The sequence below is a fragment of the Nonomuraea monospora genome (assembly GCF_039531895.1).
Lineage (GTDB): Bacteria > Actinomycetota > Actinomycetes > Streptosporangiales > Streptosporangiaceae > Nonomuraea > Nonomuraea monospora.
Genome location: NZ_BAAAQX010000017.1, coordinates 111366 through 226708 on the forward strand (window position 1 = coordinate 111366; position 115343 = coordinate 226708).

The following is a 115343-nucleotide window of genomic DNA, read 5'->3' on the forward strand; positions in this document are numbered from 1 at the left end:
ATGGCGGGCTGCGACTGGTGCAGCAGGCCCAGCTTCTCGTCCAGGGTGAGCCGGCCGAGCAGGTCCTCGACCCGCTGCTCCAGCGGCAGGGCCGGGTTCTGGAAGGGGTAGGTCTCGGCGGCCTGAGCGGGCGCGGAGAGCAGGGACGCAGCGAGGGTCAAAGTCGCTAATAATGGGATTTTTCGCATTGAGACTCCATCACTTGATGGCGCCGACCGTCACACCTCGGGTCAGCGTGCGCTGGAAGATCAGGAAGAAGGCGATCGCCGGCACGACGCCGAGCAGGGCCGAGGCGCTGGACATGGTGGCGTCCATGTACTTCTCGCCCTGCAGCACGCCGAGCGCGACGGGCACCGTCTGCGTGTCGTTCGAGATCAGGAAGATCAGCGGAAGGAAGAACTCGTTCCAGGTCCAGATGAAGAAGAAGATCAGCAGCACGTTGATCGTGGGCCGGCTGATCGGCACCACGATCCGCCACAACGAGCGCAGCCGCCCCGCCCCGTCGATCTCCGCCGCCTCCAGGATCTCCTTCGGGAACTGGCCCAGCACCGCGCTCAGCAGGTACGTGCCGAACGCCGCCTGGATCGCGGTCATCACGATGATCACCGAGAGCTGCGTGTCGTACAGCCCCGCGGCCTTGGCCAGGTAGTACAGCGGATAGGCCAGCGACTCCTGCGGCAGCGTGTTGGCCACCAGGAACAGCACCAGGATCCACAGCCGCCCCTTCACCCTGCCGATGCCCAGCGCGTACGCGTTGAGCACCGACAGCACGACCGCCAGCACCGCCACGGACGCGCTGATGACGAAGCTGTTCCAGAGCTTCGTGCCGAACTCCACCCGGTTCCAGAAGTCCACGATCCCTTGCAGGTAGAGCCCGTCGGGCAGGCTCAGCGGCCCCTGCGAGCTGTACTCGGCGGGCGACTTGACCGCGTTCATCGCCACGATCACGAACGGGAAGATCATCACGACGGCCAGCACGGCCAGCGCGAACAGCACGGCCCACCGCCCCGGGCCCCTCATGACTCACGCTCCTGGACGCGCAGGAACAGGAACGTCACCACGATGATGATCAGCGCCAGCACGGTGGCGATCGCGGAGCCGTACCCGACGTTGCTCTTCTGGAAGAAGTTCAGGTACGAGAAGTACGACGGCACCATCGTCGCGTTCCCGGGCCCTCCGCGGGTCAGCACGAAGATCGGCCCGAACACCTTCAGCGCGGCGATCGTGCACGTCAGCAGCACCACGAAGATCTCCGGCCGGATCTGCGGGATCGTGATGTGCCAGAACCTGCGCCACCACGAGGCCCCGTCGATCTCGGCGGCCTCGTAGTAGGCGGGGTCCACCCGCTGCAGCCCGGCCATGAAGATGACGACCGGGTAGCCGAGCTGGAACCAGACCATGACCCCCATGACCGTGGCCAGCGCCAGGTCGGGGTCGCCGAGCCAGTCGAGGTCCAGCCCGAGTATCTGGTTGACGGCGCCGTACGACGGGTGCAGCATCCAGCCCCACACCACGCCGGCCACGGCCACCGGCAGCACCTGCGGCAGGTAGTACATCGCGCGCAGCGACGAGGCCGTGCGGGGCCCGAAGCGCTTGCCGATGTAGTCGAACAGCGCCGCCGCCAGCACGAGGCCGATCATGGTGGGCACGACGGCCATCGCCACGATCAGCCCCACGTTGTGCTGGAACGACTCCCAGAACCGCTCGTCCTCCAGCAGCCTGGAGTAGTTGTCGAACCCGATCCACCTCGGCGTGCCCACCCCCGACCAGCGGGTGAAGCTGGCGCCCACGTTCATCAGGAACGGCACGACGATGACGGCCAGGAACAGCAGCAGGCTGGGGACCAGGTAGAGCCAGTATCCCCTCGTGCGAACCCTCATCTAGTTGCCAATGTCGGCGAGGTTGTCCTCGTACGGCTTGGCGAGGTCGTCCAGCACCTGGGCGGAGGTCTTGCTGCCGTTGATCAGCTCCTGCACCCCGGCGACCAGCACGTCGTAGTAGCCGGGCGCGGGCCAGTCGGGGTAGAAGGCCAGGCCGTCGGCGGTGGTCAGCTTGTTGAAGGTCTCGATGAGCTCCTTGCTCTTCGCGTCGGTGATCGCGGTGGCGTCGCCGGCCACGGGGATGCCGCCGGAGTTGCCGAGCAGGTTCTGGATGTCCTTGCTCATCGTGATGTCGATGAAGTCGTAGGCCAGGTCCTTGTTCTCCGACTTCTCGGGCACGACCCAGATGTTGCCGCTGGAGCCGGGCGACATCGTGGCGCCGGGGAACAGGAAGTGGCCCCACTCGAAGTCCTTGATCTCGGAGGCGAAGCGGCCGTACCACCAGCTTCCGCTGATCACGATGGGGAACTTGCCGTTCATGAACGCCACGCCCATGTCCTCGGCCTTGAGCCCGGAGGAGTTCTTGGCGATGTAGCCCTTCTTCACCCAGTCGGCGAAGGTGTCGGCGCCGTAGGTGAACTCGGGGCCGTGGAAGTCGACCTTGCCCTTGTAGGACTGGAACGCCTCCAGCCACGGCTTCTGCGCCTTGGTCAGCGCGAGCTGGTAAAAGATCTGCTGCGCCGGGTACTCGGCGCCGGCGTTGGCGATGGGCGTCACGCCGGCCTTGACGAACGTGTCCAGCGCGGCCGTGAACTCCTCGAACGTGGCCGGCACCTCGACCTTGTGCTTCTCGAAGAGGTCCTTGTTGTAGTAGACCATCACGAACTCGCCGTAGTTGGGCACGCCGTACCACTTGCCGGAGCCCATCACGCCCCGGTCGTCGTACTTGGCGGTGGTCTGCAGGCCGCCGGGCAGCAGCTTGTCCCAGCCCCGCTTGGCGGCCTCCTCGCTCAGGTCGGCGAGCAGGCCCTGCTTGGACAGCAGCCCGGCCGTGGCGTTGCCCTTGTTGTACTCCATGATGTCGGGCGCCTCGTCGGAGTTCAGCACCATGCTGGCCGTCTTCTGGATCTGTTCGAAGCCCTTCTCCTCGAACTTGACGGTCACGTTCGGGTGCGACGCCTCGAACTTCTTGATCGCCTCGGCCCACGCCTTGCCCATGGCGCTGTCGGCCGTCTCGTAGTGCCACAGCTTCAGCACGCGCGGCTCGGAGCCGGCCGGGCTGGGAGTGCCCGAGTCTCCTCCCGAGCCGCAGGCCGACAGGGCGAGCGCGGCGGCGGCCAGCACCGCCGCGCCTCTCAATCTGACCATGATCCCTCCAGGGGGGTGTTACGAGATGACGGCCCGCGCGGGAGCTCCGGCCACCGGGGCGATCTCCACCCCGGTGACGCGCTTCGGGCCGGTGACGGCGACACGCAGCTCCTCGCCGTCCCTGGTGGCGGCGGCGACCGTCACGCCGTCCGCGTCGTGGATTTCGACAGTTCCGTCGCCGCCCCCGAAGGCGACGAGGGTGATCTCGGCCGGCACGTCCACCGTGTCCCGCTGCTCCTGGACGGGGATGAGCGCGCCGTGCCGGACGAAGAGGGGGATCTGGTCGAGCGGCTTGCTGACCGTGACGTAACGGGCGCCCTCCAGCACCTCGTTCGTCCAGTAGTCCACCCACAGGCCGCGCGGCAGGTACACCTGACGGGTGCCTTCCGGCGCGGTCATGGGGGCGACGAGCAGGTCGCGGCCGAGCAGGTACTGCAGGTCGGCCTGCCAGGCCACCGGGTCGCCGGGGAAGTCCACGCACAGCGCCCGCATCATCGGCGCGCCCGTGCGCGCCGCCTCCACGGCCGCCGAGTAGAGGTAGGGCATCAGCCGGTAGCGCAGCCTGAGCGCGGCCACGGCCTCCGCCTCGACCTCGGGGAACTCCCACGGCTCCCTGGTCGTGGTGCCGTGCAGCCGCAGCAGCGGGGACAGCGCGCCGAACTGGCTCCAGCGCACGTACAGGTCGTCCGTCGGGCGCCCGGTGAAGCCGCCCGCGTCGTGGCTCCAGAACGGCACGCCGGACAGGCCGTGCGCGAGCCCGCCCCTGATCGTGCTGCCCATGGCGGCGTAGCTGGTGTAGGTGTCGCCGCCCCACTGGGCGCTGTGGCGCTGCCCGCCCAGGTACGACGAGCGCGCCCAGACCAGGTCGTGCCCGTTGACCTCGCGGGTGACCCCGGCGACCAGATCGTTGAACAGCAGCGTGTAGACGTTGTGCAGGTCGGCGCCGGTCATGCCGTTGTGCGCCACGGCGTCGCCGGGCACGCCCTCGGCGAAGTCGGTCTTGAAGGCGGCCACGCCCTGGCGCAGCAGCGGGCGCAGCAGGCCCTGGAACCACTCGGCGGCGGCCGGGTTGGTGAAGTCGACGATGCCGCAGGCCGGGAACGAGCCGTGCCAGCAGTCGGCGACGTACACCTGACCCGCCTGGTTCAGCAGGAAGTATCCAGCCTCGGCGGCCTCGCGGAACGCCGGGCTGAGGTGGGAGATGTAGGGGTTCATCCACAGGCAGACCTTGAACCCCATCGCGTCCAGCTCGGCGAGCATGGCGTCCGGGTCGGGGAAGTTCACCGCGTCCCACTTCAGCTCCGACCAGTGCCCGTCGGCCTGCCAGTAGGTGTCCAGGTGCAGCACGTCGCACGGGATGCCGCGCTCCCTGATCGTGCGCGCCCTGGCCAGCACCCGCTCCTGGCTGTCCACGCAGAAGCCGGAGGAGATCCACGTCCCGAACGCCCACTTCGGCGGCAGCGACGGCCGGCAGGTCAGCAGGTCGTAACGGTCCAGGACGTCGGACGGCGCCGGCCCGGCGATCACGTAGTAGTCGAGCACGTCGTCGGGCACCACGATCTGCACCGCGCTGTGCGTCGACTGGCACACGTCGAACTCCGTGGGCGCGCCGCTGTCGACGAGCACGCCGTAGCCCCTGCTCGACAGGTAGAGCGGCACGTTCTTGTAGGCCCGCTGCGACTCGGCCCCGAAGGCGTCGAAGTTCCACATGACGGGGCGCTGGCCGCGCTTGTCCAGCCGGGTGAACGACTCGCCGAACCCGGAGAACGCCTCGTCGGGGGCGGCGACGAAGCTCTCGTGATAGGCGACGGCCGTACCGGCGGAGCTGGAGCGGCCGAACGGCAGCGTGCGCAGCCTGCCGCTGATGTCGATGTGCCCCCGGTCCTGCTCGACCAGCGTCCGCCCCGCCGCGTCGGTGAAGCGCAGGTGCCAGGGGTGCAGGCTGATCTCGGCCCGCAGCGGGCCGGCGTCGATCACGATCGGCCCGCCGGTGGCCGCCTCGACACGTGCCCCTGAGTACGTGCCGGGCGACACCAGCGCGATGGCCCGCTCGGAACGCGGCCTGGCGGTCGCGTCCTCCGACAGCCGGACCCTGATGACCCCCTCGCCCGCCACGCCCACCTGCACGACCAGCGTCTCCTCCGCCGAGGTGACCGCCTTCAGCATCACCTCGGCGCCGTCGGCCGCGACCAGCTCGGCGGAGGTGAGCGCGGACAGGCCGCCCTCGCCCCGCTCACGGACCGGCAACTCGGGCGGGTCGGCGACGAAGTACTCGTGCGCGACCAGCGGCGGGCGATAGGGCATGGAAGCTCCTTCAGAACGGCTGCGCCAACTCGTGACTTAGTTTGGTGTCCATACCAACAAAGGTCAACCGTTGACGTGGCCGGGCCCGGAGCTCCCTGGCCGCGGTTCTACAGGCCGATGCGCGCGGACAGCGTGAAGTCCGTGCGCGAGCCGCTGAAGAGCGTCGTGTCGGTGACGGCGGCCTGGCGGAACACGGCGGCCCCGCTCGTGGGCAGCGTGACGTTCGTCAGAGCACTGGCGGGCACGACGGTGTCGCCCACCGTCCTGTTGCCGGGTGAGTCGAACAGCAGCGTGAAGAAGCCGTCGTCGCGGTAGCGCACCCTCGCGTTGCCGACGGCGTCCATCGACACCTCCCAGCTCACGATGCCCTTCATGCCGCCCTTGGGCGCCGCCGGGTTGCTCAGCCCCTCGACCACGAAGGTCTTGGACTGGCCAGGGTTCAGTAAGACGCTGCGCTGGAACGGGGTGCACGCGTTGAAGTTCCTGATCGTGTCCTTGGTGCAGACCGTCATGAGCGTGCTGATGTTCTGGGCCCCCATGGCGCTGGTGGCGGAGGCGCCGCCGGCGGGACCGCCGGCGAGGATGGCGCCCGCCGCGGCCACGGTGGCGGTCGCTGCGAGCACTCGGTTTCTGAAAGCCACGGGACTACTCCTTCTGTGTTGAATGTCCCTGGTGCGCTTTCACGGTAGAAACCGAGCGGTTTCGCCGGTGCGTTCAAATACGCACTGGCGGCATGAGGCATCTCACATGTACTAGATGGACACTCCCGGCTGCATCAGCCGCCTGGCGGCCTCGGTGATCGAGCCCGACAGCGACGGGTAGACCGCGAACGTGTGCGCGAGCTGGTCGACGGTCAGCCGCTGCTGCACCGCCACCGACACGGCCAGGATCAGCTCGGACGCCCGCGGCGCCACGACGACGCCGCCCAGCACGATGCCGGTGTGCGGGCGGCAGAACAGCTTCACGAACCCGTCGTTGAAGCCCTGCATCTTGGCCCGCGCGTTGGTGGCCAGCGGCAGCTTGACCACGTTCGCCTCGATCTCGCCCGCCTCGATGGCCCGCTGGGCGACGCCGACCGCCGCGATCTCGGGGTCGGTGAAGATGTTGGAGGACACCGTGGCCAGCCGCAGCGGCTGCACGGCCTCGCCCATCGCGTGCCACACCGCGATCCGGCCCTGCATGGCGGCGACGGAGGCCAGCATCAGCACGCCCGTGCAGTCGCCTGCCGCGTACACGCCGGGCGCGGAGGTGCGCGAGACCTTGTCGACCTTGACGAAGCCGCCCCTGTCGAGCTGCACCCCGGCCTCCTCCAGGCCGATGCCGGAGGTGTTGGGGATCATGCCGACGGTCATCAGCGCGTGCGAGCCCTCAGCGGTGCGCCCGTCCTCCAGCGTCACCACCACCCCGTCGGCGGTGCGCTTGACGGACGAGGCCCGCGAGCGCCCCATGACGTTCATCCCGCGCCGCCGGTAGACCTCCTCCAGCACCTCGGCGCCGTCGGCGTCCTCGTTGGGCATCATCCGGTCGCGGCTGGACACCAGCGTGACCTCGGCCCCGAGCGAGCGGTAGGCGCCCGCGAACTCCGCGCCCGTAACCCCTGACCCGACCACGATCAGGTGCTCGGGCAGCTCCTCCAGGTCGTAGAGCTGCCGCCAGGTGAGGATGCGCTCGCCGTCGGGCTCGGCGCCCGGCAGCACGCGGGGCGTCGCCCCGGTCGCCACCAGCACCACGTCGGCCCTGATCGTGCGGTCGCCGGCCCTGACCACCTGCGGGTCGACCAGCCGGCCGCGCGCCTTGATGATCTCCACGCCCTCGGCCTCGACCCGCGTCGCGATGTCGGCCGACTGCGCCTGCGCCAGCTCCTTGACCCGCTTGTTGACCAGCGGCAGATCGACCCCGACCACGCCGGCGTCGCCGTCGGACCCGCCGGAGAACGACACGCCCAGGGACGCGGCGTCGAGCAGCGCCTGCTTGCGCACCGAGGTCGCGATCAGAGTCTTGGACGGCACGCAGTCGGTCAGCACGCACGCCCCGCCGGGGCCGTCCTGCTCGACCATCGTGACTTGCGCGCCTAGCTGAGCGGCCACCAGCGCCGACTCGTAGCCGCCTGGTCCGCCACCGATGATCACGATCCTCGTCACGTGTCCCATTCTCCCGCACCGGCCAGGCGAAGCGACAACGGGGCCGTGATCACCGCCGCGGGCGATCGTTCAGCGCCGGCGGACACGACTCTCGCGCCGCCCGATTCGGTGGACCGGCGCGGCGCCCAGGCGTGGCAGGATGGCGCGGGTAGCTGGATGACGAGTGGCACCCGGCGGGAGGGGTGGATCGTGGCATGGCCTTCGGACCGTTCGGGCAAGCCGAGTGATCTCAAACTGTACGGCGCGTACGGCACCAACATGGATCCCGAGCAGATGGCGATGCGTGCCCCCCACTCGCCCATCTGGGGTGTGGGCTGGCTGCCCGGCTGGCGCCTGACGTTCGGCGGCATGGACCTCGCCTGGGAGGGCGCGATCGCCACGATCGTCGAGGCCCCGGACGAGCACGTGTTCGTGGTGCTCTACGACGTGCCCGACTGGGAGGAGACCTCGCTCGACCAGTGGGAGGGCGCGGTGCGCGGCGCGTACCACAAGGTGCGGCTGCGGGTGCAGACGCTCGACGGCGAGGTCGTGGCCTGGTTCTACGTGCTCGACGGCTACGAGGGCGGCCTGCCCTCGGCCCGCTATCTGGGCAGCCTGGCCGAGGCGGCCGAGCGGGCGGGCGCCCCCGACGAGTACGTCAAGGAGTTGCGGGAGCGCCCCTGCACCTCGTTCGGCGGCTGAGGGGTCAGCGCAGCGGCTGGTCCTTGGTCTCCTTCAGCACGAAGAGGTAGACCAGCGTCGAGACGAGCGCCAGCGCCGACATGTACCAGGGGAAGAGCCCGGGGTTCTTCGCCTCCTGCAGCGCGGTGCCGATCAGCGGGGCGGTGCCGCCGAAGAGGGCCACTGTCAGCGAGTACGGGAACCCGGCCCCCGCCGCCCGCACCCGGGTCGGGAACAGCTCGGAGTTCACCGCGGCCGAGATCGAGGTGAAGCAGCCGAGGAAGACCATGCCGACGAGCTGCACGATCAGCAGGCTCGCGTAGGAGTCGGTGAGCAGGCCGAGCAGCGGCACGGGCAGGATGAGGAAGCCGAGCCCGAACGTGATCAGCATCGGCTTGCGCCCGACCCGGTCCGACAGCATGCCGAGCAGCGGCTGCAGGATCATGAAGAAGACCAGCGAGATCGTGCCGATCTGCAGCGAGTCCGCCTTGTCGAAGCCGACGGTGATCTGCGCGTAGGTGGGCAGGAAGCTGGTCCACGTGTAGTAGGCGACGGTGCCGGCGATCGTGATGCCCACGATCGTGGCCGCCGACCTCGGGTAGTGCTTGAGGAAGTCGAACAGCTTGGGCCGCTCGGCCTCGCCCCGCCGGATCTCCTCCGCCACGGCGGAGGTCTCGTCGGCGCCCTTGCGGATCCACAGGCCGACGAGGCTCAGCACGGCGCCCACGAAGAACGGGATGCGCCAGCCGTAGGAGTCCATGTCGGCCTCGACCAGGCTGGTGGCCAGGAGCGCGGCCAGGCCGGAGGCGATGAGCTGGCCGATGGTGGTGCTGACGTACTGGAAGCTCGAGAACAGGCCGCGGCGGCCGGGCGGGGCCGACTCCACCAGGAACGTGGTGGCGGCGGCGAACTCGCCGCCCACCGACAGGCCCTGGATGAGCCTGGCCAGGGTGAGGATGATCGGCGCGAGCAGGCCGACGGCCGCGTACGTCGGGGTCAGGCCGACGAGCAGCGACCCCGCGCCCATCAGGACGATGGTGAACGTCATGGCGTTCTTGCGGCCGTACCTGTCGGCGAAGGCGCCGACGAGCAGGCCGCCGAGCGGGCGCATGAAGAAGCCGACGGCGAAGACGGCGAACGAGCTCAGCAGCGGCACGAGGCTGTTGGCCGAGCCCTTCGGGAAGACCTGCTCGGAGAAGTAGACCGCCAGGAACGTGTACGCATACCAGTCGTACCACTCCACGACGTTGCCGATGCTGGCCGCCATGAGCTGGCGGACGCGGCTCTTGGGGATGCCGAGTGGTGATGGCGCGAGGGGGGAGGTCGCCACGTGGGCTCCTTTGCTGACAAGTGCGTGATGGCTTACTGTGCATTCGGGCGACCGAAACAGTCAAATATTCGCTGAAATATTTAACTTCCCGACAATGAGACGGGTGCAGGTGGACGTTCTCGACCAGCGGCTCGTGGCCGCGCTGCAAGTCAGCCCCCGCGCGTCGTGGGGTGAGATCGGCCGGGCCGTGGGCGAGCACGAGCGCACCGTCGCCCGCCGGCTGCAGCGGCTGATCACCGACGGGGTGGTCCGCGTCACGGCCATCTACGACGACCTGCGCACCGGGCACGGGCGGCCGGTGCACCTGCACGTCCAGGTGCGGCCCGGCACGACGGCGCAGGTGGCCAAGGCGCTGGCCGACCGGGCCGACACGCGCTCGGTCTACTCGCTGACCGGGGCCGCCGACCTCGGCTGCGAGCTGGTCTCACCGTCCAGGGAGGACCTGCACCGCATCCTGTCCTCGCAGGTCTCCGACATCGACGGCGTGCTGCAGACGCAGACCCAGGTCGTGCTGCACACGTTCAGGACCGTCGCCGAGTGGCACGCCCCCTACCTGACCGAGCGGGAGGTGGCCGAGCTGCGGCCCGGCCCGCCGGCCGACCGGCTGCCCGACGAGGAGGGGCTCTCACCCCTGGAGCAGGAGATCGCCGAGCTGCTCACCGCCGACGGCCGGATCGCGTTCACCACCGTCGCCGAGCGGCTCGACATCTCCGTGCCGACCGCCCGCAGGCGGGTCACCTCGCTGATCGAGCGGCGGCTGCTGCTGCCCAGGGCCGAGGTGGAGCCCGCGCTGCTCGGCCTGGAGGTGGAGGCCATGCTCTGGCTGAAGGTCCGCCCGCACGGCCTCGACCTGGTCGGCCAGCAACTGGCAGCGCACCCCAGCGTCCGTTACTGCGCCGCCACAACGGGCACGCACTCCCTCATCGTGCAGGTCGTGGCGGCGCACGAGGCGGCGCTCTACCGTTTCATGACCGGCGTCGTCGGCCGGTACGACGAGATCACCGACGTCGACCTCACGCTGATCACCCGCGCGTACAAGCGCGGTCACCTCCACAAGTCCGGACTGCTCACACTGGAGAGAACACCATGACCCCTGATTCGAGCGCTGCCGCGAGTGCTGCCGAGAAGGAAGTCGCCGACCTGTGCGTGGAGCTGATCCGCGTCGACAGCAGCAACTACGGCGACGGCAGCGGCCCCGGCGAGCGCGCCGCGGCCGAGGTCGTCATGTCGAGGCTGGCCGAGGTCGGGATCGAGGCCACCTACGTGGAGAGCGAGCCGGGCCGCGGCAACGTGATCACCCGGATCGAGGGCACCGACCCGTCGCTGCCCGCCCTGCTCGTCCACGGCCACCTGGACGTCGTGCCGGCCAACGCCGACGACTGGACGGTCGACCCGTTCGCGGGCGAGGTGCGCGACGGCTACATCTGGGGCCGCGGCGCCGTGGACATGAAGGACATGGACGCGATGATGCTGGCCGTCCTGCGCCAGATCAAGCAGGAGGGCCGCAGGCCGCGCCGCGACCTCGTCTTCGCCTGGGTGGCCGACGAGGAGGCTGGCGGCGTGTACGGCGCCAAGTACCTCACCGCGCACCACCCCGAGCTGTTCGAGGGCGTCACCGAGGCGATCAGCGAGGTCGGCGGCTACTCCCTGGAGGTCGACCCGTCGCTGCGGCTCTACCTCATCGAGACGGCCCAGAAGGGGCTGGCCTGGATGAAGCTGATCGCCGACGGCACGGCCGGCCACGGCTCGATGCTGAACGACGACAACGCCGTCACCGAGGTCGCCAAGGCCGTCGCCAGGATCGGCGGCCACGACTGGCCGCTCACCTACACCCCGACGGTGCGCCGTTTCCTCACCGAGGTCGCCGACGCGTTCGGCCTCCCGTTCGACGAGAACGACCCGCAGCCGATCCTGGACAAGATCGGGCCGCTGGTGCGCTTCGTCGGCGCGACCCTGCGCAACACCACCAACCCGACCCAGCTCGGCGCCGGATACAAGTCGAACGTCATCCCCGGCCAGGCCACGGCCGTCGTGGACGGGCGGTTCCTGCCCGGGTTCGAGGAGGACTTCTTCAAGACCGTCGACGGGCTGCTCGGGCCGAAGGTGCGGCGCGAGTTCGTGCACCACGACATCGCGCTGGAGACCTCGTTCGACGGTGCGCTGGTGGAGTCGATGATCGCGGCGCTGAAGGAGGAGGACCCTGCCGCGCGGGCGATCCCGTACTGCATGTCGGGCGGCACCGACAACAAGACGTTCTTCGCCGACCTGGGGGTGCGCGGGTTCGGGTTCGTGCCGCTGCGGCTGCCCGCCGACATGGACTTCGCCGCGATGTTCCACGGTGTGGACGAGCGGGTGCCGGTGGACGCGCTGCAGTTCGGGGTGCGGGTCCTGGACAGGCTGCTCCTAAACTACTGAAGGTGACCAAAGACGCGTACAGCCTGGCCGAAGAGGCCGCCGCGGCGCTCCGCAGCGCCGCGGGCCTCGACACCTTCGATGTGGCCCTCGTCATGGGGTCGGGGTGGGTGCCCGCCGCCGACGCGATCGGTGAGACGGTGCGGGAGATCCCGTTCACCGGCCTGCCCGGCTTCCGGGCGCCCGCCGTCGCGGGCCACGGCGGCAAGATCCGCGTCGTGCGCACCTCCTCCGGCCGGCACGCGCTGATCTTCCTCGGGCGCACCCACCTGTACGAGGGGCTCGGGGTGGACGCGGTCGTGCACGGCGTACGCACGGCGGCGGCGGCCGGCGTACGCACACTCGTGCTCACCAACGCGGCCGGCGGGCTGCGCCCCGAGACGCAGAACGTCGGCGACCCCGTCCTGATCAGCGACCACATCAACCTGACCGGCGACAACCCGATCACCGGCACCACGTTCATCGACCTCACCGAGGTCTACTCGCGCCGCCTGCGCGCGCTGGTCCGCGAGATCGAGCCGTCCCTGGCCGAGGGCGTCTACGTGGCCTTCCGCGGCCCCACCTACGAGACGCCCGCCGAGATCCGCATGCTGCGCACGCTGGGCGGCGACATGGTCGGCATGTCCACCGTGCTGGAAGGCATCGCGGCCCGCGAGGCCGGTCTGGAGGTGCTGGGCATCTCGCTGGTGACCAACCCGGGAGCGGGCCTGTCGGGCGAGCCGCTCAACCACGAGGAGGTCCTGGAGGTGGGCCGCGCCACGGCCGCCCGCATGGGCGTGCTGCTGGCCAAGGTGGTGGACCGGCTGTGAGACCGGACCTGGAGGGCCTCCTGGGGGCGGCGCGCGTATGGCTGGCGCAGGACCCCGACCCCGACACCCGCGCCGAGCTGTCCGCGCTGATCGAGAACGAGGACCTGCCCGCCCTCGAAGACCGCTTCGCGGCCAAGCTGGAGTTCGGCACGGCGGGCCTGCGCGGCGAACTCGGCGCGGGCCCCAACCGGATGAACCGCGTCACCGTCATGCGCGCCGCCGCCGGCCTGGCCGCGGTGCTCGGCCCTGGCAAGCACGTGGTCATCGGCTACGACGCCCGGCACAAGTCCGACGTGTTCGCCCGTGACACGGCGGCCGTGCTGACCGGGGCGGGCCTGCACGCCTCGCTTTTGCCCGGCCCGCTGCCCACGCCCGTGCTGGCCTTCGCCGTCCGCCACCTCGACGCCGACGCCGGCGTGACGGTCACCGCCAGCCACAACCCGCCGCGCGACAACGGCTACAAGGTCTACTGGGGCGACGGCTCGCAGATCACACCGCCGATCGACGGCGAGATCTCGGCCGCCATCGACGCCGTGGGCCGCGTGGACGAGCTGCCGCTGAACGGCCCCGGCACGCTGACCGAGCTGGGCGAGGGCATCGTCGACGACTACCTCGCCGCTGTGACCGCGCTGCCGCTCGGCGACGCCCGCGACCTGCGCGTGGCCTACACCCCGCTGCACGGGGTCGGCTCGGCGACCCTCACCGACGCCTTCCTCCAGGCCGGCTTCGAGTGCCCGATGGCGGTCGAGGAGCAGCGCAACCCCGACCCCGACTTCCCCACGGTGGCCTTCCCCAACCCGGAGGAGCCGGGCGCGATGGACCTGGCCGCCGCCCTGGCCGCCAAGCTCGGCTCCGACCTGGTGCTGGCCAACGACCCCGACGCCGACAGGTGCGCGGTGGGCGTGCCGCTGCCCGGCGGCGGCGTGCGCATGCTCACCGGCGACGAGGTGGGCGGGCTGCTGGCCGAGCACGTCATCACGCACACCACCGGCGACCGCATGGTGGCCACCACCATCGTCTCCTCCTCCCTGCTCGGCAAGCTCGCCCGGCGGCACGGCGTCCGCTACGGCGAGACGCTCACCGGCTTCAAGTGGATCATCAAGGCGGGCCCTGGGCTGGTCTTCGGCTACGAGGAGGCGCTCGGCTACAGCATCGGGTCGGACGCGGGCCTGCCGGTCCGCGACAAGGACGGCATCGGCGCGGCCCTCACGGTGGCAGCGATCGCGGCGGCGGCCAAGCGCGACGGCCGCACGCTGCTGGACCTGCTCGACGACCAGGCCCGCCGCTACGGCCTGCACGCCACGTCCCAGCTCTCCTTCCGCGTCGCCGACCTCTCGCTGATCGCCGCCGCCATGACCCGCCTGCGCACCGATGACACACCGGAGCTGGGCGGCCTGGCGGTGGAGCGGGTGGACGACCTCGCGCGCGGCGACGGCGGCCTGCCGCCCACCGACGGCCTGCGCTACCGCCTGTCGGACGACGCCCGCGTCGTCGTCCGGCCCTCCGGCACCGAGCCCAAGCTCAAGTGCTACCTGGAGGTCGTCGTCCCGGTCACCGGCACCCCGCAGGAGGCCAGGACACGCGCGGAGCAGCGGCTCGACGCGCTGAAGGCCGACCTGACCGCCCGGCTGGGCCTGTGACCTTCGACGCCTTCCTGGCCCAGGCCTTACAGGACCCGAAGGTGCTCGGGGTGGTGCTGAGCGGCTCCCAGGCCCGCGAGGGCGCCGCCACCGCCCACTCCGACCACGACGTCTACCTGATCGTCACCGACGCCTCTGCGGCCACGCCGAGCCGGGGCGCGGTGCTGGACGTGGCGGTGATGACGCTCGACGAGTTCCGCGCGCACGCGCTGCCCGGCTCGGGCACCGAATGGAACCGGTACTCCTTCGCGTACGCCAAGGTGCTGAAGGACGCGGGCGGCATCGGCGAGCTGGTCGCCGCGAAGGGCGCGCTGTCGCCCGAGGAGGCGCGCGTGCTGGCGCCGGAGGCGCTGGGCGGTTTCCTTAACGGCATGTACCGGTGTCTGAAGAACGACCGCGCCGGCGACGCGCTCGGCGCGCGGCTCGACGGCGCCGAGTCCCTGCCCTACTACCTGGAGTACGTGTTCGCGCTGCACGGGCGGGTGCGGCCGTACAACAAGTACCTGGCGTGGGAGCTGCGGCGGCATCCGCTTCGCCTGCCCATGTGGGCGGCCGATGAGCTGCTGCCCCGGCTGGAGGCGGTGCTGTCGCCGGAGGTCGCGCGGGCGGTGCGGAGGCTGCTGAACGAGCTGGAGCCGCACGCGCGGGCGGCCGGGCACGGGGACGTTTTCGACGGGTGGGGGGAGGATCTGGCGTTGATGCGGGGCTCTTTGTCTCATTGATGAGACCATCAGCAGAGACAGGTTCACCAAGTCACCCTCCTGATACCACCTCTCAGGGATAGTCTCATCTGTGAGACCAAGGAGGGCGATGGAACCGTTCATCGGCAGACAACGAGAGCTCACCGTGCTCGATCGCGCACTCGAGAAAACGGCTCGTCGTCAGTACGACCGGCCAGGACGCGCGCTTCTCGTGAGAGGACGCCGTCGCGTCGGGAAGTCCCGCCTGGCCGAGGAGTTCATCCGGCGGTCACAGGTGCCGCACCTGTACTACACGGCGACCGGACAGACTCTCAGCGCTGAGCTGCGCACCTTCACCGAAGACGTTCGCTCGTCGAACCTGCCGGCCGCGAACGTCTTCGACGACCAGCGCCCCGTCTCATGGCACGACGCGCTCGCCCTCCTGGCACGCTGCCTGCCCGAGGACTCTCCCAGCATCGTGGTCATCGACGAGCTGCCGTACCTGATCAAAGCTGATCCCACGCTGGAGGGCGTGCTGCAGAAGCTCTTCGACAAGGAGTTCTCCCGACGACCGGTCCTGCTGCTTCTCATCGGCTCGGATTTGTCCATGATGGAGGCGATCAACACCTATGGGCGTCCTTTCTACCAGCGGGCCGCCGACTTCGTGATCGGCCCGCTGACTCCGTACGACGTCGGGCAAGCACTCGATCTGTCTCCCGCCGACGCGTTCGACGCTCATCTGATCTCCGGCGGACTGCCGATGATCTGTGAGGAGTGGCCCAGGGGCGCTTCGCCCTGGACCTATCTGGATCGGGCGCTCCAGGATCCGCTCTCAGCACTGATCGTCAGCGGAGAACGTGCTCTGGCTGCCGAGTTCCCGCCGGAAGCGCATGCCCATCAGGTCCTCAAGGCCATCGGATCGGGCCAGCGGACGCATTCCAACATCGCGGCCGCGACACAGGAGATCCCCCGCGCGACCATGAACCGCGCACTCCAGTTCCTCCTCGAGAAACGCATGATCGCCGTGGAACGGCCGCTGTCGACGCGTCCCTCCCGGGACACGCGCTACCGCGTGATCGACTCACATCTGCGGTTCTGGATCTCGTTCATCGGGACTCGCATGACGGACATCGAACGTGACCGGGGAGACCTGATCCTGGAGCGTATCCGCCGCTCATGGACGACCTGGCGAGGAACGGCCATCGAGCCCGTGATTGCGGAGAGCATGCGTCGCATGGACGGCCTGCCCGAGGACACCGGCGCGATCGGCGGCTACTGGACCCGCACCAACAACCCCGAGATCGACCTGATCGGCGCCGACCGGGAGCCCGTCGCCAAGAAGATCACCTTCGTCGGATCCGTGAAGTGGCTGGAGAACCGTCCCTTCGACCACCACGACCTGAGCGAGCTCATCGTCCACCGCTCCCGGATGCCGGGCGCGGACACCTCCACCCCCCTCTACGCCGTCGCCCGCAGCGGCTGCGAGGTGGACGGCGTCACGCACATCACCCCGGAACACCTGCTGGACGCCTGGCGCTGAGCAGGACGCCCAGCGCCGGCGCCCGGTCAGGCCAGGCGGAACTGCAGGCCGGTGTCCCACTCGTGCAGGTCGGGCTGCACGCGGGGATCCGTCTGGAACAGCTCCAGGCGGCACCCCCAGTGCTCGGCCCCGTCCTTCTCCGTCATGTCCCAGGCCAGCCCCTGCTCCTCGCCCCATTTCAGCAGCGCCTCGACGACGCCGAAGAGCTGGTCGGGATGGCCGTGGTGGGTGACGGTGGCGTACCGTCCGGCGGGCAGGACGGCGGCGAAGAGGTCGCCCTCGCCCTCCAGCGGCGCCGCGACCGGCACACCGGCCTGCACCACCAGCCGGTCGGCCGCCAGGTCGACGCTCTCGTAACGCAGGAACGGCGCCCCCGCCGAGTGCGCGCCGCGTTCGGCCAGCCAGCCGATGATCTCTCCGATGCGGTCCGCGACCAGCCCGAAGGTGGTCATGGTGATGGTGCCGCGCACCCCGATGTACGGGCGGTCGGGAAACTCGATGATCTGTGGCATGTTTCCTCCTTCACCCCTTCAGTACGGTGCGGGGCCCTGAAACTCATCGGCACTATGGCAATTTTTCAGGCCTTGGGGTAACGTCCGGGAGAAAGCGGGCGACCGAACGTTCGGTAGGTACATGATCATCAGCAATCTCACCGACCGCGACCACGACGCCGGCGAGCGGATCAGGACGGCGGCCGTGCTGCTGTTCGCGCGGCAGGGCTACGCGGCCACCGGCATCAGAGACCTCGGCAGAGCGGTCAACATGACCAACGCCGGCATCTACCACCACGTCACCAGCAAGCAGGCCCTGCTGGCCGACCTCATGCGGGCCGGCCAGCGCGGCCTCATCGACTCCACCGAGCGCCTGCTCGCCCCCCACAGCCGTCCCGCCGACCGCCTGGCCCTGCTCATCGGCTCGCTCACCGCCGTCCACGCCCGCAACCCCATGACCACCCGCGTCATGGACGGCGAGCTGCGCTCGCTCACGCCCGGCTCGGCCGCTCACGACGAGATCATCGGCCTGCGCGACGCGTACGAGGCCCACTGGAAGGACGCGCTGGCCGACGGGGTGGCCGAAGGCGTGTTCCGCGTCGCCGACGAGCAGCTCACCCGGCTCGCCCTGATGTCCATGTGCACCGGCACCAGCGAGTGGTACCGCCCCGACGGGCGCTCCACGCTGGAGCAGGTGTGCGCCGAGTTCGTCGCGATCGGCCTGGCCGCCGTCCGCGCATCCGCCGTTCAGCCCGTCGCGACCGCCGACTTCTCCCTGCTGCCCGAGTACCCGTGGGAGCCGCTGGATGACCGAGACGATCCCCGACCTGATGAGGCACGCCGCTAACACGTACGGCGCGCGCGAGTTCCTCCGCTTCCCCACCGCCACCGCCACCGACGCCGACGTCTCCCCGACCACACTCACCTTCGAAGAAGCCGACGAGCGCTCAGACCGGATGGCGGGCGCCCTGCTCGACAAGGGCGTCCGCCCCGGCGACCGGGTGGCGATCATGATGGACAACGTGCCCGGCTGGCCGCTGAGCTGGCTGGCCGTGCTCAAGGCGGGCGCGATCACCGTGCCGGTGAACGTCCGCTACCGGGCCGCCGACCTGGAGCACGTCCTGCGCGACTCGGGCGCGGTGGCCACGATCACCACCGGCGAGCACGCCCCGCACATCCCCGGCGCCGTGCACCTTCTCGACGCCTTGCAGGACGGCACGCCCCGCCCCCTCCCCCGCCTCGCCCCCGACGATGTCGCGAATTTTCAGTACACGTCGGGGACGACGGGCTTTCCCAAGGCCTGCATGCTCACCCACGACTACTGGCTCAGGACCGCCCGCATCGCCGCCGACCAGGTCGGGCTCCGCGACGACGACGTCTTCATGATCGCGCAGGCGTACTCGTACATGGATCCCCAGTGGGTCACCCTCCTGTGCCTGATGGGCGGCGTCCCCCTGGTGGTGCTGCCCCGCTTCTCCGCCTCCGGCTTCTGGGCCTCGGCCAGGCGGGAGGGGGCGACGCTCACGTACGTGCTGGGCACCATGCCCCTCCTCCTGCACAAGCAGCCGCCGGGCCCGCACGACCGCGACAACCGCATGCGCGCGGTGCTCTGCTCGGGCATCCAGCCCGACCTGCACGCCACGTTCGAGGAGCGCTGGGGCGCGCCGTGGCGCGAGCTGTACGGCTCCACGGAGAGCGGCCCCGACCTGGTGTCGCCCCTCGACGCGACCGACACGGTCGGCACCGGCTCGCTGGGGGTCGCGCCGCCGGGCAAGGAGGTCGTGCTCGACGACGAGACCGGCGAGATCCTGGTCAGGGGCGTCCCGATGATGAAGGGCTACTGGAACCACCCGGAGGCCACCGCCGAGGCGTTCAGAGGCGGCTGGTACCACACGGGCGACCGTGGCGAACGCGACGAGCAGGGCCACCTGCGTCACGTCGGGCGGATCAAGGACATGGTCCGCAGGGGCGGCGAGAACATCTCCTGCGCCGAGGTGGAGCGCGTGCTCGCCGAGCATCCGGCGGTGCTGTCGGCGGCCCTGGTCCCCGTGCCCGACGAGCTGTGGGGCGAGGTGCCGAAGGCGTTCATCCAGCTCCGTCCCGGCCACCCGGCCACCGAGGACACCGCCATGAGCGTGGCCGGGCACGCCCGCAGCCGCCTGGCCCGCTTCAAGGTCCCGGCGTACGTGGAGTTCGTCGAGGAGTTCGCGCTGACCCCGTCCGCCCGCATCGAGAAGCGCCACCTCCTGCGGCCCGGACGCGACCAGCGGGCCGCCCCCGCCATCCAGATCCCGCAGACCGGCAAGGAGCAGCGATGATCGACGTGACCGTACGCGACGAGGTGGCCCTGATCACCCTCGCCCGTCCCGAGAAGCTGAACGCCCTCACCGCCGCCATGCGCGCGGACCTGGCGGCGGCCGTGCGCGAGCACGGCGCGAGCGCCAGAGGCATCGTGGTCACCGGCACCGGCCGGGCGTTCTCGGCCGGGGAGGACATCCACCAGGCCGTCGGCCGGTCGCTGGTCGAGGAGGTGGCGCTGTTCCACGACATGACCAGGGCCGTGCTGGAGACGCGCGTGCCGGTGGTGGCGGCGGTCAACGGGCTGGCCGTGGGCGGCGCCGCCGAGTGGACGCTCTGCTTCGACCTGCGCATCGGCACCGAGACGGCCGAGTACTTCTTCCCGGAGAACCACATCGGCCTGTCGATCTCCAACGCCGCCAGCCTCCTGCTCCCCCGGCTGGTCGGCGGCAGGGCGCTGCGGACGGTGCTCGACTCGACCAGGATGAGCGCCCGCGACGCCCTGGCGGCGGGCCTGCTGGACGAGATCGTGCCCGCCGGGAAGCTGGTGGAGGCGGCGATCGCGCGCGTGCACCACTGGACCGCCCCCGGCACGGCCACCGCCGCGCACCTGGCCCTGCTGCGGCCGTCACTGGCGGACGTGGAGCGGGCCTTTCAGGTGGAGACGGAGGCGGCCGAGCAGGTGGAGGCCTCGGGCATCGCCCAGGCGGGCATGGCCGCGTTCGTCAGCAGAAGCAGGCCTCAGGGGATGACGGCGGCGACGACCACCAGCGCGAGAGCGGCCACCAGCACCCCGATCGAGTCGTAGGCCCAGCTCACCCGGGCGGGCGCCGCGTCCTGGCCGCGGCGCCTGGCCGACTCGGACCGCTCGCGGATCTGGTCGCCCACCCAGTCGGCGTGCGTCTTTCCGGCGAACGCCTCCATCGCCGCCTGCTCGCCCCTGGACAGCGTCGGCTCGGCCTGGAACCGGCCGCGCCGCTGCGTGGGCGTGCCGCGCCGCTGCGCCTTGGCCCGCTCGCGGGCGCTGCTCATCGGCGTCCACAGCCGCAGCGCCCGCTCCTCGCCGTGCCGCACGGTGATGGCGTGCGACACCGTGACGTCCTCGACGGACGCCCACGGCAGCACGGTGGTGCGCAACGGGTTGCGCCCCACCAGCGCCTCCTCCGTGAAGACGGTGGCGGGGCGCAGCGCGACGGCGTAGACGAGCGCCGTCAGCACCCCGAGCACGGCCAGCGCGATGAGCGACGGCTTGCCGTTGAAGCGCACGATCAGGTCCCAGACGTTGAACGCGACGAACGCCAGCCACACCCACGCCAGCACGAACGCCGTCTTGGACCGGTAGGTGTGCTTCACGGCTGCCACTTGATCTGCTGGAACCCCGGCTTGATCACACCGTTGATCAGCGCCAGCCGCTCGTCGAACGGGATGAACGCCGACTTCATCGCATTCACCGCGAACCACTGCAGGTCGTCCCAGCCGTAGCCGAACGCCTCCACCAGCTTGTGGAACTCCAGCGACACGCTCGTCGAGCTCATCAGCCGGTTGTCGGTGTTGACCGTGACGCGGAAGTGCAGCCGCCGCAGCAGCCCGATCGGGTGGTCGGCGATCGACACGGCGGCGCCGGTCTGCAGGTTGGAGGTGGGGCACATCTCCAGCGGGATGCGCTTGTCGCGGACGTACGCGGCCAGCCGGCCCAGCTTGGCGGTGCCGTCGCCGGCGACGGAGATGTCGTCGATGATGCGCACGCCGTGACCCAGCCGGTCAGCGCCGCACCACTGGATGGCCTGCCAGATCGACGGCAGCCCGAACGCCTCGCCGGCGTGGATGGTGAAGTGGGCGTTCTCCCGCTGGAGGTACTCGAACGCGTCCAGGTGCCGGGTGGGCGGGTAACCGGCCTCGGCGCCCGCGATGTCGAACCCCACCACGCCGCCGTCGCGGTAACGCACGGCCAGCTCGGCGATCTCCCTGGAGCGCGCCTGGTGCCGCATGGCGGTCAGCAGCGTGCCCACCCGGATGCGCTGCTGACCCCCGGGGCCCCGCGAGCCCTGCTCGAACCCCTCCAGCACCGCCTCCACCACCTGGTCCAGGCTCAGGCCCTTGGTGGTGTGCTGCTCGGGCGCGTACCGCACCTCGGCGTAGACGACGCCGTCGTCTGCCAGGTCCTGCGCGCACTCTGCGGCCACGCGGACGAGCGACTCGCGGCTCTGCATGACGGCGACCGTGTGGTCGAACGTCTCCAGGTAGCGTTCGAGCGACCCCGAGTCGGAGGCCTCCTCGAACCACTGGCGCAGGTTGTCGGGGTCGGTGGTGGGCAGCCGGTCGTAGTCGCTCTCCCTGGCCAGGTCGACGATCGTCTCGGCGCGGAGACCGCCGTCGAGGTGATCGTGCAGCAGGACCTTGGGAGCCCGCCGGATCTCGTCTAGCGTGGGGCTCATCTGGCCATGATATGAGCATGACCCACTCGCGCGGCCAGGGCGGCTCGTCGCGATTGAAAGGCCGCCGATCCGCGCGACCCGGCGTCAGTCCTCGCGGCCCGCCGTCAGCCGACGCGGCCTCGCCGTCAGTCCTCGCGGCCCGCCGTCTCCGGGGAGAACGCGGGCAGGCACACCGCGATGTACTCCGCCCCCTCCGGCCCGACGCTGTAACGCACCTTCTCCCCCGCCGCCGTCACCACGGACTGCCCCGCCTCGACCCGGGTCGTCCCCTCGGCGTGCTCGACGAGCACCGTCCCGCGCAGCACCACGGTGTACTCGGTGAACGACGGCCGCTGCGCCGGCTCCTCCCACCCCGGCGGGGCGGTCATGTGGGCGATGGAGACCGCCTCGTCGCCGCTGTTGACGCGGCCGATGTGCTCGTCGATGAGCTTTCCGCCAGGTACGGGGATGCGGGCCGGGCCCTCGATCTTTCTCACCACGGACGTCAGTGTGCCACGTCGAGGACGAGCCGGCTCGGCGAGCCCTTCTCGGTGACCTGGAACGGCGCCCGCCTGCCCAGCACCAGCCCGATGCCGACGCGTCCCTCGAAGTCGCCGGTCCTGACGACGCCGGTGAGGTTGTCGAGCCCGGCCTGGTAGACGGGCCCGCCCGCCCAGGTCGGCCGCCCCTGGTCGTCGTGGGCGTTCGCGGGGAAGAGGGTGAGCTGGAGGTAGGCGCCGCCGTGCACGCCGAGGGGCTTGCCTGAGCCGTCCTGGACGAACTCGTCCACCCATTTCACGCTATATCCCGGGATATCTCCCTTGAGGTCCACGACCAACCGGTCATAGGTTGCGTGGGCGGCGTACCGCACGGCCGTCACGACGGCGGGCTCCATCCCGGGCCGCTCGACGTCCACCTCGGTGGTGCTGGTCGGCGTGCCGGGGGTGGCGGTGGCGCTGGAGGTCTGCCGGGGCAGGGTGCCGGCGGTCTGCTGGGCGGTGCCGCATCCGGCGAGCAGGACGGAGAGGCAGGCGAGCGGGGCGACCACGCGAGCCAGCGGCCGGCCACGGGGCGGGGATGACGAGCGCATGCCCGGTAGATGCCCCGGCGTGCGGGGCCGCAAGCGGCGTTTCCGCAGTTCATCGCGGGGTTCGGTGCGCCTCTACCTTGATCGACCCACAAGGAGTCATATACGTGAGCAAGTCCAATGATTTATCCATCTTCCTGGGTGATTACGGGCCTTCGTTCGTCCGCACCGCGTACCTGCTGACCGGCGACCAGGACCGCGCCAGGAGCCTGGCGATCGACTCGCTGGTGAAGGTGTGCCGCCGCTGGACCGCCGTCCGCGCCAACGGGCCCGCCCTCGTCGTGCTGAGCGAGCTGTACCGGCGGTTCCTGGCCGCCGACGTGCCGCCGCCCGCGACGTACCCGCTGGGCGTGCTGCCGCCCAGGACCCGCGCCGCCTTCGTCGCCCGCCACCACGACGCGCTGCACCCGCAGCAGGTGGCGACGATGACCGGCGTGTGGACAGGTGACCTGGACAGGGAGCTCCACCAGGCCCACGCCCACCTCCAGGCCACCCACCCCGAGCTCTTCCCCGCCGCCCCGCAGCCCCCGTCCGAGGCGGCTGCGCCGCCCGAGGAGCACGAGGTCGCACCGTCCGGGGAACACCACCCCGGATGGGCCACGCCGTTCGAGGAACGCGATCCAGGACAGGCGGCACCGCCCGAGGAACAGCGTCCCGAGTGGGTCGCGCCGTTCGAGGAGCGCGCGCCCGGGCAGGCGGCGCCGTCCGGGGAACACCACCCCGAGTGGGCCGCGCCGTTCGAGGAACGCGATCCCGGGCAGGCGGCGCCGTCCGGCGAACACCGACCCGAGTGGGCCGCGCCGTCCCCCCAGCACGCGGAGCCGCACGCACGCGACGGCGCCGGGCCGCGCGGCGGGCTGGTCGCCCTGGTCACCGCCCTGCCCGCCACGCACACCGACGTGGCCGGCGCGGTCCTGGCCCGCATCACCAGGGGCCGCAGGATCCGCGTGGCCACCTGGACGACCGTGTCGGTGGGCACGCTGAGCGCGTTCGTGGCCCTGGTCGTGGCGGGTGTGAACTCGATGGCCACCACGTTCGAGCAGGCGATGACCTCGCCGACCAGCTCGTACACGCCGCCCTCCGTGGAAGAGGAGGAGGCGGAGCTGCCGGGCCTGCTGCCGGCCAAGCTGGACGACCCGATCCAGTACGCGTGGCAGGGCTACTGCCGCAGCGAGGGCGAGAACAACGCGAACGACCCCCGGCCCTGCGCCCAGTGGCGGCTGCAGACGACGTCCGGCAACGAGTGGCGGCTGGGCGGCGCGCGGGCCGGCTACGACGAGGACAGCGGCGTCACCATGCCCCTGGCCATCAGCCAGGACGGCCGCCGCCTCGCCTACCGGCAGCTCACCGGCCAGTACGCGGTCCGCGACCTGCCCACAGGGGTCGTCAAGCTCATCGACGTCAGGGACGCGCAGGTCGCCCCGCACCTCACGGTCTCACCGAACGGCCGCTTCTTCTCTGTGGACTTCGGCCTGTCCGACGGGGCCACGCTCGATTTCGACACCGGCGTCACCCACTACGAGTACGGCCAGGAGGTGCACATCCTGGGGGTGACCGACGACGGGACGCGGGCGGTCGCCCAGCAGCGGAACGTCTCGGACGTGCCCGGCCACGCCTCGCTCACCACGTTCCACCTGAACGGCCTGACCGCCCTCGAAGGCGGCTACCGCATCGACCCGGGTCTCATCGACCTCGGCGGCGCCGTGTCCCCTGACGGCCGGACGCTGGCCCTGATCACGGCGGACTCCGAGCTCGTCACGATGGACGGCCGCACCGGCCGCATGGGCGGGCCGCGCACGGACCTCTCCGACTACGACCTGATCGCCGTCGAGCGCTGGGTCCGCGAGGACGAGGTGCTGGTGCGGTCCTGGGACGACGACGACTACGTGGCGCTGACCAAGGTGAACGTGAAGTCGGGCGACATCACGGAGGTGACAGGCGACTGGGTCGAGTGGCTCGACTACGGGTCCCCGCTGGGCGCGGTCAGGCCGTAGGGAAGGGCCCCACCGGGGGTTCCGGCGGGGCCCTGGTTCAGACGGTCTCGTAGACCCGCGTGTTCTCGGCGGGGACGGCCTTGCGGGCGCGCAGTCCCGTCGCCGAGATGGCCAGCCCGACCAGGGCCAGCACCAGCGACACCACGATGGCCGCGCGCAGCGAGCCGATGGACAGCGTCTCGCCGCCGCCCGAGGTGAGCACGGCGGTCACCACGGCCAGTACGATCGCGCCGCCGACCTGGCCTGAGGTGTTCAGCAGGCCGGAGGCCAGGCCCTGCTCGTCGTCGTCCACGCCGTTGGTGGCCTGGATGTTGAGCGAGGGGAACGACAGCGCGAACGCGATGCCCAGCAGGATCATGCCGGGGATCACCAGGCCGCCGAGGCTGGGGGTGCGGTCGATGCCGAGGAAGATCGCGTACCCGCCGGCCAGTGCGGCGGCGCCGATCACGATCAGCTTGCCGGTGCCGAACCGGTCGGCGAAGTCGCCCATCTTGGTGGAGGTGACGGCGACGAGCAGGCCGGCGGGCAGGAACGCCATGGCGGTGCCGAGTGCCGACCAGCCGAGCAGGTTCTGGAAGTACTGCATGGCCACGAACTGGAAGGCCACGTACGAGCCCATGAGGATGAGCAGCCCCAGGTTGGCCCGCACGATGTGGCCGGAGCGCAGGATGCCCAGCCGCACCAGCGGGTGGCGGGTGCGCAGCTCGGCGAGGACGAACAGGCCGAGCAGGGCGGCGACGCCCACCAGCGAGCCGATCGTCTGGAGCGAGGCCCAGCCGGCCTCGGGCGCCTGCACGACGGTGAAGACGAGCAGCAGCATCGACGCGGTGATCGTCACGGCGCCAACCAGGTCGTGGCCGCCCTCGGCCCGCTCCTCCCGGCCCTTCGGCAGCAGCTTCAACGCGGCCACCAGCGCGATCACGGCGACGGGCACCGGCATGAGCAGCGTCCACCGCCAGCCGATCTCGGTCAGCAAGCCGGACAGCACGAGGCCGAGCGAGTAGCCGCTGGCGCCGCAGGCGGTGAAGATGCTCAACGCCTTGTTGCGCTCGGGGCCCTCGGGAAAGGTCGTCGTGATGATCGACAAAGCGGCGGGCGCGGTGAACGCGGCGGCCACGCCCTTGATGAACCTGGCCGCGATCAGCAAGCCGCCGTCGTCCACGACACCACCGAGCAACGACGCCACGGCGAAGACGCCGAGCGCGGCCAGGAACACCCTGCGCCGCCCCAGCAGGTCGGCGGTCCTGCCCCCGAGCAACAGAAGACCGCCATAGCCGAGCACGTAACCGCTGACAACCCATTGCAAGGAGGACGTGGTCAGGCCCAGGTCGTGCTGGATGGCGGGGAGGGCGACACCGACCATCGAGACGTCCAGGGCGTCAAGAAAGATCACTGCGCAGAGCACGGCGAGCGCGCCCCAGCGGGATGAGGAAGAGGACATGGGTCAGAACAATACATGCACACACATCTAATGCAAGTGCATTTAATGCCGTTGCATGAGTTTTCCCGAAGTGGTAACCTCCGCGACATGGACGAGCGGTTCGTGGTCGACACCTGGCACTACGTCCTGGCCAAACACGCGCAGGCCATGTGCAGGCTGGAGCGCGAGCTGGGCGACCGGCACGGCCTGGGGCCCAGCGAGTTCGAGGTGCTGGATCGGATCGTGCACCACGACAGGAAGCTCCGCATCCAGGAGCTGTGCGAGGAAGTCCACCTCAGTCAGAGCGCGCTCTCGCGCGTGGTGGCCCGCCTGGAGAAGGCCGCGCTCGTCACGCGCGGCGTGTGCGACAGCGACAGGCGGGGGGTGTTCGTCTGCATCACGGACGACGGGCGCGCCCGCCACGCCGAAGCCCTGCCGACGCAGCGGGCGGTGCTGGCCGAGGTGTTCGCCGACACCCCGGCCCCGCTGACTCCGGCCCGCTGACTCCGGCCGCCCGATGACCCCGGCCCGATGACTCCTACTGTGCGGTGATCCGGTCGATGACGAGGGGCAACTGCTCCCCGACCGCCTCCCCCACCGCGTAACCGCCCTCCAGCGCCTCCAGCGCCCGCTCGAAGCGGGACGTCTCGTCGGCGTGCAGCGTCATCAGCGGCTGCCCCGCCCGCACCAGATCACCCGGCTTGGCGTGCAGCTCGATCCCGGCCCCGAACGAGACCGGGTCCTCCTTACGCGCCCGCCCGGCGCCCAGCCGCCAGGCGGCCAGCCCCACGGCGTACGCGTCCAGCCGGGTCAGCACCCCCGAGCCGGGCATCTCCACCGTCATCGTCTCGGCGGCCCTGGGCAGCAGCGCGTCCGGGTCGCCGCCCTGCGCGGAGATCATGCGCCGCCACGCGTCCATGGCCGACCCGTCCTCCAGCGCCTTCTCCGGGTCCTTGCCCGAGGAGATCCCGGCGGCCTCCAGCATCTCCCGCGCCAGCCGCACGGTCAGCTCCACCACGTCGGCGGGCCCGCCGCCGGCCAGCACCTCCACCGACTCGGCGACCTCCAGCGCGTTGCCCACGGCCCGCCCCAGGGGGCGGTCCATGGCGGTCATCAGCGCGACGGTACGCACGCCCGCGTCGGTGCCGAGCGCGACCATGGTCTCGGCCAGCTCACGAGCCGCCGGGACGGTCTTCATGAACGCCCCCGAGCCGACCTTCACGTCCAGGACCAGCGACCCCGTCCCCTCGGCGATCTTCTTCGACATGATCGACGAGGCGATCAGCGGGATCGACTCGACGGTGCCAGTGACGTCCCGCAGCGCGTACAGCTTCTTGTCGGCGGGCGCCAGCCCCGACCCCGCCGCGCACACCACGGCCCCGGCGGAGCGCAGCACGCCGAGCATCTCGTCGTTGGAGAGCGAGGCCCGCCAGCCGGGGATGGACTCCAGCTTGTCGAGGGTGCCGCCCGTGTGCCCCAGCCCCCGCCCGGAGAGCTGCGGCACGTACGCGCCGCACGCCGCCACCAGCGGAGCCAGCGGCAGCGTGATCTTGTCGCCGACGCCGCCCGTCGAGTGCTTGTCGGCCGTCGGCCGGTCGAGCGCCGACCAGTCCATGCGCTCGCCCGAGCGGATCATGGCCTGCGTCCAGTCGGCGATCTCCCGGCGGTCCATGCCGTTCAGCAGGATCGCCATGGCCAGCGCCGACATCTGCTCGTCGGCCACGTCGCCGCGCGTGTACGCGTCGATCACCCAGTCGATCTGGGCCGTGGTCAGCTCGCCTCTGTCGCGCTTGGCGCGGATGACCTCGATGGCGTCCATGTCACGCGCTCCCGCTGGTCTCGATGGCGGCCACCTCACGCGCTCCTGCTGAGGTCCTGCGGCCCGAACGCGTACGGCAGGATCTCGGCCATGCGCTTCGGCCCGTCCTCCGTCTCGACCAGCAGATCCTCGCCGCCGAACTCGTAAAGGAGCTGGCGGCAGCGCCCGCACGGCATCAGCAGCTCACCATGACCGTCCACGCAGGTGAACGCCACCAGCCTGCCGCCGCCCGAACGCTGCAACGCCGAGACGAGGCCGCACTCGGCGCACAGGCCCAGGCCGTAGGAGGCGTTCTCGACGTTGCAGCCCGTGACGATGCGGCCGTCGTCCACCAGCGCGGCCGCGCCGACGGGGAACTTGGAGTACGGCGCGTACGCGTGCCGCATGGCCTCGGCCGCCTCGTCCCTGAGGCCGTTCCAGTCGATGTTCAATGTTGTTCCCCCCGGCGGTAGACGACGCCGTCGGCCTTGGGCATCCGCAGGCGCTGGGAGGCGACCAGGAGCACGAGCAGCGTGAGCACGTGTGGTGTGATGAAGACGAACTCGTTCGGCAGCTTGTCGACGGTCAGCCAGAGCCAGAACAGGATGACCGCGCCCAGGACGGCCGCGGCCATCAGGGTGTACCGCTTGGTCTCCTGCCCCGCCAGGTCGTTCGTCATGAGCCTGCGCACCTGCAGCCCCACATAGATCAGCAGCAGCACCGCGCCGAACAGGAAGAACGTGGTGACGGCGGTGGAGCTGCGCAGTTGCAGGCCGTCGGCGTAGCCGAACAGCGCGGCTCCGGCGGCGAGCCCGCCGGGCCGCCAGTTGCCGAAGATCATCGCGGCCAGGCCGATGAAGCCGCGCCCCGCCGTCTGACCCTCGACGTACTTGGTGGAGACGAAGACGAGGAACACGCCGCCGAGCCCAGCCAGCGCGCCGGAGGCGACGACCGCGATGTACTTGATCAGGTAGACGTTGACGCCCAGCGACTCGGCCGCCCACGGGTTCTCGCCCGCCGAGCGCAGCCGCAGGCCGAACGAGGTGCGCCAGAGCACGAAGTACGTCAGCGGCAGCAGCAGCACCGCCAGGAGCACCAGGATGTTGATCTCGTGCGTGAGCCCGCGCACGATGCCGGCCACGTCGGACAGCAGGAACCAGTGCGTGCTCTCCAGCTTGCCGAGCAGGTCGGGGCCGTCCGAGAACACCGGCAGGCTGGGCGTCCACGTCTGCCCCGTGATGGCGGGCGAGGTGGTGATGCCCGCGCCCGCCTCCGCCGCCGGGGTGCCCTCCTTGTAGAGGACCTCCGACAGGAAGCGGGTGATGCCGGGGCCGAGCAGGTTGATGGCGACGCCGCTGATGATGTGGTCCACGCCGAACGTGACGGTCGCGATGGCGTGCAGCAGCCCGCCGAGCGCGCCGCCGATCAGCCCGGCGGCCAGCGCGGCCACGGGCCCCCACTGGTAGCCGGCCCAGCCCGCGAACCAGGTGCCGAGCACCATCATGCCTTCGAGGCCGATGTTGACCACGCCGGCCCGCTCGGCCCACAGGCCGCCGAGCCCGGCCAGGCCGATCGGCACCGCGAGCAGCAGGGCGGCGGCGAACGTGCCGGAGGAGGTGATGTCGGTCTCGCCGGACACGACCCGCACCAGCGACATCACCAGGATGAGCGCCGCGACGCCGATGAGCGCCAGATGGTACTTGCGGACCCGGGTCATGCGTTCACCTCAACCGGTGTGTTCCTGCCGAGCTGCTGGGCGGCGCGCCGCTCTTCGAGCCTGAGCGCGATCCGGTTCGTCACCTCGTTGGCCACCACGACCAGCAGCACGATCGTGCCCTGGATGATCGTGATGACGGACGGCGGGATGTCGGCGAACTGCAGAGCGCCCTGCGCCCGGTCCAGGAACGCGAACAGCAGCGCGGCGATCGCGATGCCGACGGGCTTGTTCCGGCCGAGCAGCGCCACCGCGATGCCGAGGAAGCCCAGGCCCGCGGTGAAGTTGGAGTTGTAGGCGCCCCTGTCGCCGAGGATCTCGGGCAGCCCGATGAGCCCGGCGATCGCCCCGGACAGCACCATCGCCGAGATCACCATCTTCTTCGGGTTGACGCCCGAGGCGAGGGCGGCGGGGCTGTTGAGCCCGCTGGCCTTGATGTTGAAGCCGAAGCGGGTGCGCTCCAGCACCACCCAGATCGCCACGCCGAGCACGATGGCCACGATGAGGAAGCCCCACAGGCCGCCGCCCCTGGTCGGCGGGAGGAACCCGAACCCTTCGAACAGGAAGTTCAGGTCGGGGAACATGGCCGAGTCGGGCAGCTTCGGCGTGGACACGGTCAGCTCGCCCTCCGCGCGCTGCCCCGCGAAGGGCCCGCGCACCAGGAAGGCGGCGAGGTTGATCGCGATGTAGTTCAGCATGATCGTGGAGATGACCTCGTTCACGCCCCTGGTCACCTTCATGACGGCGGGGATGAGCGCGTACAGGCCGCCGACCAGCGCCGCGACCACGATGATCACCGTGATCTGGAGAGGCGCGGGAGCCGTGAACGTGGAGCCCACGTAGGCGGCGCAGATGGCCGCGATCCTGTACTGACCCTCGACGCCGATGTTGAAGAGGTTCATGCGGAAGCCGACGGCAACCGCCAGACCGGCGATGAACAGCGGCACCGCGCGGTTGAGGAAGGTCGCGATCGAGTTGGACTGCGCCCGCGCGGCCTCGCCGAAGTCGAAGAGCGCGGTCAGCGCGGTGAGAGGTTCGCCACCGGCGATGATGATCGCCACGCTGCAGATCGCGATCGCCAGAATGACGGCGACCACGGCGCCGGCGACGGTGAGCAGCGCCCGGTTGAGCCCGGCGGGCATCACGTCTCCTCAGTGCCGGCGATGGCGCCGGTCATGTAACCGCCCAGCCGTTCGGGCGTGATGTCGGAAGGGTCGAGCGCGGCCACCAGCCGCCCCCGGTAGATCACCTGGATGGTGTCGGACAGCCCGATCAGCTCGTCCAGGTCGGCCGAGATGAGCAGCACCGCGAGTCCGGCGGCGCGCGCGTTGCGCAGGTGGTCCCAGATGGCGGCCTGGGCGCCGACGTCCACGCCGCGGGTGGGGTGGGCGGCGATGAGGAAGGCGGGGTCGCCGCTCATCTCGCGGCCGACGATGAGCTTCTGCTGGTTGCCGCCGGACAGGGCGAGGGCGAGGGTGTCCACGCCGGGCGTGCGCACGTCGTAGTCGCGGACGATGCGCTCGGTGTCGGCCTTGGACGCGCGCCGGTCGACCCAGATGCCGTTGCGGGCGGGCTTCCTGGTCTGGTGGCCGAGCACCCGGTTCTCCCACAGCGACGCCTCCAGGAGCAGGCCCTGGCGGTGGCGGTCCTCGGGGATGTAGCCGATGCCGGACTCGCGGCGCTTGAGGGTGGACCAGGTGCTGATGTCCTGGCCGGCGAGCTCGATGCGGCCCTGCGCGGGCCGGATGCCCATGATGGCCTCGATGAGCTCGGACTGGCCGTTGCCCTCGACGCCGGCGATGCCGAGGATCTCGCCCTGGTGGATGTCGAAGGAGACGTCGTCGAGGAGCAGGCGCTCGCCCTCGCCCGGCATGGTGAGCTCGGCGACCTTCAGGGTGACGACGTCGGTCACGGTGGACTCGCGGGTCTCGGGCGTGGGCAGCTCGCTGCCCACCATCAGCTCGGCGAGCTGCCGCGCGGTGACGTCGGACGGGTTCACGCTGGCGACGGTGGTGCCGCGCCGGATCACGGTGATCGCGTCGGCGATGTCGAGCACCTCGTCGAGCTTGTGCGAGATGAAGATGACCGTCAGGCCTTCTGCCTTCAGCTCGCGCAGGTTCTGGAAGAGCTCCTCGACCTCCTGCGGCACGAGCACGGCCGTCGGCTCGTCGAGGATGAGGATGCGGGCCCCGCGGTAGAGGACCTTGAGGATCTCGACGCGCTGGCGGTCGCCGACGCCGAGGTCCTCGACGAGCTTGTCGGGGTCGACGCGCAGGCCGTGGGTGTCGGCCAGCTCGACGATGCGCTTGCGGGCGGCGGCCGTGTCGAGCGTGCCGAACCGTTTCGGCTCCGCTCCGAGGACGATGTTCTCCAGGACGGTGAAGTTGTCGGCGAGCATGAAGTGCTGGTGCACCATGCCGATCCCGACCTCGATGGCGTCGCTCGGCGTGCGGAAGCTGACCTCCGTGCCGTTGACCTTGATCGTCCCCTCGTCGGGCTTCTGCATGCCGTAGAGGATCTTCATCAGGGTGGATTTGCCCGCGCCGTTCTCCCCGACGATGGCGTGCACCGTGCCGGGCTGGACGGTGATGCGGATGTCGTGGTTCGCGACGACACCGGGGAAACGCTTGGTGATGCCCTCCAGCTCTACGGCGGGTTTCACCGTGGCCAGGGTGTCAGCACTCATTTCGCCTCTCCTACAGGGGGGCGGGATAGACAGAAGGCCCGAAGTCGGGACTCCGGGCCCTCAGCTGTCTCTCCTACCCCGTTTACGGCTTGGCAGGAACCGTGATCTTGCCGTCGACGATGTCCTTCTTGGCAGCGTCGAGCTTGTCCTTGATGTCGTCGATCTCGCCGCCCGTGGTGGACAGGCCCACGCCGTCGACCTTCAGGTCGTACGTGGTGTTCGTGCCGCCCTTGGCGCCGCCCTGGAAGGCCTTGATGAACTCGAACACGCCGACGTCCACGCGCTTGAGCATGGAGGTCATGATGACCGACTGCAGGTCGGTCTCCTTGACCGTCTGGCGCTGGTCGGAGTCGACGCCGATGGCCTTCTTCTTGGCCGCGGCCGCCGCCTGGAACACGCCGAGGCCGGAGTCGCCGGAGGCGTGGTAGACGATGTCCGCACCGTCCTGGTACATCTTCTCGGCCGCGACCTTGCCCTTGTCGGGGGCCTTGAAGCCGGAGAAGTCACCGTCGGGGGTGAGGTACTTGATGTCGATCTTGGCGTCCGCCTTGACCGACTTCACACCCGCCACGAAGCCCGCCTCGAACTTCTTGATCAGGTCGCTCTCGACGCCGCCGACGAAGCCGACGTGGCCGGACTCCGCCTTGGTCGCCGCGGCGACGCCCGCCAGGTAGGAGCCCTGCTCCTCGGCGAACAGCAGGCCGGTCACGTTGGGCGCGTTGGAGGCCGAGTCGACGATCGCGAACTGGATGTCGGGGTACTCCTCCGCCGCCTTCTTGACGTCCTCGGCGTAGGCGAAGCCGACCCCGATGATCGGGTTGTAGCCGGCGTCCGCGAGCTGGCGGAGCAGGTCGCCGCGGTTGGAGCCGTCAGCGGACGGGCTGAGCTCCTTGATCTCCGCACCGAGGTCCGTCTTGGCCTTCTCCAGGCCGGCGTAGGCCGAGTCGTTGAAGGACTTGTCACCGCGCCCGCCGACGTCGAACGCGAGACCCACCTTGAGGTCGCTCTTCGGCGCCTCGCTGCTCGCCGCGCCGGTCGGCTCCTGGCTGGCTGCCGTGGTCCCCCCACCGCCGCCACCGCAGGCGGCCGCCGCCATGAGCAGTACGCCGGCGACCGAGCCGAGCGCCACCTTGTTGAATCGCTTGCCGAGCAAGGCGACTCCCTTCCGTTTCCCCGCCGCCGATTTGGTCGCAGGCGCGACAGAACGTACGGCACCTGCACGGAAGATAGTTGCTTGACCAGGGACAACCAAACCGGGACACAGGGTCGCAACCGCTCCGTTACCGACATCACTCGCGTCCGTGACCTGAATCGCGATTCAGGCACATCGGACGCACCGGCAAAGATTTACTCAACTTTGGTGGCCGATCAGCTCTTGCCCTGAGGGCCCGTCGTGACGGAGATTCCGACCGACGGTGGAAATCTTCGTATCGGAGCCCCGCATGCACCCGTGGAGAGCCCTCTCCGTGCCGCTGGCCGCCTTACTCGTGGCGACCCTCACCGGCACCCAACCCGCCACGGCCGGCACCCCGGCCATCAAGATCGAGAACAACGCGACCCAGCCGATCTTCTCCAGGGCGGACGCCATCCAGCAGACGGTGTTCGTCGAGGTCGCGGGAACCGACAGCGACCACGACGGCGTCAACGACCGGGTCGCCGTGGACATCCTGCGCCCCAAGGAGACCGACCAGGGCCTCAAGGTCCCGGTGATCATGGAGGCGAGCCCCTACTACGCCCCCGGCAACGACGTCGCCAACCACCCCGTGGACGTGGACGAGAACGGCGTCCCCCTGCCCGCCATGACCGCCCTGTCGGCCAAGCTCGACGCCGCCGGCCCGTTCGACAGCTACTACGACAACTACTTCGTGCCCCGCGGCTACGCCGTCGCGCTGGTCGAGAACCTCGGCAGCGCCCGCGCCACCGGCTGCCCCACCTCGGGCGGCCGCAACGAGACCGCCGGGCCGAAGGCCGCCATCGACTGGCTGAACGGCCGCGCCAAGGGCTTCGACGCCGCCGGCAACCCCGTCGAGGCCACCTGGTCCACCGGCAAGGTCGGCATGATCGGCGTCTCGTACAACGGCACCCTGCCCAACGCCGTCGCCGCCACCGGCGTGCGCGGTCTGGAGACGATCGTGCCGATCGCCGCCATCTCCAGCTGGTACGACTACTACCGCGCCAACGGCGGCGTCCTGGCCCCCGGCGGCTTCCAGGGCGAGGACCTCGACGTGCTCGCCAAGTACGTCCTGACCAGACAGAACGGCCAGGAGGCGTGCGGCGACGTGATGGACGAGCTGACCGCCACCCAGGACCGGATCACCGGCGACTACAGCCCGCTCTGGAACGAGCGCAACTACCTCAACGACGTGCGCAAGGTGAAGGCCAGCGTCTTCCTCGTGCACGGACTCAACGACTGGAACGTCAAGACCAAGCAGTTCGCGCAGTGGTGGTACGCCCTGTCCAAGCGGGACGTGCCGCGCAAGATCTGGCTGCACCAGGGCACCCACATGAGCCCCTTCAACCTGCGCACCGCCGAGTGGCTGCGCCAGCTCCACGGCTGGTTCGACCACTGGCTGTACGGGATCGACTCGGGCATCATGCGCGAGCCGCAGGCCGACGTGGAGGGCACGGTCGGCCAGTGGGCCCAGTACCCGTCCTGGCCGCTGCCCGGCTCGGCCACCGTCCCCCTCTACCCGGGCTCCGGCTCCACCCTCGGCCTGGTCCCGCGCCCGCGCTCGGCCCCTGAGACGTTCGTCGACCAGAACGTCAGAACGGCCGAGAACCTGGTGGAGGCGGTGGGCGCCGATCCGAACCGGCTGGCCTACACGACCGGCGCGCTCCCCGCCGACGTGCGGATCTCGGGGACGCCGACCGTGTCGGTGCGGGCCTCCTTCAAGGCCGGGGCCTCGCCGTACCTGACGGCGCTGCTCGTGGACTACGGCACCGACGTCCGCCCGAACGGGACCCTCGTCTCCACGGGGCAGACCTACTGCTACGGGCAGGGGGTGCCGGGGGACACCGGCTGCACCCTGCTCCGGACGCTCGGGACCTCCACCACCGCGTACAAGATCGTCACGCGGGGGTGGCTGGACGTGCGCAACCGGCATCGCCTGGATCGCAGCGAGCCCGTGAAGGCCGGTAAGGAGTACAGCTTCTCGTGGGACTTCCAGCCCACCGACTACCTGTTCAAGAAGGGGCACCGGCTGGGGCTGGTGATCATCTCCACCGACTACGACTACACGTTGCGGTATCCGGCCGGCACCCAGGTCACCGTGTCGCCGGGCAAGTCGGCGCTGCGGCTTCCCGTCGTGCTCGGCCGCCTGCCCTGACGCGCCGCCCGTAGCCCCGTGCGGTGGGTGCACTACCCTCCCACCGCACGGGCCGGCGTCCTTTTGGGCAGGGACGGCACGCCGCGTCGCAGGTAGCTAGGCAGCACGCGCCGTCGCAGGCAGGCAGCACGCGCCGCCGCCACGCCATCGCCACCGAGCGACCGCGCCCCGCAACGCAGCCCGCCACCACGCCGCCGCAACCCGCAGCGCAGCCACGCCGCCACGCACCCCGCCGCTGCCGAGCCGACGCGTCCGGCAGCGCAGCCCCGCAGCCGCACCGCCGCCGAGCCGCCACGCCCGGCAGCGCAGCTCCGCGTCAGCCACGCCGCCGCCGAGCGGTCGCGTCCCGCAGCGCAGCCCCGCCTCCCCGCCGCCGTATCCCGCAACGCCTCACGCCGCGGCGGCCCCCGTAAACACCGAAACCCCCGCCGAGGGACGGCGGGGGTTCGAAGGGGGTGGGTCAGGCCAGTGCGGAGGTGATGGAGTCGAGCGGCCCGACCTCCCACAGCGCCGTGAGCGCCGTGGCCGCCATCACCCGCACGCCCATCCCGATGGCCTTCTCATCGACGTCGAACGTCCCCTGATGGATGTCGTACGTCACCCCGTCGGGCGACCGGGTGCCCAGCCGCGCGAACGCGCCCGGGATCGACTCCAGGTACCAGGCGAAGTCCTCGCCGCCCAGCGACTGCTGGGTGGGCACGACGGCTCCGGCGCCGAGGGCCCGCTCGGCGGCCTCGGCCAGCATCTCGACGCTGACCTCGTCGTTGACCACGGGCGGCACCCCGCGGGTGTAGTCCATGGTGGCCTCGATGCCGTACGCGCTGGCGACCGACTCCAGCAGCGACTTGATCAGGTCGGGTGCGGCGTGCCAGGCGTCCTCGTCGAGGCAGCGCACCGTGCCGGCGGCGACCCCGTCGTCGGGGATGGCGTTGGCGGCGGAGCCGGCCTCGACGCGGCCCCAGACGAGGCTGAGGGACGAGCGCGGGTCGACGCGGCGTGACAGCGCGGCGGGCAGCTCGGTGAGGATCTTGGCGAGGGCGAAGACGAGGTCGGCGGTGAGGTGGGGGCGGGCGGTGTGGCCGCCGGGCCCGGAGACCCGCACGACGATCTTGTCGCAGGCCGAGGTGATGGGCCCGCTCCTGAGGCCGACCTGGCCGACGTCCACGCGCGGGTCGCAGTGGAGGCCGAAGATGCGGTCGACGCCGCTGATGCCGCCCTGCGCCATGACTTCCAGGGCGCCGCCTGGAAGCTCCTCGGCGGGCTGGAAGATCAGCCGCACCCGGCCGGGCAGGAGGCCCGCGGCGGCCTGCTGGGCCAGGAAGAGCGAGGTGCCGAGCAGGATCGTGGTGTGCACGTCGTGCCCGCACGCGTGGCATGATCCGGCCACGGTCGAGCGGTAGCTCACGTCCTTCTCGTCCTGCAGCGGCAGGGCGTCGATGTCGGCGCGCAAGGCGATGGTCGGCCCGTCGCCGCTGCCCACGTCGCAGATGAGCCCTGTCCCCCTGGGGAGCACCGATGGCGTCAGCCCCGCGGCGGTGAGCCGCTCGGCGATCCGCTGTGTGGTGCGGTATTCGGCGAAGGCCAGCTCGGGGTGCATGTGCAGGTCGCGGCGGAATGCCACCAGCCCCTGCTCGGTCTCCGCCAGGAACGCGTCGAGTTCCCCCCGCAGCTCACGTCCCCGCATATGTCACCGTCCCGTCCCATGCCGCGCGCCCCGCACCCTTGCCGGCCATCGCGGCTCTGCGCTCCAAGAAAAACTCTCCATCCCGCGGTGGCCACCCGGTTGAGCGGCCGCTCGGCGAATCAAAAGACACACCCACTGGTTTGGTGCGCGAGATCGTCAGCACGGGCTTCGCAGTCAACTGTCGCGATTGCCGCTGCAGCCGGGGAACACAGCGGTCGGCCGTGAGCCCGATGGCGATGCTTCGACTTTATCGCTACCGTGCCGCTTCGCGGCGGCAGATACCCCAAAAGTTGCCTGACGGCAGGCCCGTAACCGCAGGTAAGTCACGTTCCGTACGCATACGGCTGATCCGGAAATAGTCACAAGGGATCAGTAGATCGTGACCCGATGCTGTCAGTTCAAACGTGGTCAGCGATTCCGAATCCTGTCACCTTCTGTCATGGTCATCACACTTCAACGCTGGCTGCATTTGAGAAGAATGCGTGTTTCACTCGCTATATGATCACTAATATCCCGTTCGGGGAGAAGAGTGCTGGGTTGAGCATCTTCGAGCCGAGTGAGGGGACCCTGGTGGTCGTGCCCTCGCTCTCCCTTCCGCAGGATGAGCTTCGCCGGATCACGGGGGCCAGGTCGTACGAGGAGCGACTGCTGTTCCTCTTACTCACGCTCCGCGAGCCCGGGGTCAAGGTGGTCTACCTCTCCTCCGCGCCCGTCGATCCCGACATCATCGACTACTACTTCGCCTTCCTGCCGGATCCGGATGACGCGGCCAAGCGTCTGACGCTGATCAGCCTCGACGATCCCTGGTCTCAGCCGTTGACCAGGACCCTGCTCGACCGGCCCGACGCCGTCGAGCAGCTGCGCGCGGCGATCGACGGCGACGCTTGGCTCGTCCCGTTCGTGCTGAGCGAGCTCGAGGAGGAGCTCGCGTCGCTACTCAACGTTCCCCTCTACGGGCCCGCGACGTCCCTTTCCTATTACGGCTCCAAGAGCGGGGCCCGGGAAGTGGGACATGAGGCGGGCGTGCCGATGGCGCGTGGCTTCGGCGACGTACGTTCCGAGCTCCAGATCGAGGAGGCCCTGGAGGCGCTGCCGGGCGAGCGGGTGATCGTCAAGCTGAACGACGCCTACTCCGGGCTCGGCAACGCGATCGTCACGAAGGCCGACAGATCGTCGATCAGCTTCTCCGCGGCCGGGGAGACCTGGGACCACTATCTGCGCAAGGTCCGGGATCGGGGGGCGGTGGTGGAGGAGTTCATCGAACATAGGCCGCTCTACTACCCCAGCGCGCTGGCTCAAATCACGCCCGGCGGAGAAGCTCAGGTGCTCGCCACGCACGATCAGGTGCTCGGCGGCCCCAACGGGCACGTCTACCAGGGCTGCACGTTCCCCGCGGCGCCCGAGTACCGCGCCGAGGTGGGCGAGTCGGCCGCGCGGATCGCGCGGATCCTGGCCGATCGCGGCGTGGTCGGGCTGTTCGGGATGGACTTCTTCGCGCTGAAGGCCGACGCCGGCTACGCGGCGCTGCTGTGCGAGATCAACCTGCGGATCGGCGGCACCACGCATCCGTTCGGCGCCGCCGTGCTGACGACCGGGGCCACCTACGATCCGGCCACCGGCCACCTCATGTCCGGAGACCAGCCGAAGTTCTACACGGCGACCGACAACTGCGCCGCCGGCTGCCTGCGCGGGCGCACGCCCGGTGAGGTGATGCGGACCGCCGACCGGCTCGGGGTCGGCTTCGACGCCCAGCGCCGCACCGGCAACGTCTTCCACCTGCTCGGCGCCATCCCCGAGCACGGCAAGCTGGGCTTCACCTCGATCGGCGACTCCCGCGAGGAGGCCGACGAGCTGCACGCGCTCACCCGGCGGCTGCTCTGCGGTCCGTGACGCGGGAGCCGCGCAGCGCGCGCCAGCCGATCACCGCCAGCACGACGCCGAGCACGATGTTCACCGCGATCAGCACCCCGTGCACCACGTAGAAGCCGGTCGGGTGGCCATCGGCCAAGTTAAACCCGAGGTTCACCCACTCAAAGATCATGAACGCGCCGAGGACGATGAGGAATACGGCGATCTTTCGTGACACATGTACCTCTCTAGCATCGAACGTGGATCTTCGGGGGATGTGTCGCCACATGCGCAATAACACGGAGCTACGCTGAGACCGCCATGTGGACGAAACTCGTGCCGGTCACGGCACTCATCGCCTCGGTCGCGCTCACCGGCGGGACCGCATACGCCGCGCCGACGACACCTGTCGGTGGCGAGGCGCTGGGCAGCCGCGGCCTCGTCGCCCCAGCGGGCGTCAAGAAGCCGCCCAAGAGCAAGGCTACTTCGTACGTCATCGCGGACGCCGACACGGGTGAGGTGCTGGCCGCCAAGGACCCCCACGGGCGTTACCTGCCGGCCAGCACCCTGAAGACGCTGACCGCGCTCACCTTGATCCAGAAGCTCGACAAGAACCGCAAGGTCCGGCCCAGCCACAACGCCTGCAACCAGGAGGGCAGCGCGGTCGGCCTGACGCCGAAGGTCACCTACAAGATCGACGACCTGTTCAAGGCGCTGATGATGTCGTCGGGCAACGACGCCGCCATGGCGCTGGCCGAGGCGAACGGCAGCCTGGCCCAGACCATGACCGACATGAACGCCGAGGCCAAGCGGCTGCAGGCGAACGACACCGTGGCCAAGACGCCCAGCGGCCTGGACAAGCCGGGCCAGAGCAGCTCGGCCTACGACCTGGCGCTGATCGCCCGCGCGGGGCTGGCCAACCCGGACTTCCGGCGTTACATCAGTACGAAGACCGCCAAGTTCCCGGCGCCCAAGGGCTACTACGAGATCAGCAACCACAACAAGCTGCTGTGGCGCTACAACGGCATGGTCGGCGTGAAGAACGGCTGGACGTCCAAGGCGCAGGCCAGCTTCGTCGGCGCGGCCACCCGCGGCGGCCACACCGTCGTGGTGAGCATCATGCGGCACGAGGGCGGCTTCTGGGACGAGGTGACGTCGCTCCTCGACTGGGGCTTCTCGGTGCGCGGCAAGGTCACCCCGGTCGGCCGGCTCGTGGACCCGCTTCCCGCCTCTGCGCTCGCCGCGCCGCAGCCATCGGCTGGAGCGCCGAACGCGTCGGCCTCGCCCGCCGTCTCGGTCACGCCGGCCGTCCAGCCGCCGCTGCTCGACACGGCCGCCTCCAAGCAGACCGACTCCACCAAGACGGTCGGCTCGCTGGTGATCGGCGGCGGGCTGCTGTTCGGGCTGATCTGGCTGGGCTACGGGATCCGCCGCAAGCGCGGCCGGTCACGTACCTGAATCTCTGAATCTGGCCGCGAGCGCGGGCGGGTCACGCACCGGACCGCTCGGGCATCGGCGCGGGGCCGTCCCCGGGCGGGCTGTCCACCTCGGTGGACGGGATCGGCGACGGGGACGGCGGCGGGCAGAGCCCCGTCGTGGCGGTCCAGGCCGCGACGAAGAGGATCAGCCTGGCCGAGAAGTTCATCCAGACCAGCAGCCCGACGATGGCCGCGAAGGCGCCGTACACCACGTTGCCCATCGTGGTCGCCAGCAGCAGCGTCGCGATCTGCTTGAGCACGCCGAAGGAGATCGCGCCCAGCAGCGCCCCCTTGGCGATCACCCGGAACGGCTGGGTGGGCCTGGCCACCCAGCCGAGCACGATCACGAACAGCAGCCAGTCGGCCCCCACGCTCGCCGAGATCCCGGCGATCCTGAGCAGCAGCGTGCCCACCATCGTGTCCCCGCCGAACACGAACTTCATCACGTGGTCGGTGGCGGTCGTGGCGAACCCGGCGACCAGGACGGAGGCGATCGCGGTGGCGCCCAGCAGGATCAGCGAGGCGAGGTCGCGCAGCTTGCCGACGAAGAAGTCGAGCGGCGGCGTGGTGGTCATCGACATCTCGCGCAGCGCCCCGCGCAGCGCGTCGAGCGCGCCGAGCCCGGCGTAGAGCAGGCCCAGCAGGCCGATGATCCCCGCGGCCGTCTTGGCCTGGGCGATCTGGTCGAGGTCGAAATTGAGCTTGTCCATGATGCCGGGCAGCCGCTCGGAGATGGCCTCCTGCATCGCGTCCCTGGTGGTCTCGCTGGTGGCCACCACGTAGCCGAGCAGCGAGTACCCCAGCACCAGCAGCGGGAAGAAGGACAGGAACGTGAAGTACGTGACGGCGCCGGCCAGCCGGTCGCCGGACTGGAGCTGGTAGCGCTGCGCCGCCCTGATGAGATGGTCGAGCGACAGCCTGCGCACCCGCCAGTAGTCGAGCCTGCCGCGGCCCCACGCCTTCACCGATTCGACGCGCTCGGTAAGACCCGCCATCACACCCCTCTTCCTACAGAGGCGATCACATCACGACCACCGCCTCGGCGGTCTCCGCCAGGGCCGCCAGAACCACGGGCAGATCGTGATGGAGCAACTGCCCACCACGCTTCACCACACGCCCTCCGACCATGACGGTGTCCACGCAGCCAGTATCGGCGTTCAGCACGACGGCGGCGATGGGGTCGTGCGCGCTCGCCATGCCGAGCCGGTCGGTGCGCAGGAGCTGCAGGTCGGCCTGCTTGCCCGGCCGCAGCGAGCCGACGACCTCGCCGAGCCCGACCACCTGGGCGCCTTCGAAGGTGGCCATGCGCAGCGCGTCGCGGGTGGTGAAGCCGAGGCCCGCGCCGTCGGGCCGGCCGCGTTCGAGCAGGTGGGCGGTGCGCATCTGGCTGAACATGTCGCCGGGCGAGCACACCACCGTGTCGGCGCTGAGCCCGGTCGGGATGCCCGCCGCCCTGAGCCTGCCGGTGGTGGGGTAGCCGATGCCGAGGTTCATCTCGTCCACGGGCGAGACCGAGGCGGTGGCGCCCGTGGCCGCGATGCGCTTGAGCTGCTCGTCGGTGTAGTACAGCGCGTGCACGAACGTGGTGGGGGTCGCCAGCAGCCCGTTCTCCTCCAGGAACGCCAGCCCCCGCGCGGCGCTCTCGCTGCCGTGCCCGCCCAGGTGCGCGGTCACCGGCAGGCCCAGCTCGGCGGCCAGCCGCCACTCCTCCAGCGCGCGCTCCTCGCCGACGATCTCCGGCCCGAGCGCGGCGAGCGCCATCGTGACCAGGCCGGGCGCGCCGAAGTGCGTCTCGCGCACGCGCCTGGTCTCCGCCGCCAGCCCGCCGGGCTCGCCGCCGTAGCAGTAGCCGAAGACCGCCCTGATGCCGGACGCGCGCAGCGCCCGCACGGCTTCGCCGGTGTGCTCGGGGCTGAACTGGGCGTGCGACCAGTCGAGCAGCGTGGTGACGCCGGAGTCGAGGCACTCCAGCGCGCCGGCCAGGTTGCCCGCGTACAGGTCGCGGGGGCGGTGGTTGGGAGCCAACTCGGTGATGATCCGCCGCATGTAGCCGCGGAAGTCGATGTCGGGCGCGACCGCCCTGATGCCGGCCTGCCAGGTGTGGCGGTGCGTGTCGACGAAGCCGGGCAGCACGAGGGCGCCGGTCGCGTCGATCACCTCCGCTCCCGGCTCGGCGGGGAGGCCGGGGCCGACCTCGGTGATCCTGCTGCCGTCGACGCGTACGTCCACCCGACCCAGCACCACGGGCTCGGGCTCGGTGTCGATGACGACACCGTTCTTGATCAGGATGGTGGATGTCATAGCCAAAAGCTTAAGAGGAAGCTTTTCAGAAAGCAATCCGCTGATGGGTATCCTCGATCACGTGAAACCGGACGAGATCGACGCGATGGTGCCCCGCTGGCAGGAAGCGGGCCTGTCGTCGTCGCTCATCGCCACCCTTGAGCTGGGCAAGCGCATCTCGCGCCTCAACATGCTGTTCGAGCAGGCCATCAAGGGCGACCTGGCGGAGCTGGGGCTGACGTACGCCGAGTTCGACGTGCTGGCGGCGCTGCTGCGGGCGCCGTCGTACCGGATGAGGCCCAGCGAGCTGGCCAAGTCGCTCTTCCTCACCTCGGGCGGCATCAGCAACGTGCTGCAGCGGCTGAGCGCGGCGGGGCACGTGGAGCGGGAGGCCGACGAGGGGGACGCGCGCAGCCGCTGGGTCCGGCTCACCGCCGAGGGGCGGCGGCTGGCGGTGGCGGCGCTGGAGACCACCGCCGGCGCCTACCAGGACGTCGCCGCCGGCGTCCCGGATGAGAGCATCCGGCAGGCGGCGGACGCCCTGCGCGAGGTCCTCACCCACCTGAGCCGCCGCCGCCCCCGCTGACCCCGCCCACCCCCGCACCCCTCACCGCGCGACTCGCGACCCCCGTCGCGCGACTCACAGCCCGGCCGCGCGCCGCGCAGGCGCCGTCGAGCGCATTGCGCCCCCGCCGCCTGCAGAGCGCCCCCGCCACGCGCATTGCGCCCCCGCTGCGCGCATTGACGCGGCGCAGGCGACACCGCGCGACTGGCGACTCCCGTCGCGCGTGGCGGGGTCTGTGAGGCGTGCGCTGAGGAGGCGAGCGCGCGGCGGGGGTCGCCATGCGCGCGGCGCGCCCCTGGAGGCCTTGCCGGGCATCCTCAGAGGCCCTGGCGCGTGGCCCAGGTCGCGATGGCGGTGGCGATGGCGTGGGGGCTGTCCTCGGGCGCGTGGTGACCGGCCGGGCCGCAGTGCTCGGTCTGCAGGCCGGCGATGTTGCCCGCGCACCAGGCGGCCATCGCCTCGGTGATGAGCAGCGTGGGCGAGGAGTCGAAGGTGAGCAGCAGCTTGGGCACCTCATCGGTGGTGGCGAGCCACTTGCCGTAGGCCGAGATCCGCTCGACCACGTCGGCCGGGTCGCCGTCGATGGGCTGCGAGCGCGCCCACTGCAGCAGCGGCCGGCGGCTCTCCCTCGTCGGGTACGGCTCCAGGTACGGCCGCCGCTCCTCCTCGCTCAGCGGGTGCAGCACGCCGCCGGTGAACGCGGTCTCCAGCAGGATGTTCTTGTCCAGCACCAGCGTCTCGCCCTCGGCGCTCCTGATGAGCTCGGCCCTGGCGCGCGGCCCGTCGCCCAGTTCGGCCGAGTCGAGCGGCCGGACGAAGGTCTCCAGGAACGCCACGCCGCGCGTGCGGCCGGGGTGGCGGGCAGCCCAGTCGAACGCCAGCGCGCCGCCCCAGTCGTGCCCGACCAGCACCACCTCGTCCAGCCCCAGCGCGTCGAACCAGGCGTCGAGGTAGCGGGCGTGGTCGTCGAACCGGTACGGCACGTCGGGCCGGCCCGAGCGGCCCATGCCGATCAGGTCGGGGGCGAGCAGGCGGCGGCCGGGCGCGGCGACGCCCGGCAGCACCGCACGCCAGATGCGGGAGGAGGCGGGGTTGCCGTGCAGGAAGACGAAGGGGACGCCCTCCCCCTGGTCCTCGTGGTAGAGGGTCGAGTCGAGCACCTTGATCTCAGGCATGTCCGGTCCTTCCAAACCGTTAGTGGCACTAACGAACGTACATCGTTAGTGCCACTAACGCAACAGGTAGGATCGTGCGTGTGACTCACGAGATGGAAGAACAGGCCACCCCCGAAGCGCTCCGCGCCCTGCCCAGCCGGACGTTGTCCCTGGTCGCGATGTACTCCGACCGGCTGTTCAACGAGGGGCTCGGCGCGGCGGACGCCCGCAAGTGGCACTACGCCGCGCTGGCCGCGCTGCGCGAGGCCGGCCCCGTGAGCCAGGCCGAGCTGAGCAGGCGCACCAGCATCTACCGCAGCGACATGGTCGCCGTGATCAACGAGCTGGAGGAGCGCGGCCACGTCGAGCGCACCCCGGACCCCGCCGACCGCCGCCGCAACGTCGTCACCATGACCGCCTCGGGCCGCCGCCACCTGGAGCGGCTCGACAAGCTGATCTCCGACCTCCAGGACGACCTGCTCGCCCCGCTGAGCGGACCGGAACGTGAGCAGTTCTCCGCTCTCCTCGCCCGCCTGCTGGCCCATCATTCGCGGCGCTGAACAGGTGGGTGAACAGGGCGGGTGAGCAGGGCGGAAACCATGGCAGCGGGACATCGGGAGCCCTAGCCTGAGTGCTGTTGGGACCGATCCAGGAGGCGTCACGCCCATGGCCGAAATCAGCACCGGGCAGATGGTCAGGCTCCAGCGCGAGCGCAGGGGGATGAGCACCACCGCGCTGGCCACCCAGTCCGGCTGCACCCCCAGGCACATCGAGCTGATCGAGCACGGCAAACGAACACCCTCGCTCCCCCTGCTGCGCGAGATCGCCAAGGTGCTCGGGGTGCGCACCGCCGTGCTCCTGGGGGAGACGCCGCGCGACTCGCACGAGCCGAGCAGGCCGCAGATCAGCGACATCGAGCGCGCGCTGTTCACCTGCCGGTCGCTGGGGCCCGACATCGAGCCGCCCGACGCCGAGCAGCTCTCCGAACGGGTGGCGGCGGCGCGCAACGCCTGGTTCACCTCCACGCGCCGCTACTCGATCCTCATGGCCGCGCTGCCGTCCCTGGTGGGCGACGCCGAGAGCCTCGCGCTGGATCGCACCCAGCGGTCGTACAGCGTGGCGACGGACGCGTACCTGCTGGCCAGAGGGGTGCTCAAGCACCTGCGGCGGGTGGACCTCGCGCACCTGGCCGCCGACCGGGCGATGCGCTTCGCCGAGGAGTCCGGCGACCCGCTGATGATCGCGTGGGCGTACTGGAACCTGGGGCAGTCGATGTTGTCCGACGACATGCACCAGATCGCCTACGACGTGGCGCGGCGCGGCATCGAGCAGCTCGAACCGCACGTCGGCGACGGCGACGAACGCCACATCAAGGCGCTCGGTGCGCTGCACCTGCTCGCCGCCATCGGCGAGGCCCGCATGGGGGCCGACGACGAGGCCAGGGAGCGGGTACGCGGCGAGGCGGCGCGGCTGGCCGAACGCGTCGACGACTCCTCCAGCGCCTACGACCTGGCCTTCTTCGGCCCCACCAACGTCGCCATCCACATGGCCAGCATCGAGAACGACACCGGCCGCCCCGAGGCGGTGCTGCACCTGGCCGACGACATCGACCTGCGCCGCACGCCGTCCATCGAGCGCCGCACCACCCACCTCGGCCACGTCGCCCGCGCCTGCGAGGACCTCGGCGACGACGCCGCCAGCCTGCTCCACCTGCTGCGGATCGAGCGCGAATGCCCGGAGGAACTCGACCACAAGCTGCTGCTGCGCGAGATGGTCCGGTCGCTGGCGCGGCGGGCCAGGCCGTCGTGGGCGCCGGAGGTTCGCTATCTCGCCGAGCGCCACGACATCCCCATCTGAGCGAACTCTGTGTTCGGTCGATCCGAACGGGGAGATCTTTCGCCTGAGTTCGTCACGCAACGGCGCCTGGATGCGACTCTGCGTCCATGACCAGTGCGCCGAGTGCCGATTTCGTCATGGAACGACTGCTCCAGGAGGCTGCGCGAGAGTTCCCCGGGTGGTCGTTCGAACGAGATCACTCCGGGTGGACCGCCAGCCATGACGAGACCCGCCTCACCAGGCCCAGCCTGGCCGCCCTGCGTGCCCTCCTCCGCGTGCACCGGGCGGCGCGGAGGAGATGACGGGGACGCCGTTCGAGACCGAGTGGCCGCTGGCGGGGCGGCAGCTCGACGCCCTGCGCAGCACGTACCCGGCCTGGGAGATCCACTTCCGCGTCGACGCGCCAGGCACGGCCCGCTGGACGGCCGTCCTGCTGCGGCCCATGACGGCGCAACTGTCGGCGCAGGGGGTGCTGGAGAGCATCGGCTGCTCCGACGCGATCACTCTCGCCTCCACGCTGGCCCGCCAGGCCAGCCTCCTGCACAGCCCCCACAACCCCCGCTTCACCTGACCCCCGGCCCCTGCTCCGCCTGACCCGCGAGCCCCCGATCCCCGATCCCCCGGCCTCCGCCCGGCTTCCCGGACCCCCGGGACGCCGGGCCCGTTCGGCTCAGCTCTCCCCCGCCTCCCCCGCCTCCCTCGCCACCTCCGCCGCGAGGCCGGCGACGACCTCGGCGACCCGGTCCGGCGCCTTGGCGTGCGCCGTGTGGCCCTGGCCGGTCAGCAGCACCCGCCGCGCGCCGGGCAGCACGCGCTCCAGCGCGTCCAGCCGCTCCCCCAGGTGCGCCGGGCTGCGGTCACCCCCCAGCAGGACCACCGGCATCGAGATCCGCGCGTACGCGTCCAGGCGCACCCCCAGCTCGTCCATCGCGGCGTTGTCCTCGATCTGGCGCGGCGCCAGGGCCCGCATCCTGGGCACCACGGCCACGAAGAGCCCCGACAGCAGCGCCACCCAGCCGGGCATGCGCACCGTGTCGCGCACGAAGATGCGCATGGCCCGGCCGGGCCGCCCGGCGGCGATCGCGGCGCGGGCCCGGCGGTGCACCTCCCCGTCGGGGCCGCCCAGCGGCGTGCCGATGACGACCGGCGGCTCGTACAGGACCGCGCCCGCGAAGGCTGACGGCGCCGCCACCAGGGCCTCCAGCGCGATCACGGCGCCCGAGGAGTGCGCGGCGAGCACCACGGGCCCGGCTCCCATCGCCTCGGCCACCGCGAGGGTGTGCTCGACCTCCTGCGCGACCGTGCACGGGGTCTGCCGGTCGAGGTCCAGCCGGTAGCGCCGGCGGTGGAGTCGTACGACGCGGTGGTGTGCGGCCAGCCGCGCGGCCACCGCCGCCCAGGAGGCCCCGTCGTCCAGGCCCGGGTGCAGGACGAGGACGGCGGGGGTGCCGCCGCCCTCGTCGATGGCGCGTGCCTGCGTGCCGTCCGCGGCCTTCGCTGTCAAGATCATGAGAACGCTCCTTAGCGGTGCTAAGCCTGAATTTAGCGCCGCTAAGGAAGCCTGGCAAGGCCATCCAGTTACGCGGTGACCTTGGGTGTGGCGCGCATGCCGACGTAGACGCACCGCGTCCCATCGGTGAGGGTGGCGAAGACGACGGGCATGTAGTCCTCGCTGAAGGACGGCCCCGCGCCGGAGGCCGCGAAGACCGTGTCCGTGACGGGCGCCAGCTCCATGTCCAGCGGGGGCGACAGGTCCTTCATGCCGTCCACGAACTCGTACCGCATCCGCCCCTCGGTCACGGTGATCACCACGCCCTCGCGCCGGTAGGTGCCGTTCAGCGTCGCCCAGTCGATCGCGGGCGGCTCGGCTGCCGGAGCGAAGGGCTCGGGCATCCTGACCCCGGCCAGCTCGCGCAGCAGCTCCGCGAACAGGTCGGCGTACAGGCGGCGGGCGGCGCCGCCGTTGGTGAGCAGGGCGACGGCGACGCCGGCCTCGGGGACGACGCGCAGGTAGCCGTACTGGCCGATGGCGGCGCCGTCGTGGCCGTAGCCGGCGATGCCGTCCCAGTCGTACAGGGTCCAGCCGAGGCCCCAGCCGTCGGCGCTGACGGTCCACTTGTCGGGAACGTCCGTCTCCCTGTGCTGCATCGCCGCGACGGACGCGGCGGACAGGACCCGGGCGCCGTCGGGAGCGGCGCCGCCCGCCAGGTGCATGCCGGCGAAGCGCGCCATGTCGCCGGCGGAGGTGATGATGCGGGCGGCCGGGCCGACGGAGCGCGGCATCATGTCCCAGACGGGCGCGGGGTCGGGGTAGGCGCCCGGCTCGCCGAGGTGGCTCATGGCGACGCGGAAGCGCAGCGCCTCCTCGGGCAGCGTCATCGAGTGGCCGAGGCCGAGCGGGGCGAAGAGGCGTTCCCTGAGCGCCTCGTCCCAGGTCCGGCCGGTCAGCACCTCGACGAGCCGGCCGAGGACGACGTAGCCGAGGCCGCCGTAGGAGAGCGTGCCGGGCGGGCAGTCGAGGGCCACGTCCCTGGCGGCCTTGACGTATTCGGCGAGGCAGTCGTCACCGCGGCCGGTGTCGTGGTTGAAGTCGTTGGTCACGCCGCCGGTGTGCGACAGGAGCTGCCTGACGGTGATCTTCGCGGTGGCCTCGGGGTCGGGGGTGCCGAACTCGGGCAGCACGTCCACGACCCGCGTGTCCAGGGTCAGCAGGCCCTCGTCCACCAGCGTCATGACCAGGGCGGCGGTGTAGACCTTGGCGATCGAGCCGCTCAGGAACACCGAGTCGGCCGTCACCTCGTGGCCCGTGCCACGGTGCAGCACCCCGCTGGCCAGCTCGTGCACGGTGCCGCCGGTCAGGATGGCGAGCTGGGCGCCGGGCACGTGGTGCTTGTCGCGCAGCTCGTCCAGGCGGGCCTGCCAGCGGGCGAGGTCGAGCCTGCGCCCCTGGGAGTCGGCCGAGCCCCAGCCGCCCTCGGCGCGCCAGTTGCCCTGCTCGTCGTGGTTCACGTTCGTCATGATGATCTCCTTTAGTGAGTGGTGAGGACGGGGACGAGCCGCTCGGTACGGGGCCGCATGACCGCGTACGCGAGGACGGCGGCCATCAGCACCCCGGCGGCGCTGATGAGGAAGCCGGTGGACATGGCGCCGGTGAAGGCGTCGCGGGCGGCCTGCGCCAGCCCCGGGTCGCCGGCGGCGAGGGCGTCGGGCAGCGACCTGCGCGCCTGCTCGGGGGCGGAGGCGGGCATGGCGCCGGTGAAGCCGCCGGCGACGACGCTGCCGAGCACGGCCACGCCGAGCGCGGCGCCCATCTGCTGGATGGTGTCGTTCAGCGCGGAGCCGACGCCGGCCTGCTCCTGCGGGACGGCGCCCATGAGCGCGGAGATGGCGGCCGGTGAGGCCAGGCCGCCGCCGGCGCCCAGCAGGAACAGCGCGGCGCCCGTCACCAGGAAGCCGTCGCCGGCCGACACGGTGGCCAGCAGCGCGAACGCCCCGGCCACCACGACCATCCCGCCGGTGGCCAGCACGCGGTTGCCGACCCTGGCGCCGAGCGTCGCGCCGAGCGCGTTGCAGGCCAGCGAGGCCACCGCCATGGGGATGAAGGCCAGCCCGGCCTGCGTGGGCGTGTAGCCGAGCACGAACTGCAGGTACTGGGTGAGCACGAGCAGCAGGCCGCCGTTGCCGATCTGGACCAGCGTGAGCGAGAGGCTGCCGCCGCTGAAGTCGGGGTTCCTGAACAGGCCCAGCGGCACCATCGGGTACGGCGTGCGCAGCTCCCACAGCACGAAGGCCACCAGCGCGGCCACCGCCACGAGCGCGCTGACCTGGAGCGGACCATGCTCGGGCAGCTCGATGATCGTCCAGACCAGCGCGGTCATGCCGGTCATCGACAGAATCATGCCGGCCGGGTCCAGCTTGACGGCCGGGCCCCTGGACTCGGGCATCAGCAGCAGGGCCGCGACGATGGCGCCGATCGCGATCGGCACGTTGATCAGGAAGACCGCGCCCCACCAGAACCAGGCGATGAGCACGCCGCCCAGCACCGGGCCGCCGATCAGCCCGGTCATCGCGACCGCGCTCCAGGCGGCCATGGCCTTGCGCCGTTCCTCCTCGTCGAACACGGTGATCAGGATCGACAGGGTGCTCGGCATGATCAGCGCGCCGCCGACGCCCATCACCGCGCGGGCCGCGATCAGCTCCCCCGGGCCTGTCGCAATGGTGGCCGCCAGCGAGGCGACCCCGAACAGGGCCAGCCCGATGATCAGGACCCTGCGGCGCCCGTACCGGTCGGACAGGCTGCCCGCGGTGAGCAGCAGCCCGGCGAACACCAGCAGGTAGGACTCCATGATCCACTGGATGTCCTGGGCGCTCGCCCCCAGCTCCGCCGCCAGCGGCGGGATCGCCACGTTGAGCACCATGTTGTCGATGACCAGCACGGCCGTGCTCAGGCAGAGCACCACCAGGATCAACCACCGTCGCCGATGAGACATGACCTTCACCTTCTCGCGCACAACGTCTCCGTATGCGAACACTGTACGCACGAGTGACATACGTACGCAACTCCGCGCACGTCGTACTTCTCCGGGCACGAAAAAGGGCCGGGCTGTCACAGCCCGGCCCCTCCGGAAGATCTACAGCTTGGGCAGGAAGCCCACCCTCTCGCGGACCTGCTCCATGGTCTGCCTGGCCACCGCCGAAGCCCGCTCGGCGCCGATGGCCAGCATGCGGTCGAGCTCCTTCTCGTCGGCCAGCAGCTTCTCCGTACGCTCCCTGATCGGCGCGAACGTCTCCAGCACCGCCTCCGCCACGTCCTTCTTGAACGTGCCGTACCCCTGCCCCTCGTAGCGGGCGACCAGCTCGGGGATGGGCGTGCCGGTCAGCGCCGACTGGATGCGCAGCAGGTTGGAGATGCCCGGCTTGTTCGCCTCGTCGAACAGCACCTCGGAGCCCGTGTCGGTGACCGCCCGCATGACCTTCTTGCGCAGCGGCCCCGGCTGCTCCAGCACGTCGAGGATGCCCGCGGGGCTGGAGGACGACTTCGACATCTTCGCCGTCGGGTCCTGAAGGTCGGTGATCTTCTCGACCTCCTTGAGGATGTACGGGTCCGGCAGCGTGAAGGTGTCACCGAAGCGGTGGTTGAAGCGCTGGCCCAGGTCGCGGGTGAGCTCCAGGTGCTGCTTCTGGTCGGCGCCGACCGGCACCAGGTTGGCCTGGTAGAGCAGGATGTCGGCGGCCTGGAGGATCGGGTAGGTGAACAGGCCCACGCTGGCCGCGCTCTCCCCGAACTTGGCCGACTTGTCCTTGAACTGCGTCATCCGGCCGGCCTCGCCCATGCCGGTGAGACAGATCAGCACCCAGGCCAGCTCGGTGTGCTCGCGCACGTGCGACTGCACGAAGACGGTGGAACGCTCCGGGTCGAGCCCGGCGGCGAACAACTGCGCGGCGGCCACGCGGCTGCGCCGGCGCAGCGCGTCGGCCTCCGTCGGCACGGTGATCGCGTGAAGGTCCACCACGCAGTAGAAGGCGTCGTGGGTCTCCTGCATGGTGACCCACTGGCGGACCGCACCCAGGTAATTGCCCAGGTGGAAGGAGTCCGCGGTGGGCTGGATGCCGGAGAGTACACGAGGTCTGGCCATAGCAGGCCATTGTGTCAGGAATCCTGCTCAGGGGGCGACTCGACGACCGCTCGGCGTTTCACTCTCACCCGGGCGATACGCCGCCCGTCCAGCTCGGTGACCGTCAGCTCGAAGCCGGAGAACTCCACCCGCTCCCCGACCGCCGGCACGTGGCCCAGCATCGCCATGACGAAGCCGGCCAGCGTCTCGTACGGGCCGTCCGGCAGGCGGATGCCGGACTCGGTGGCGAAGTCGTTGAGGTTCGTCAGGCCGTCGATCTCGATCTCTCCGGCGGGCAGGATCACGACGTCCTCCTCGACGTCGTACTCGTCCCTGATGTCGCCGATCAGCTCCTCGACCAAGTCCTCCATGGTGACGATGCCGGCGGTGCCGCCGTACTCGTCCACCACGATGGCCAGGTGCTGGCCCTCGTCGCGCATCTCGTTCAGCGTGGTGAGCAGGCGCTTGGAGGCGGGCACGAACTTGGCGGCCCTGATCGGCACCAGCGCGCTGATCGGCTCGGTGCGCCCGGTCAGCTCGGGGTCCAGCAGGTCGCGGACGTGCACGAACCCGATGACCTCGTCGTAGGTGTCGCGGTAGACGGGGAAGCGCGAGTGCGGCAGCGTGGCGGCCAGCCTGGCCGCCTCGCTCAGCGGCGTGTCGGCCTCCATGAACTCGACCTCGGTGCGCGGCAGCATCACCTCCCTGAGCTGCCGCTTGCCCGCCGCGAACACCTCGGCGATGAGCTTGCGCTCGTCGGCGGTCAGGTCGGTGTGGCCCACCACCATGTCGCGCAGCTCCTCGGTGGTGACCTCCTCCCTGTCGGCGCCCGGGTTGCCGCCGAGCAGCTTCACCACGCCGTCGGTGGACTTGGACAGCGTCCAGATGATCGGGCGCGACAGGGCGGCGATGCGGTCCAGGAACGGCGCCACGTACAGCGACAGGCCCTCGGCCCGTTGCAGCGCCAGCCGCTTGGGCGCCAGCTCCCCGAGCACCAGCGACACGTACGAGATGGCCAGCGTGACCAGCACCAGGGCGAGCACGGGCGCCACGGCCGCCGGCACGCCCCAGCCCTCCAGCGCGGGCACGAGCTGCGCCGCGAGCCGGTCGGCGCCGAACGCGGCCGACAGCATGGTGGCCACGGTCACGCCGATCTGGACGGCTGACAGGAATCTGTTGGGATCACGGGCCAGCTTGGCCACCCGTTCACCGCGACGTCCGCGTTGCGAGAGTTTGCGGACCTGGCTGTCGCGCAGGGAGACCATGGCGATTTCTGCGGCGGCGAAGAAGCCCCCGATCAGGATGAACAACAGGACCAGGGCGATGTTGGCCGCGACGGTGTCAAACATGGTGGTTGGCAGCGTACTCGTCGGCTTTCCCGCGTATGCTGAACGGCAAGCCTTACAAAATCAAACATATATGAACAGGAGTACACATGCGGCTACTGGTCACCGGAGGAGCCGGATACGTCGGCAGTGTGGTCGCCGCGCAGCTCATCGAGGCCGGGCACGAGGTGACCGTACTCGACGACCTGTCAACGGGGCATGAGGACGCCGTGCCGGAGGGCGCCCGTTTCGTCCGTGCCGACATCACCGAGGCAGGGCAGGCGCTCGACGGCGTGGAGGCGGTGCTGCACTTCGCGGCCAAGTCGCTGGTGGGCGAGTCGGTGCAGCAGCCGGGCCTCTACTGGGCCAACAACCTGGGCGGGACGCTGGGGCTGCTCGACGCCATGCGCGACCATGGCGTGGGGCGGATCGTGTTCTCCTCGACGGCGGCCACGTACGGGGAGCCCGAGCGCTCGCCGATCGAGGAGGGCGACCCGACGCGCCCGACCAACCCGTACGGCGCCTCGAAGCTGGCCGTGGACACCGCGCTGAGCGCCTACGCCCGGCAGCGCGGGCTGGGCGCGGTGAGCCTGCGCTACTTCAACGTGGCCGGCGCCTACGGGCGCTTCCGCGAGCGGCACGCGGTCGAGACCCACCTCATCCCGAACGTGCTGAAGGTGGCGACCGGCGAGCGCGAGTCGGTCAGCGTGTTCGGCACCGACTACCCCACGGCCGACGGCACCTGCGTGCGCGACTACATCCACGTCTGCGACCTGGCCAAGGCCCACCTGCTGGCGCTGGACGCGGTCACGCCCGGCGAGCACCGGGTCTACAACCTGGGCAGCGGCGCCGGCTTCTCCGTGCAGGAGGTGATCTCGGTCTGCCGCGAGGTCACCGGGCACGAGATCCCCGCCGTGGTCGGCGACCGGCGGCCGGGCGATCCGGCGGTGCTGGTGGCCTCGTCCGCCAGGATCCAGCGCGAGCTGGGCTGGAAGCCCGAGCGGGCGGCGCTGCGCGACATCGTCTCCGACGCCTGGGGAGCGCTTTCTGGGAAATGACCATACGGAGCGGGAATGTGTGCTGTGATACCGAAATGTGAGGAGCTTTTCACCAAGGGTCACGAAGCTGATCTTCGGTGCCCTCATCGTGGTCTGCAGCGCCCTGGCCGCGGCAGGCGTCATCTTCGCCACCCCGCCGCCCGCTCCGGCCACCGGACCGGCGTCCTGCCCCGAAGTGGTGCCGCCGTAGAAACACCGAACGCGCGCCCCCGGACGAGGGCGCGCGTTCCGAGTGAGCAGCTCAGATGAGGCCCAGCTCCTTGACCGCCTGGCGCTCCTCGGCCAGCTCGGCCACGCTGGCGTCGATGCGCTCGCGGGAGAAGGCGTCGATCTCCAGGCCCTGGATGATCTCGAACCTGCCGCCCGCCGCACGCACCGGGAACGACGAGATGAGGCCCTCCGGCACGCCGTACGAGCCGTCGGAGACCACCGCGGCCGAGGTCCACTCGGTGCCGTTGACCCAGTCGTAGACGTGGTCGATCGCGGCGTTGGCGGCCGAGGCGGCCGAGGACGCGCCACGGGCCTCGATGATGGCGGCGCCGCGCTTGGCCACCGTCGGGATGAACGTGTCCTTCAGCCACCCGGGCTCGACCTGCTCGGCCGCGACCTTGCCGCCCACCTCGGCGTGGAACAGGTCCGGGTACTGCGTGGCGGAGTGGTTGCCCCAGATCGTCATGTTCCTGATCTCGGAGACCGGGACCTGCAGCTTGGCGGCGAGCTGCGACAGCGCGCGGTTGTGGTCGAGCCTGGTCATCGCGGTGAAGCGGTCGGCCGGCACGTCGGGCGCGTTCTGCTGGGCGATCAGCGCGTTGGTGTTGGCCGGGTTGCCCACGACCAGGATCTTGACGTCGTCGGCGGCGTGGTCGTTGATGGCCTTGCCCTGCGGGCCGAAGATGCCGCCGTTGGCGCCGAGCAGGTCGCCGCGCTCCATGCCGGCCTTACGCGGCATGGCGCCGACCAGCAGGCCGACGTTGGCGCCGTCGAAGGCGACGTTCGGGTCGTCGGTGATCTCGATGCCGGACAGCAGCGGGAACGCGCAGTCGTCCAGCTCCATCGCGGTGCCCTCGGCGGCCTTGACCGCCTGCGGGACCTCGAGCAGGCTGAGCTTGACCGGCACGTCGGCGCCGAGAAGCTGCCCCGACGCGATGCGGAACAGCAATGCGTAGCCGATCTGGCCGGCGGCTCCGGTGACGGTCACCTTGACGGGCACAGTGGCTGACGACGCCATGGCCTTCCCCTAACTCCCAGCACGATTCGTTGACGCCTGGGATGTTACCCGCTCGTCATCAGCAGGTTTCCATCGCGGGCACCTTCAGCTCCGCGTCGAACTCCACCTTCTCGAAGTACCTGGTCAGAAGCTGCTGGATGTAGCCCTTGGCGTAGAAGTCGGCGATCAGCGCCTGCACCGCCTGGCAGGTGCGCACGTCGCCGTTCCTGATGCCCACCCCGTAGCGCTCGTTGGTCAGCTTCGCGCCGAGGATCTTGTAGCGCATGTTCTCCCTGGCCGCGAACCCGGCCAGGATCAGGTCGTCGCCCGGCACCCCGTCCACCTTGCCGGTCCTGAGCAGGTCCATGCAGGCGGCGTAGTCGCTGGCCATGACCGGCTGCACCTTCACCCGGTCCTGCACCGCGCCGACCGACGGGCTGTTGGGCGCGCAGATCCGCTTGCCCTTCAGGTCGCCGATCTCGTCGATGTCCGCGCCCGCGCGCACCAGGATGTCCTGGTGCGCCAGGTAGTACGGGCCCGCGAACTGCGTGTCGCCCTGGTCGATCGAGTACGTGGCCACCACCAGGTCCACCCGGCCCTCGGCCAGGGCGGGCGCGCGGTCGTCCCTGCCGACCCGGACGAACGTCGTCTGCTTCGCGCCCAGCTCCGTCGCGATCCGCTGGGCGATGTCGATGTCGAAGCCCTGGAACAGGTCGCCGTTCTGCAGCGCGACGCCCGGCAGGTCGCCCTTGACGCCGATCACGATCTTCCCGGTCTGCGCCACCTTGTCCGCCACCGTGGAGTAGCCGGTGCCCGACTTGGGGCCGGAGGTCTCCTCGGGGCCTGAGTCGTTCAGGAAGGTCAGTCTCGACAGGCCTCCGTTCAGCACCAGCGCGATCGCCGCGGCGGCGATCAGCACGATCGCGGTGGCCAGCGCCAGCCACACCTTCGGCCGCCCGCGCCCCGGCGGGACGACGGGCTGCTCGGGCATCGGGTACGGATGCCCAGGCCCGCCCGTCTCCGGCGGCGCCGTGGCCGTGTGGCCGCCCGACTGCGCTGTCATGGCGGGCTGCTGCCCCGCGGGATCCTGCGGCGCCGCACCCGAGGCGTCGGTCGGCGCCGACCGCACCGGCGAGGCACCCGTGTGCGGTCCGGGCGCAGGGGAAGGGTGGGGATCGGGGGAAGGGCCTGTGTGCGGGGACGGCGGCACCACGGAGCCCTTGTGCCCCGGCTGGTCGGTGATCGACCCGGCCGACACCCTGATGAACGGCATGGTGTCGTCACTGGCCACCTCGACACCCCTGGCGAGCACCGCCGTGGACGCCCCCACCGTGGACGACTGCCCCAGCAGCCGCAGCAGGATCTGGTCGGCCGACGGCCGCTCGGCGGGCGACTTGGCCAGCGCCTCGCGCACCACGCCCCGCAGCGGCTCGTGCAGCATCTGCACGTCCACCTCGTGGTTGAGGATGCGGTTGAGCACGGTCGCGATGGACTTGCCCTCGAAGGCCACCTTCCCCGTCGCCGCGAAGGCGATGGTGGCTCCCCACGAGAAGACGTCCGTGAACGGCCCGATGTCGTCGCCGGCGATCTGCTCGGGCGCCATGTAGGCGGGGGTGCCGATGGCGCGGCTGGTGATCGTGCCGGTGGAGTCGATGATGCGGGCGATGCCGAAGTCGACCACGCGCGGCCCGTCGGCGGCGATCAGCACGTTGTCGGGCTTGAAGTCGCGGTGCACGATCGAGGCGTGGTGGATCGCGGTGAGCGCGGTGGCGGTGCCGATGGCCAGCCGGTCGAGCACCGTGCCGGTCAGCGGCCCGTCGGCCTCGACGACCTCCCGCAGCGGCCGGCCGTCGATGTACTCGCTGGCGATGTACGGCGTGTTGCCGTCGAGGTCGGCCTCCATCACCCGGGCGGTGCAGAACGACGCCACCCGCTGCGCCGCCTTCAGCTCCCTGGCGAAGCGCGACCTGGCGATGGTGTCGCCGCTGAACTTGACGTGCAGCAGCTTGATCGCGGCCCGCTCACCCTGGTCGTTGACGCCCAGGTAGACGATGCCCTGGCCGCCTTCGCCGACCCGCCCGGACAGCCGGAAGGACCCCAGCTCGGTGGGATCGCCGGCGACCAGCGGCGAAATTTGCGGCATTCGTCATCCCCACGTGTACAGAACCCCATCGACGCAAACTTTACGACGCTCGGCTACTTCTGAGGGATCGGTTAAGGTTTGGCTACATCACGGCTTCGTGTCTTTCGTGCGGCATCTTGCGTCCGCACCCCGTTCGGGGAAGCCTCGGGATCATGGATCGCCCCTATGACATCGTGCTGTTCGGCGCCAGCGGGTTCACCGGCGCGCTGACGGCCGCCTACCTCGCCAGGGCCGCCGGCCCAGGCACCCGCTGGGCGCTGGCCGGACGCGACAGGGCCAAGCTGGAGCGCCTCGGGCTCGACGTGCCGGTCCTGACCGCCGACGCCACCGACGCGGCCTCGCTCGCCGCGCTCGCCCGCCAGACGCGCGTGCTGGCCACCACGGTCGGCCCGTACGTGCTGCACGGCGAGCCTCTCGTCGCCGCCTGCGCCGACGCCGGCACGCACTACCTCGACCTCACGGGCGAGCAGGAGTTCGTGGACCGCGTCTACGTGCACTACCACGAGCGGGCCGTCGGGAGCGGCGCCAAGCTGGTGCACGCCTGCGGCTTCGACTCCATCCCGTTCGACCTCGGCGTCCTCTACACGGTCGGCGAGCTTCCCGAGGGCGAGCCGCTCAAGGTCAGCGGCTTCCTGCGGGTCAACGGGCGCCCGTCGGGCGGCACGGCGGCCAGTGTGCTGACCGTCATGGGCCGCGCCCGCCAGGCCGTGGCCCAGGGCGCCCAGCGCCGCTCCGCCGAGCCCAGGCCCAAGGGCCGCCGGGTCAGCTCGCTGCCGGGCGGCCTGCGTTACGTGGGCGGCTGGGCGCTGCCCATGCCCAGCATCGACCCGCACATCGTCGGCTACTCCGCCCGCCTGCTCGACCGCTACGGGCCCGACTTCACCTACCGCCAGCACTACGCCGTCCGCACCCTGCCGAAGGCGCTGGCCACGGTGGCGGGCGCGGGCGCCTTCGCCGCCCTCGCCCAGCTCCCGCCCGCGCGCCGCTGGATGCGGGGCCGGGTACGCCCCGGCGAGGGGCCGTCACCCGCGCGGCGGGCCAGGAGCTGGTTCAAGGTCACGTTCCTGGGCGAGGGCGGGGGCGAGCGCGTGGTCACGGAGGTGTCGGGGGGCGACCCCGGCTACGACGAGACGGCCAAGATGCTCGCGGAGTCGGCGCTGTGCCTGGCCTTCGACGACGTGCCTGAGCGGGCGGGGCAGCTCACCACGGCCTCGGCCATGGGGCAGCCCCTCATCGACCGGCTGCACCGCGCGGGGATCACGTTCATCAGGAAACCCTGATTCCAACCTGGCGTCCCAGATCTCAAGATCGCTACTCTGGCCTCCCCTCTCATGAGCGGAGCGCTCCAGCATGCGCCGATCCAGCACGGTGGCAGTGGCTCTCCTCGCCATGGCCCTCACCTCGTGCAGCACCCCGTCCACCACCGCCGTCGCGGGGCCCACCACCCCCAGCCCCACGCTCGGCCCCTGGGACCATCCGCGCACGGAGTTCGTCGTCCAGTACGCGCTGCCCAAGAAGGACGGCTGCAACGCCGACCTCGAAGCCTGGCCGTCCCCCGGCACGGCCACGTGCGTGGGCTGGCAGCTCCACCTGATCGCCAAGGAAGGCGTCCACGCGGGCGAGCTGGGCGGCAAGTTCTGCGACCTGGACGAGTGCCGGTCCGGCAACGTCATCCCCGACGCCGTGTCGGGGGTCAGCACGGGGCCGGGGGCGTGGCGCTCGGTGGCCATGGCCGTCAGCGCGGACGGCCGTCGCGTGGCCTACCTGAGCGCCGTCGAGCGCCGCTTCGTCGGCGTCGACCTGCGCAAGAAGCTCAAGCGCCACCTCTCGCCCGTCCTGACCCCGGACGAGATGACGAAGACGTCGATCCTGGCCGACGGCGGCACCTTCACCGTCTGGTACGGCGCCAAGGGCCTGCGCACCGACTTCACCACCGGCAGGAGCACGCCGCGCCCCAAACCCAAGGAGGAGTGGGGCTACGACGCCTCACCCGACGGCAAGCGCGACGCCGGCGTGAACGACGAGGCGTCCAGGAACGGCACCCTGGAGTTCCGTGACGCCGCCACCCGCCGCGTGACCAGGCGACTCGTGCTCCCCGGTCTCGGCGGCGCCACCAAGTCGACCGTCATGCAGTGGCGCGGTAACGACGAGATCCTCCTGAAGATGCACAGCGCCGAAGGCGCCGACCATCTCGGCTGGTTCCTCGTCAGCGCCGCCTCCGGCGGGCTGCGGCGCCTGCCCGGGCTGCCGCCCGACGAGGAGACCGTCGTCGGCGCGCCGCGTCCTCCTCAGTAGGGCAGGCTCCAGGTGGTGAAGGACTTGCGCAGGTACGGCGCCTTGTACTTCGGATAGGCCACCGTACGCGGATCCCCGTCCGAGGTGTACCGCATGTCCGGGTTCTTCTTGAGCCAGTCGAGCCACGCGTGCGAGCAGAACTGCGCGCAGTCGCCCTTCTTGTCCATGGCCTTGATCCGCGGAATCCCGGCCGCGTCGTAGGACTTGCTGAACGGCGCGGGCGCGGGCGTGTACCCGGCCAGGAAGGCGCCCTGGTGGTTGTACAGCTTGCCGCGCATCGCCCAGTCCTTCTTGTTCGGCTGGTTGCCGTACGGCAGGGCGATGGTGGTGGGCTTGGTGTAGGACAAGGCGTTGATCTGCGCGGCGATCTTGCCGATCTGGTCCTCGACCTCCTTGTGCGAGCGGCCACGCAGGTTGAGGTGGTCGCTGGTGTGGTTGCCGATCTCGTGGCCGTTGTCCTTGAGCCAGAGCAGCATCTGCGCCTGCTCCTCGCGGACGGTCTTGCCGAACATGTCGCGCGTCACGTAGAAGGTGCCCTTGGGCTTCCAGCCCGGGTGCGCGTCGGCGACCTCCTTCATGATCGCTACGGCGGTGTCCTTCTGCGGCTCGCCCATCTGGTTCAGCGTGAGCTGTGAGGGCGAGGAGTCGTCGAAGGTCAGCACCACCGGGTGCTTGCCCGCCGGGATGTCGATCTTGCCGGCCACCATCTCGGCGGCGGTGATCGGCACGTAGTCCTCCCGCACCAGGCGCTCCAGGTCGGCCTTGAACTGCTGTGGCGACCTGTCGTCCGTCGTCTGCGGCTTGGGCACGATCCGGTGGAACATCAGCACCGGGATCTGGCCGAGCTCGTTCGCCCGTACCTGGGCGGCTTTCTTGACCTTGGCCGCCTTGGTCGCCTTGAGCTTGGCGGCGGCGTCCACCTTGGTCTCGGCCAGCTTGGTGGTGTCCGGCTGAGAGTCGCAGCCGGTCAGGATCGCGGCGGCGGTGAGCGCCCCCAGCCCACTCAACATTCTCAGTCGCATCCGAACCCCCCGAAACGCGTACGACTGTCTTGAGCTGCCTCATACCCACGTGATCAACAGCGCCACGCCGCCGTACGCGTCAAGACATGGAAAAGGGCCGCACAGGGGCGGCCCTCGTCCTGCGGGGTCACTACTTCAGGCGCGCCTCGATGGCCTCGATGACGCGCGGGCGCAGCTCGGCCGCGCTGATGACGGCGTCCACGGAGCCGACCTCGACCGCGCGCCGGATGTTGTGCACCCGATCGAACTCCGCGGCCACCTCGCCGAGCTTCTCCGCCCGTACGGACGCGCGCAGCTCGTCCAGCTCGGCGGTCAGCGCGGCGCGATCGGCGCCGGCGGCGGCGGCCACGCGCGCCTCCAGCTCCTGTACGCGCGCGTCGCCCGCGGTCCTGGCGTTGACCTCACCGGAGAAGACGACCGCGGCGGCGGGGGCGCCGCCGAGCACGGAGGCGAACGAGCCCTCCAGCGCCAGCACGGTCATGTTCGGGTTGAGCGCCTTGGAGAACACCACGAACGCGCCACCGTGGTACCGCGAGATGACGCAGAACACGATGGGCCCGCGGAAGTTCACGATCGCCCGGCCGATCTCGGCGCCGTACTCGAGCTGCAGCTTGCGCATCGACTCCGGCGAGCCGTCGAAGCCGGACAGGTTGGCCAGCACCACCAGCGGCCGGTTGCCGCTGGCCGCGTTGATCGCCCGCGCGGCCTTCTTCGACGAGCGCGGGAACAGCGTGCCCGCGGTGTAGGTGTCGGGGCCGTCCGTGGGAGGGAAGCCGCGCCTCTGCACCGAGCGCGACTCGATGCCGAGCAGGCACACCGGCATGCCGCCGAGGTGCACGTCCTGCACCACCGCGGTCTCCGCGTCGGCCATGCCCGCCCAGCGCTCCAGCACCGGGTGGTCCTGGTCGGACAGCGCCCGCATGACCGTGCGGATGTCGAACGGCTTCTTGCGGTCGGGGTTGGCCGTGCTGGAGAAGATCTCGCCGACCGTGGTGAAGTCGCTGCCCTCCACGACGTGCGGGAAGTCGGAGACGTCACGGTCGACGGGATCGTTGGTCCTGGCCCGTCGCGGCCCCTGCTCGCCGGGGGCGACGTAGGTGTGGTCGTAGTGCGACATGAGCACGTCGCGGGCGGCGGACAGGTTCGGCGCCCAGTACTGGGCCTGCCCGTTCGGGCCCATCACGCGGTCGTAGCCGCCGATGCCGAAGTTGTCCTCGGCCGAGACACCGCCGGAGAAGTCGAGCGACTGCTTGCCGGTGAGCACCATCGCCGAGTCGGGCGTCATGACGAGGATGCCCTTGGTGTGCATGAGCATCGTCGCCTCGGCGTTCCAGTACGGCTGCGCGCCGACGTTGATGCCCGCGACCACGATGTTGATCTCACCGCCGTCCTGGGTGAATTCCACGATGCGCTTGAGCGCGGCGGCCACCCAGTCCATGTTCTCGGTGCCGGACTCCATGGAGATCCGGGCGCCGGCCGACAGCGCGTACCACTCCAGCGGCACCCGCATCCGCTCGGCCAGGTCGAGCGCGGCGATCACGCGGCGGCACTCGGGCTCCGACAGCGCGCCGAGCGACTTGGTCGGGTCGCCGAGCAGCACGACCCTGGTGATGCCCTCGGGGTGGCGCCTGGTCCGGGTGGTGACCACGCCGGCGACGAGCGCCGCGGTGTTGCGGCCCTTGGGCCGATCGACCGGCACCAGCGCGTGGTCGGCGTCGAGGTCGTGCTCGGCGAAGTCGCCGAGCACGCCGGTCAGCTCGTACGGGTAGACGGTGTTGCGGCTGCTCGCGCGCAGCACCTTCTGCCGGTAGTCGTCGAGCGGCTCGATCGGCTCGTCCGACGGCTGGCTGATCGTCAGCTTGGGCGCGCCGGTGGCGTCGAGGGAGATGCGCACGGCGACCTTGGTCAGCGCGCCGGTCTCCGGGTCGCGCTGGCGCGCGATGAACAGCGTCTCCTCCAGGCCCGCGCCCGCCGTGGTCGGCAGGACGCGCCTGGCGAGCATCTCCATCTCGGCGCGGGTGAGGTTGCTGGGCGGCCAGACGTAGATCACGATCCGGTTGGTGTTGAGCCGCTTCTTGGACGGCCTGCGGGCCTGGGCGCGGCGGATGGAGTCGACGCAGGCGGCGATGATGTCTTCGGCCGTGGGCAGCGCGACGAGCCTGCCGTCGTGCTCGCGCAGCTCGGTCAGGTCGCGGACCTGCGCGAAGGCGATGAGCCTGTCGTCGGACGGGTTCTCCCTGGCCACGCACTGGAAGAGGTAGACCTCCTCGTCCGACGACGGGAGCCGGGTGAGGTCGAACTTGTTCAGCCGCTCCAGCTGCATGCGCTCGGCGATGTACGGGTGCAGGCCGCGGATCAGCCGCTCCTCCGCCATGCCCTCGGGCGACGGGCGGAAGGTGAAGTGGTGGTGCATGACCGCCCCGCCGCGACCCGCGACGGTGGTGGTGATCCTGCGGACCTGCTCGGGCAGCGGGTGCGCGGCGATGACCTCGTGCAGGGCCGCCGCCGCCGCGTCCGGGTCCTCGGGCTGGCCCTCCCAGACGAGGTAGATGTCGGCGTCCACGACGTCCTCGCGGGCGCCGGTCAGCTCCGCCAGGCCGCGCAGCGCGCCGCCCAGGGCGTCGAAGGCGACGGCGGAGGAGACGACGCAGGAGCCCGCGCGCTCGGCGATCAGGAACGTGCAGCCCGCGACCTCGCTGGTGCGCACGGCGATGAGCGGCTTGTTGCCGTAGTACCGCCGGGTCAGCACCTCCAGCATGACGGCGTTGTCGAGGTTCTCGCGGACCAGGCGCTGGCCGAGCAGCCGCACCAGCGGCTCGGTGCTGCGGACCATCTCGGCGACGCGCTCGGCGCGGTCGGGCGCGTCGGGGTGCGCGTCGAGGTGGCGCAGGTGCTTGCGGACGCCGGCGTAGACGCGGGCGCGGTTGCGGCGCAGCAGCGGCTGGCCGAACCAGGCGAACACCACGCCGCGCGCGAGGTCGGAGATGACGGGGAAGCGGACCTGCGTCGCGGCCAGCAGCCGCTCCAGCACCAGGCCGGCGGGCTCGCGCAGCGCCTCGTCGGGCGGCGGCTCGCGCAGCCAGGAGCGCAGCAGGCTGACCAGCACCGCGGCGTCGGCGGACGCGCGCTGCTGGGCCAGGAAGATCCGGAACACGGCGCCTTCCAGCTCGCCGGTGCGCTCCAGCTCGGTGACGCCGTAGTGGCGCAGCGCCTTGGCCAGCCTGGCCTGGAAGGTGGCGGGCAGCCCGGCCCGCTCGACGTCGAGGCTCTGCAGGTAGGTGTGGAAGTACTCGCGCGGGCTGTGCACGTGCTCGTCGCCGTCCTCACCGGCGGGCCGGTTGCGGCTCAGCTCCGCCAGGTCGGCGAAGACCTCGAACAGCTCCAGCTCCTCGGCCAGCGGCCGGTGGCCGTCCTCGATGAGGGTACGGCGGGCGGCGAGGTAGTCGTCGAGCACGCGGCGCTCGTCGTGCGGGTCGAGGTCGTAGCCCAGCAGGAGGCTGCGCAGGCCGTCCTGGCCGCGCCTGGCGCGCTCGATCGCCGGGACGGTCTCGGGCGCCACCGGCAGGTCCAGCTCGACGGCGCCCGCCGCCGCGACCTCGTCGGCCGCGGCGTCGTCGGCGAGCGGCTCCAGCCGCAGCAGCGGCGCGCCGGTCTCGACCTGGCTGCCCACGGAGACGGCGATCTCCTTCAGCCTGGCCTTGAACGGCGCCCGCAGCACCGTCTCCATCTTCATGGACTCCAGCACCAGCACCGGAGCGCCCGCCTCGACCTCGGCGCCGACCTGCAGCGGCGTGGCGACGACCAGCGCGGGCGCGGGCGAGCGGACGACGCCGCCCTCGTCGCGGCTGACGCGGTGCGCCACGCCGTCCACCTCGATCAGGTGGGTGGCCCCGTGGGTGCCGATGAGCAGGCGGTAGCGGCTGCCGTTGACGACGATCTGCCCGGTGTAGCGGTCGAAGCGGTCGAGCTCGACGTCGGCGGTGCGCAGCTCGCCGCCCGCCTCGACGGCGACGCGGAAGCGGTGCGCGCCGACGCGGGCGACGCGCACGCGGTAGCCCGCGCCGCGCAGCTTGAGGTCCAGCGGGCGGCTGCTCTTGTGCTGCACCTGCGGGCGCCCGCCGAACGCGGTGGCCAGCAGCCGCTGCCGCTCGGCGCGCTCCTCCTCCTCGTACGCCTCGATCGCGGCGGCGGCCAGCGCGACGCCGGAGTGGCGGTGGGAGACGAGCCTGCCCTCGCCGCGGACGCGGTCGATCCAGCCGGTGTCGGCGCTGGCGTCGATCACCTCGGGCTGGTCGAGCAGGTCGAGCACGAAGCTCTTGTTGGTGGCGCCGCCCTCGATGATCACCGAGGTGCGGGCCATCGCCCGGCGCAGCCTGCCGAGGGCCTCCTCGCGATCGCGGCCGTAGGCGATGATCTTCGCGATCATGGAGTCGAAGTCGGCGGGGATCGTGTCGCCCGCGCTGACGCCCGTGTCGACCCGGATGCCGGGCCCCGCGGGCAGGTCGAGCCGCGCGATGCGGCCCGGGGACGGCGCGAAGTCGCGGTCGGGGTCCTCGGCGTTCAGCCGGGCCTCGATGGCGTGCCCGCGCTCCGCAGGCGGCTGCCCTTCGAGCCTGCCGCCTGAGGCCACGTGGAGCTGCGCCTTGACCAGGTCGAACCCGGTGGTGGCCTCGGTGATCGGGTGCTCGACCTGCAGCCGGGTGTTGACCTCCAGGAAGGCGAACATCCGGTCGCCCGGGTGGTAGAGGAACTCGACGGTGGCCGCGCCCCGGTAGCCGACCGCCACGGCCAGCCGCTCGGCCGACGCCTTCAGCTCGGCCGCCTGCTCGGGGGCGAGCACCGGCGACGCCGACTCCTCGATGACCTTCTGGTTGCGCCGCTGCACCGAGCAGTCGCGCACGCCCAGCGCCCACGCGGTGCCCTGGCCGTCGGCGATCACCTGCACCTCGACGTGCCTGGCGCCGGTCACCAGCCGCTCCAGGAACACCACGCCGCTGCCGAACGCCCGCGCGGCCTCCTGGCTGGTGCGCTCGTAGGCGTCGTCCAGCTCGGCCTCGTCATGGATCACGCGGATGCCGCGCCCGCCGCCGCCCGCGGTGGCCTTCAGCATCAGCGGGTACCCGATCTGCGCCGCGACCGTGCGGGCGGCCTCCAGGCTCTCCACCGCGCCGCGGCTCCACGGCGCGACCGGCACGCCGACCTCCTCGGCGATCAGCTTCGCGCCGATCTTGTCGCCGAGCTTGCGCATGGCGTCGGGGCTCGGCCCGACGAAGGTGACGCCGATCCTGTCGCACAGCTCCGCGAACGCCGGATCCTCGGCCACGAAGCCCCACCCGACCCACGCGGCGTCGGCCCCCGTCTCCACCAGGGCGCGCTCCAGCGCCTTCAGGTCGAGGTAGGGGCGCGCCGAGGCCGGACCCAGGTCGTAGGACAGGTCCGCCTCGCGGACGAAGGTGGCCGTACGGTCGACGTCGGTGTACAGGGCGACGGTCTCCATCCGTGTCCCGGTCTCCGCGGCGAGGTCCCGTACGGCGTGGATGAGGCGCATGGCGGCCTCACCACGATTGACGATGGCGACACGATTGAACACCCGACCGAGCCCTCCTGTAGACCAACGAATGCGCGCCCTGCGGCACGACAGCCCCGTGCAGTATCAACTCTTCCGTCTTCCTGCCGCTGACGCCCATGTCGTACACAGCGCACGCTGCGGGGCTGCATTTGTGGGAAACCCCCAAAAAGCCGACTGCGCGTGAAGCGGCGGCAGACAGTGAAACGACCTCTACCATGCGGCGTAACCGCAGGTAGAGGTCGTTTTTGACGGCGCTTAGGCCGACATCTTCTTCTTGAGGTTCTCGTCGAGAGCCGCCAGGAAGTCCTGAGTGGTGAGCCACTTGGCGTCGCCGCCGACGAGCAGCGCGAGGTCCTTGGTCATCTGACCGCCCTCGACCGTCTCGACGCAGACCTGCTCCAGCGTGTTGGCGAACTCGGTCACCGCGGGGGTGTTGTCGAGCTTGCCGCGGTGGGCCAGGCCACGGGTCCACGCGAAGATCGAGGCGATCGGGTTCGTGGAGGTGGGGTTGCCCTGCTGGTGCTGGCGGTAGTGGCGGGTCACGGTGCCGTGCGCGGCCTCGGCCTCGACGGTCTGGCCGTCGGGGGTCATCAGGACCGAGGTCATCAGGCCGAGCGAGCCGAAGCCCTGGGCGACCGTGTCGGACTGGACGTCGCCGTCGTAGTTCTTCGCGGCCCAGACGTAGCCGCCCTCCCACTTCAGCGCCGCGGCGACCATGTCGTCGATGAGGCGGTGCTCGTAGGTCAGGCCGGCCTTGTCGAACTCGTCCTTGAACTCGGTCTCGAAGACCTCGGCGAAGATGTCCTTGAAGCGGCCGTCGTAGGCCTTGAGGATCGTGTTCTTCGTGGAGAGGTAGACCGGGTAGCCGCGGTTGAGGCCGTAACGCATCGACGCGCGGGCGAAGTCGCGGATCGACTCGTCCAGGTTGTACATCGCCATCGCGATGCCGCTGCCGGGGAAGTCGTACACGTCGAGCTCGATCGGCTCGGAGCCGTCCTTGGGGGTGTACGTCAGGGTCAGCGTGCCCTCGCCGGGGATCTTCAGGTCCGTCGCGCGGTACTGGTCGCCGAAGGCGTGACGGCCGACGACGATCGGCTTGGTCCAGCCGGGCACGAGCCGCGGCACGTTCGACATGATGATCGGCTCGCGGAAGATCACGCCGCCGAGGATGTTGCGGATGGTCCCGTTGGGGGACTTCCACATCTTCTTGAGGCCGAACTCCTCGACGCGCGCCTCGTCCGGGGTGATGGTGGCGCACTTCACACCGACGCCGTACTTCTTGATGGCGTTCGCGGCGTCGATGGTGACCTGGTCGTCCGTGGCGTCCCGGTGCTCGATGCCGAGGTCGTAGTACTTCAGGTCGACGTCGAGGTAGGGAAGGATCAGCTGGTCCTTGATGAACTGCCAGATGATCCGGGTCATCTCGTCGCCGTCAAGCTCGACGACGGGGCCCTCCACCTTGATCTTGGGCATGCGAATGGTTCCCCTTCAATGAATGGATGCGTTGAGGCTATCGGACCGCCAGGTCACGGTGCGAAAAGGGACAGGATGAGCGCCTTCAGCTCGTTGTTGTAAAGCAGGAGCGAGGTCAGGACCAGCACGAAGCCGAAGACGGACAGCGTGATGACGTCGACCTTCTTGCTCCTCAGGGCGAGCTGCCCGCCGTACCCGGCGAAGCGCAGCGCGGCGGCGACCATGATGACGGCGCCCAGCACGAACCCGCCCCAGCGCGGGTTCACGACGAAGACCACGAGCATGCCGACGGCCGCACCCGCCAGGATCAGCGGGTACGGCCCCCAGCTCTCGCGCTTCTCAGTCCCGTGGCTCAACGTTCTTCTATCGGCTTCCATTTCTGGTCGGTCTCACCGATGTACTCACTGTCGGGGCGGATCAGCCTGTTGTCGGCGTGCTGCTCGATCACGTGAGCGGTCCAGCCGGCCATGCGGCTGATGGAGAAGACCGGCGTGAACAGATCGGTCGGGATGCCCAGGTAGTGGTAGACCGAGGCGGCGTAGAAGTCGACGTTGGGGTAGAGACCCTTGGTCTCGAAGACGACTTCCTCCATTTCCTTGGACATCCGGTAGTACGTGTCGTCACCGCTGGATTCGCCCAGCTCCGCCGACATCCTACGCAAATGCGTGGCGCGCGGGTCCTCGGTCTTGTAGACGCGGTGACCGAAGCCCATGATCTTCTCGCCGGCGGCGAGCTTGTCGCGTACGGCCTGGGCCACGCCTCCCGGCGACAGCGACTCCAGGGTCTTCATGACCTGCTCGTTCGCCCCGCCGTGCAGCGGGCCCTTGAGGGTGCCGATGGCGGCGACGATGGCGGAGTGCATGTCCGACAGGGTCGCGGCGCAGACGCGGGCGGCGAAGGTGGAGGCGTTCATGGTGTGGTCGGCGTGCAGGACCAGGCACTCGTCGAAGATCTCGACCTCGCGCGGGCCCGGGGTGCGGCCGGTGACCTGGAGCAGGAAGTTCGCGGCGATGCTCAGCGACGGGTCGGGCTCCGGCACGTCGGTGCCGTTGCGTGCCGCGTGGTAGCGGGCGACGAGCAGCGGCTGCTGGGCGACCAGCCGGGCCGCCTTGCGCAGGTTGGCGTCGGGCGCGATGGAGTCCTTGTCGGGGTCGTCGGCGCCGGACAGGGACACCAGCGAGCGCAGCGCCTCCATGGGTTTCTGTTTCTCGGCGATTTCGGCGATGTTCGCGGACACCAGGGCGCCCAGCTCCCGGCCCCGCGCCAGCTCGGCGCCGTAGGCGTCGAGGTCGGAGCGGGTGGGCAGCTTGCCACGCTGGAGCAGGTGTGCGGTCTCCTCGAACGTCGCGCGGCCGGCCAGGTCGTGGATGTCGTATCCACGGTAGAAGAGGCGACCGGCCTTTCCGTCGATGTCACTCAGCGCTGTGGACGCCGCGACGACATCGGCCAGACCTTTCGTGGGCTTGTCCGCCATGAGTGTTTCCTCCGCTTATCTTCGCCCGAAGTCTACCCGTGAGCAGGCAAAACCGACCGCAAAGGTCCAGACCAATTTCACGACGGATTCTCCTTTCGGCAAAGGAGATTCCGCATCCCCTCGGTTGGGTAAGCCGGAGCTGTAGTAATAGTTACGGCGGGCTACCTGGGGAGGAACTGCCGTGGAGGGGCCGTTCATACGCATCGAGGACACTGGCGAGGTGGTCCCGTTGCGCCCCGAGATCACGACGGTCGGAAGGGGCCGGGGTGTAGACATCCGGCTCACCGACCCCAGCGTGTCTCGACTCCATGCCGAGTTCGTCAGACGAGGACCCTACCTGTACGTGGTGGACCTGGGCTTGTCCAGGAACGGCACGCGGGTGAACGGCAGGCCGATCGCCCGGAGGGTTCTTGACGACGGCGACGTCGTCTCCTTTGGCGCGGCACGGGGTCGCATCGGTGGAGTCCCCCGAGAGGACTTCACCCCCGAGGTCGAGCTGCGCAGGGCGGCGGCGCCCGAGCTGACCAGGCGCGAGGTCGATGTGCTGACCTCGCTCTGCAGGCCGGCGCTGTCGGACGAGGCGTTCGTCGCTCCGGCGACCGCTCGCGAGATCGCCGACGACCTGGTCGTGACGGAGGCCGCGGTGAAGCAGCATCTGCTGCGGCTCTACCAGAAGTTCAGGATCCCGGAGGGCACCAACCGGCGCACCCGGCTGGCCAACGAGGTCGTGGCGCTCGGTCTGGTGCGCCCGACCCCTGTGGTCCCGCCACAGCGGTCGTCGGGCAACTCGGCCGAGCAGCCTTCGGCGGCCGGGCGCAGGGCGTCCTGACAGGGATTCTGAGTTCGCGACCGGGGCTACGGCGAGGGGTTCCGGCAGCGCCGGACCCCGAGCCCCCACCATGCCGGTGAAACGGCACGGATTCGAGCAGCGGTGACCGTCCGAAAGGGCGTGTACGCCGGGCTCGTCGCCGGTCAGGAAAACGGCCGGCGACGCGCGCAGGCGTAGCACGCCCTCACTTCAACTCAGTTCGATCCGGGCAGCATCCCTCAGATCGCCCGGAACCCGTTGCTCGGCTTGCTGGTCCGGTTGGCCCGGTCCACCGCCACGGCGTAGTAGTGGTCGCCACGCTGGCCGTCGGGGTCGGTCCAGCGGATCTGCCGGTCACCTGGCACGATCGCGACGAGGTTGCGCGCGTCGGCGAAGGCGCTCGCGGAGCTGGCGTGCCGGTCGAAGCGGTAGATGGCGAACAGGAACGGCTCGTCCCTGCCTGTGGCCACCGCCCGCACCTCGACCCCGCCGGAGCGGCGCTTGGCGTAGGCCAGCACCGGCCGCCTCGGCGGCTCACCGCCGGCCAGCCTGGGCAGCACGGGCGCGAGCGCGGGCCGCTGGTAGTGGTCGTTGACGGCGGTGGAGACGGAGCCGATCCTGTCCACCTTGACGTCGTTGGCGTTGTACCAGATGTCGCCGCCGATCTCGGGGTGCTCGCGGTTGAGCGTGAGATGCCTGGACAGCTCGCCCGGCACCTGCCACTCGGCGGCCTGCGCGGGGTCGCCCGCCTTGTACGCGGCCTGCCCGATCCACAGCAGCGTGTTCGTGCCGCTCGCCACGTCCGACCACCAGGGCACGAGCTTGGAGTAGTCGGCCGGCGGCTGCCCGATGTACCAGTAGAGCTGCGGCGCGATGTAGTCGAGCCAGCCCTTCTTGACCCAGCCGCGGGTGTCGGCGTGCAGATTGTCGTAGGACTGGCCGCCGTTGGTCTCCGAGCCGAGCGGGTCGGTGGCCTTGTTGCGCCAGATGCCGGACGGGCTGATGCCCCAGGCGATCTCCGGCTTGGCGGCCAGCACGCGCTGCTGCATCTCCTGCACCATGAGGTCGACGTTGTTGCGCCGCCAGGAGGCCAGGTCGGGGAAGCCTGCGCCGTACTTGGCGAACTCCTCGGCGTCGTCGAAGGCCGTGGTGTTGGTCGGGTAGAAGTAGTCGTCGAAGTGCAGGCCGTCGATGTCGTAGCGGGTGACCGCGTCCATCATGGCGTCCTGGCAGAACTTGCGGACCTCGGGCATGCCGGGGTTGTAGTAGAGCTTGCCGCCGAACGGCAGGATCCAGTCGGGGTGCTGACGGCCGGGGTGGTCGGGGTGCAGCTTGGCCGGGTCGGCCTGCATCGAGACGCGGTACGGGTTGAACCAGGCGTGGAAGGCCAGGCCGCGCTTGTGCGTCTCCTCCACGGCGAACCCGAGCGGGTCGTAGCCGGGGTCCTGCCCCTGGGTGCCGGTCAAGTACTGCGACCACGGCTCGTACGGTGACGGCCAGAACGCGTCGGCGGTCGGCCTGATCTGCACGAACACCGAGTTGAGCTTCCTCTGGACGGCCACGTCCAGCCAGGCGAGGTACTCGGCCTTCTGCTCGTCGGCGCTCAGCCCGGGCTTGGACGGCCAGTTGATGTTGACCACGGAAGCGATCCACATGCCCCGCATCTGCCGTAACGGCGGCACGTAGCCGGCTTCTGCGAAGGCGGGCAGCGGGACGGCGGAAGCGGCGGCGGCGAGGGCGAGACCCTTCAGGAGAGTCCTTCTGCTGGGCATGGGGGGTGGCCTCTCGGAAGTGGTTGTGTCGAGGCCGACGATGACAGAAAATTACCTTCAGATCAACAACCGTGAAGGAAAATGCCGATGAGCCGTGACCTGTGCAGACTGGCGATGACGGTGCTGCATCCGGGGTTCGAGGGGACCTCCGCCCCCGACTGGCTGCGCCGCGCGCTGGGAGAGGGTCTCGGCGGCGTCGTGCTGTTCGCGCGCAACGTCGTCAACGCCCGGCTCGTACGGGAACTGCGCGCCGAGCACCCCGGCACCGTGATCGCCATCGACGAGGAGGGCGGCACCGTCACCCGGCTGGAGGTCATGGCCGGCAGCTCCTTCCCCGGCAACCGGGCCCTGGGCGTCGTGGACGACGTGACACTCACCGAGCAGGTGGGCCGCCAGATCGGCAGGATGCTCGCAGATCTCGACATCACGCTCGACTACGCGCCCTCCGCCGACGTGAATGCCAACCCCGCCAACCCGGTCATCGGCGTGCGCTCGTTCGGCCCGGAACCGGAGCTGGTCGCCCGCCACACCGTCGCCTACCTGCGCGGCGTGCAGGGCGCGGGCGTGGCGGCCTGCGCCAAGCACTTCCCCGGCCACGGCGACACCGTCACCGACTCCCACCTGGCGCTGCCCACCGTGCACGCCTCGCGCGAGGTGCTCGCCGAGCGCGACCTGCCGCCGTTCCAGGCCGCGATCGACGCCGGGGTGCGCTCGATCATGTCCGGCCACCTGCTCGTGCCCGCGCTCGATCCGTCGATGCCGGCGACGCTCAGCCGTACCGTCCTGACCGAACTCCTGAGGGGCGAGCTCGGGTTCGACGGGATGCTCGTCACCGACGCGATCGAGATGCGGGCGGTGGCCGCCATGTTCGGCCCCGGCGAGATCGCGGTGCGCGCGATCGCCGCCGGCGTGGACGCCATCTGCGTCGGCCTGACCACCGAGGACGGGCTGCGCGAGCTGCGCGACGCGCTGGTGGCCGCCGTCCGCGACGGCAGGCTGCCCGAGGAGCGGCTGGCCGAGGCCGCCGAGCGGGTGAGCGCGCTGTCCGGCTGGTACGACGGGCAGTCCCGCGCCAGGGCCGAAGCGCACGACGACCTCGACGAGGGCGTCGGTCTGCGGGCCGCCCGCAGGGCGCTGACCACGTCCGGGACCGCCGGGCTCGACCGGGCGCCGCTGGTCGTCGAGATCAACACCCGGCTCAACCAGGCCGTGGACCCCGCCACGCAGACCGGCGTCACCGCCGCGCTGGCCGCCCTGCTGCCGAACACCGGCAGCGTCCGGCTGAGCCCCGACGGCGAGCTGCCCGGCTTCGACGAGCGGCCGGTCGTGCTGGTGGTGCACGACGCCGCCCGGCACCCCTGGGTCCGCGACACCGTGGCCAAGGCGCTGGCCGTCCGGCCCGACGCGATCATCGTGGACACCGGCGTCCCGGCCCCTCCGCCGGGCGCCACGCACGTCGCCACGCACGGCATCTCCCGGGTCTCCGCGCAGGCCGCCGCCGAATGGCTGGTCGCATGAGCGCCGAACCGGCGAACCCGGTCGCGGCCGTACGCGCCGTGCTGCCCTCGCTCACCCCGGCGGCCCAGTCGATCGCCCGCCTCATCCTGGACGACCCCGGGCTGGTCGTGCGCAGCACGATCACCGAGTTCAGCGCCGTGTCGGGGACGAGCGAGGCGACGATCGTGCGCACGGCGCGGGCGCTGGGCTTCACCGGCTACTCGCAGCTCCGCTTCGCGCTGGCCGCGGCCGTGGCCAAGGAGCCCGAGCGGCTGGTGCCCGGCGACCTCGGCCCCGACGACCCGCTGACGGACGTGATCGCCAAGGTGGCGCGGGCCGAGTCGGAGGCGCTCGCCGACACCGCCGCCCAGCTCGACCCCGACCAGCTCGGCGAGGTCGTGGCCGCGATCTCCGAGGCGCGGCGGGTGGACGTGTACGGCGTGGCGGCCTCGGGGCTGGTGGCGGCCGACATGTCGCAGAAACTGCTGCGGATCGGGCTGTCGAGCCACCCGTTCAGCGACGCCCACCTCGCGCTGACCAGCGCGGCGCTGCTGAGGACGGGGGACGTGGCCGTCGCGATCAGTTGCACAGGGGAGACGCCCGACGTGCTGGTGCCCGCCCGGACGGCGGCCGAGGCGGGGGCGATGGTCGTGGGCATCACGAACAACCCGCGCTCGTCGCTGGCCGAGCTGGCGGACCACACGCTGGTGTCGGCGGGGCGGGAGACGGCGTTCCGGCCGGGGGCGCTGGCCAGCCGGATCAGCCAGTTGCTGATCGTGGACTGCATCTTCGTAGGGCTCGCGCAGCGGCGCTACGACACGGCCGACGCCGCCATCCGGGCGACCCGGCTGGCCACGGACCGCTATCGTGCCCGCTGACCGGCCCACCCCGAGGTGGCCGCGATCTGAGGTACAGGTCCTTGAGTGAAGAGGGCGGGTGGGCGGTGATCAGGCGCGGGCGGAGGACAGGGACGCGAGGTCGGCCTCGATCCGGGCCGCCGTGGCGAGCAGCGGCGGCAGCAGGTCGCGTTCGGCCGCCTGCAGGCTCGTCCGGGTGGCGTGCGTCGAGACGTTGACCGCCGCCACCGTCCGCCCCGTCCGGTCCCTGATCGGGGCGGCGATGGAGCGCAGCCCCTCCTCCAGCTCCTGGTCCACCATCGCCCACCCGCGCTCCCGCACCTCGTCCAGCTCCGCCCGTAACGCGGCGGGCAGCATGATCGTGCGGGAGGTGAGCCGCCGCAGGCAGGCCCGCGACAGGTACGACTCCAGCGCCTCCGCAGGCAGCGCCGCCAGCAGCACCCGCCCCATCGACGTGCAGTAGGCCGGGAACCGGGTGCCGATGCTGATGCTCACGCGCATGATCCGCGCCGTGGCCACCCGCGCCACGTACACCACGTCCTCCCCGTCGAGCACCGCCACCGAGGCCGACTCGCGCACCTCGGCGGCCAGCCGTTCGAGGTGCGGGTCGGCCACCTCCGGCAGCGACAGGCTGGACAGGTAGGCGTAGCCCAGCTCCAGCACCCGCGGCGTCAGGGCGAACAGCCGCCCGTCGGCGCGCACGTATCCGAGGTCGGTCAGCGTGATGAGGAACCGTCGGGCCGCCGCTCTGCTGAGCCCGGTCGCGCGGGCCACCTGGCTGAGCGTGAGCTCTGGCTCGGCGGCGCTGAACGCCCGGATCACCGCGAGCCCGCGGGCCAGCGACTGCACATGATCGACCATGGTGATCCCCTTGACAGGAGCCGACAAAGGCGTAGCTTCCGCGATACGGGGTTGTTCGAACAGAGAATACCTGTGCGCATCGCGAACAACTAGGAGCCAAGCCGTGCGTCGCGCTCTCGTGATCCTCGCCGCCTTATCCGTGACCGCCTGCGGCGGCGCCCCGCCCGCCACGCCCACCCAGGGCGCGGGCCCGACCAGGGTCAACGCCGGTGTGATCGCCATCGTCGACACCGCGCCCATCCACCTCGGCAAGGCCAAGGGCTACTTCGCCGAGCAGAACATCGACCTCGCCATCACCCCCGTCCAGGGCGGCGCGGCGGCCATCTCCGGCGCGGTGAGCGGGCAGTTCCAGTTCGCCTTCGCCAACACCACCTCGCTCCTGACGGCGACGCAGCAGGGGCTGGACGTGAAGGTCGTCACCAACGGCGTCTCCTCCACCGGGGAGCAGGGCAAGGACTTCAGCGCCGTGCTGGTCAAGCCCGACAGCCCGATCAAGACGGCCAAGGACCTGGCGGGCAAGAAGATCTCCGTCAACCAGCTCAAGAACATCGGCGACACCACCGTGCGCGCCTCCGTGCGCAACGCCGGCGGCGACCCGACCGGCATCGAGTTCGTCGAACTGCCCTTCCCCGACGCGCCCGCCGCGCTGCAGAGCGGCCGGGTGGACGCCATCTGGGTCGTCGAGCCGTTCGTCAGCCAGGCCAGGAGCCAGGGCGCCCGCCCCGTCGCGTGGAACTTCGTGGACGCCGCCCCCGACCTGACCGTGGCCATGTACTTCACCACCGGCAAGACCGACGCCGACCTGACCAAGCGGTTCACGGCGGCGATGACCAAGTCGCTGGAGTACGCCGACGCGCACCCGGACGAGGTGCGCGAGGCGCTGAAGACGTACACCAAGATCGCGCCTGAGGTGATCGCGCAGATCGTGCTGCCGAAGTGGCCCGTCGCGGTGAACAAGGAGTCCGTGCAGACCATCGCCGACCTGGCGGCGGCGGACGGGGTGCTCAAGGAGAAGGTCGACGTGTCGGCGCTGGTGCCGTGACCCGTCGCGACGGCCTGCTGCCCAGGCTCGGGTACGGCGCCGCCGGGCTCGGCGGCCTGCTGCTCCTGATGGAGGCCGTGCCCCGGCTCGGCCTGGTGGACCGGCGGTTCCTGCCGCCCGCGTCCGAGATCCTGGCCACGCTGGCCGGGCAGCTCGGCACGGCCGGGCTGTGGCTCGCGCTGGGCGAGACCATGCGCGGCTGGGCGATCGGGCTGGCGCTGGCGTTCTGCGCGGCGGTCGTGATCGGGGTGGTCATCGGGATCACGCCGGGGCTGCGGGCGCTGACGAACTCGACCGTCGAGTTCCTGCGCCCCATCCCGTCGGTCGCGCTGGTGCCGCTGGCCACGCTGCTGTACGGGCCCTCGCTCGGCTCGACGCTGATGCTGGTCGTCTACGCCTCGTTCTGGCAGGTGCTCATCCAGGTCCTGTACGGCGTGGCGGCCGTCGACCAGGTGGCCTTCGACACCGCCAGGTCGTACGGGCTGTCGGCCTGGTCGCGGGTCAGGCACGTGGTGTGGCCGACCGCGCTGCCGTACGTGATGACCGGGTTGCGGCTGGCGGCGGCGGTGGCGTTCATCCTGGCGGTGACGGCGGAGCTGGTCATCGGCAGCCCGGGGCTGGGCGCCGAGATCCAGGTGGCGCAGAGCAGCGGCGCTGTGCCGTCCGTGTACGCCCTGATCGTGGTGGCCGGGCTGGTCGGCATCGCGGTGAACGCGGCCGTGCGGCTGCTGGAGCGCAGGGTGCTGGCCTGGCATCCGGCCGTGCGCTCGGAGGTGGCGGCGTGAGGGTCGTCCGCTTGCTGGCCCTTCCCGGGTTGCTGGTGCTGCTGTGGTGGGCGGTCAGCGGCAGCTCCTTCTACCTGCCGAGCCCGTCCGCCGTGGGCCGGGCGTTCGCCGAGACCTGGTTCTCCGAACGGATCGCGGACGACGTGCTGCCCAGCGTCGGGCGGCTGCTCGCGGGCTACGTGCTGGCCGCGCTGCTCGGCGTGGGGCTGGGCGTCCCGATCGGGCTGTCGCGGCGGCTGCGCGCCACGCTGGAGCCGGTGCTGGAGTTCTTCAGGGCCGTCCCGCCGCCCGTGCTGGTGCCGCTGATCATGCTGCTGGCCGGCATCGACACCCCGATGAAGGTGCTGGTCATCGTGTCGGGCTGCGTGTGGCCGATCCTGCTCAACACCGTGGAGGGCGTGCGGGCGCTGGACGAGGTGCTGTCCGACACGTGCCGCATGTACGGCATCAGGGGCACGTCCAGGATGCGGCGGTTCGTGTTGCCGGGCGCGAGCCCGCAGATCATGACGGGGCTGCGGCAGGCGCTGTCCATCGGGATCATCCTCATGGTCATCAGCGAGATGTTCGCCAGCTCCAGCGGCCTGGGCTTCACGATCGTGCTGTTCCAGCGGCAGTTCCAGATCGCCGAGATGTGGAGCGGGATCCTCCTGCTCGGGCTGCTCGGGCTCGGCCTGTCGCTGCTCTTCCGCCGCGTGGAGCGGTGGGTGCTGGCCTGGTACTACGGCAGTGGAGCCGCCCGTGCTTGAGATCCACGACCTGCGCAAGGTGTACCAGAGCCCCGGCCGCCGGGTGGAGGCCATCGGCTCGATCACGCTGAGCGTGCGCGCCGGCGAGCTGGTCTGCGTCGTCGGCCCGTCGGGCTGCGGCAAGACCACGCTGCTGCGCTGCGTGGCCGGGCTGCTGCCGGCCACCGGCGGGGAGGTGCGGGTGGACGGCAGGCGCGTGACCGGCCCGCCGCCGTCCATGGCCGTGGTCTTCCAGGAGTACGGCCGCAGCCTGTTCCCCTGGATGACCGTCCGCCAGAACGTGGAGCTGCCGCTGAAGGAGAAACGGCTGCCGGCGAGCAGGCGGCGGAGCCTGGTGGCGGACTCCCTGCAAGCGGTCGGGCTCGCCGACGCGGCCGGCGCGCATCCCTGGCAGCTCTCCGGCGGGATGCAGCAGCGGGTGGCGATCGCCCGCGCGGTCGCGTACGAGCCGCAGGTGCTGCTGATGGACGAGCCGTTCGCCGCCGTGGACGCCCAGACCAGAGCGGACCTGGAGGACCTGATCCTGCGGCTGTGGCGCGACCTGGAGATCACCACGCTGTTCGTCACCCACGACATCGACGAGGCCGTCTACCTGGGCCGCCGGGTCGTGGTGCTGTCCTCGTCGCCGACCACGGTGCTGGAGGACGTCAAGATCGACCTGCCCGCCGAGCGCGACCAGCTCACGACGCGGTCACTGCCCCGCTTCGGTGAGCTGCGCGGGCACCTCTACCGGCAGATCCAGCGAGCCAGAAGGGCACCATGAGAACCGTCAGGGACGCCGTCTTCGACATCTTCCGGCGCTACGAGCTGACCACCGTCTTCGCCAACCCCGGCTCGACCGAGGTGCCGCTGCTGGCCGGGCTGCCCGACGACCTGCGGTTCGTGCTGGCCCTGCACGAAGGCTCTGTGGTCGGCCTGGCGATCGGGTGGGCGCTCGGCCGCGAGAGGCCCGCGCTCGCCCTGCTGCACAGCGCGGCCGGGCTGGGCAACGCCGTCAACGCCATCACCACCGCCAGGGAGAACCGGGTGCCGCTGGTGATCATCGTCGGCCAGCAGGACCGGCGGCACCTGGCGCTGGAGCCGTTCCTGGCCGGGCGGCTCGACAGGCTGGCCGGCGACTACCCGGTGCGCGTCGACCAGCCGGTGCGGGCGCAGGACGTGCCGGGCGCGGTGCTGCGGGCCTTCCACGAGGCGACCACGTCCAGGGGGCCCGCGCTGGTCGTGGTGCCGATGGACGACTGGCAGGCGCCCTTCGACGACGAGACCGTGGCGGCGCCCGCGCGGCTGCTGCGCCCCGTCGCCGTGGCGGACGCCGACCTCGCGCCCCTGGTGGAGCTGCTGACCGGGGCGCGCAGGCCCGCGCTCGTGGCGGGCTCAGGGGTGGGGGCCGGGTGGTCCGCGCTCGTGGCGCTGGCCGAGCGGCTGGGCTGCCCGGTGTACCAGGAGTCGTTCGGCGGGCGGGCCGGGTTCCCGCAGGACCATCCGCAGTACGCGGGGGTGCTGCCCGACGACCGGATCCGGCTGCGGGAGCGGCTGCGGCCCCACGACGTGGTGCTGGCGGTCGGGGCGCCGGTGTTCCGGCAGTACTCCTACGAGCCCGGGCCGCTGGTCGAGCCGGGCACGGCGATCGCGCTCGTGACGGACGACCCCGCGGTGGCGCACCGCAGCCCTGCCGACCTGGCCTACCTCGCCGCGCCCGAGTCCGTCTGCGCCCGCCTGGCCGAGCTGCTGCCCACCCCCGCGCGCGGCGGCGCCTTCTCCCGCGCGTCCGGGCGCGAGCCCTACGTGGGCGGGCCGCTGCGGCACGTGGACGTGCTGCACGAGCTGGCCGGACGCCTCCCGCACGACGTCGTGCTCGTCGAGGAGGCGCCTTCCGCGCGGCCCGACCTGCACGCGATCGTGCCCGCCAGGACGTCGTTCGGCTTCATCTCGGCGGCCATGGGCGGGCTCGGGTTCGGCGTGCCCGCCGCCGTCGGCCTGCGCATGGCGCTGCCCGACCGGCCCGTCGTCGCGGTGCTGGGCGACGGCTCCACCCTGTACGGCGTGCAGGGCCTGTGGAGCGCCGCCCACTACCGGGTGGGCGTGCTGTTCGTGGTGCTCTCCAACGGCCGGTACGCGGTCCTGGACCGGCTGGCCGACAAGCACGGCGGCGGCAAGGGCCCGTGGCCGCCGTTCACCGAGGTGGACCTGGGCGCCATGTCCAGGTCGCTCGGCTGCCCCGCGCAGCGCGTCGAGACGTACGCCGACCTGACGGCGACCCTCGACGAGGTCCTGCCCTCGCTCGCCACCCGCGAGACACCCCTGCTGCTCGACGTGGCGGTGGGCGTGGATCCGTAGCCCATGAGCTGTCCGCGAACGTGTCTCGCCATCCGTGCGGTCGTGCTGGCGTCCCGTGAACGACCCTCACCCCACGGGACGCCAGCCGGACCACGATGGCGGCACCGAGCCCGCAGGCGCCGCCGATGACGACGGCGACCAGCCCGTCCAGCTCCATGGACACCTGCTCAAGCCCGAGCCCCGCCCGCATTCGTGCAGGCAGAGCGCTTGAGGACCATCCTGGAGCGACGCGGCGCCCCCGGCCTCCGTCAAATGTCGGAGGCGGCTGTCACCGGAGCCGGCGCTCGGCGGCCTCCACCACGTTGGACAGCAGCAGCGCCCGGGTCATCGGCCCGACCCCGCCCGGGTTGGGCGTGAGGTACCCCGCGACGTCCTCCACGTCCAGCGCCACGTCCCCCGCGATCTTCCCGGCCACCCGGGAGACCCCGACGTCGAGCACGGCGGCCCCCGGCTTGACCATGTCCTTCTTGATCAGCTCCGGCACCCCGGCCGCGGCCACCACGATGTCAGCCCGCCGCACGTGGGCGGCCAGGTCCTGGGTGCCGGTGTGGCAGAGGGTGACGGTCGCGTTCTCGCTGCGGCGGGTCAGCAGCAGGCCGAGCGACCGGCCCACGGTGATGCCGCGCCCGACCACGGCGACCTCGGCGCCCTTGATCGGCACGCCGTACTCCTGCAGCAGCAGCACGATGCCGTGCGGCGTGCAGGGCAGCGGGGCGTCGACCATGTGCACGAGCCGGCCGAGGTTGACGGGGTGCAGGCCGTCGGCGTCCTTGGCGGGGTCGATGCGCTCCAGCAGCGCCATCGTGTCGAGGTGCTTGGGCAGCGGGAGCTGGACGATGTAACCCGTGCACGCGGGGGAGGCGTTGAGCTCGTCGATGGCCGCCTCGACGTCGGCCTGGCCGGCCGTGGCGGGCAGGTCGACGCGGATGGAGGCGATGCCCACCTCAGCGCAGTCGCGGTGCTTGCCCGCGACGTAGATCTGGCTGCCGGGGTCGTCGCCCACGAGCACGGTGCCCAGGCCGGGGGTGACGCCGCGTTCCTTGAGCGCTGCCACCCGGTTCTTGAGGTCTGCCTTGATCTTGGCGGCGGTCGCCTTGCCATCGAGTTTCACTGCGCTCATGCCGCAATCCTTCCATGCCCGTCCCGTGTCTCCGCACCGGACCACGCGCACGCCGCCCCACCCACCCTCACCGGGTTATCCACAGGCTCCAGGCAGTCGGCCCGAGTTATCCACAGCCCCGCACTGACATCGTTGTCATTGATCTTCCAAGGGCTTAGTGTTACGGGCGCCAGCAACAAGTGCACGGGAGGAGGTCCCCTTGCCTTTCCGCCTGTTGTCCGCAGACTCGACCGACCTGTTCGCAGGCACGCCCGACGAGCCGCGCCAGGTGCTGCGCGTCACCGTCGCCCAGGGTGCTCACACGTCGTCGCTGGAGCTGCGCGGCGCGGGCGTACACGCCTGGCAGGCGAGATCACCGTTCCTCCGCCGAGAACCAACCGGCCGAGCACAGAACCGCGAGCCGACCGAAACCCACGACCGCCAGCTGACCGACCCGACCCGCGACCCCGAACCGACCCGCCCCACACCCCCGAGCCGACCCACGACCCCGAACCGACCCGCCCCACACCCCCGAGCCGACCGACCCGACCCACGACCGCGAGCCTCACCCCCCAGACCACGACCTCCTACGGGCCGCCCGCCGGAAAGCGTTCGCGCGGTGGCTCGACGACCTGCGCGCCAAGAGAGTAAGACTGATGCCCGGACTGGAGCACCCTGGCGACCCCCGCCAGCCCGACAACCACCACAAACACTGATGACCTGCGTACTTGCCATAGACATCGGAGGAACCAAGCTCGCCGCCGCACTGGTGGACGAGGCCGGTTCGATCCTGCGTTCCGCGACCCGTCCGACGCCTCGGGATGAGGTCATGTCCGCCCTGGCGGCCCTCGTCACGGAGGTCATGGACGGCGGCCCGCCACCCGTGGCCGTCGGCATCGGCTGCGCGGGCCCCGTGGACCTCGCCTCGGGCACTGTGAGCCCGGTGAACATGCCGAGCTGGCGGGGCTTCCCGCTGCGCGAGGAGGTGCGGAAGCTGACCATGCTGCCCACCGTGCTGGCGGGCGACGCGCAGTGCTTCGCCCTGGGCGAGCACTGGCTGGGCGCGGGCCGCGGCTGCTCGTCGTTGCTGGGCGTCGTCGTGTCGACGGGCATCGGCGGCGGGCTGGTACTGGACGGCGTCCCGCTCCTCGGCCCAACCGGGAATGCCGGACATGTCGGCCACATGAGCATCGACCCTTATGGAGAGCGTTGTGAGTGCGGTGGCCGGGGCTGCGTCGAACGCTACTCCAGCGGCCCCAACATGGCGCGCTGGGCCCTGGAGAACAACTGGTCACCGGGCGCCGCCTCCCGCGCCAACGGCTCCACCCCACCGACGTCGCCACAGGGGCAGGCCCCACCCGATCCACAGGGGAAGGGCGATCCCCAGGGAAAGGGCGATGCCCGGACACAGGCCCAGGCCCATGCCCGGATGCCAGCCCAGGCCGATGCCCAAGCGCCTGCTCAGGCCGATGCCCAGGGGCTGACCCAGGCCGATGCCCAGGGGCTGACCCAGGCCGACTCCCAGGCGCTGGCTCAGGCCGATGCGCGAACGCTGGCCCAGGCCGATGCCCAGGCGCTGGCCCAGGCCGATGCCCAGGCGCTGGCCCAGGCCGATGCGCGGACGCCGCCCCCAGCCCATGCCCAGGCGCTGACCCGAGCCGAGGCCTGGCCGCCCGCGCAGGCCGATGCGCGGACGCTGGCTCAGGACGCCGCCGCCGGAGATCCCATCGCGGTGGCGGCCTTCCAGCGCAGCGCCAGGGCTCTCGCCGGCATGATCGCGTCCACCGCGGCGGCCGTGGAGCTGACGGCGGTGGTCATCGGTGGCGGTGTGTCGGCCGCCGGTGAGGTGCTCTTCGAGCCGCTGCGGCACGCCCTGGACGACGTGACGGGGCTGCCGTTCGTACGGAGCGTGGAGGTCAGGCAGAGTTCGCTGGGCGTGCGGGCCAGCCTGGCGGGCGCCGCTCAACTGGCGTGGCGACAGCACCCGTCGATCACGACGCCCTGAGGGAGCGGCGGCGGGTTCCGACGCCCTGAGGGAGTGGCGGCGGGTTCCGACGCCCTGAGGGAGTGGCGGCGGGTTCCGACGCCCTGAGGGAGTGGCGGCGGGTTCCGACGCCCTGAGGGAGTGGCGGCTCATGTTCGACGGCATCGACACCCTGAGGGAGTGGCAGCCGATGTTCGACGGTTTCGACACCCTGACGGGGTGACAGCCGATGTTCGACGACGGTTCGACACCCTGAGGGAGCGGCGGCCCATGTTCGACGGTTTCGAGGCGTTCGACCTCCCGACCACGCAGACGACGATCCACGGCGTCCGCGGCGGATCGGGGCCCGCGGTGCTGTTGCTGCACGGCATCCCCGAGACCCACCTGATGTGGCACCGCGTGGCGCCGGCGCTCGCCGAGCGGTTCACCGTGGTGGCGACCGACCTGCGTGGTTACGGTGCGAGCGGGAAGCCGCCCAGCGCGCCGGACCACGGGCCGTACCGGATGCGGGCGATCGCCGCCGACCAGGTGGAGGTGATGGCGGCGCTGGGGTTCGAGCGGTTCGCGGTGGTCGGGCACGACAGGGGCGCCCGGTGCGCGTACCGGATGGCGCTCGACCGTCCGGACGCGATCAGCCGCCTGGCGGTGCTGGACGTCGTGCCGACCGGTGAGGCCTACGCCCGTGCGGACGCCGAGTTCAGCCTGGGTTTCTGGGTGTGGTCGTTCCTGGCTGCTCCGGAGCCCGTCCCCGAGCGGCTGATCGGGGCCGCGCCGCGCGTGCTGGTCGATCACATGCTCGACGCCTGGTCGGAGGTGCCGGGGGCGTTTCCTGAAGGGGTGCGGGCCGCGTACGTGGCGGCCTTCGCCGATCCGGAGACCGTCCATGCGATCTGCGAGGAGTATCGCGCCGCGGCCACACTGGACGTGGCCGATGACGAGGCCGACCGTGGACGTCGGCGCATCCGGTGTCCGACGCTGGTGTTGTGGAGCGCGTCAGGCGCGGTCGGGCAGTGGTATCGCCCGCTCGACGTCTGGCGGGAGTGGGCCGAGGACGTCCGCGGCGCGGCGATCCAGGCCGGGCACTTCCTGCCGGAGGAAGCGCCCGGGGAGACGCTGCGTCATCTGGTGGAGTTCCTCGGGCAGAGGGGATCCTTAGTCGCGCTCGGCAGCGGCGGCGGCGGCCTGGGCCTCGCGGCGCTCGATGATGCGACGGGTGTAGGGGATGACCTCTACGACGCGGCTGCCGAGGTAGGCGCCGATGAAGGCGAGGACCAGAAGCACGAAGGGGCTGGTGGCCAAGCCGTTCAGGGTGACGAACGCCTGCAGGATCGCGTCGAGCGCCATAGGTGAACTCCGGGGAAGAGGATCGGGGAGGAGTTCAGGGTAGCCCGGACGCGGGGATGCTCGCCGCAAAAACCGAACATCACCGCAAAAACGGATAAGGGGCGACATAGTGATCATGCCGCCCCTTATCGGGATATCAGTGGAAGAAGTGGCGCGTGCCGGTGAAGTAGAGGCTCGCCCCGGCCTTCTTCGCCGCCTCGATGGCCAGCTCGTCCCGGATGGAGCCGCCCGGCTCGACGATCGCGCGCACGCCGGCCTCCAGCAGCACCTCCAGCCCGTCGGGGAAGGGGAAGAACGCGTCGGAGGCCGCCACGGAGCCGGCCGCGCGCTCCCCCGCCCTGGTGACGGCCAGGCGACAGGAGTCGACCCGGTTGACCTGGCCCATGCCGACGCCCACGGTGGCGCCGCCGCTGGCCAGGAGGATGGCGTTCGACTTCACCGAGCGGCAGGCGCGCCAGGCGAACTCCAGGTCGGCCAGCACCTCTGCCGAGACCGGGTCGCCGGTCTTGAGCTCCCACTGCGACGCCGCGTCGCCGGGCGCGTCCACGCGGTCCACGCTCTGCACGAGCAGGCCGCCGTCGATCCTGCGGAACTCGGTCGGCGACGACGGGCCCTGCGCGCAGGCCAGCAGGCGCAGGCTCTTCTTGGCGCGCAGCACCTCCAGCGCCTCCTCGTCGTACCCAGGGGCGATGACGACCTCGGTGAACACGTCGGCGATCTGCCTGGCCAGCTCGCCCGTGACGGGCCGGTTCACGGCGATCACGCCGCCGTACGCCGAGACCGGGTCGCAGGCGTGCGCCTTGCGGTGCGCGTCGGCGACGTCGGCGCCGATGGCGATGCCGCACGGGTTCTGGTGCTTGATGATGGCGACGGCGGGATCGGCGAAGTCCCACGCGGCGCGCCAGGCGGCGTCGGAGTCGAGGTAGTTGTTGTACGACATCTCCTTGCCGTGCAACTGCTCGGCGCCCGCCAGCCCGCCGCTGCCCGCCGTGCCGCCCGTGTAGAGGGCCGCGCGCTGGTGCGGGTTCTCGCCGTAGCGGAGCGTAGCCTTGCGCTCGTACGCCGTCCCGGCGAACTCGGGGAACTCCTCGCCCTCGCCCACGTACGTGCCCGCGAACCAGTTGGCCACGGCCACGTCGTACGACGCGGTGTGCGCGTACGCGATGCCCGCCAGCCGCTTGCGCTCGGTCAGCGTGAAGCCGCCCTCGTCGAGGGCGTTGCGCACGTCGCCGTAGAAGCTCGGGTTCACCACGACCGCGCAGGTGTTGTGGTTCTTGGCGGCGCCGCGGATCATGGCGGGGCCGCCGATGTCGATCTGCTCGACGCACTCGGCGTCGCTCGCCCCGGAGGCCACCGTCTCCTGGAACGGGTACAGGTTCACCACGACGAGCTGGAACGGGTCGATCTCCAGCTCGTCGAGCTGCGCCACGTGGTGCGGCTTGGTGACGTCGGCCAGCAGCCCGGCGTGCACGCGCGGGTGCAGCGTCTTGACCCGCCCGTCGAGGCACTCGGGGAACCCGGTGAGCTGCTCCACCTTCGTCACCGGGATGCCGTAGGAGGAGATCGCGGCGGCGGTGCCCCCGGTCGAGACGATCTCCACTCCGGCGCCGTCGAGGGCTCTGGCCAGCTCTTCGAGCCCGGACTTGTCGTAAACAGCGATGAGCGCGCGCCGGATGGCGATGCGAGTCACGTGGATTCCCCTCCTGTGTGGTTGCCGATTCGGACGGTACGTCCGCTGACCGTCCAGCCCTCGCGAGCCATCCGGCCGACGGTCTCGACGAGCAGGCGGCGCTCGACCACCTTGATGCGCTCGTGCAGAACCGCCTCGTCGTCGTCTGGTTGCACGGGCACCGCCGCCTGCGCCACGATCGGCCCCGTGTCGACCCCCTCGTCGGCCAGCATGACCGTGCAGCCGGTCACCTTGGCCCCGTGGGCCAGCGCGTCGCGCACGCCGTGGGCGCCGGGGAAGGACGGCAGCAGCGCCGGATGCGTGTTCAGCACGGGGAACGCGTCGAGCGTCGGCGTGCCCAAAATTTTCATGAAGCCCGCGGACACGACCAGGTCGGGCTCGTACGATGCGATCTTGGCCGCGATAGCGGCATCCCAGCCCGCCCGCGTCGCATAATCGCCCACTTTTTCGACAAAAGTCGGGACATCTGCCCTGGTAGCCCTGGCCAGTCCTTCGATCCCCTCCCTGTCGGCGCCGACCGCGACCACTCGAGCCCCGTACGACGGGTCGGCGGAAGCGTCCAGCAGGGCCTGTAGGTTGGTTCCAGAGCCGGAGACGAGGACGACGAGCCGCCCAGCCTTAGACACACACACTCCAATGAGGAAACAGGGTGGGGGTCACAGGGTATCTGTTCATCGTCCGGCGACGCAGAGGAGGTCAGGTGTCGACACCGGTGAAGGCACCGGCAGGCCAGCAGCCCGCGGATTCAGCGGGCCGCCGAGCGATCTGGTTGTCCATCGCAGCGCTGGCCATGACGTTCATGTTGCCGCTGGCCGGCCTGGTCATGGCGCTGTTCGCGCTGATGGCCGGGATCCGGGCGCTCCCCCTGCTGAAGGGCGCGGGCAGGCCCACGGGTGTGGCGGTGGGCGGCATCACCGTCTCCTCGCTCGCCCTCGCGCTGTCTGCCGGGGCCACGGCGATGCAGCTCTACCTCATGGACGAGTACTCGGCCTACCAGGAGTGCATGAAGGGCGCCGGCACGGTGGCGTCGCAGGGCGAGTGCTTCATGCAGTTCAGGGACGCGGCGCAGCGGAAGCTGCCGGCCGACGTGCTGGAGGTGCTCGGGGCGATGCAGCCGTAGTCACGGCTCGCACGCGCTGGGGCCGCGCCCCTGGAAGCACCCAGCGGGGCCACGCCCCAGGCGCACCCGCCCGGGCGCCACGCCTCCTGAAGCACCCGCCCGGGCCGCGCGCGGCGGGAGGCGGCCTGCCGTTCCCGCCTGACGGAGGCAACTGCCTGGGCCTGGCCTCACGAAAGGTCAGCCTCGGTCCCAGGGGTACGGGGCCGGGTCAGTCGCGGTCCCAGGCGTACGGGTCGACGTAGATGACGTGACCGCCACGGTCGTCCGACTCGTCCACGATGTCCTTGCGCGGCGGCCGGGCGACCGGCGCCGGCTCCGGTGGGCGCGGCCGGGCCTGGGCCTGGGTCTCCGCCTCGGCGGAGGCGTGCTCGTCCTGCCAGTCGTCCCTGATGACCGGGATCTCCTGGGTGTCGGCCTCGGTGGCGTCCATCCAGTGACCGGGCAGCGGCCGCGGGTCCGACTCGGCCAGCCCCACCCTGCTGGCCGCCTTCGCCAGCGCGGCCCCCGCCTTCCGTACGGGAGCGGCCGCCTTGTCGAGCGGCGCCCTGGCGCGCTTGTTGAGCAGCAGCAGGTTGGTCACGCCCGCCGAGATGCCGGCGGCCACGCCGACCTCCAGCGCCACCGACAGCGCCACCTCCCACGGCGAGGGCCCGACCGTGGCCAGCCGCCCGCCGCCCATGGGCCCCCCGGACAGCGCCGCCAGCAGCCCCGCCACCAGCCCCGTCGTCACCCCGGTGAGGAACCCCCACAGCGGCGCCGCCTCGTACGACGGCGACGGCGAGATCCTGGCGACCATCACCCCCGCCACGGCCCCGGCCGCGAACGGCACCGCGACCACCGCCATCATCCACGCAGGCACGGGCCCGCTCTCCGGCAGCGCCCCCAGCAGCGGCAGGCTGGGCACAGTGCCGAGCTGCACGCCGGTGGGCGCGACGAGGGTGTCGGCGCCGATGGCGAACCCGGGCCCGGCGATGTAGGAGAACGCCCAGACGACGGCGTTCAGCAGGTAGAGCAGTTGCAGCAGCGCCAGCAGCACGCCGCCGACGAACCCCGGCGACAGCACCCCCGACAGTTGCTCGACCTGGTCGAAGTTGATCGCGAAGGCGATCAGCACCAGCGCCAGCCCGGCCACGACCAGCAGCGCCGTGGCGACCGCCGTGCCGACCGTCAGGGCGCGCACCCGTTCGGGCAGCAGCCGCAGCATCACCCGCCACGGCCCGATCATGCGCGCCGTGGCCAGCGAGCCCGCCAGGAACGCCAGCACGAAGTGGCTGAGCAGCGCTTCCCCGATGAAGGGCTGGGTGATCTCGTTGCTCGTCACGAGCGCGATCAGGCCCGCGAGCAGCGCGTACGGGGCCGCCAGCGACACCCCGGCCTGCACCACCAGGACGAGCTGGGCCCGGCGGCGGGCTCCCGCCTGCTCCTTCGGGCTGTTCTTGGGCAGCCGCGCGGGCAGGCGCAACCGCAGGTCGGCGTCACGGGCCATCCACCGGCCGGCGCGGTAAAGAAGCACGGCGGGCAGGATCATCAGCCCGAGCGGCAGCAGCCCGACCCGCCCGCCGGGGATGGCGAACCCGGCGTGGTGCGCGGCCAGCCACAACTGCGCCGCCGTACGGAACACGCCAGGCAGCCCCGCGCCCAGCGTGCCGCGCGGCGCGGCGATCCACCCGACCAGGGTGAGGGTGGTGAGCGCGGCCAGGCCGACGCCCAAGGTGAACACGGCAGCCAGCATCCCGGAGACCGGCAAGGGGCGCCTGGTTTCGTCGTCGTCGCCCGCGAGCTTGCCAAGCATCGACCGGGGGCCTGTACGAAGCTGGTCGAGGATCGCCGTCACGAGGCGATTTTCTCAATCTTTCCCAACCAAAGCTTGGTTGACGCGCCGGGATTGGAGCACTTCTGATCCCACCGTGCCCGCTTCACTGTGCGTCGTAACGGCGGCGCGCCACTGACCGGGTCAGAAAGCGTCTCCCTGGACGGGGGCCGGCCAGCGGCGGCGGGTGGGGCAAGCCCGCGAAGCCGTAAAGACTGAAAATACGCGAGCAGCCGCGCGGTCGCGCAGGATGGAAGACGCGAAGACCCCGCACGGCCGGAACCGGGCGGGGTCTTCGCCGGAAGCTCACCCGCGCGGGAACCACACGGGGTCTTCGCCGGAAGATCGCCCGTGCGGGCACCGCACGGGGTCTTCAGAGCGCTCAGCGGGTCTGCGTGATTCAGCGGGCCTGCATGATCTCGCGCATGAGGCGGGCAGTCTCGGAGGGGGTCTTGCCGACGCGGACGCCGACCTTCTCCAAGGCCTCCTTCTTGGCCTGGGCGGTGCCCGCGGAGCCGGACACGATCGCGCCCGCGTGCCCCATCGTCTTGCCCTCAGGGGCGGTGAAGCCCGCCACGTAGGCCACGACCGGCTTGGTGACGCGCTGCTCGATGTAGGCCGCGGCCCGCTCCTCGGCGTCGCCGCCGATCTCGCCGATCATGACGATCGCGTCGGTGCCCGGGTCGTCCTGGAACGCCTGGAGGGCGTCGATGTGCGTGGTGCCGATGACCGGGTCGCCGCCGATGCCCACGGCCGTGGAGAAGCCGAAGTCGCGCAGCTCGTACATGAGCTGGTAGGTGAGCGTGCCCGACTTGGAGACCAGGCCGATGCGGCCGGCGGTGGTGATGTCGGCGGGGATGATGCCGGCGTTGGAGGCGCCGGGCGAGGCGATGCCGGGGCAGTTGGGGCCGATGATGCGGGTCTTGTTGCCCTTGTCGACCGCGTACGCCCAGAACTCGGTGGAGTCGTGGACGGGCACGCCCTCGGTGATCACGACGCAGAGCGGGATCTCGGCGTCGATGGCCTCCTTGACCGCGTCCTTGGTGAACTTGGGCGGCACGAAGACGACCGACACGTCGGCGCCGGTGGCCTCCATGGCCTCCTTGACCGTGCCGAACACGGGCAGGCCCTCGTGCGTGGTGCCGGCCTTGCGGGCGTTCACGCCGCCGACGACCTTGGCGCCCGAGGCGAGCATGCGGCGGGTGTGCTTGGTGCCCTCACCGCCGGTCATGCCCTGGACGATGATCTTGCTGTTCTCAGTCAACCAGATGGCCATGGGTCACGCACCTACCGCAGCGAGCTCGGCGGCACGCTTGGCCGCTTCGTCCATCGTGTCTACCAGCTCGACGCGCGGGAGCGCGGCGTCGGCCAGGATCTGCCGCCCGAGCTGGGCGTTGTTGCCGTCGAGGCGGACCACCAGCGGGTGGGTCACGGCCTCGCCGCGGCTCTCCAGCAGCTTGAACGCCGAGACGATGCCGTTGGCGACGGCGTCGCAGGCGGTGATGCCGCCGAAGACGTTCACGAAGATCGACTTGACGCTCGGGTCGGAGAGGATGATCTCCAGGCCCGCGGCCATCACCTCGGCCGAGGCGCCGCCGCCGATGTCGAGGAAGTTGGCGGGCGACGGCTTGCCGGGGAACGCCTCGCCGGCGTAGGCGACCACGTCGAGGGTGGACATGACCAGGCCCGCGCCGTTGCCGATGATGCCGACGTCGCCGTCGAGCTTGACGTAGTTGAGGTCCTTCTCCTTGGCCTTGGCCTCGAGCGGGTCCTCGGCGGCCTTGTCGGCCAGCGCCTCGTGGTCGGCCTGGCGGAAGCCGGCGTTGTCGTCGAGGGTGACCTTGCCGTCGAGGGCCTTCACCTGGCCGTCGGCCGACAGGATCATGGGGTTGACCTCGACGAGCGTGGCGTCCTCGTCGACGAAGCAGCACCAGAGCTTCTCGATGAGCTCGGCGGCGCCGTCGAGCGCCTTCTCCGGCAGGCCGCCGGCCACCGCGATCTCGCGGGCCGTGGCGCGGTCGATGCCGGTGAGCGCCGAGACGGGCACCTTGGCGACCTTCTCCGGCGAGGTGTGCGCGACCTCTTCGATGTCCATGCCGCCGGAGGCGGAGCAGATCGCGAGGAACGTACGGTTGGCGCGGTCGAGCAGGAAGGAGAAGTAGTACTCCTCCGCGATCGCGCTGGCCTCCTCGACGAGGACCTTGTGGACCGTGTGGCCCTTGATGTCCATGCCGAGGATGGCCTCGGCCTTGGCCACGGCGTCGGCGGCGTCGTCGGCCACCTTCACGCCGCCGGCCTTACCGCGACCACCGGTCTTGACCTGGGCCTTGACGACAACGCGGCCGGTCAGTTCCTCAGCGGCCGACCGTGCCTCCTCCACAGTGTGGGCGACGATGCCGCGCGGCACAGGGATGCCGTAGTCAGCGAAGAGCTCCTTCGCCTGATGTTCGAACAGGTCCACGAGGGTCCGTCCTTGCTTATCCGACTGATGTTCGACGCCCCGGGCAACCCGTGCGTGCCGGGCGTTTCCGCCAGTGAAGCCTAGCCCGAAGCTTGACCTGCCCAGGTCACCGGGTCGCGGTTCTTCCGCTATGTGACGGTGATCTCACTTCCTCAGGATGACGCCTGCACGGAAATTGCATGAATTAGACGCCGTATGACCCGACGCTCGATATATGGTCGTGATCTTCCAATGGCAGGCTTGCCCCCCGCTCCTCTTGGTAATGCTGAAGGAAACCCCAATGAAGCGAATTCTCGCGGGTCTGACGCTGGCTTCGTCGGCCGCGCTCATGGCCGCACTGACGGCCGCCGCGCCGGCGCAGGCCGCGCCCGTGAACCCGGTGAAAGCCCTGCAGAAGCAGTACAAGGCCGGGCACGGGGTGCGGGTCTCGGAGACGTACCGGACGAAGACCAACGGAAAAACCGGGATCGTGCGGACGACCGCCGGCTCCCTGGGATTCGGCAAGTCCGGAGTCGTCGCCGCGGATCTGCGCTTCCGCGAGAAGGGCGGGATGGCCGGCCTCTCCCCGTCCCGGAGTATCACCGTGGGCAAGCACACGTTCGTCCAGGGCGGGATATACAGCGAGGGTTTGCCTGAGGGCAAGAAGTGGATCCGTTATCAGGACGCTTCGGTTCTGTACACCAGCCAGCCGCTCGACGTCTTCGACGCCAAGGTGCTCAAGGCGCTGGTCTCGAAGGCCAAGAGCGTCAAGGGTGGAACGTACCGGGGTGTGCTCACGTTCGGTGACGTGAGCAGGCTCTACGGCGAGAAGATCGACAAGAGGCTGGCCAAGATCAAGATCAGCTATGCCCTCGATCTGAACGCCAAGGGCCTGGTGACGGGGGTCCGCAGCGCCTACACGCTGGACTACGGCATCCTCGGGAGCACGACCGCCACCGCGAACACCACGTTCACGGGCTGGGGCGCCAAGATCTCGATCAAGGCCCCGCCATCCGACCAGGTGGTCGACCTCGACGAGCTCGGGAGCGACACGGAAGTGCCGCAGGAGATCCCGAACAGCTCGCTCGACTCGCTCGGCGGGATCGGATAAGCGCGATCCGCCGGGCCGTTCGACGGGGCCGGCCCGCCGGCCCCCGACTCCCCCTCAACCTCTGAAGGAAACTGCGCATGAAGCGAATCCTGACGGGCGTGGCGTTAGCCACGACCGCCGCACTGGTGACCGCCACCCCGGCGCTGGCAGCAGCGCCCAAGGACCCGGTCGTCGCTGTCAAGAAGCAGCTCGTCGCCGGCAAGGGCGTCAAGTTCACCGAGCGCACGACCGTCAGCGAAGGCGACGTCCGCGACATCTTCGTACGCCGCTCGGGCACCCTCCAGTTCAAGAAGTCGGGCATCGCGGCCTCCGACATCACCGGCAAGCTCAACATCAAGGCCAGCGACCTCGAAGGCCTCGACGAGAGCGGCGAGAACGCCGAGCTCACGGCGATGATCAAGGCCATGGCGCAGCCCGAGCGCACCATCAGGATCGGCACCACGTCCTACATCTCGGGCAACATCTGGGCGACGATGCTGCCCGAGGGCAAGACCTGGTTCAAGGCGGCGAACGGCCCCACCGGCGGCCTGCTCGGCACCTTCGGCCAGCCGCTCAACCTCGCCGAGCCCGCCACGGTCAAGACCCTGCTCAAGGGCGCCAAGACCACCGGCAGCGGGTACGCGGGCAAGACGCTGGTCCGCGACCTGTGGAAGGCCTCGCCCTGGCTGCGCGCCACCTGGGTCGACAAGCCCTCCGCCAAGGCCCAGAAGACCGCCATCAGCTGGCGCATCACCGTGAACAAGGCCGGCCTGCCCACCCGGGTCGTCGCCACCTTCCCGATGTCCGTGCTCGGCTCCGGCAAGGGCTCCGTCAGCGTGGACACCAGCTACACCGGCTGGGGCTCCCCCGTGTCGATCAAGGCCCCGCCCGCGGACGAGGTCGCCAGCCAGTTCAAGGACGGCGAGAGCGACATCTCCGACGCCCTCGAACTGCCGCTCGGCAGCATCGCCGGCTGACCTGAACGATGATCGAGCCCTCTTTCGCCTGACTGGCGGGAGGGGGCTCCTTCTGTTTGCGGAGGAGTGTTCATGAAGAAGGCAGTAGCGGTGGCGGTGGCCGCCGCGACCCTCGTCGGCGCGGTTCCCGCCCAGGCTTCGGCTCCCGATCCGGTACGGGCGGTCAAGCGGCAGTTCGTCGCGGGGCACGGGGTGAAGTTCTCCGAGACGTTGATCGCGGAGGGCAAGAAGGAGGTGTACATGCGGGTGACGGGCACCTACGGGTTCGGCCCGTCCGGCGTCGTCGCCGCCGACCTGACCCTCCGCAGCACGCTCGTCAGCAAGAAGCCGACCACCATGCGTCTCCTGGCGGTGGGGAAGCGGGTGTACATGCAGACCGACGAGCTGCGGAAAGACTTCCCCGAAGGCGTGAAGTGGATTCGCATGGAGGACACCGAAGGCCGGCTGCGGGCTCCGTCCAACCAGCCTGTGGACATCTTCCAGCTTCCCCAGCTCAAGGGGCTGCTCTCGCACGCCACCTCCGTGCGGAACGGCGTCCACCGGGGCACGCTCACCGGCAGGCAGGCGAACCAGATCAAGGCGAGCATGTCCACGAACGGGTTCGACTACCGGCTGAGCACCGGCTCCACCGGTCTGCCCACCCGCCTGCGCACCGCCGTCAAGGACTCGCTCTTCACCTCTCTGAATCACGTCGACACCAGGTACAGCGCCTGGGGGCATGCGGTGACGATCTCGGAGCCGTCCGATGACGAGGTGATCGACATCGACGACCTCTCCGCGGATCTTGCCGACGATCTGGTGGATGTCCAGGAGATTCCGGATGGGGCGCTCGGCTCGCTCGCGCACTAGTCGTTTGGTTGGGATTCCAGGTGAAGAAAGCACTGGCGGCGGCGGTGGCCGCCGCGACTTTGATCAGCGCCGTTCCCGCGCAGGCTTCCGCTCCCGATCCGGTACGGGCGGTGCAGCGGCAGTTCGTCGCGGGGCACGGGGTGAAGTTCTCCGAGGTCATGACCATGAAGGGCCGGGACAGGAAGCCGGAGTACCTGAAGATCACGGGGACGTACGAGTTCGGTGCGTCGGGGGTCGCCGCCTTCGACGCGACCGCCCGGATGACTTCCAAATCGGGCAAGCTGACGACCCTGCGGCTCCGCTGGACGGGAGGTCGGATCTACATGTCCGGCGGCACCTTCGACTTGCCCGAGGGCAAGAGGTGGGTGAGCGCCGATGACGACACTCTTGGCATGGACAAGCTGAACCCCTCCAGCCAGCCTGCCAACGTCCTCCGGCTCTCCCAGCTCAAGAGCCTGGTCTCGCACGCCGATTCGGTGCGGGGCGGTGTGTACCGGGGCATGTTCGGCAGTAAGCAGGCGGTGAGGGCCGGCTTCGGCCGCGACGCCGGATTCGGGCCCGCCCTGGTGTCCGGGTTCAGCTACCGGCTCAGCACCGACTCTGCCGGTCTTCCCGGCCGCCTGCGTACCGATAGGCAGTTTCCGGTCACCACGCTGCAGGAGTACACCGACACGAGGTACAGCGGGTGGGGTGACGAGGTAGAGATCACGGCGCCGCCTGAGGAGCAGGTGGAGGACATGGACGACGTGCTGGACTCCACCTTCGAGGAGACGTTCCAGGAGGTTTTGGAGATCGCCGACTCGGCTGTGGCTCGGGGGTAGTTGCGGGGCGCGCCCCGGGGCCGGGCCGGGGCGCGCTCATACGGCTGGCGGCGCTTCCGCACGCCACCGCCTTCAGCGGCCGATGCTTCCGCACGCCACCGCCCTGCTGATTGCCTTGGTTGATCCGGGAGGCGGCAGCGCTCGCTCACAGCCCGCTCGGGGACGCGACCCGCCCTGCCCGGGTCAATCGGCCCCCAGCCGGGAGTCCCGGACGCCCGCCCACTGCAGTGAGTGCCTGATCCCCTCCTCGACCGAGTACCCGGCCCGCCACCCCAGCAGCCGGTGCGCCCGATCGCTGCGGGTGTAGGCGCCGGCCACGTCACCGGGCCGGGCCGGGGCCTCGACGACCTCGATGGGATCGTCGACGACCCGGTTGAACGCGTCGACCAGCTCGCGCACCGTGGTGCCCGCCCCTGTGCCCAGGTTGATCACGTCGGCTTCCAGCTCGTCGAAGCGCCGCAGCGCCTCCACGTGGGCGGTGGCCAGGTCCCAGACGTGGATGTAGTCGCGGATGCCGGTGCCGTCGCTCGTGGGCCAGTCGGTGCCGGTGATCCGGAACGGGACGCGCTCCTCGTACGCCTCAATCATCTTGCCCAGGGCGTGGCTGGGCCGGCGGAGCTGCAGGCCCGTGCGCATCTGCGGGTCGGCGCCGATCGGGTTGAAGTACCGCAGGGACAGGATTCTAAGAGGACGGCCGGCGGCGATGTCGGCGAACATGCCCTCGCAGACCGCCTTCGTCCGCGCGTACGGGCTCTGGGGGTCGAGCGGGGACTCCTCGGTCACCGTGTGGTCGGCGCCCGTCTGGTAGATGGACGCCGAGGAGCTGAAGATCATGCGGGTGCAGCCGTTGCGGATCAGGTGGTCGGCGAACTCCAGGCTCTTGGTGACGTTCGCGCGGTAGTAGCCGATGGGGTCGGCCACGGAGTCGGGGACCACGATGAGAGCCGCGCAATGGACGACGGCCTCAATATCGGGATTTTCCGCAAATATCTTGTCAATCAGTGGGCCGTCGCTGATATCGCCCTCATAGAACAACCGGCCCTCGGCGAACTCCCGCCGCCCCGTCACCAGGCTGTCCAGAATGACGGGATCGATCCCGGCGTCCAGGCACGCCGATGCGATCGTGCTGCCGATATAACCCGCCCCGCCAGTAATCAAAACGCGCATTCCTGAACCCTAGCCATCCGCGACCGTAGGTGCGGTCGGCCTGTGGATAACTGCGGGGCATGGGCTGACGCGTTGGGGACAACCCCGGTCCGGCACGCACCGCAGCGCGGTCCTGCCTGGCATAGAGCCCAGCCCTGGCTCAGCGCACCAGCGGCATCAGCGCTACGCGGAACGCCACAGCCCGCCCCCACACGCAGGGCAGCCCAGCCCGCCCCCACACGCAGCGCGCCCAGCCCCTCCCGCACGCGGCGCGCCCAGCCCAGTGCACGCCGCACCCGTCCGCGCATCACGGCACGCGCCCGCCACCCGCCTGCACATCACGACACGCAGCCCCCCGCCCACCCGCACATCACGACACGCAGCCCCCACCCGCTCGCCCACAGCGCCCAGCACCTCCAGCTCCCCCACCCTCAAGACCGTCCCGCCCCCCAGGTCGCGATTCTGTGGCTTCCCGCTCTGGCCTACTCGCCCTCAACATGCGACATTTCCAGCTATGGGCAGGGACGTGCCAGTGGTCGTGTTCAGCCGCGAAGACCGCCGCAATTACCGCGAAAAAGTCCACCGATGCCTCGACGTCTTCGCCCAGATGCTGCGCGAAGCCCGCTTCGAGTTCGAACACCCCCTCGCCGGCCTGGAGATCGAGCTCAACATCGTGGACCATCTCGGCGAGGCCGCCATGCGCAACGCCCAGGTCCTCGCCGCGATCGCGCAACCGGACTGGGCGACGGAGCTGGGCCAGTTCAACATCGAGATCAACATCGAGCCCCAGACCCTGGCGGGCGACGGGGCGCTGCGCCTGGAGAACGACGTCAGGGCCAGGCTCAACCACGCCGAGGAACGCGCCCGTTCCGAGGGCGGCCACCTCGTCCTGATCGGCATCCTGCCCACGCTGCGCGAGCAGGACATCGGCGAGGGCACCCTCTCCGCGAACCCGCGCTACCGCCTGCTGAACGAGCAGATCTTCGCGGCCAGGGGCGAGGACCTGCACCTGGCCATCGAGGGCGTCGAGCGCCTCGACACGCACGCCGACAGCGTCGCCCCCGAGGCGGCGTGCACCAGCGTGCAGCTCCATCTGCAGGTCAGCCCCGAGACGTTCGCCGCGCACTGGAACGCGGCGCAGGCCATCGCGGGCGTCCAGGTGGCGGTGGCGGCCAACTCGCCGTACCTGTTCGGCAAGGAGTTGCACAGGGAGACCAGGATCGCCCTGTTCGAGCAGGCCACGGATACGCGGCCGGCGGAGTTGAAGGCGCAGGGCGTACGACCTCGGGTGTGGTTCGGGGAGCGGTGGATCACCAGCGTCTTCGACCTGTTCGAGGAGAACGTCAGCTACTACCCGGCCCTGCTGCCCCTCTGCGACGAGGAGGATCCGCATGCCGAGCTCGAACGCGGGCACGTCCCGCACCTGCACGAGCTGACCCTGCACAACGGCACCGTCTACCGCTGGAACCGGCCCGTGTACGCGGTGGTGAACGGCGTCCCGCACCTGCGCGTGGAGAACCGGGTGCTGCCCGCCGGGCCCTCCGTGGCCGACATCGCGGCCAACGCCGCGTTCTACTACGGGCTGATGCGCATGCTGCCGTACGACGAGAGGCCGGTCTGGAGCCAGATGTCGTTCAAGGCGGCCGAGGACAACCTCGGCGCGGCGGCCCGGCACGGGCTGGACGCGCGGCTGTACTGGCCTGGCCTGGGCGAGGTGCCGGCGGCCGAGCTGATCCTGCGGCGGCTGCTGCCCGTGGCGCGGGAGGGGCTGGCCAGGTGGGGTGTGCACGGTGCCGTCGCGGATCGGCTGCTGTCCGTCATCGAGGGGCGCTGCCTGACTGGCCGCACGGGGGCGAGCTGGCAGGTCGATCGGGTACGCGCGCAGGCCCGGTCCGGTGATCGGCACGAGGCGCTGCGGGGCATGACACTGGAGTACATCGAGCGCATGCACGCCAACGAACCCGTACACACCTGGGACGTGTGAACCCGTGATCCTGCCCAAGCTCACCAGGTTGTCCGCCGGCCTGGTCGTCATGGTTCTGGCCGCCGGCTGCGGCCTCGTCCGGTCGCCGTCCATGGACAGGCGGGGGGCCGACACGTTCGAGGACGACGTCGTCACCGCCCGTACGCTGACGGAGGAGTTCTGGAGCCGGCAGTTCCAGCAGCTCGGCCGCACATACCGCCCCATTGCCGACTTCATCCCGTACTCGGCCGACTCGGGCCCGAGCTGCGGCGACCAGCCCGCCGTCCCGAACAACGCCTTCTACTGCCCGCTCGGCCACTTCATCGCCTTCGACCAGGACTGGATGGAGGGGCTGTGGAACGAGATGGGCGACGGATCGGTCTACGTCATCATCCCGCATGAGTTCGGACACTCCGTCCAGGCCCAGCTCGGCACCGACTTCTCGCTGAACATCGAATCGGAGCTCCAGGCCGACTGTTACGCGGGCGGCACCCTGTCCGCGCTGGTCGGGTCGGGCGCCCTGACGATGGACGCCGGCGACGAGAACGAACTGTTCGCGAGCCTGGCGGCGGTGGGCGACCCCACGGACGACTGGCTCAACCCGGCGGCCCACGGCACGGCGGAACAACGGCAGGCGTCGTTCGCGAAGGGCTACCAGAGTGGGGTGGGCGCCTGCTGAGGACGTATGAGCATCAAGCCCGACAAACCCCGGTCGTATTCACAGGTCAACCCAGAGGATGATGTCTCTGATCATGACCTCGCTCTACCTTTGACCCATGGCACCGGAGGAGATCAGCTGGCTGCGCAGGGGCGCATGCAGATCCAGCGACCCCGACCTCTTCTTTCCCCTCGCCCCCACCCCGCTGCAGGAGGCGCGCGCCAAGGCCGTGTGTGCTGGTTGCCAGGTGGTGCAGGAGTGCCGGTCGTACGCGTTACGTGCCGGGGAGGCTGAGGGGATCTGGGGTGGTCTGACGCCGGAGGAACGCCGCCGCAGCCGTTTTCCGGAGGGCTGGCGCCGCCCCGCCGCCTCCTAGCCCTTCGAGGGTCTCCCACGGCCCCACAACCTCCGCCTGCCGTCCCGCCGGGCCAGCCCGAGGGAACGAGACGACGCAACGCTGGGCGGAGCGGGCGGCCGGAGCGCCCGGCCGGAGCGGGTGGCCAGAGCGGGCGGAGCGGGTGGCCAGAGCGGGCGGAGCGGGTGGCCAGAGCGGGCGGAGCGGGTGGCCAGAGCGGGCGACCGAAGCGGGCGACCGAAGCGGGCGACCGAAGCGGGCGACCGAAGCGGGCGGCTGGGGCGAGGAGGGAGCTGTGATCGGGGCGAGGGCGGAGAGCGTGGGCGGGGCGGCCAAGGCGACGACGGAGCGGGTGGGCGGGGTGGGACGTAGCCTGCAAGGGTGCTGCTGCGCTCGATTGCCGTCCTCACCGCCGCCAACATCCTCAACAACAAGATCGCCCCTCGCCTGGGCCCGTTGACCTCAGCCGTGGCCACGGCCGCGCTGGTCGCGATGGCGCGCAAGTCCGGTGTGTCCTGGAAGGAGCTCGGGTTCGAGCATGGCGGGCGTGGTGCCGTCGCCGGAGGTGCGTTAGTGGCGGCGGTGGCTGCGGTCTATACGGCTGGCGTCGCCATGCCTCGGACCAGGCCGCTGTTCCATGACGATCGGGCACTGTCGCTGTCGCGGGCGCGGGTGCTGGAGGAGGCGCTGCTGCAGGTTCCGCTGGGCACGGTGCTGCTGGAGGAGGTGGGGTTTCGGGGGGCGCTGTACGGGATGTTGCGTCGGCGGCATGGGACGGTGGCGGCTACGGCGGTTTCGTCGGCGTTGTTCGGGGTCTGGCATGTCTTGCCGGCCATTGACATGGCGCGTGCGAATCCCGCTTTGGGGGCTTTGACGGCGGGTGAGTCGCCAGGGCATTTGGATACGGCGCGGGTTGTGGCGGGGAGTGTGGTGTCCACGGGGGCGGCTGGGGTGTTGTTCTGTGAACTGCGTCGTCATCGGGGGTTGTTGACTCCGGTCATGCTGCATCTGGCCACCAACTCTCTTGGGTATGCCTTCGCGCGGATCGCGGCGAAGCTGCCGGGTCCTGACCGGGGGGATGCCGATACCAAGGTCTGATCGCATGTGCCGGGCGTCGACCGCAGTGCCGGATCCCGGCTGGACGCCCGATCGCAGCACCCGACCCTGACCGGACGCCCGATCGCAGCACCCGACCCTGACCGGACGCCCGATCGCAGCGCCCGACCCTGGCCGACGCACGATTGCAGCGCTCGGGCCCGCGACCGGACGCCTGGTTGCAGCGGCGGACCCCCGACCAGACGCCCGAGCGCGCTGCCCGGTCCTGGCCGCAGTGCCCCGGTCCTGGCCGCAGCGCCGGGCCCTGACGGCAGCGTGGGTTCTGGCCGCAGTGCAGGGTCCCGGCCACAGTGCGCGGTGTCAGCCGCAGTGCCGAGATCTGACCGCAGTTCCGGGTTCTGACCGCAGTGCCGGGTCCCGGGTGCAGTGCACGGTGCCCGGCCGCAGTGCCGACTTCTGACCGCAGTGCACGGTGCCCGGCCGCAGTGCCGGGTTCTGACCGCAGTGCACGGTGCCCGGCCGCAGTGCCGGGTTCTGACCGCAGTACACGGTGCCGACCGCAGGGTGAGGGCCGACTTCGCACACGCGGCCCCAGCTCCGAACCCCGAGCTTCGCGGTGCTGGGTCCGGTTCCAGTTCTGGGTCCGGCTCCCGGTTCCGAGCCCGGGGCGACACCCCCGGCCGTGGATCCGGCTTCGCAGTCCAGCCGTTCAGTGCCCCCGGCCCGGAATGGCCGTTCCACCCCTCCCGCCCCCAATTGCGACCACACAAAGTGAGCACCACCCGCCTCCCGGGTGAATCATTCGACACGCGCGGGGTGAAGGATTTCGCCCCGCGGCATCGTTTTCTCCCCCGCCCTCAATTCGCCCTGTGGCCTGGAGCCTCGCAGGCCTTAACGTCTCCGAGGCGCCTGTTTTCAAGGCTGTGTTCCCTGGAACGGTGCGCCTCCCCTACATCACGAAATAGCCGGAGGTACGGAGGTGGTGCTGCATGCGTACGGTAATCGACATCGACAAGGAGCTCATGGAGGCGGCCCAGCAGACGCTGGGCACGCCGACCATGAGAGAAACGGTCCACGCCGCTCTGCGGGCGGTCGTCGACAGGGACGCGGAAAGAACATGTGCGATCAGGGCGTTCGAGTTCTGGCGCACGGAGGGGAGCCCGGATCTGCTGGATCCGGAGATCACGAAGCATGCGTGGCAACGACAGGACTGATGTATCTCCTGGACAAGAGCGCCCTGGCCCGCATCCGGGTGAGCGAGGTGATCGCCAAGGCGATGCAGCCGCTGTTCGCGGCGCGGGCGGTGGCGACGTGCAGCGTCATCGACCTGGAGGTGCTCTACAGTGCCCGCGACTACGGTCACTACCAGCGCATCCTGCACGCCCAGCGTCAGTGCATCCTGCTGCCGGTGGATCAGGAGGTGCAGGCGCGGGCGATGGCGGTGCAGCGGCAGCTCGTCGAGATCTCCCAGCATCGGGGCATCGGGACGAACGAGTTGCTGATCGCCGCCTGTGCCGAGGTGCACGGGGCGACGATCCTGCACTACGGGCACTCGTTCGACATCATCTCGGAGGTGACGGGGCAGCCCTCGCTGTGGGTGGTGCCGCCCGGCTCGGTGCCGTAGTGGACGCCGGTTCCGAGGTGGACGCCACCGCCGAAGCGGGCGCTGACTCCGGAGGAGACGGCTGTGCCGAAGTGGTGGGCGGCCGTGCCGAGGCACATGACCGTGCCAAGGCGGCGAACGGTTCCGAAGCCTTACAAGGCGCTACCAGGGGGGCTCAGGCCGTGGGGACCACCTGGAAGCCCTCCGCGTAACGCCCCTCCCCGAACCCGGCCTGCTCAGCCCAAGCCGCGAACCGGCTCCTGACGAAGTCGGCGAACCCTTCAACATGTGAAACCTGGCTGACATGCGACTGCAAGGCCGCGAGCTTGCGGTCCATGGACTCGGTGATGTCCACCCAGTGGTTCGGCGTGGAACCCCCGTTCAGCCACACCTCGCGTACGGTCCACGCCTCCAGCCCCTCCTCCTTGGCCAGTTCCGGGAACGCGTACGGATTGCGCGCGTCCGGGTAGACCGCGTCCAGGGTGGCGCCGCCCACGGCGCGGTGGTCAGGGTGGCTGGGGGCGATGAACTGGTAGTTGCGGTCGGGGTGGTGGGTGATCACGAGGTCCGGACGGACCTGGCGGATGACGCGGGCGATGGCCCGTCGCAGCTCCAGTGAGGGCACGACCTGGCCGTCGGAGTAGCCGAGGAAGCGCACGTCGGTCACGCCGACCGCCTTGGCGGCGGCGAGTTGCTCGGTTCTGCGCAGCTCCGCCATGCCGGAATTGTCGAGGGTGCGTTCGTTCCCGCCGGCGTCACCGTCCGTGACCAGCAGGTACGTGACCTCCACGCCTCTGTCCACGAACAACGCCACGCTTCCTGCGGCGCCGAAGTCGGCGTCGTCGGGATGGGCGGTCACGACGAGTACGCGGTTGATCTCGCTTTCCGGCAACATGGCTCCCCTTTCGGACCTTACGTTGAGGACAACCGGAACCCCGCCGACGGCATTCCGGGCGCCGATTGTCGGTGGAGCGTCTTAACCTAGGTGGGTGCCGACCCAAGTCTCTGTTGACCACCCCTTGCTCGATGGCCTCAACCCGCAGCAGCGCGAGGCCGTGATCCATCATGGCAGTCCACTGCTCATCGTGGCCGGAGCGGGGTCGGGCAAGACGCGGGTGCTCACGCACCGCATCGCGTACCTGCTGGGCGAGCGGAGCGTGCATCCGGGCGAGATCCTGGCGATCACCTTCACCAACAAGGCCGCCAGGGAGATGAAGGAGCGCATCGACAAGCTCGTCGGGCCGCGTTCCAAGGCGATGTGGGTGATGACGTTCCACAGCGCCTGCATGCGGATCCTGCGCCGCGAGGCGAAGCGGCTGGGCTTCCCGTCCAGCTTCTCCATCTACGACCAGGCCGACTCGCAGCGGCTGATGGCCATGGTGTGCAGGGAGATGGAGCTCGACCCGAAGCGTTACCCGCCGCGCTCGTTCTCGGCGCAGGTCAGCAACTTCAAGAACGAGCTGATCGACTACGAGACGGCGCTCGACAGGGCGGGCTCGCACCTGGAGAAGACGCTCGCGCAGGCGTACAAGGCCTACCAGCTCAAGCTGACCGAGGCCGGCGCGATGGACTTCGACGACATCATCATGAACACGGTGACGTTGTTCCAGCTCTTCCCCGACGTGGCCGAGCACTACCGGATGCGGTTCAGGCACGTGCTGGTGGATGAGTACCAGGACACCAACCACGCCCAGTACATCCTGATCAGGGAGCTGGTCGGGCATCCGGAGCTGCGCACGAACGACGGCGAGCTGGTGCGCTCGGGCGCCGACATGTCGGAGTTGTGCGTGGTGGGCGACGCCGACCAGTCCATCTACGCCTTCCGTGGCGCGACGATCCGCAACATCCTGGAGTTCGAGCGCGACTACCCCGACGCCCGCACGATCCTGCTGGAGCAGAACTACCGCTCCACGCAGAACATCCTGGCCGCCGCCAACGCGGTGATCTCCCGCAACGAGTCGCGCAAGCCGAAGAACCTCTGGTCCGACCAGGGCGACGGCCCCAAGATCGTGGGCTACGTGGCCGACAACGAGCACGACGAGGCCATGTTCGTGGCCCAGGAGGTCGATCGGCTCAGCGACGAGGAGGACGTCAAGCCGGGCGACGTCGCGGTCTTCTACCGCACCAACGCGGCCTCCCGCGTGTTCGAGGAGATCTTCATCCGCACCGGCCTGCCGTACAAGGTGGTCGGGGGCGTGCGCTTCTACGAGCGCAAGGAGGTCAAGGACCTGCTGGCCTACCTGCGGGTGCTGGCCAACCCCGCCGACGTGGTGTCGCTGCGGCGCATCCTGAACGTGCCCAAGCGCGGCATCGGCGACCGGGCCGAGGCGATGATCGAGGCGCTGTCGTCCCGCGAGGGCATCACCTTCTGGGACGCGCTGCGCAGGGCCGACGAGGCGTACGGCATGGCCACGCGCTCGCTCAACGCGGTGAAGGAGTTCGTCGCGCTGGTCGAGGAGCTGATCGCCAAGGGCGCGGGCATGCCGCCGTCGGCGCTGGCCGAGGAGGTGCTGGTGGCCACCGGCTACCGCGCCGAACTGGAGGCGTCGGAGGACCCGCAGGACGAGTCCCGCCTGGAGAACCTCAACGAGCTCATCTCGGTGGCCTCGGAGTTCGAGGAGGCCAACCCGGAGGGCACGCTGGTGGAGTTCCTGGAGCAGGTGTCGCTGGTGGCCGACGCCGACCAGATCCCCGACGCGGACGGCGGGCAGGGGGTCGTCACGCTGATGACCCTGCACACCGCCAAGGGCCTGGAGTTCCCTGTCGTGTTCCTGACGGCCATGGAGGACGGCGTGTTCCCGCACGTCCGCTCGCTGGGCGAGCCGAAGGAGCTGGAGGAGGAGCGGCGGCTGGCCTACGTGGGCATCACCAGGGCGCAGGAGCGGCTCTACCTCACGCGGGCGGCCGTGCGCAGCTCGTGGGGCGCGCCGTCGTTCAATCCCGCCTCGCGCTTCGTGAACGAGGTGCCCGACCAGCTCCTGGAGTGGCGCACCGACCCGGAGAAGTCGGCCTGGAGCGCGGCCACGCGGCGCGAGCCGGCCCGCCCTGCCGCCCCGGCCAAGAGCTCGTCGGGAGGCGGGCGCAAGGTGCCTTCGCTGACGCCCGGCGACCGGGTCTCGCACGACGCGTTCGGGCTGGGCACGGTGGTGTCGGTGGACGGGGTCGCGGAGAAGACCAAGGTGAAGATCGACTTCGGTAGTGGCGGGGAGAAGACGCTGCTGCTGGCGTACGCGCCATTGGAGAAGCTCTAAAAGCCGCTGGAGGAGCTCTGAGACATGGCGGAGGGCCGCTCTCCTGCGAGATCTCGCGGGAGAGCGGCCCTCGGTCTTGGGTGGCGGCGGGTCAGCCCTTCAGGGCGCTGCCCTTCTTCCACTGGGTCCAGTTGAGCTGCCAGTAGCTCCAGCCGTTGTTCCACTGCAGCTTGCGCTTGGTGCCGGTGATCTTCACGACGTCGCCGCGCTGGGCGATCGTGTAGAACCACTTGGCGCCGGCCGGGGTGGCGCGCACGCAGCCGTGGCTCTGGTTGGAGTTGCCGAGGTACTGGTAGTAGCCGGCGCTCTGGTGGACGTACTCACCGCTGTCGGAGATGCGCACCGCCCACGGGATCTCCTCCTTGTAGTAGCGCGGGTCCTTGGGGTCCGTCACGCCCATCCAGGAGGAGGTCATGGTCTCCACGGCCTTCTTGCCCATGGTCAGGTGCACGCCGCTGGTGGTCAGGTAGACGTCCACGCCGTTCCTGATCAGGCCGCCCTTGCCGGCGCTGATCGGGATCTTCTTGGCCAGCTTGCCGTTGCGGTACACCTTCATGGTGTGCTTGCGGGTGTCGACCACGGAGATGTTCTTGGAGCCGACGGCGAACCTGCGGGAGACGTTCTTGGCGCCGGTGTTGCCGGGCAGCTCCGACAGGCGCGCGGTGAAGAGCACCTTCTGGTACGGCTTCCAGTACGTCTTCGTCCGGTAGATGACCTTGCGTGCCGACACCCAGCGCCACGCGCCCTCGTGCGCCTCTTCCGACTCGACGTCCAGCACCGACTCGACGGCCGCCTTGTCCTTCACGTCACGGTCGAACGTGACGATGATCGGGAACCCGACGCCCACCTTCTCGGTCTTCTCCCCCATGGGAGTGATGTCCGCGATGCCGACCTTGATCTTCTTCCCTGCGGGAGTGGAGGAGGTCGGTGTGGGGGCCGGGGTGGGGGCCGCCGCCGCTGCGGCGGGTACGGTCGTGGCCTGTGCCGTGGCCTGTGCCGTGGCCTGTGCCGTTACTGGGGCCGTGGCCTGAGGGACGGGGGCGCTCTCCGCCGCGCACGCCGTCGCGGCGACCAGTGCGACCAGTGCCGGAAGCATCCGGGTGACGCGCTTCAAAGGGGTTACTCCTGGACTTGTGCTTCGACTACCTCCTTGTGAGACAACTGGGAGTACTGATTCGTGTGCGAAAGCCCGATAACTATCCTGTAACGGTCCAAAACCACGTAACTGGGCAACGTGGGCTCGCGTAACGGCGGGCCACCACTGAAGGGTCAGCGGCCGTTACATGGAGGGCCGTCAGCCGGAGTACGGCGGGTGGCAGGCCACGGCAGCGCGTAAAACCAAGCGCGTAGAACTAGACGAGACGACGCGCGGTCGCCCAGCGGGACAGCTCGTGGCGGTTGGAGAGCTGCAGCTTGCGCAGCACCGACGACACGTGCGTCTCCACCGTCTTGACGGAGATGAACAGCTCCTTGGCGATCTCCTTGTACGCGTACCCCCGCGCGATCAGCCGCAGCACCTCCCGCTCCCGCTGCGTCAGCGAGTCGAGCTCGGGGTCGATGGACGGCGCCTCCGACGAGGCGAACGCGTCGAGCACGAAGCCCGCCAGCCGCGGCGAGAACACCGCGTCGCCGTCGGCCACCCGGTTGATGGCGTCGGTCAGCTCCTTGCCGCTGATGTTCTTGGTGACGTAGCCGCGGGCGCCGCCCCTGATCACGCCGATGACGTCCTCGGCCGCGTCCGACACCGAGAGCGCCAGGAAGCGCACCTGGGAGCCGGAGCCCAGCACCCGGCGCAGCACCTCCTGGCCGCCGCCGCCGGGCATGTGCACGTCGAGCAGGACCACGTCGGGCTGGTGCGCGGCGATGGCCTGGACGGCCGTCTCCACGTCCTCGGCCTCGCCGACGACCTCGATCGAGTCGCCCAGCTCGGCGCGCACGCCCGATCGGAACAACCGGTGGTCATCGACGATCAGTACGCGCGTCATGCCTTCTCCACCTTCATCGTCAACATCACTTCCGTGCCCTCGCCGGGCTCGGTACGCACCCGGGCCGTACCGCCGTGACGTTCCATTCTCCCGATGATGGACTCCCTGATCCCCATCCTGTCGAGCGGCACCGCCTCGAGGTCGAACCCCTTGCCCCGATCCTTCACGAAAATCGTGACCTCTTCACCCTCAACTTCCGCGTACACGGAAATGGAGGGGCTTTCAGAGTATTTGGCCGCGTTGACCATCGCCTGCCGGGACGCCTTCAGCATCGCGGCCAGCTTGCCGGACGGGTCGAGAGCGATGTCGCCGACGCAGACGACCTCGATGGGCACGCCGTGCGCGTCCTCCTCCTCCGCGGCGATCCTGCGCACGGCCGCCGCCACCGTGGCGTCGGCGTCCTGCTTGGGCTGGTAGAGCCAGTTGCGCAGCTCGCGCTCCTGGGAGCGGGCCAGGCGGGAGACCTCGCGGGGGTCGTGGGCGACGCGCTGGATGAGGGTGAGCGTGTGCAGGACCGAGTCGTGCACCATGGCGGCCACCTCGGCCCGCTCCTCCTGCCTGATGCGCTCGCGCCGCTCCAGTTGCAGCTCTTTCCACAGGCCGGCCAGCCACGGCGCGGCGATGACGAGCAGGCCGCCGACGACCACCACGGTGAACAGCAGGCTGTCTCTGACCTGCGGCAGCTCGCCCTCCGCGGCCAGGAACCCGGTCGCGCCGATGACGACCAGGGCGATGCCGATCAGCGTGCGCACCCGGTTCTTGCTCATGCTGCGCGAGGCGCCGCTCACCCAGCTGCTGCGGCGTTCCGGGTCGGCCTGCTGCCACAGGATGAGCGCGCCGATCCCGCCCGCCGCGAACGGCAGCAGCCCGATGCCGCCCTGGTTGGCCCCCGTCAGCCAGCCGAACGAGAACAGCGCCGCCCCGATCGCGCTGAACGCGGCGAGCTGGCTCCAGTCGCGCTGCGGCGCCGGCCCCTCGTGCGGCGCGCGCGGCGTCACCATCCACAACACCGCGTACGCCACCGCGCCCGCCCCCTGGACGACGGTGAGCAGCACGAACATCAGCCTGACCACCACCGGGTCAAGCCTGAGCTGCGCCGCCAGCCCCTGGGCGACACCGCCGAGCAGGCGCCCGTCCATGGGGCGCATCATCCGGCGGTAGGGCTTGTCGCCGCTCTGCTCGGCGAGTGTCTTCTGGTCAGCCATAACATGGCCATAGTCACACGTCGGGGACGCCACGGGCATCAGGGAACAACCCCCGGGTCGGGTCAGGGGTGTCCCGGATGCGAGGAGCGCACGCGTAGGTCCACGATGGTAGGCATGACAGAAGCTCCGCCCAGGCAGCCGGCCTCACCACCCCGCGAGCTGCGACGCAGCAGCGAGGGGCGCTTCCTCATGGGAGTGTGCGCGGGCCTCGGGCGGCACACCGGCATCGACCCCGTGGTGTTCCGCGTGGCCTTCGCGGTGCTTCTGCTCGGCTCCGGAATCGGGCTGTTCCTCTACATCTCGGCGTTCCTGCTCATGAAGGAGCCGAACGGGCGGCCGGGGATCATCGAGCAGTGGACGCGGCGCGACTTCGACGCCGAGGCCGTGATGGCGTTGCTGACGGCGGTGCTGGGCTTCGGTCTTGCGATCAACCTGGCGACGGTGTGGCTGGACACGGGCACGCTGGTGGTGGGGGTGTTCCTGGCCGTGTCGCTGCTGGCCGCGCACGCGAGCGGGGTGGACCTGCGGGCGCTGGCGCGGTCGATGCCCGAGCGGCTGAGCCGCCGGCCGGGGGCGGAGCGGGCCGCCGCCTCGTACGAGAGCGCCGCGCCGCCCGCCCCCGTACGCGCGCCCGCCGCGCCCGTACCGCCCCAGGCACCCGCCGCGCCCGTGCCACCCCAGGCACCGGCCGCGCCCACGCCGCCCCCGGCGGAGGACCTGCCCCAGGAGGGCGCGCCGATCCGGCAGGAGACGGCGATCTCGCGAGAGGCAGCAGGTCCGCAGGAGGCAGCAGGCTCGCAGGAGGCAGCAGGCTCGCAGGAGGCGGCGGCCCCTCAGGAGGCAGCGGCCCGGCAGGCGGCGGCCAGGCAGGCGGCGGCGGAAGGCGTGCCCGAGGCGGCACCCACGGCAACGCCCGAGCCGGCCCGCATGGCAAGGAACGAGGCGGCACGCGAGGCAACGTCCGAGACGGCGCGCGAGGCAACGTCGGAGGCGACGCCCGAGGCGGCGCCCGAGGAGGTGTCGGAGGCGGTCGCTCATGCGCGCGAGACGGACCGCCCCAAGGACGAGCCCCCCGCCTCCCCGTACGCGATCACCGCGGAACACCCGACGCCCGCAACACCCCCAGTCAACTACGGCAGCCACGGCGACCCGTTCGCCCCCAACGGCCCCTACCGCCCGCTCGACCCGGCCAGAAGACCGGGCGGCTACTCCCCGTACGACCCGAGCCTGTACCCCCGTCCCGTCCAGAAGCGGCGGCGCCCGAGGTCGTTCATCGGCCTCATCACCATCCTGCTCGCCTTGATCACCGGAGGGATCGTCGTGGCCGTGCAATCCAGGTCGGCGGCGGGAGTGAGCCCGACCATCGTCGGCGGCGCCATGCTCATCACGATCGGCGCGGGCCTGCTGGTGGCCGCCTGGTGGGGCCGCGGCGCGGGCCTGGTGGCGGCGGGCACGACGGTGACGCTGATCGTGGGCATGGGGTTCATGCTGGGCGGCGTGCCGAGGAACATCGGCTCGGCGGAGTGGGCGCCGGCGACGATCGCGGAGGCGAGCCGGCTGTTCGACGTCGGGATGGGCGACGGCCGGCTCGACCTGTCGGAGCTGGAGCTGCCACCGGGCTCGAACGTGACGGTCAACGCCGCGGTGTCGGTGGGCGAGCTGGTGGTGATCGTGCCGCCGTCGGCGCGGGTCGAGGTGCACGCCAGCAACAAGGTGGGCGACATCGTGATCGACCAGTCGCTCAGGGGCGGCGTGGACGTCCGGACGGACAAGGTGCTGGAGCCCGAGGTGAAACCGAAGGGCAAGGCGCCCACCATCGTGCTCAATTTGCGGGGCGGTCTCGGCGACATGGAGGTGCGGCGTGCCGCGTGAGGTCGAGCGGCGGCGTCGCCTGCACCGGACGGACTGGATGGCCCTGCTGAGCGGCGTGCTCTTCGTCGTTCTGGGCATTTTGGTGGTGACACGCGCGATCACGGATCCGCTGGTCCTCGTCGGGGTGCTGGTGCTGGGATTGGCCTGTGCAGGGCTGGTGGCGATCATCGCGAGGGTGATCCGCGGCAAGTAAGCCGGTGGTCCGTGGTGCGGAACGCTTGACCGGGAAAAACACCGGCGTAGGTTCGGAGTGTCCGCCTTTCCCCCTGCTCCTGAGGGAGGACGTATGCCCCGAATCACCGTCACTGTCGACGGTATCCAGTACGAGGAGGACGTCGAGCCGCGACTCCTGCTCGTCCATCTACTACGAGAACGCCTGGGCAAGACCGGCACCCCGATCGGTTGCGACACCAGCAACTGCGGCGCCTGCACGGTCATGATCGACGGCAAGAGCGCCAAGAGCTGCTCGGTGCTCGCCGTCCAGGCAGACGGCTGCGACGTCGTCACGATCGAGGGTCTGGGCGCCAACGGCTCGCTGCACCCGATGCAGCAGGCCTTCCATGAAGAGCACGCGCTGCAGTGCGGCTACTGCACGCCCGGCATGGTCATGGCCGCGATAGACCTGCTCAGGGAAGATCCGGATCCGTCGGAGGAGACGATCAGACAGGGGCTGGAGGGCAACCTCTGCCGCTGCACCGGATACTGCAACATCGTGCGCGCCGTACGCAGGGGCGCGCAGGAGATGGGTCAGGCGGTGAGCACGCCATGACCACGCAGGAAGTAGGCAGGCCGCGTAAGCGGAAAGAGGACGCCAGGCTGCTGACAGGGCGCACGCAGTGGACGGACAACCTCTCGCGGCCGGGCACGCTGCACGTGATGTTCCTGCGCAGCCCGATGGCGCACGCCAGGATCACCAGGATCGACGTGTCGGGGGCACGCGGCCTGCCGGGGGTGGTGGCGGCCTTCAGCGGCCGGGACTTCGAGGCGGAGCAGGGCAGCCTGCCGTGCGCGTGGCCGCGCAGCGGCGACACGGTCGTCCCCGATCATCCGCCGATGGCGGTCTCGGAGGTGCGTTACGTCGGCGAGGCGGTGGCCTGCGTGGTGGCCACCGACCGCTACCGCGCCGCGGACGCCCTGGAGGCGATCGAGGTCGACTACGAGCAGTTGCCCGCGGTGCTCGACATGAACGAGGCGCTCGGCGACTCGGCCGCCAAGGTGCACGAGTCGGGCAACAGGGCGTTCACGTTCCGGTCGACCTCGGGTGACCTGGAGGCGGCGTTCAGGGACGCGCCGGTGGTCATCGACCGCACGTTCGTGCAGCAGCGGCTGATCCCGAGCGCGATGGAGCCGCGGGCGGTGTTGTGCGACACCGACGGCGACATGATCACGATGTGGACGTCCACCCAGATCCCGCACATCCTGCGCACCATGCTGGCGCTGGTGACCGGCGTCGCCGAGCACAAGCTGCGCGTGGTCGCGCCCGACGTGGGCGGCGGCTTCGGCTCGAAGCTGCAGGTGACCGCGGAGGAGGTGCTGTGCCTGCTGCTGGCGCGCAGGCTGGGCAGGCCGGTGAAGTGGGCGGAGTCGCGTACGGAGGGCAACCTGACGGTGCACCACGGCCGCGACCAGATCCAGCACCTCAGGCTGGCGGCCGACAGCGACGGCCGGATCCGGGGGCTGCAGGTGGAGCTGCTGGCCGACATGGGCGCCTACCTGGTGCTGCTGACGCCGGCGGTGCCGCTGCTCGGGGCGCAGATGTTCAACGCCATCTACAAGATGGACGCCTACGAGTTCGCCTGCACGGGCGTGTTCACCACGAAGATGCCGACGGACGCCTACCGGGGCGCGGGGCGGCCCGAGGCCACGTTCGGCATCGAGCGGATGATGGACGAGCTGGCGGCCGAGCTGCGGATGGACCCGCTGGAGGTGCGGCGGCGCAACTGGATCAAGCACGAGGAGTTCCCGTACACGACGATCTCGGGCCTGACCTACGACTCGGGCAACTACGAGGCGGCGACGGACCGGGCGATGGCCCTGTTCGGCTACGACAAGCTGCGCGCGGAGCAGAACGACCGGCGTGACAGGGGCGACCCCGTCCAGCTCGGCATCGGCGTCAGCACGTACACGGAGATGTGCGGGCTGGGCCCGTCGCGGTGGTTCGGCAGCAACAACGCGGGAGCGGGCGGCTGGGAGCACGGCTCGGTGCGGGTGCTGGCCACGGGCAAGGTCGAGGTCGTCACCGGCAGCTCGCCGCACGGGCAGGGTCACGTGACGGCGTGGAGCCAGATCGTGGCGGACGCGCTCGGCGTGCCGTTCGAGGACGTCACGGTGCTGCACGGCGACACGGCGATCTCGCCGAAGGGCCTGGACACCTACGGCTCGCGCTCGCTGACGATCGGCGGCATCGCGGTGCTGAAGGCGTGCGACAAGGTCAGGGACAAGGCCCGCAAGCTGGCCGCGCACCTGCTCGAATGCTCGCCGGACGACCTGGAGTTCGAGGCGGGCGCGTTCAAGGTGCGGGGCACCGAGTCGCAGACGACCATCCAGGAGCTGGCGCTGGCCGCGTTCGCGGCGCACAACCTGCCCGACGGGGTGGAGGCGAGGCTCGACTCCGACGTCACCTTCGACCCGGAGAACTTCTCCTTCCCGCACGGCACGCACCTGTGCGCCGTGGAGGTGGACACCGAGACGGGCATGGTGAAGATCCGCTCGTACGTGGCGGTGGACGACGTCGGCAAGGTCGTCAACCCGCTGATCGTGGACGGCCAGTTGCACGGCGGCATCGCCCAGGGTGTCGCGCAGGCGCTGTTCGAGGAGGCCGTGTACGACGCCGAAGGCAACCTGCTGACCGCCACGATGGCCGACTACCTGCTCCCGTCGGCCGCGGACCTGCCGGACTTCGCGCTCGACAGGACCGAGTCCCCGGCGACCAGCAACCCGCTGGGCGTCAAGGGCGTGGGCGAGGCGGGCACGATCGCCTCGACCCCGGCCGTGGTGAACGCGGTCGTGGACGCGTTGCGCCCGCGCGGCGTCAACGACGTCCAGATGCCCTGCACGCCGGAGCGTGTCTGGAGAGCCCTGGAAGGAGCCGGGCAATGATCCCCGCGCAGTTCGACTACGTGCGGCCCGCGTCGCTGGCCGAGGCGTGCCAGGAGCTCGGCTCGGACGAGGACGCCAAGGTCCTGGCGGGCGGGCAGTCGCTGCTGCCGTTCCTGCGGCTGCGGCTGGCGTACCCGTCGAAGCTGGTGGACGTCGGCCGGCTGGCCGACCTGAAGGGCGTGCACGACCGCGGCGACCACGTCTACATCGGCGCGATGGCCACGCACGACGAGGTCATGCGCTCCCCTGTGGTGACGGCGGGCTGCCCGCTGGTGGCGCTGGCTGCGGCGCAGGTGGCCGATCCGGCGATCAGACACCGGGGCACGTTCGGCGGCTCGCTGGCGCACGCGGACCCGGCGGGCGACCTGCCGGCCGTGGTGCTGGCGCTGGACGCCGTGTTCGTGGCCGCCTCGGCGGGCGGCGAGCGGGAGATCCCGGCGGCGGAGTTCTTCGTCGACTACCTGGAGTCGTCGCTGCGGCAGGGCGAGATCCTGGCCGGGGTGCGCATCCCGAAGCTGGGCCAGGGCTGGGGCTTCCACTACGAGAAGTTCCACCGGACGGCGCAGGCGTGGGCGATCGTCGGCGTGGCGGCGGCGGTCAGGCGTTCGAACGGCTCGATCGCCGAAGCCAGGATCGGGCTGACGAACATGGGCTCGACGCCGCTGCGGGCGAGTGCCGCCGAGGCGGCGCTGCAGGGCGCTGAGCTGGGTGACCAGGTGCGCCAGGCGTGCGCGGAGGCGGCGGCGGACACCTCGCCGCCGGCGGATCTGCACGCCCAGCCGGACTACCGCCGGCATCTGGCCAAGGTGCTGACGGACCGCGCGGTACGGGCGGCGGCCGGAGCACTCTGATCTGTGTCGGGGGTGCCTCTTCCGGGGCGCCCCCGACCCGTCGTAGGGTCACTGGCATCGGAGAAGGAGCGGATCGATGGCGATGCGGTTCGAGCACGAGTTCACTGTTCCCGTACCGATCGAGCAGGCCTGGGCCGTGTTGCTCGATGTCGAGCGGGTCGCGCCGTGCCTGCCCGGGGCGACGCTGGACATCTTCGAGGGCGACGAGTTCACCGGCAGAATGAAGGTCAAGGTCGGCCCGATCACGGTCACCTATCGCGGCACCGCCAAGTTCGAGGACGTGGACAAGGACTCCTTCTCGCTCACCATCCAGGCGTCGGGCAAGGAGGCCAGGGGCTCCGGCACGGCCTCCGCCACGGTCAAGGCGCACCTGGAGCCGCGTGACGAGGCCACGCTGGTGACGGTGGAGACG

General features: G+C 70.6%; 100 protein-coding genes (2 of these 100 cut by a window edge). 50 read left to right on the forward strand and 50 right to left on the reverse strand.

The window, feature by feature from the left end; genetic code table 11:
• The 7 genes from ABD331_RS30280 to ABD331_RS30310 all read right to left on the reverse strand — a co-directional run.
• A protein-coding gene (locus ABD331_RS30280; protein WP_344481809.1) for a glycoside hydrolase family 3 protein crosses the window boundary here: on the reverse strand, nucleotides 1-161 show its 5' end (the start). Its footprint begins 2695 nt before the window's first position; 161 of the gene's 2856 nt are visible here — the first part of the coding sequence; the start codon lies at nucleotides 159-161; its stop codon lies off the left edge, out of view.
• Nucleotides 162-198: 37 nt separating this feature from the next.
• The gene (locus ABD331_RS30285) at nucleotides 199-1020 is read right to left on the reverse strand and encodes a carbohydrate ABC transporter permease (protein ID WP_344481810.1); all 822 of its coding nucleotides are present in this window, start codon (nucleotides 1018-1020) and stop codon (nucleotides 199-201) included.
• On the reverse strand, nucleotides 1017-1880 hold the full coding sequence (locus ABD331_RS30290; RefSeq protein WP_344481812.1) for a carbohydrate ABC transporter permease: 864 nt from the start codon (nucleotides 1878-1880) through the stop codon (nucleotides 1017-1019). The genes ABD331_RS30285 and ABD331_RS30290 overlap by 4 nt, the downstream gene beginning before the upstream one ends.
• Nucleotides 1881-3188: an ABC transporter substrate-binding protein gene (locus tag ABD331_RS30295; protein WP_344481814.1), complete on the reverse strand. Its 1308-nt coding sequence runs from the start codon at nucleotides 3186-3188 to the stop codon at nucleotides 1881-1883.
• 18 nt (nucleotides 3189-3206) lie between these two features.
• A complete protein-coding gene (locus tag ABD331_RS30300) occupies nucleotides 3207-5492 on the reverse strand; it encodes a TIM-barrel domain-containing protein (protein WP_344481816.1) in 2286 nt (761 codons plus the stop codon).
• A 107-nt stretch (nucleotides 5493-5599) separates the two neighbouring features.
• A complete protein-coding gene (locus ABD331_RS30305; protein WP_344481818.1) occupies nucleotides 5600-6133 on the reverse strand; it encodes a hypothetical protein in 534 nt (177 codons plus the stop codon).
• A gap of 111 nt (nucleotides 6134-6244) precedes the next feature.
• Entirely contained in the window at nucleotides 6245-7633 is a 1389-nt protein-coding gene (locus ABD331_RS30310) for an NAD(P)H-quinone dehydrogenase (protein ID WP_344481821.1), read from the reverse strand.
• 189 nt (nucleotides 7634-7822) lie between these two features.
• On the opposite strand from ABD331_RS30310, the gene ABD331_RS30315 reads away from it, so the two are divergent.
• Nucleotides 7823-8314: a gamma-glutamylcyclotransferase family protein gene (locus ABD331_RS30315; RefSeq protein ID WP_262380005.1), complete on the forward strand. Its 492-nt coding sequence runs from the start codon at nucleotides 7823-7825 to the stop codon at nucleotides 8312-8314.
• A gap of 4 nt (nucleotides 8315-8318) precedes the next feature.
• On the opposite strand, the gene ABD331_RS30320 is transcribed toward ABD331_RS30315, so the two are convergent.
• Complete coding sequence (locus tag ABD331_RS30320; RefSeq protein ID WP_344481823.1) at nucleotides 8319-9623, reverse strand: MFS transporter; 1305 nt, start codon at nucleotides 9621-9623, stop codon at nucleotides 8319-8321.
• 94 nt (nucleotides 9624-9717) lie between these two features.
• On the opposite strand from ABD331_RS30320, the gene ABD331_RS30325 reads away from it, so the two are divergent.
• The 6 genes from ABD331_RS30325 to ABD331_RS30350 all read left to right on the forward strand — a co-directional run bounded on the left by ABD331_RS30325 (nucleotide 9718) and on the right by ABD331_RS30350 (nucleotide 16704).
• Nucleotides 9718-10713 carry an Lrp/AsnC family transcriptional regulator gene (locus tag ABD331_RS30325; protein ID WP_344481826.1) on the forward strand — a complete coding sequence of 332 codons (996 nt, stop codon included), beginning with the start codon at nucleotides 9718-9720 and terminating at the stop codon, nucleotides 10711-10713.
• Nucleotides 10710-12038 (forward strand): M20/M25/M40 family metallo-hydrolase, encoded by a 1329-nt coding sequence (locus ABD331_RS30330; protein ID WP_344481829.1) that lies wholly within the window; start codon nucleotides 10710-10712, stop codon nucleotides 12036-12038. The genes ABD331_RS30325 and ABD331_RS30330 overlap by 4 nt, the downstream gene beginning before the upstream one ends.
• A 2-nt stretch (nucleotides 12039-12040) precedes the next feature.
• Complete coding sequence (locus ABD331_RS30335) at nucleotides 12041-12844, forward strand: purine-nucleoside phosphorylase (protein ID WP_344481832.1); 804 nt, start codon at nucleotides 12041-12043, stop codon at nucleotides 12842-12844.
• A complete protein-coding gene (locus ABD331_RS30340) occupies nucleotides 12841-14484 on the forward strand; it encodes a phospho-sugar mutase (RefSeq protein ID WP_344481835.1) in 1644 nt (547 codons plus the stop codon). Before ABD331_RS30335 ends, ABD331_RS30340 begins: the two co-directional genes overlap by 4 nt.
• Nucleotides 14481-15206 (forward strand): hypothetical protein, encoded by a 726-nt coding sequence (locus ABD331_RS30345; protein WP_344481838.1) that lies wholly within the window; start codon nucleotides 14481-14483, stop codon nucleotides 15204-15206. The genes ABD331_RS30340 and ABD331_RS30345 overlap by 4 nt, the downstream gene beginning before the upstream one ends.
• An 88-nt stretch (nucleotides 15207-15294) precedes the next feature.
• Complete coding sequence (locus ABD331_RS30350; RefSeq protein WP_344481840.1) at nucleotides 15295-16704, forward strand: ATP-binding protein; 1410 nt, start codon at nucleotides 15295-15297, stop codon at nucleotides 16702-16704.
• 26 nt (nucleotides 16705-16730) lie between these two features.
• Here ABD331_RS30350 and ABD331_RS30355 read toward each other — a convergent pair whose 3' ends face one another.
• A complete protein-coding gene (locus ABD331_RS30355; RefSeq protein WP_344481843.1) occupies nucleotides 16731-17216 on the reverse strand; it encodes a GyrI-like domain-containing protein in 486 nt (161 codons plus the stop codon).
• Between the two features lie 121 nt (nucleotides 17217-17337).
• Here ABD331_RS30355 and ABD331_RS30360 point away from each other — a divergent pair, with 121 nt between their 5' ends.
• Genes ABD331_RS30360 through ABD331_RS30370 form a run of 3 tightly spaced genes read left to right on the forward strand, consistent with a single transcriptional unit; the run spans nucleotide 17338 to nucleotide 20301 of the window.
• On the forward strand, nucleotides 17338-18042 hold the full coding sequence (locus ABD331_RS30360; RefSeq protein ID WP_344481846.1) for a TetR/AcrR family transcriptional regulator: 705 nt from the start codon (nucleotides 17338-17340) through the stop codon (nucleotides 18040-18042).
• Nucleotides 18002-19513 (forward strand): AMP-binding protein, encoded by a 1512-nt coding sequence (locus ABD331_RS30365; RefSeq protein WP_344481849.1) that lies wholly within the window; start codon nucleotides 18002-18004, stop codon nucleotides 19511-19513. Before ABD331_RS30360 ends, ABD331_RS30365 begins: the two co-directional genes overlap by 41 nt.
• Nucleotides 19510-20301, forward strand: a complete 792-nt coding sequence (locus ABD331_RS30370; protein WP_344481851.1) for an enoyl-CoA hydratase/isomerase family protein — start codon at nucleotides 19510-19512, stop codon at nucleotides 20299-20301. The genes ABD331_RS30365 and ABD331_RS30370 overlap by 4 nt, the downstream gene beginning before the upstream one ends.
• Here ABD331_RS30370 and ABD331_RS30375 read toward each other — a convergent pair.
• From ABD331_RS30375 to ABD331_RS30390, 4 genes are all read right to left on the reverse strand, one after another.
• The gene (locus ABD331_RS30375; protein ID WP_344481854.1) at nucleotides 20235-20855 is read right to left on the reverse strand and encodes a hypothetical protein; all 621 of its coding nucleotides are present in this window, start codon (nucleotides 20853-20855) and stop codon (nucleotides 20235-20237) included. The genes ABD331_RS30370 and ABD331_RS30375 overlap by 67 nt on opposite strands.
• Nucleotides 20843-21928, reverse strand: coding sequence for an adenosine deaminase (locus tag ABD331_RS30380; protein WP_344481857.1), 1086 nt, complete (start codon nucleotides 21926-21928; stop codon nucleotides 20843-20845). The genes ABD331_RS30375 and ABD331_RS30380 overlap by 13 nt, the downstream gene beginning before the upstream one ends.
• Nucleotides 21929-22053: 125 nt before the next feature.
• On the reverse strand, nucleotides 22054-22407 hold the full coding sequence (locus ABD331_RS30385) for a cupin domain-containing protein (protein WP_344481859.1): 354 nt from the start codon (nucleotides 22405-22407) through the stop codon (nucleotides 22054-22056).
• Nucleotides 22408-22412: 5 nt separating this feature from the next.
• The gene (locus ABD331_RS30390; RefSeq protein WP_344481862.1) at nucleotides 22413-22997 is read right to left on the reverse strand and encodes an AMIN-like domain-containing (lipo)protein; all 585 of its coding nucleotides are present in this window, start codon (nucleotides 22995-22997) and stop codon (nucleotides 22413-22415) included.
• 104 nt (nucleotides 22998-23101) lie between these two features.
• Between ABD331_RS30390 and ABD331_RS30395 the strand changes: the two genes are divergently transcribed.
• On the forward strand, nucleotides 23102-24988 hold the full coding sequence (locus tag ABD331_RS30395) for a SigE family RNA polymerase sigma factor (protein ID WP_344481864.1): 1887 nt from the start codon (nucleotides 23102-23104) through the stop codon (nucleotides 24986-24988).
• Nucleotides 24989-25025: 37 nt separating this feature from the next.
• On the opposite strand, the gene ABD331_RS30400 is transcribed toward ABD331_RS30395, so the two are convergent.
• A complete protein-coding gene (locus tag ABD331_RS30400) occupies nucleotides 25026-26429 on the reverse strand; it encodes an MFS transporter (protein ID WP_344481866.1) in 1404 nt (467 codons plus the stop codon).
• An 87-nt stretch (nucleotides 26430-26516) separates the two neighbouring features.
• Here ABD331_RS30400 and ABD331_RS30405 point away from each other — a divergent pair, with 87 nt between their 5' ends.
• On the forward strand, nucleotides 26517-26912 hold the full coding sequence (locus ABD331_RS30405) for a MarR family winged helix-turn-helix transcriptional regulator (protein WP_344481869.1): 396 nt from the start codon (nucleotides 26517-26519) through the stop codon (nucleotides 26910-26912).
• 34 nt (nucleotides 26913-26946) lie between these two features.
• On the opposite strand, the gene ABD331_RS30410 is transcribed toward ABD331_RS30405, so the two are convergent.
• The 6 genes from ABD331_RS30410 to ABD331_RS30435 form a co-directional block, all read right to left on the reverse strand.
• Nucleotides 26947-28227, reverse strand: coding sequence for a thymidine phosphorylase (locus ABD331_RS30410; RefSeq protein ID WP_344481872.1), 1281 nt, complete (start codon nucleotides 28225-28227; stop codon nucleotides 26947-26949).
• A 35-nt stretch (nucleotides 28228-28262) separates the two neighbouring features.
• The gene (locus ABD331_RS30415) at nucleotides 28263-28658 is read right to left on the reverse strand and encodes a cytidine deaminase (protein WP_225271502.1); all 396 of its coding nucleotides are present in this window, start codon (nucleotides 28656-28658) and stop codon (nucleotides 28263-28265) included.
• A complete protein-coding gene (locus tag ABD331_RS30420; RefSeq protein ID WP_344481883.1) occupies nucleotides 28655-29923 on the reverse strand; it encodes an ABC transporter permease in 1269 nt (422 codons plus the stop codon). Before ABD331_RS30420 ends, ABD331_RS30415 begins: the two co-directional genes overlap by 4 nt.
• The gene (locus ABD331_RS30425) at nucleotides 29920-31062 is read right to left on the reverse strand and encodes an ABC transporter permease (RefSeq protein WP_344481886.1); all 1143 of its coding nucleotides are present in this window, start codon (nucleotides 31060-31062) and stop codon (nucleotides 29920-29922) included. Before ABD331_RS30425 ends, ABD331_RS30420 begins: the two co-directional genes overlap by 4 nt.
• Nucleotides 31062-32606 carry an ABC transporter ATP-binding protein gene (locus tag ABD331_RS30430; RefSeq protein WP_344481889.1) on the reverse strand — a complete coding sequence of 515 codons (1545 nt, stop codon included), beginning with the start codon at nucleotides 32604-32606 and terminating at the stop codon, nucleotides 31062-31064. Before ABD331_RS30430 ends, ABD331_RS30425 begins: the two co-directional genes overlap by 1 nt.
• A gap of 82 nt (nucleotides 32607-32688) precedes the next feature.
• Nucleotides 32689-33759, reverse strand: a complete 1071-nt coding sequence (locus ABD331_RS30435; RefSeq protein WP_344481892.1) for a BMP family lipoprotein — start codon at nucleotides 33757-33759, stop codon at nucleotides 32689-32691.
• A gap of 289 nt (nucleotides 33760-34048) precedes the next feature.
• Between ABD331_RS30435 and ABD331_RS30440 the strand changes: the two genes are divergently transcribed.
• On the forward strand, nucleotides 34049-35932 hold the full coding sequence (locus ABD331_RS30440) for a Xaa-Pro dipeptidyl-peptidase (RefSeq protein WP_344481896.1): 1884 nt from the start codon (nucleotides 34049-34051) through the stop codon (nucleotides 35930-35932).
• Nucleotides 35933-36392: 460 nt separating this feature from the next.
• Here the strand turns inward: ABD331_RS30440 and ABD331_RS30445 are convergent, their stop codons facing one another.
• The gene (locus tag ABD331_RS30445; RefSeq protein ID WP_344481899.1) at nucleotides 36393-37616 is read right to left on the reverse strand and encodes a M20 family metallopeptidase; all 1224 of its coding nucleotides are present in this window, start codon (nucleotides 37614-37616) and stop codon (nucleotides 36393-36395) included.
• 537 nt (nucleotides 37617-38153) lie between these two features.
• Here ABD331_RS30445 and ABD331_RS30450 point away from each other — a divergent pair.
• Nucleotides 38154-39506 (forward strand): peptide ligase PGM1-related protein, encoded by a 1353-nt coding sequence (locus ABD331_RS30450; RefSeq protein WP_344481902.1) that lies wholly within the window; start codon nucleotides 38154-38156, stop codon nucleotides 39504-39506.
• On the opposite strand, the gene ABD331_RS30455 is transcribed toward ABD331_RS30450, so the two are convergent.
• Nucleotides 39478-39702 carry an SCO4848 family membrane protein gene (locus tag ABD331_RS30455; protein ID WP_344481905.1) on the reverse strand — a complete coding sequence of 75 codons (225 nt, stop codon included), beginning with the start codon at nucleotides 39700-39702 and terminating at the stop codon, nucleotides 39478-39480. The genes ABD331_RS30450 and ABD331_RS30455 overlap by 29 nt on opposite strands.
• A gap of 83 nt (nucleotides 39703-39785) precedes the next feature.
• Between ABD331_RS30455 and ABD331_RS30460 the strand changes: the two genes are divergently transcribed.
• Nucleotides 39786-40922 carry a D-alanyl-D-alanine carboxypeptidase family protein gene (locus tag ABD331_RS30460; protein WP_344481908.1) on the forward strand — a complete coding sequence of 379 codons (1137 nt, stop codon included), beginning with the start codon at nucleotides 39786-39788 and terminating at the stop codon, nucleotides 40920-40922.
• A 31-nt stretch (nucleotides 40923-40953) separates the two neighbouring features.
• Here the strand turns inward: ABD331_RS30460 and ABD331_RS30465 are convergent, their stop codons facing one another.
• Nucleotides 40954-41937, reverse strand: a complete 984-nt coding sequence (locus ABD331_RS30465; protein ID WP_344481911.1) for a YihY/virulence factor BrkB family protein — start codon at nucleotides 41935-41937, stop codon at nucleotides 40954-40956.
• A gap of 25 nt (nucleotides 41938-41962) precedes the next feature.
• Nucleotides 41963-43243 carry an amidohydrolase family protein gene (locus ABD331_RS30470; protein WP_344481914.1) on the reverse strand — a complete coding sequence of 427 codons (1281 nt, stop codon included), beginning with the start codon at nucleotides 43241-43243 and terminating at the stop codon, nucleotides 41963-41965.
• A 61-nt stretch (nucleotides 43244-43304) separates the two neighbouring features.
• Between ABD331_RS30470 and ABD331_RS30475 the strand changes: the two genes are divergently transcribed.
• The gene (locus tag ABD331_RS30475) at nucleotides 43305-43808 is read left to right on the forward strand and encodes a MarR family winged helix-turn-helix transcriptional regulator (protein WP_344481916.1); all 504 of its coding nucleotides are present in this window, start codon (nucleotides 43305-43307) and stop codon (nucleotides 43806-43808) included.
• 296 nt (nucleotides 43809-44104) lie between these two features.
• On the opposite strand, the gene ABD331_RS30480 is transcribed toward ABD331_RS30475, so the two are convergent.
• Nucleotides 44105-44962 (reverse strand): haloalkane dehalogenase, encoded by an 858-nt coding sequence (locus ABD331_RS30480; RefSeq protein ID WP_344481919.1) that lies wholly within the window; start codon nucleotides 44960-44962, stop codon nucleotides 44105-44107.
• Between the two features lie 80 nt (nucleotides 44963-45042).
• On the opposite strand from ABD331_RS30480, the gene ABD331_RS30485 reads away from it, so the two are divergent.
• The 3 genes from ABD331_RS30485 (at nucleotide 45043) to ABD331_RS30495 (ending at nucleotide 47348) form a co-directional block, all read left to right on the forward strand.
• On the forward strand, nucleotides 45043-45501 hold the full coding sequence (locus ABD331_RS30485) for a MarR family winged helix-turn-helix transcriptional regulator (protein ID WP_344481922.1): 459 nt from the start codon (nucleotides 45043-45045) through the stop codon (nucleotides 45499-45501).
• Nucleotides 45502-45607: 106 nt separating this feature from the next.
• Entirely contained in the window at nucleotides 45608-46798 is a 1191-nt protein-coding gene (locus ABD331_RS30490) for a helix-turn-helix domain-containing protein (protein WP_344481925.1), read from the forward strand.
• Between the two features lie 277 nt (nucleotides 46799-47075).
• Nucleotides 47076-47348: a hypothetical protein gene (locus ABD331_RS30495; protein WP_344481928.1), complete on the forward strand. Its 273-nt coding sequence runs from the start codon at nucleotides 47076-47078 to the stop codon at nucleotides 47346-47348.
• 99 nt (nucleotides 47349-47447) lie between these two features.
• Here the strand turns inward: ABD331_RS30495 and ABD331_RS30500 are convergent, their stop codons facing one another.
• The 5 genes from ABD331_RS30500 to ABD331_RS30520 all read right to left on the reverse strand — a co-directional run bounded on the left by ABD331_RS30500 (nucleotide 47448) and on the right by ABD331_RS30520 (nucleotide 53741).
• The gene (locus ABD331_RS30500; protein WP_344481931.1) at nucleotides 47448-48287 is read right to left on the reverse strand and encodes an alpha/beta fold hydrolase; all 840 of its coding nucleotides are present in this window, start codon (nucleotides 48285-48287) and stop codon (nucleotides 47448-47450) included.
• A gap of 68 nt (nucleotides 48288-48355) precedes the next feature.
• Nucleotides 48356-49795 carry a serine hydrolase domain-containing protein gene (locus ABD331_RS30505; protein ID WP_344481934.1) on the reverse strand — a complete coding sequence of 480 codons (1440 nt, stop codon included), beginning with the start codon at nucleotides 49793-49795 and terminating at the stop codon, nucleotides 48356-48358.
• Between the two features lie 11 nt (nucleotides 49796-49806).
• Nucleotides 49807-51267, reverse strand: a complete 1461-nt coding sequence (locus tag ABD331_RS30510) for an MFS transporter (RefSeq protein ID WP_344481937.1) — start codon at nucleotides 51265-51267, stop codon at nucleotides 49807-49809.
• A gap of 141 nt (nucleotides 51268-51408) precedes the next feature.
• Nucleotides 51409-52413 carry a tryptophan--tRNA ligase gene (gene trpS, locus ABD331_RS30515; RefSeq protein WP_344481939.1) on the reverse strand — a complete coding sequence of 335 codons (1005 nt, stop codon included), beginning with the start codon at nucleotides 52411-52413 and terminating at the stop codon, nucleotides 51409-51411.
• 14 nt (nucleotides 52414-52427) lie between these two features.
• Nucleotides 52428-53741, reverse strand: a complete 1314-nt coding sequence (locus ABD331_RS30520) for a hemolysin family protein (protein WP_344481942.1) — start codon at nucleotides 53739-53741, stop codon at nucleotides 52428-52430.
• A gap of 86 nt (nucleotides 53742-53827) precedes the next feature.
• Between ABD331_RS30520 and galE (ABD331_RS30525) the strand changes: the two genes are divergently transcribed.
• Nucleotides 53828-54775, forward strand: a complete 948-nt coding sequence (gene galE / locus ABD331_RS30525; RefSeq protein ID WP_344481944.1) for a UDP-glucose 4-epimerase GalE — start codon at nucleotides 53828-53830, stop codon at nucleotides 54773-54775.
• Between the two features lie 241 nt (nucleotides 54776-55016).
• On the opposite strand, the gene ABD331_RS30530 is transcribed toward galE (ABD331_RS30525), so the two are convergent.
• Nucleotides 55017-56003, reverse strand: a complete 987-nt coding sequence (locus ABD331_RS30530) for a malate dehydrogenase (protein WP_344481946.1) — start codon at nucleotides 56001-56003, stop codon at nucleotides 55017-55019.
• Nucleotides 56004-56061: 58 nt separating this feature from the next.
• Entirely contained in the window at nucleotides 56062-58125 is a 2064-nt protein-coding gene (locus tag ABD331_RS30535; protein WP_344481949.1) for a serine/threonine-protein kinase, read from the reverse strand.
• Between the two features lie 152 nt (nucleotides 58126-58277).
• Between ABD331_RS30535 and ABD331_RS30540 the strand changes: the two genes are divergently transcribed.
• Nucleotides 58278-59405: a saccharopine dehydrogenase family protein gene (locus ABD331_RS30540; protein ID WP_344481952.1), complete on the forward strand. Its 1128-nt coding sequence runs from the start codon at nucleotides 58278-58280 to the stop codon at nucleotides 59403-59405.
• 70 nt (nucleotides 59406-59475) lie between these two features.
• Nucleotides 59476-60420 carry a hypothetical protein gene (locus ABD331_RS30545; protein WP_344481955.1) on the forward strand — a complete coding sequence of 315 codons (945 nt, stop codon included), beginning with the start codon at nucleotides 59476-59478 and terminating at the stop codon, nucleotides 60418-60420.
• On the opposite strand, the gene ABD331_RS30550 is transcribed toward ABD331_RS30545, so the two are convergent.
• From ABD331_RS30550 to ABD331_RS30570, 5 genes are all read right to left on the reverse strand, one after another.
• Nucleotides 60414-61442 (reverse strand): polysaccharide deacetylase family protein, encoded by a 1029-nt coding sequence (locus ABD331_RS30550; protein ID WP_344481958.1) that lies wholly within the window; start codon nucleotides 61440-61442, stop codon nucleotides 60414-60416. The two genes, ABD331_RS30545 and ABD331_RS30550, sit on opposite strands and share 7 nt — an antisense overlap.
• A gap of 130 nt (nucleotides 61443-61572) precedes the next feature.
• Nucleotides 61573-67032, reverse strand: coding sequence for an ATP-binding protein (locus ABD331_RS30555; RefSeq protein WP_344481960.1), 5460 nt, complete (start codon nucleotides 67030-67032; stop codon nucleotides 61573-61575).
• Between the two features lie 234 nt (nucleotides 67033-67266).
• Entirely contained in the window at nucleotides 67267-68484 is a 1218-nt protein-coding gene (locus tag ABD331_RS30560; RefSeq protein WP_253752397.1) for an NADP-dependent isocitrate dehydrogenase, read from the reverse strand.
• 53 nt (nucleotides 68485-68537) lie between these two features.
• Nucleotides 68538-68840 (reverse strand): DUF3017 domain-containing protein, encoded by a 303-nt coding sequence (locus ABD331_RS30565; protein ID WP_344481970.1) that lies wholly within the window; start codon nucleotides 68838-68840, stop codon nucleotides 68538-68540.
• Entirely contained in the window at nucleotides 68837-69958 is a 1122-nt protein-coding gene (locus ABD331_RS30570) for a citrate/2-methylcitrate synthase (protein WP_344481973.1), read from the reverse strand. The genes ABD331_RS30565 and ABD331_RS30570 overlap by 4 nt, the downstream gene beginning before the upstream one ends.
• A 181-nt stretch (nucleotides 69959-70139) precedes the next feature.
• Between ABD331_RS30570 and ABD331_RS30575 the strand changes: the two genes are divergently transcribed.
• The gene (locus ABD331_RS30575) at nucleotides 70140-70787 is read left to right on the forward strand and encodes an FHA domain-containing protein (RefSeq protein WP_344481976.1); all 648 of its coding nucleotides are present in this window, start codon (nucleotides 70140-70142) and stop codon (nucleotides 70785-70787) included.
• A gap of 218 nt (nucleotides 70788-71005) precedes the next feature.
• Here ABD331_RS30575 and ABD331_RS30580 read toward each other — a convergent pair whose 3' ends face one another.
• Nucleotides 71006-72538 carry a glycoside hydrolase family 10-like protein gene (locus ABD331_RS30580; protein WP_344481979.1) on the reverse strand — a complete coding sequence of 511 codons (1533 nt, stop codon included), beginning with the start codon at nucleotides 72536-72538 and terminating at the stop codon, nucleotides 71006-71008.
• Between the two features lie 87 nt (nucleotides 72539-72625).
• Here ABD331_RS30580 and ABD331_RS30585 point away from each other — a divergent pair, with 87 nt between their 5' ends.
• Both ABD331_RS30585 and ABD331_RS30590 read left to right on the forward strand, forming a co-directional pair.
• Nucleotides 72626-74056, forward strand: coding sequence for a glycoside hydrolase family 3 protein (locus tag ABD331_RS30585; RefSeq protein WP_344481983.1), 1431 nt, complete (start codon nucleotides 72626-72628; stop codon nucleotides 74054-74056).
• Nucleotides 74053-74913, forward strand: a complete 861-nt coding sequence (locus ABD331_RS30590) for a MurR/RpiR family transcriptional regulator (RefSeq protein WP_344481986.1) — start codon at nucleotides 74053-74055, stop codon at nucleotides 74911-74913. The genes ABD331_RS30585 and ABD331_RS30590 overlap by 4 nt, the downstream gene beginning before the upstream one ends.
• Nucleotides 74914-74982: 69 nt before the next feature.
• Here ABD331_RS30590 and ABD331_RS30595 read toward each other — a convergent pair whose 3' ends face one another.
• A complete protein-coding gene (locus ABD331_RS30595) occupies nucleotides 74983-75753 on the reverse strand; it encodes an IclR family transcriptional regulator domain-containing protein (RefSeq protein WP_344481988.1) in 771 nt (256 codons plus the stop codon).
• Between the two features lie 103 nt (nucleotides 75754-75856).
• Between ABD331_RS30595 and ABD331_RS30600 the strand changes: the two genes are divergently transcribed.
• From ABD331_RS30600 to ABD331_RS30620, 5 genes are read left to right on the forward strand one after another with little or no spacing between them, the layout of a single operon-like run.
• Entirely contained in the window at nucleotides 75857-76795 is a 939-nt protein-coding gene (locus ABD331_RS30600; protein WP_344481990.1) for an ABC transporter substrate-binding protein, read from the forward strand.
• Entirely contained in the window at nucleotides 76792-77580 is a 789-nt protein-coding gene (locus ABD331_RS30605; protein ID WP_344481993.1) for an ABC transporter permease, read from the forward strand. Before ABD331_RS30600 ends, ABD331_RS30605 begins: the two co-directional genes overlap by 4 nt.
• Nucleotides 77577-78326 carry an ABC transporter permease gene (locus ABD331_RS30610; RefSeq protein WP_344481995.1) on the forward strand — a complete coding sequence of 250 codons (750 nt, stop codon included), beginning with the start codon at nucleotides 77577-77579 and terminating at the stop codon, nucleotides 78324-78326. Before ABD331_RS30605 ends, ABD331_RS30610 begins: the two co-directional genes overlap by 4 nt.
• Complete coding sequence (locus ABD331_RS30615; RefSeq protein ID WP_344481997.1) at nucleotides 78319-79089, forward strand: ABC transporter ATP-binding protein; 771 nt, start codon at nucleotides 78319-78321, stop codon at nucleotides 79087-79089. Before ABD331_RS30610 ends, ABD331_RS30615 begins: the two co-directional genes overlap by 8 nt.
• Complete coding sequence (locus tag ABD331_RS30620; protein WP_344481999.1) at nucleotides 79086-80663, forward strand: thiamine pyrophosphate-dependent enzyme; 1578 nt, start codon at nucleotides 79086-79088, stop codon at nucleotides 80661-80663. The genes ABD331_RS30615 and ABD331_RS30620 overlap by 4 nt, the downstream gene beginning before the upstream one ends.
• A gap of 268 nt (nucleotides 80664-80931) precedes the next feature.
• On the opposite strand, the gene ABD331_RS30625 is transcribed toward ABD331_RS30620, so the two are convergent.
• On the reverse strand, nucleotides 80932-81783 hold the full coding sequence (locus ABD331_RS30625; RefSeq protein ID WP_344482002.1) for a bifunctional methylenetetrahydrofolate dehydrogenase/methenyltetrahydrofolate cyclohydrolase: 852 nt from the start codon (nucleotides 81781-81783) through the stop codon (nucleotides 80932-80934).
• Between the two features lie 694 nt (nucleotides 81784-82477).
• Here ABD331_RS30625 and ABD331_RS30630 point away from each other — a divergent pair.
• Together ABD331_RS30630 and ABD331_RS30635 are read left to right on the forward strand one after the other, a co-directional pair.
• The gene (locus ABD331_RS30630) at nucleotides 82478-83767 is read left to right on the forward strand and encodes an ROK family protein (protein ID WP_344482005.1); all 1290 of its coding nucleotides are present in this window, start codon (nucleotides 82478-82480) and stop codon (nucleotides 83765-83767) included.
• Between the two features lie 249 nt (nucleotides 83768-84016).
• The gene (locus tag ABD331_RS30635) at nucleotides 84017-85096 is read left to right on the forward strand and encodes an alpha/beta fold hydrolase (protein ID WP_344482007.1); all 1080 of its coding nucleotides are present in this window, start codon (nucleotides 84017-84019) and stop codon (nucleotides 85094-85096) included.
• Between the two features lie 130 nt (nucleotides 85097-85226).
• Here ABD331_RS30635 and purH read toward each other — a convergent pair whose 3' ends face one another.
• Nucleotides 85227-86780, reverse strand: coding sequence for a bifunctional phosphoribosylaminoimidazolecarboxamide formyltransferase/IMP cyclohydrolase (purH, locus tag ABD331_RS30640; RefSeq protein ID WP_344482010.1), 1554 nt, complete (start codon nucleotides 86778-86780; stop codon nucleotides 85227-85229).
• Complete coding sequence (gene purN / locus ABD331_RS30645) at nucleotides 86777-87406, reverse strand: phosphoribosylglycinamide formyltransferase (RefSeq protein ID WP_344482012.1); 630 nt, start codon at nucleotides 87404-87406, stop codon at nucleotides 86777-86779. The genes purH and purN overlap by 4 nt, the downstream gene beginning before the upstream one ends.
• A 74-nt stretch (nucleotides 87407-87480) precedes the next feature.
• On the opposite strand from purN, the gene ABD331_RS30650 reads away from it, so the two are divergent.
• A complete protein-coding gene (locus ABD331_RS30650) occupies nucleotides 87481-87900 on the forward strand; it encodes a hypothetical protein (protein WP_344482014.1) in 420 nt (139 codons plus the stop codon).
• 208 nt (nucleotides 87901-88108) lie between these two features.
• On the opposite strand, the gene ABD331_RS30655 is transcribed toward ABD331_RS30650, so the two are convergent.
• The 3 genes from ABD331_RS30655 to sucC form a co-directional block, all read right to left on the reverse strand.
• Nucleotides 88109-89734 carry a cell division protein PerM gene (locus ABD331_RS30655; protein ID WP_344482017.1) on the reverse strand — a complete coding sequence of 542 codons (1626 nt, stop codon included), beginning with the start codon at nucleotides 89732-89734 and terminating at the stop codon, nucleotides 88109-88111.
• A 376-nt stretch (nucleotides 89735-90110) separates the two neighbouring features.
• Nucleotides 90111-90986, reverse strand: coding sequence for a succinate--CoA ligase subunit alpha (sucD, locus tag ABD331_RS30660; RefSeq protein WP_344482019.1), 876 nt, complete (start codon nucleotides 90984-90986; stop codon nucleotides 90111-90113).
• A gap of 3 nt (nucleotides 90987-90989) precedes the next feature.
• Complete coding sequence (gene sucC, locus ABD331_RS30665) at nucleotides 90990-92171, reverse strand: ADP-forming succinate--CoA ligase subunit beta (RefSeq protein ID WP_344482022.1); 1182 nt, start codon at nucleotides 92169-92171, stop codon at nucleotides 90990-90992.
• 214 nt (nucleotides 92172-92385) lie between these two features.
• Between sucC and ABD331_RS30670 the strand changes: the two genes are divergently transcribed.
• The 4 genes from ABD331_RS30670 (at nucleotide 92386) to ABD331_RS30685 (ending at nucleotide 95887) form a co-directional block, all read left to right on the forward strand.
• Complete coding sequence (locus ABD331_RS30670; protein ID WP_344482024.1) at nucleotides 92386-93261, forward strand: hypothetical protein; 876 nt, start codon at nucleotides 92386-92388, stop codon at nucleotides 93259-93261.
• A 77-nt stretch (nucleotides 93262-93338) separates the two neighbouring features.
• On the forward strand, nucleotides 93339-94217 hold the full coding sequence (locus ABD331_RS30675) for a hypothetical protein (protein ID WP_344482025.1): 879 nt from the start codon (nucleotides 93339-93341) through the stop codon (nucleotides 94215-94217).
• A 72-nt stretch (nucleotides 94218-94289) separates the two neighbouring features.
• On the forward strand, nucleotides 94290-95066 hold the full coding sequence (locus ABD331_RS30680) for a hypothetical protein (RefSeq protein WP_344482027.1): 777 nt from the start codon (nucleotides 94290-94292) through the stop codon (nucleotides 95064-95066).
• A 110-nt stretch (nucleotides 95067-95176) separates the two neighbouring features.
• A complete protein-coding gene (locus ABD331_RS30685; protein ID WP_344482028.1) occupies nucleotides 95177-95887 on the forward strand; it encodes a hypothetical protein in 711 nt (236 codons plus the stop codon).
• Between the two features lie 183 nt (nucleotides 95888-96070).
• Here the strand turns inward: ABD331_RS30685 and galE (ABD331_RS30690) are convergent, their stop codons facing one another.
• Nucleotides 96071-97054: a UDP-glucose 4-epimerase GalE gene (gene galE / locus ABD331_RS30690; RefSeq protein ID WP_344482029.1), complete on the reverse strand. Its 984-nt coding sequence runs from the start codon at nucleotides 97052-97054 to the stop codon at nucleotides 96071-96073.
• Nucleotides 97055-97547: 493 nt separating this feature from the next.
• Between galE (ABD331_RS30690) and ABD331_RS30695 the strand changes: the two genes are divergently transcribed.
• The 6 genes from ABD331_RS30695 (at nucleotide 97548) to ABD331_RS30720 (ending at nucleotide 102689) form a co-directional block, all read left to right on the forward strand.
• On the forward strand, nucleotides 97548-99017 hold the full coding sequence (locus ABD331_RS30695) for a glutamate-cysteine ligase family protein (RefSeq protein ID WP_344482032.1): 1470 nt from the start codon (nucleotides 97548-97550) through the stop codon (nucleotides 99015-99017).
• A gap of 4 nt (nucleotides 99018-99021) precedes the next feature.
• Entirely contained in the window at nucleotides 99022-99675 is a 654-nt protein-coding gene (locus tag ABD331_RS30700) for a neutral zinc metallopeptidase (RefSeq protein WP_344482034.1), read from the forward strand.
• A 97-nt stretch (nucleotides 99676-99772) separates the two neighbouring features.
• Nucleotides 99773-100030 carry a WhiB family transcriptional regulator gene (locus tag ABD331_RS30705; RefSeq protein WP_344482036.1) on the forward strand — a complete coding sequence of 86 codons (258 nt, stop codon included), beginning with the start codon at nucleotides 99773-99775 and terminating at the stop codon, nucleotides 100028-100030.
• A gap of 360 nt (nucleotides 100031-100390) precedes the next feature.
• A complete protein-coding gene (locus ABD331_RS30710; protein WP_344482038.1) occupies nucleotides 100391-101107 on the forward strand; it encodes a CPBP family intramembrane glutamic endopeptidase in 717 nt (238 codons plus the stop codon).
• 947 nt (nucleotides 101108-102054) lie between these two features.
• Nucleotides 102055-102279, forward strand: a complete 225-nt coding sequence (locus tag ABD331_RS30715; protein WP_148443368.1) for a type II toxin-antitoxin system VapB family antitoxin — start codon at nucleotides 102055-102057, stop codon at nucleotides 102277-102279.
• Complete coding sequence (locus tag ABD331_RS30720; RefSeq protein ID WP_148443369.1) at nucleotides 102261-102689, forward strand: PIN domain-containing protein; 429 nt, start codon at nucleotides 102261-102263, stop codon at nucleotides 102687-102689. The genes ABD331_RS30715 and ABD331_RS30720 overlap by 19 nt, the downstream gene beginning before the upstream one ends.
• 154 nt (nucleotides 102690-102843) lie before the next feature.
• Here the strand turns inward: ABD331_RS30720 and ABD331_RS30725 are convergent, their stop codons facing one another.
• A complete protein-coding gene (locus ABD331_RS30725; RefSeq protein ID WP_344482043.1) occupies nucleotides 102844-103563 on the reverse strand; it encodes a PIG-L deacetylase family protein in 720 nt (239 codons plus the stop codon).
• 124 nt (nucleotides 103564-103687) lie between these two features.
• Between ABD331_RS30725 and pcrA the strand changes: the two genes are divergently transcribed.
• Nucleotides 103688-105919, forward strand: coding sequence for a DNA helicase PcrA (gene pcrA / locus ABD331_RS30730; protein WP_344482135.1), 2232 nt, complete (start codon nucleotides 103688-103690; stop codon nucleotides 105917-105919).
• 91 nt (nucleotides 105920-106010) lie between these two features.
• On the opposite strand, the gene ABD331_RS30735 is transcribed toward pcrA, so the two are convergent.
• From ABD331_RS30735 to ABD331_RS30745, 3 genes are all read right to left on the reverse strand, one after another.
• Nucleotides 106011-107033: a L,D-transpeptidase gene (locus ABD331_RS30735; RefSeq protein WP_344482046.1), complete on the reverse strand. Its 1023-nt coding sequence runs from the start codon at nucleotides 107031-107033 to the stop codon at nucleotides 106011-106013.
• 238 nt (nucleotides 107034-107271) lie between these two features.
• The gene (locus ABD331_RS30740; protein ID WP_148443373.1) at nucleotides 107272-107904 is read right to left on the reverse strand and encodes a response regulator; all 633 of its coding nucleotides are present in this window, start codon (nucleotides 107902-107904) and stop codon (nucleotides 107272-107274) included.
• On the reverse strand, nucleotides 107901-109109 hold the full coding sequence (locus ABD331_RS30745; protein WP_344482049.1) for an ATP-binding protein: 1209 nt from the start codon (nucleotides 109107-109109) through the stop codon (nucleotides 107901-107903). Before ABD331_RS30745 ends, ABD331_RS30740 begins: the two co-directional genes overlap by 4 nt.
• A gap of 114 nt (nucleotides 109110-109223) precedes the next feature.
• Here ABD331_RS30745 and ABD331_RS30750 point away from each other — a divergent pair, with 114 nt between their 5' ends.
• The 6 genes from ABD331_RS30750 to ABD331_RS30775 form a co-directional block, all read left to right on the forward strand.
• Entirely contained in the window at nucleotides 109224-110981 is a 1758-nt protein-coding gene (locus tag ABD331_RS30750; RefSeq protein ID WP_344482052.1) for a PspC domain-containing protein, read from the forward strand.
• Nucleotides 110971-111174 carry a hypothetical protein gene (locus tag ABD331_RS30755; protein ID WP_344482055.1) on the forward strand — a complete coding sequence of 68 codons (204 nt, stop codon included), beginning with the start codon at nucleotides 110971-110973 and terminating at the stop codon, nucleotides 111172-111174. Before ABD331_RS30750 ends, ABD331_RS30755 begins: the two co-directional genes overlap by 11 nt.
• Nucleotides 111175-111267: 93 nt before the next feature.
• Entirely contained in the window at nucleotides 111268-111750 is a 483-nt protein-coding gene (locus ABD331_RS30760) for a (2Fe-2S)-binding protein (RefSeq protein ID WP_344482058.1), read from the forward strand.
• The gene (locus ABD331_RS30765) at nucleotides 111747-114080 is read left to right on the forward strand and encodes a xanthine dehydrogenase family protein molybdopterin-binding subunit (RefSeq protein ID WP_344482061.1); all 2334 of its coding nucleotides are present in this window, start codon (nucleotides 111747-111749) and stop codon (nucleotides 114078-114080) included. The genes ABD331_RS30760 and ABD331_RS30765 overlap by 4 nt, the downstream gene beginning before the upstream one ends.
• Nucleotides 114077-114931, forward strand: a complete 855-nt coding sequence (locus tag ABD331_RS30770) for an FAD binding domain-containing protein (protein WP_344482064.1) — start codon at nucleotides 114077-114079, stop codon at nucleotides 114929-114931. Before ABD331_RS30765 ends, ABD331_RS30770 begins: the two co-directional genes overlap by 4 nt.
• 76 nt (nucleotides 114932-115007) lie before the next feature.
• Nucleotides 115008-115343, forward strand: the beginning of a protein-coding gene (locus tag ABD331_RS30775) for an SRPBCC family protein (RefSeq protein WP_344482067.1). It continues 348 nt past the right edge of the window; the window shows 336 of its 684 coding nt (coding positions 1-336); it begins with the start codon at nucleotides 115008-115010; its stop codon lies beyond the right edge, outside the window.

Coding starts and splice junctions, on each gene's coding strand:
- ABD331_RS30285 (WP_344481810.1), bottom strand. CDS start 1,020: ATGAGGGGCCCGGGGCGGTGGGCCGTGCTGTTCGCGCTGGCCGTGCTG.
- ABD331_RS30290 (WP_344481812.1), bottom strand. CDS start 1,880: ATGAGGGTTCGCACGAGGGGATACTGGCTCTACCTGGTCCCCAGCCTG.
- ABD331_RS30295 (WP_344481814.1), bottom strand. CDS start 3,188: ATGGTCAGATTGAGAGGCGCGGCGGTGCTGGCCGCCGCCGCGCTCGCC.
- ABD331_RS30300 (WP_344481816.1), bottom strand. CDS start 5,492: ATGCCCTATCGCCCGCCGCTGGTCGCGCACGAGTACTTCGTCGCCGAC.
- ABD331_RS30325 (WP_344481826.1), top strand. CDS start 9,718: ATGAGACGGGTGCAGGTGGACGTTCTCGACCAGCGGCTCGTGGCCGCG.
- ABD331_RS30330 (WP_344481829.1), top strand. CDS start 10,710: ATGACCCCTGATTCGAGCGCTGCCGCGAGTGCTGCCGAGAAGGAAGTC.
- ABD331_RS30350 (WP_344481840.1), top strand. CDS start 15,295: ATGGAACCGTTCATCGGCAGACAACGAGAGCTCACCGTGCTCGATCGC.
- ABD331_RS30355 (WP_344481843.1), bottom strand. CDS start 17,216: ATGCCACAGATCATCGAGTTTCCCGACCGCCCGTACATCGGGGTGCGC.
- ABD331_RS30360 (WP_344481846.1), top strand. CDS start 17,338: ATGATCATCAGCAATCTCACCGACCGCGACCACGACGCCGGCGAGCGG.
- ABD331_RS30365 (WP_344481849.1), top strand. CDS start 18,002: ATGACCGAGACGATCCCCGACCTGATGAGGCACGCCGCTAACACGTAC.
- ABD331_RS30370 (WP_344481851.1), top strand. CDS start 19,510: ATGATCGACGTGACCGTACGCGACGAGGTGGCCCTGATCACCCTCGCC.
- ABD331_RS30380 (WP_344481857.1), bottom strand. CDS start 21,928: ATGAGCCCCACGCTAGACGAGATCCGGCGGGCTCCCAAGGTCCTGCTG.
- ABD331_RS30390 (WP_344481862.1), bottom strand. CDS start 22,997: ATGCGCTCGTCATCCCCGCCCCGTGGCCGGCCGCTGGCTCGCGTGGTC.
- ABD331_RS30400 (WP_344481866.1), bottom strand. CDS start 26,429: ATGTCCTCTTCCTCATCCCGCTGGGGCGCGCTCGCCGTGCTCTGCGCA.
- ABD331_RS30405 (WP_344481869.1), top strand. CDS start 26,517: ATGGACGAGCGGTTCGTGGTCGACACCTGGCACTACGTCCTGGCCAAA.
- ABD331_RS30410 (WP_344481872.1), bottom strand. CDS start 28,227: ATGGACGCCATCGAGGTCATCCGCGCCAAGCGCGACAGAGGCGAGCTG.
- ABD331_RS30420 (WP_344481883.1), bottom strand. CDS start 29,923: ATGACCCGGGTCCGCAAGTACCATCTGGCGCTCATCGGCGTCGCGGCG.
- ABD331_RS30425 (WP_344481886.1), bottom strand. CDS start 31,062: ATGCCCGCCGGGCTCAACCGGGCGCTGCTCACCGTCGCCGGCGCCGTG.
- ABD331_RS30430 (WP_344481889.1), bottom strand. CDS start 32,606: ATGAGTGCTGACACCCTGGCCACGGTGAAACCCGCCGTAGAGCTGGAG.
- ABD331_RS30440 (WP_344481896.1), top strand. CDS start 34,049: ATGCACCCGTGGAGAGCCCTCTCCGTGCCGCTGGCCGCCTTACTCGTG.
- ABD331_RS30445 (WP_344481899.1), bottom strand. CDS start 37,616: ATGCGGGGACGTGAGCTGCGGGGGGAACTCGACGCGTTCCTGGCGGAG.
- ABD331_RS30460 (WP_344481908.1), top strand. CDS start 39,786: ATGTGGACGAAACTCGTGCCGGTCACGGCACTCATCGCCTCGGTCGCG.
- ABD331_RS30465 (WP_344481911.1), bottom strand. CDS start 41,937: ATGGCGGGTCTTACCGAGCGCGTCGAATCGGTGAAGGCGTGGGGCCGC.
- ABD331_RS30470 (WP_344481914.1), bottom strand. CDS start 43,243: ATGACATCCACCATCCTGATCAAGAACGGTGTCGTCATCGACACCGAG.
- ABD331_RS30480 (WP_344481919.1), bottom strand. CDS start 44,962: ATGCCTGAGATCAAGGTGCTCGACTCGACCCTCTACCACGAGGACCAG.
- ABD331_RS30490 (WP_344481925.1), top strand. CDS start 45,608: ATGGCCGAAATCAGCACCGGGCAGATGGTCAGGCTCCAGCGCGAGCGC.
- ABD331_RS30495 (WP_344481928.1), top strand. CDS start 47,076: ATGACGGGGACGCCGTTCGAGACCGAGTGGCCGCTGGCGGGGCGGCAG.
- ABD331_RS30500 (WP_344481931.1), bottom strand. CDS start 48,287: ATGATCTTGACAGCGAAGGCCGCGGACGGCACGCAGGCACGCGCCATC.
- ABD331_RS30505 (WP_344481934.1), bottom strand. CDS start 49,795: ATGACGAACGTGAACCACGACGAGCAGGGCAACTGGCGCGCCGAGGGC.
- ABD331_RS30510 (WP_344481937.1), bottom strand. CDS start 51,267: ATGTCTCATCGGCGACGGTGGTTGATCCTGGTGGTGCTCTGCCTGAGC.
- trpS (WP_344481939.1), bottom strand. CDS start 52,413: ATGGCCAGACCTCGTGTACTCTCCGGCATCCAGCCCACCGCGGACTCC.
- ABD331_RS30520 (WP_344481942.1), bottom strand. CDS start 53,741: ATGTTTGACACCGTCGCGGCCAACATCGCCCTGGTCCTGTTGTTCATC.
- galE (WP_344481944.1), top strand. CDS start 53,828: ATGCGGCTACTGGTCACCGGAGGAGCCGGATACGTCGGCAGTGTGGTC.
- ABD331_RS30530 (WP_344481946.1), bottom strand. CDS start 56,003: ATGGCGTCGTCAGCCACTGTGCCCGTCAAGGTGACCGTCACCGGAGCC.
- ABD331_RS30535 (WP_344481949.1), bottom strand. CDS start 58,125: ATGCCGCAAATTTCGCCGCTGGTCGCCGGCGATCCCACCGAGCTGGGG.
- ABD331_RS30540 (WP_344481952.1), top strand. CDS start 58,278: ATGGATCGCCCCTATGACATCGTGCTGTTCGGCGCCAGCGGGTTCACC.
- ABD331_RS30545 (WP_344481955.1), top strand. CDS start 59,476: ATGCGCCGATCCAGCACGGTGGCAGTGGCTCTCCTCGCCATGGCCCTC.
- ABD331_RS30550 (WP_344481958.1), bottom strand. CDS start 61,442: ATGCGACTGAGAATGTTGAGTGGGCTGGGGGCGCTCACCGCCGCCGCG.
- ABD331_RS30560 (WP_253752397.1), bottom strand. CDS start 68,484: ATGCCCAAGATCAAGGTGGAGGGCCCCGTCGTCGAGCTTGACGGCGAC.
- ABD331_RS30570 (WP_344481973.1), bottom strand. CDS start 69,958: ATGGCGGACAAGCCCACGAAAGGTCTGGCCGATGTCGTCGCGGCGTCC.
- ABD331_RS30580 (WP_344481979.1), bottom strand. CDS start 72,538: ATGCCCAGCAGAAGGACTCTCCTGAAGGGTCTCGCCCTCGCCGCCGCC.
- ABD331_RS30585 (WP_344481983.1), top strand. CDS start 72,626: ATGAGCCGTGACCTGTGCAGACTGGCGATGACGGTGCTGCATCCGGGG.
- ABD331_RS30590 (WP_344481986.1), top strand. CDS start 74,053: ATGAGCGCCGAACCGGCGAACCCGGTCGCGGCCGTACGCGCCGTGCTG.
- ABD331_RS30595 (WP_344481988.1), bottom strand. CDS start 75,753: ATGGTCGATCATGTGCAGTCGCTGGCCCGCGGGCTCGCGGTGATCCGG.
- ABD331_RS30620 (WP_344481999.1), top strand. CDS start 79,086: ATGAGAACCGTCAGGGACGCCGTCTTCGACATCTTCCGGCGCTACGAG.
- ABD331_RS30625 (WP_344482002.1), bottom strand. CDS start 81,783: ATGAGCGCAGTGAAACTCGATGGCAAGGCGACCGCCGCCAAGATCAAG.
- ABD331_RS30630 (WP_344482005.1), top strand. CDS start 82,478: ATGACCTGCGTACTTGCCATAGACATCGGAGGAACCAAGCTCGCCGCC.
- ABD331_RS30635 (WP_344482007.1), top strand. CDS start 84,017: ATGTTCGACGGTTTCGAGGCGTTCGACCTCCCGACCACGCAGACGACG.
- sucD (WP_344482019.1), bottom strand. CDS start 90,986: ATGGCCATCTGGTTGACTGAGAACAGCAAGATCATCGTCCAGGGCATG.
- ABD331_RS30670 (WP_344482024.1), top strand. CDS start 92,386: ATGGTCGTGATCTTCCAATGGCAGGCTTGCCCCCCGCTCCTCTTGGTA.
- ABD331_RS30675 (WP_344482025.1), top strand. CDS start 93,339: ATGAAGCGAATCCTGACGGGCGTGGCGTTAGCCACGACCGCCGCACTG.
- ABD331_RS30680 (WP_344482027.1), top strand. CDS start 94,290: ATGAAGAAGGCAGTAGCGGTGGCGGTGGCCGCCGCGACCCTCGTCGGC.
- galE (WP_344482029.1), bottom strand. CDS start 97,054: ATGCGCGTTTTGATTACTGGCGGGGCGGGTTATATCGGCAGCACGATC.
- ABD331_RS30695 (WP_344482032.1), top strand. CDS start 97,548: ATGGGCAGGGACGTGCCAGTGGTCGTGTTCAGCCGCGAAGACCGCCGC.
- ABD331_RS30705 (WP_344482036.1), top strand. CDS start 99,773: ATGGCACCGGAGGAGATCAGCTGGCTGCGCAGGGGCGCATGCAGATCC.
- ABD331_RS30715 (WP_148443368.1), top strand. CDS start 102,055: ATGCGTACGGTAATCGACATCGACAAGGAGCTCATGGAGGCGGCCCAG.
- ABD331_RS30725 (WP_344482043.1), bottom strand. CDS start 103,563: ATGTTGCCGGAAAGCGAGATCAACCGCGTACTCGTCGTGACCGCCCAT.
- ABD331_RS30740 (WP_148443373.1), bottom strand. CDS start 107,904: ATGACGCGCGTACTGATCGTCGATGACCACCGGTTGTTCCGATCGGGC.
- ABD331_RS30745 (WP_344482049.1), bottom strand. CDS start 109,109: ATGGCTGACCAGAAGACACTCGCCGAGCAGAGCGGCGACAAGCCCTAC.
- ABD331_RS30750 (WP_344482052.1), top strand. CDS start 109,224: ATGACAGAAGCTCCGCCCAGGCAGCCGGCCTCACCACCCCGCGAGCTG.
- ABD331_RS30760 (WP_344482058.1), top strand. CDS start 111,268: ATGCCCCGAATCACCGTCACTGTCGACGGTATCCAGTACGAGGAGGAC.
- ABD331_RS30765 (WP_344482061.1), top strand. CDS start 111,747: ATGACCACGCAGGAAGTAGGCAGGCCGCGTAAGCGGAAAGAGGACGCC.
- ABD331_RS30770 (WP_344482064.1), top strand. CDS start 114,077: ATGATCCCCGCGCAGTTCGACTACGTGCGGCCCGCGTCGCTGGCCGAG.